At 71.4% G+C, this 112966-nt stretch carries 101 protein-coding genes, 2 pseudogenes and 1 riboswitch (2 of these 104 only partly in view); of the genes and pseudogenes, 61 read left to right on the top strand and 42 right to left on the bottom strand.

The window, feature by feature from the left end; all coding sequences use genetic code 11:
- Positions 1-1105: the 3' portion of an RNA polymerase sigma factor gene (locus ACFYO5_RS33855; protein WP_356566865.1), read on the top strand. 437 nt of this gene lie to the left of the window's left edge; the window shows 1105 of its 1542 coding nt (coding positions 438-1542); the start codon falls outside the window, past its left edge; it ends in the stop codon at positions 1103-1105.
- 132 nt (positions 1106-1237) lie between these two features.
- Positions 1238-2101 carry a S1 family peptidase gene (locus tag ACFYO5_RS33850; protein WP_388716299.1) on the top strand — a complete coding sequence of 288 codons (864 nt, stop codon included), beginning with the start codon at positions 1238-1240 and terminating at the stop codon, positions 2099-2101.
- A gap of 105 nt (positions 2102-2206) precedes the next feature.
- On the opposite strand, the gene ACFYO5_RS33845 is transcribed toward ACFYO5_RS33850, so the two are convergent.
- A complete protein-coding gene (locus tag ACFYO5_RS33845; RefSeq protein ID WP_073492764.1) occupies positions 2207-2431 on the bottom strand; it encodes a hypothetical protein in 225 nt (74 codons plus the stop codon).
- Positions 2432-2874: 443 nt separating this feature from the next.
- Between ACFYO5_RS33845 and ACFYO5_RS33840 the strand changes: the two genes are divergently transcribed.
- From ACFYO5_RS33840 to ACFYO5_RS33815, 6 genes are all read left to right on the top strand, one after another.
- Positions 2875-4998 (top strand): DNA topoisomerase IV subunit B, encoded by a 2124-nt coding sequence (locus tag ACFYO5_RS33840; protein ID WP_356566869.1) that lies wholly within the window; start codon positions 2875-2877, stop codon positions 4996-4998.
- A 306-nt stretch (positions 4999-5304) separates the two neighbouring features.
- The gene (locus ACFYO5_RS33835) at positions 5305-5826 is read left to right on the top strand and encodes a DUF1453 domain-containing protein (protein ID WP_388716295.1); all 522 of its coding nucleotides are present in this window, start codon (positions 5305-5307) and stop codon (positions 5824-5826) included.
- The gene (locus ACFYO5_RS33830) at positions 5823-6971 is read left to right on the top strand and encodes a sensor histidine kinase (protein WP_388716290.1); all 1149 of its coding nucleotides are present in this window, start codon (positions 5823-5825) and stop codon (positions 6969-6971) included. Before ACFYO5_RS33835 ends, ACFYO5_RS33830 begins: the two co-directional genes overlap by 4 nt.
- Positions 6968-7651, top strand: a complete 684-nt coding sequence (locus ACFYO5_RS33825) for a response regulator transcription factor (protein WP_356566874.1) — start codon at positions 6968-6970, stop codon at positions 7649-7651. The genes ACFYO5_RS33830 and ACFYO5_RS33825 overlap by 4 nt, the downstream gene beginning before the upstream one ends.
- A gap of 81 nt (positions 7652-7732) precedes the next feature.
- On the top strand, positions 7733-8293 hold the full coding sequence (locus ACFYO5_RS33820; RefSeq protein ID WP_388716286.1) for a DUF485 domain-containing protein: 561 nt from the start codon (positions 7733-7735) through the stop codon (positions 8291-8293).
- Positions 8290-9882: a cation acetate symporter gene (locus ACFYO5_RS33815; RefSeq protein WP_388716283.1), complete on the top strand. Its 1593-nt coding sequence runs from the start codon at positions 8290-8292 to the stop codon at positions 9880-9882. The genes ACFYO5_RS33820 and ACFYO5_RS33815 overlap by 4 nt, the downstream gene beginning before the upstream one ends.
- Before the next feature lie 14 nt (positions 9883-9896).
- Here ACFYO5_RS33815 and ACFYO5_RS33810 read toward each other — a convergent pair whose 3' ends face one another.
- From ACFYO5_RS33810 to ACFYO5_RS33795, 4 genes are all read right to left on the bottom strand, one after another.
- Entirely contained in the window at positions 9897-10577 is a 681-nt protein-coding gene (locus tag ACFYO5_RS33810; protein ID WP_388716280.1) for a response regulator, read from the bottom strand.
- Entirely contained in the window at positions 10574-12244 is a 1671-nt protein-coding gene (locus tag ACFYO5_RS33805; RefSeq protein WP_388716277.1) for an ATP-binding protein, read from the bottom strand. The genes ACFYO5_RS33810 and ACFYO5_RS33805 overlap by 4 nt, the downstream gene beginning before the upstream one ends.
- A gap of 161 nt (positions 12245-12405) precedes the next feature.
- Complete coding sequence (locus ACFYO5_RS33800) at positions 12406-13347, bottom strand: sucrase ferredoxin (RefSeq protein WP_388716274.1); 942 nt, start codon at positions 13345-13347, stop codon at positions 12406-12408.
- A gap of 135 nt (positions 13348-13482) precedes the next feature.
- On the bottom strand, positions 13483-14745 hold the full coding sequence (locus ACFYO5_RS33795; RefSeq protein WP_388716271.1) for a citrate synthase: 1263 nt from the start codon (positions 14743-14745) through the stop codon (positions 13483-13485).
- 99 nt (positions 14746-14844) lie between these two features.
- On the opposite strand from ACFYO5_RS33795, the gene ACFYO5_RS33790 reads away from it, so the two are divergent.
- Positions 14845-16011, top strand: a complete 1167-nt coding sequence (locus ACFYO5_RS33790) for a citrate synthase/methylcitrate synthase (RefSeq protein WP_388716268.1) — start codon at positions 14845-14847, stop codon at positions 16009-16011.
- A 308-nt stretch (positions 16012-16319) separates the two neighbouring features.
- On the opposite strand, the gene ACFYO5_RS33785 is transcribed toward ACFYO5_RS33790, so the two are convergent.
- The gene (locus tag ACFYO5_RS33785; protein WP_086772214.1) at positions 16320-16556 is read right to left on the bottom strand and encodes a hypothetical protein; all 237 of its coding nucleotides are present in this window, start codon (positions 16554-16556) and stop codon (positions 16320-16322) included.
- Positions 16557-16703: 147 nt separating this feature from the next.
- Positions 16704-17255 (bottom strand): DUF6082 family protein, encoded by a 552-nt coding sequence (locus ACFYO5_RS33780; RefSeq protein WP_388716265.1) that lies wholly within the window; start codon positions 17253-17255, stop codon positions 16704-16706.
- 320 nt (positions 17256-17575) lie between these two features.
- Between ACFYO5_RS33780 and ACFYO5_RS33775 the strand changes: the two genes are divergently transcribed.
- A complete protein-coding gene (locus tag ACFYO5_RS33775; RefSeq protein ID WP_388716262.1) occupies positions 17576-18751 on the top strand; it encodes a CobW family GTP-binding protein in 1176 nt (391 codons plus the stop codon).
- Here ACFYO5_RS33775 and ACFYO5_RS33770 read toward each other — a convergent pair.
- The gene (locus tag ACFYO5_RS33770; protein WP_388716259.1) at positions 18748-21204 is read right to left on the bottom strand and encodes a DNA topoisomerase (ATP-hydrolyzing) subunit A; all 2457 of its coding nucleotides are present in this window, start codon (positions 21202-21204) and stop codon (positions 18748-18750) included. The genes ACFYO5_RS33775 and ACFYO5_RS33770 overlap by 4 nt on opposite strands.
- A gap of 336 nt (positions 21205-21540) precedes the next feature.
- Between ACFYO5_RS33770 and ACFYO5_RS33765 the strand changes: the two genes are divergently transcribed.
- From ACFYO5_RS33765 to ACFYO5_RS33750, 4 genes are all read left to right on the top strand, one after another.
- The gene (locus ACFYO5_RS33765; protein WP_388716256.1) at positions 21541-22893 is read left to right on the top strand and encodes a M16 family metallopeptidase; all 1353 of its coding nucleotides are present in this window, start codon (positions 21541-21543) and stop codon (positions 22891-22893) included.
- Positions 22890-24278, top strand: a complete 1389-nt coding sequence (locus tag ACFYO5_RS33760; protein ID WP_388716253.1) for a M16 family metallopeptidase — start codon at positions 22890-22892, stop codon at positions 24276-24278. Before ACFYO5_RS33765 ends, ACFYO5_RS33760 begins: the two co-directional genes overlap by 4 nt.
- A 313-nt stretch (positions 24279-24591) precedes the next feature.
- A riboswitch (cyclic di-AMP (ydaO/yuaA leader) is annotated at positions 24592-24759 on the top strand.
- 13 nt (positions 24760-24772) lie between these two features.
- Entirely contained in the window at positions 24773-25528 is a 756-nt protein-coding gene (locus ACFYO5_RS33755) for a M23 family metallopeptidase (protein ID WP_356566896.1), read from the top strand.
- A gap of 185 nt (positions 25529-25713) precedes the next feature.
- Positions 25714-26406, top strand: a complete 693-nt coding sequence (locus ACFYO5_RS33750; RefSeq protein ID WP_388716250.1) for a GntR family transcriptional regulator — start codon at positions 25714-25716, stop codon at positions 26404-26406.
- Positions 26407-26650: 244 nt separating this feature from the next.
- Here ACFYO5_RS33750 and ACFYO5_RS33745 read toward each other — a convergent pair whose 3' ends face one another.
- Positions 26651-26932, bottom strand: coding sequence for an HPr family phosphocarrier protein (locus ACFYO5_RS33745; RefSeq protein ID WP_004982511.1), 282 nt, complete (start codon positions 26930-26932; stop codon positions 26651-26653).
- 178 nt (positions 26933-27110) lie between these two features.
- On the opposite strand from ACFYO5_RS33745, the gene ACFYO5_RS33740 reads away from it, so the two are divergent.
- Genes ACFYO5_RS33740 through ACFYO5_RS33725 form a run of 4 tightly spaced genes read left to right on the top strand, consistent with a single transcriptional unit; the run spans position 27111 to position 32764 of the window.
- A complete protein-coding gene (locus ACFYO5_RS33740; protein WP_388716246.1) occupies positions 27111-30233 on the top strand; it encodes a GNAT family N-acetyltransferase in 3123 nt (1040 codons plus the stop codon).
- A 43-nt stretch (positions 30234-30276) separates the two neighbouring features.
- On the top strand, positions 30277-30873 hold the full coding sequence (locus ACFYO5_RS33735; RefSeq protein ID WP_356566977.1) for a DUF5998 family protein: 597 nt from the start codon (positions 30277-30279) through the stop codon (positions 30871-30873).
- Positions 30873-32063: a nucleotide pyrophosphatase/phosphodiesterase family protein gene (locus tag ACFYO5_RS33730; protein WP_356566902.1), complete on the top strand. Its 1191-nt coding sequence runs from the start codon at positions 30873-30875 to the stop codon at positions 32061-32063. Before ACFYO5_RS33735 ends, ACFYO5_RS33730 begins: the two co-directional genes overlap by 1 nt.
- Positions 32064-32116: 53 nt before the next feature.
- A complete protein-coding gene (locus tag ACFYO5_RS33725) occupies positions 32117-32764 on the top strand; it encodes a thymidine kinase (protein ID WP_388716242.1) in 648 nt (215 codons plus the stop codon).
- Between the two features lie 174 nt (positions 32765-32938).
- Here ACFYO5_RS33725 and ACFYO5_RS33720 read toward each other — a convergent pair whose 3' ends face one another.
- Positions 32939-33748, bottom strand: a complete 810-nt coding sequence (locus ACFYO5_RS33720; protein WP_388716239.1) for a VOC family protein — start codon at positions 33746-33748, stop codon at positions 32939-32941.
- Between the two features lie 297 nt (positions 33749-34045).
- On the opposite strand from ACFYO5_RS33720, the gene ACFYO5_RS33715 reads away from it, so the two are divergent.
- Positions 34046-34897 (top strand): sulfurtransferase, encoded by an 852-nt coding sequence (locus tag ACFYO5_RS33715; RefSeq protein ID WP_388716236.1) that lies wholly within the window; start codon positions 34046-34048, stop codon positions 34895-34897.
- 145 nt (positions 34898-35042) lie between these two features.
- On the opposite strand, the gene sepH is transcribed toward ACFYO5_RS33715, so the two are convergent.
- Complete coding sequence (gene sepH / locus ACFYO5_RS33710; protein ID WP_356566910.1) at positions 35043-36074, bottom strand: septation protein SepH; 1032 nt, start codon at positions 36072-36074, stop codon at positions 35043-35045.
- Between the two features lie 489 nt (positions 36075-36563).
- Between sepH and ACFYO5_RS33705 the strand changes: the two genes are divergently transcribed.
- Positions 36564-37358, top strand: a complete 795-nt coding sequence (locus ACFYO5_RS33705) for a hypothetical protein (protein WP_388716233.1) — start codon at positions 36564-36566, stop codon at positions 37356-37358.
- On the opposite strand, the gene ACFYO5_RS33700 is transcribed toward ACFYO5_RS33705, so the two are convergent.
- Positions 37282-38601, bottom strand: coding sequence for a D-arabinono-1,4-lactone oxidase (locus ACFYO5_RS33700; RefSeq protein WP_388716230.1), 1320 nt, complete (start codon positions 38599-38601; stop codon positions 37282-37284). The genes ACFYO5_RS33705 and ACFYO5_RS33700 overlap by 77 nt on opposite strands.
- Positions 38561-39799 carry an MFS transporter gene (locus ACFYO5_RS33695; RefSeq protein WP_388716227.1) on the bottom strand — a complete coding sequence of 413 codons (1239 nt, stop codon included), beginning with the start codon at positions 39797-39799 and terminating at the stop codon, positions 38561-38563. The genes ACFYO5_RS33700 and ACFYO5_RS33695 overlap by 41 nt, the downstream gene beginning before the upstream one ends.
- Before the next feature lie 266 nt (positions 39800-40065).
- Between ACFYO5_RS33695 and ACFYO5_RS33690 the strand changes: the two genes are divergently transcribed.
- Both ACFYO5_RS33690 and ACFYO5_RS33685 read left to right on the top strand, forming a co-directional pair.
- Positions 40066-41193, top strand: a complete 1128-nt coding sequence (locus tag ACFYO5_RS33690; RefSeq protein WP_388716224.1) for a ferrochelatase — start codon at positions 40066-40068, stop codon at positions 41191-41193.
- An 8-nt stretch (positions 41194-41201) separates the two neighbouring features.
- Positions 41202-42017 carry an inositol monophosphatase family protein gene (locus ACFYO5_RS33685; protein ID WP_388716221.1) on the top strand — a complete coding sequence of 272 codons (816 nt, stop codon included), beginning with the start codon at positions 41202-41204 and terminating at the stop codon, positions 42015-42017.
- 96 nt (positions 42018-42113) lie between these two features.
- On the opposite strand, the gene ACFYO5_RS33680 is transcribed toward ACFYO5_RS33685, so the two are convergent.
- Positions 42114-42287: a hypothetical protein gene (locus ACFYO5_RS33680; RefSeq protein ID WP_356566922.1), complete on the bottom strand. Its 174-nt coding sequence runs from the start codon at positions 42285-42287 to the stop codon at positions 42114-42116.
- A gap of 415 nt (positions 42288-42702) precedes the next feature.
- Here ACFYO5_RS33680 and ACFYO5_RS33675 point away from each other — a divergent pair, with 415 nt between their 5' ends.
- The 4 genes from ACFYO5_RS33675 to ACFYO5_RS33660 all read left to right on the top strand — a co-directional run bounded on the left by ACFYO5_RS33675 (position 42703) and on the right by ACFYO5_RS33660 (position 46237).
- Entirely contained in the window at positions 42703-43356 is a 654-nt protein-coding gene (locus ACFYO5_RS33675; protein WP_020125132.1) for a response regulator transcription factor, read from the top strand.
- Positions 43357-43360: 4 nt separating this feature from the next.
- Positions 43361-44593: a HAMP domain-containing sensor histidine kinase gene (locus ACFYO5_RS33670; RefSeq protein ID WP_356566924.1), complete on the top strand. Its 1233-nt coding sequence runs from the start codon at positions 43361-43363 to the stop codon at positions 44591-44593.
- Positions 44594-44988: 395 nt separating this feature from the next.
- Entirely contained in the window at positions 44989-45285 is a 297-nt protein-coding gene (locus ACFYO5_RS33665; protein ID WP_003993510.1) for a DUF4193 domain-containing protein, read from the top strand.
- Between the two features lie 13 nt (positions 45286-45298).
- Positions 45299-46237, top strand: a complete 939-nt coding sequence (locus ACFYO5_RS33660) for a hypothetical protein (protein ID WP_388716217.1) — start codon at positions 45299-45301, stop codon at positions 46235-46237.
- A 155-nt stretch (positions 46238-46392) separates the two neighbouring features.
- On the opposite strand, the gene ACFYO5_RS33655 is transcribed toward ACFYO5_RS33660, so the two are convergent.
- A complete protein-coding gene (locus ACFYO5_RS33655; RefSeq protein ID WP_356566927.1) occupies positions 46393-46857 on the bottom strand; it encodes a DUF3093 domain-containing protein in 465 nt (154 codons plus the stop codon).
- A 139-nt stretch (positions 46858-46996) separates the two neighbouring features.
- On the opposite strand from ACFYO5_RS33655, the gene ACFYO5_RS33650 reads away from it, so the two are divergent.
- The 8 genes from ACFYO5_RS33650 (at position 46997) to ACFYO5_RS33615 (ending at position 55122) form a co-directional block, all read left to right on the top strand.
- A complete protein-coding gene (locus ACFYO5_RS33650; protein WP_388716214.1) occupies positions 46997-47581 on the top strand; it encodes a PaaI family thioesterase in 585 nt (194 codons plus the stop codon).
- Positions 47578-48129: a dUTP diphosphatase gene (gene dut / locus ACFYO5_RS33645; RefSeq protein WP_356566931.1), complete on the top strand. Its 552-nt coding sequence runs from the start codon at positions 47578-47580 to the stop codon at positions 48127-48129. The genes ACFYO5_RS33650 and dut overlap by 4 nt, the downstream gene beginning before the upstream one ends.
- A gap of 1 nt (position 48130) precedes the next feature.
- A complete protein-coding gene (locus ACFYO5_RS33640; protein WP_388716212.1) occupies positions 48131-48907 on the top strand; it encodes a DUF3710 domain-containing protein in 777 nt (258 codons plus the stop codon).
- Positions 48908-49036: 129 nt separating this feature from the next.
- The gene (locus ACFYO5_RS33635; protein ID WP_388716209.1) at positions 49037-50284 is read left to right on the top strand and encodes an alginate lyase family protein; all 1248 of its coding nucleotides are present in this window, start codon (positions 49037-49039) and stop codon (positions 50282-50284) included.
- Between the two features lie 278 nt (positions 50285-50562).
- Positions 50563-53160 (top strand): ATP-binding protein, encoded by a 2598-nt coding sequence (locus tag ACFYO5_RS33630; RefSeq protein ID WP_388716206.1) that lies wholly within the window; start codon positions 50563-50565, stop codon positions 53158-53160.
- Complete coding sequence (locus ACFYO5_RS33625) at positions 53157-53870, top strand: response regulator (RefSeq protein WP_388716203.1); 714 nt, start codon at positions 53157-53159, stop codon at positions 53868-53870. The genes ACFYO5_RS33630 and ACFYO5_RS33625 overlap by 4 nt, the downstream gene beginning before the upstream one ends.
- 82 nt (positions 53871-53952) lie before the next feature.
- Positions 53953-54351, top strand: a complete 399-nt coding sequence (locus ACFYO5_RS33620) for an OB-fold nucleic acid binding domain-containing protein (protein WP_356566940.1) — start codon at positions 53953-53955, stop codon at positions 54349-54351.
- Positions 54352-54354: 3 nt separating this feature from the next.
- Positions 54355-55122, top strand: coding sequence for a DUF3159 domain-containing protein (locus tag ACFYO5_RS33615; RefSeq protein WP_388716199.1), 768 nt, complete (start codon positions 54355-54357; stop codon positions 55120-55122).
- 384 nt (positions 55123-55506) lie between these two features.
- Here the strand turns inward: ACFYO5_RS33615 and ACFYO5_RS33610 are convergent, their stop codons facing one another.
- Both ACFYO5_RS33610 and ACFYO5_RS33605 read right to left on the bottom strand, forming a co-directional pair.
- Entirely contained in the window at positions 55507-56175 is a 669-nt protein-coding gene (locus ACFYO5_RS33610; RefSeq protein WP_356566943.1) for a TrkA family potassium uptake protein, read from the bottom strand.
- A complete protein-coding gene (locus ACFYO5_RS33605) occupies positions 56175-56843 on the bottom strand; it encodes a TrkA family potassium uptake protein (RefSeq protein ID WP_356566945.1) in 669 nt (222 codons plus the stop codon). Before ACFYO5_RS33605 ends, ACFYO5_RS33610 begins: the two co-directional genes overlap by 1 nt.
- Before the next feature lie 416 nt (positions 56844-57259).
- On the opposite strand from ACFYO5_RS33605, the gene ACFYO5_RS33600 reads away from it, so the two are divergent.
- Positions 57260-59362 (top strand): APC family permease, encoded by a 2103-nt coding sequence (locus ACFYO5_RS33600; RefSeq protein ID WP_388716195.1) that lies wholly within the window; start codon positions 57260-57262, stop codon positions 59360-59362.
- A gap of 91 nt (positions 59363-59453) precedes the next feature.
- On the top strand, positions 59454-60806 hold the full coding sequence (locus tag ACFYO5_RS33595; RefSeq protein ID WP_388716192.1) for a class I SAM-dependent RNA methyltransferase: 1353 nt from the start codon (positions 59454-59456) through the stop codon (positions 60804-60806).
- A gap of 760 nt (positions 60807-61566) precedes the next feature.
- Here the strand turns inward: ACFYO5_RS33595 and ACFYO5_RS33590 are convergent.
- Positions 61567-62004, bottom strand: coding sequence for a hypothetical protein (locus ACFYO5_RS33590; RefSeq protein WP_388716189.1), 438 nt, complete (start codon positions 62002-62004; stop codon positions 61567-61569).
- A 439-nt stretch (positions 62005-62443) separates the two neighbouring features.
- On the opposite strand from ACFYO5_RS33590, the gene ACFYO5_RS33585 reads away from it, so the two are divergent.
- The 4 genes from ACFYO5_RS33585 (at position 62444) to ACFYO5_RS33570 (ending at position 65331) form a co-directional block, all read left to right on the top strand.
- A complete protein-coding gene (locus ACFYO5_RS33585) occupies positions 62444-63193 on the top strand; it encodes an SDR family oxidoreductase (RefSeq protein ID WP_388716187.1) in 750 nt (249 codons plus the stop codon).
- Positions 63194-63626: 433 nt separating this feature from the next.
- Entirely contained in the window at positions 63627-64466 is an 840-nt protein-coding gene (locus ACFYO5_RS33580; RefSeq protein ID WP_388716184.1) for a helix-turn-helix transcriptional regulator, read from the top strand.
- A gap of 281 nt (positions 64467-64747) precedes the next feature.
- Positions 64748-64942, top strand: a complete 195-nt coding sequence (locus ACFYO5_RS33575) for a ribbon-helix-helix protein, CopG family (protein ID WP_356566955.1) — start codon at positions 64748-64750, stop codon at positions 64940-64942.
- Positions 64939-65331 carry a type II toxin-antitoxin system death-on-curing family toxin gene (locus ACFYO5_RS33570; protein ID WP_388716181.1) on the top strand — a complete coding sequence of 131 codons (393 nt, stop codon included), beginning with the start codon at positions 64939-64941 and terminating at the stop codon, positions 65329-65331. The genes ACFYO5_RS33575 and ACFYO5_RS33570 overlap by 4 nt, the downstream gene beginning before the upstream one ends.
- 142 nt (positions 65332-65473) lie before the next feature.
- Here ACFYO5_RS33570 and ACFYO5_RS33565 read toward each other — a convergent pair whose 3' ends face one another.
- The 9 genes and pseudogenes from ACFYO5_RS33565 to ACFYO5_RS33525 form a co-directional block, all read right to left on the bottom strand.
- The gene (locus ACFYO5_RS33565) at positions 65474-66232 is read right to left on the bottom strand and encodes a hypothetical protein (RefSeq protein ID WP_388716179.1); all 759 of its coding nucleotides are present in this window, start codon (positions 66230-66232) and stop codon (positions 65474-65476) included.
- On the bottom strand, positions 66229-66690 hold the full coding sequence (locus ACFYO5_RS33560) for a hypothetical protein (protein ID WP_388716176.1): 462 nt from the start codon (positions 66688-66690) through the stop codon (positions 66229-66231). The genes ACFYO5_RS33565 and ACFYO5_RS33560 overlap by 4 nt, the downstream gene beginning before the upstream one ends.
- A gap of 117 nt (positions 66691-66807) precedes the next feature.
- Entirely contained in the window at positions 66808-67158 is a 351-nt protein-coding gene (locus ACFYO5_RS33555; RefSeq protein ID WP_388716173.1) for a hypothetical protein, read from the bottom strand.
- 60 nt (positions 67159-67218) lie between these two features.
- Complete coding sequence (locus tag ACFYO5_RS33550) at positions 67219-67614, bottom strand: hypothetical protein (RefSeq protein ID WP_388716170.1); 396 nt, start codon at positions 67612-67614, stop codon at positions 67219-67221.
- Between the two features lie 225 nt (positions 67615-67839).
- Positions 67840-68169: a hypothetical protein gene (locus tag ACFYO5_RS33545; RefSeq protein WP_388716167.1), complete on the bottom strand. Its 330-nt coding sequence runs from the start codon at positions 68167-68169 to the stop codon at positions 67840-67842.
- A 328-nt stretch (positions 68170-68497) separates the two neighbouring features.
- Complete coding sequence (gene katG / locus ACFYO5_RS33540; protein WP_388716164.1) at positions 68498-70723, bottom strand: catalase/peroxidase HPI; 2226 nt, start codon at positions 70721-70723, stop codon at positions 68498-68500.
- A 96-nt stretch (positions 70724-70819) separates the two neighbouring features.
- Positions 70820-71263: a Fur family transcriptional regulator gene (locus ACFYO5_RS33535; protein WP_356566965.1), complete on the bottom strand. Its 444-nt coding sequence runs from the start codon at positions 71261-71263 to the stop codon at positions 70820-70822.
- Between the two features lie 159 nt (positions 71264-71422).
- Positions 71423-71953: pseudogene (locus ACFYO5_RS33530) on the bottom strand (hypothetical protein); the annotation flags it as partial.
- A 154-nt stretch (positions 71954-72107) separates the two neighbouring features.
- On the bottom strand, positions 72108-72641 hold the full coding sequence (locus tag ACFYO5_RS33525) for a MarR family winged helix-turn-helix transcriptional regulator (RefSeq protein WP_388716161.1): 534 nt from the start codon (positions 72639-72641) through the stop codon (positions 72108-72110).
- A 136-nt stretch (positions 72642-72777) separates the two neighbouring features.
- On the opposite strand from ACFYO5_RS33525, the gene ACFYO5_RS33520 reads away from it, so the two are divergent.
- From ACFYO5_RS33520 to ACFYO5_RS33480, 9 genes are all read left to right on the top strand, one after another.
- The gene (locus ACFYO5_RS33520; protein ID WP_388716159.1) at positions 72778-73293 is read left to right on the top strand and encodes a YceI family protein; all 516 of its coding nucleotides are present in this window, start codon (positions 72778-72780) and stop codon (positions 73291-73293) included.
- A gap of 273 nt (positions 73294-73566) precedes the next feature.
- Positions 73567-73947 carry a cell division protein SepF gene (locus ACFYO5_RS33515; protein WP_356562212.1) on the top strand — a complete coding sequence of 127 codons (381 nt, stop codon included), beginning with the start codon at positions 73567-73569 and terminating at the stop codon, positions 73945-73947.
- 194 nt (positions 73948-74141) lie between these two features.
- The gene (locus tag ACFYO5_RS33510; protein ID WP_388716156.1) at positions 74142-75683 is read left to right on the top strand and encodes an ATP-binding protein; all 1542 of its coding nucleotides are present in this window, start codon (positions 74142-74144) and stop codon (positions 75681-75683) included.
- Positions 75680-76006 carry a nucleotide pyrophosphohydrolase gene (locus ACFYO5_RS33505; RefSeq protein ID WP_356562213.1) on the top strand — a complete coding sequence of 109 codons (327 nt, stop codon included), beginning with the start codon at positions 75680-75682 and terminating at the stop codon, positions 76004-76006. The genes ACFYO5_RS33510 and ACFYO5_RS33505 overlap by 4 nt, the downstream gene beginning before the upstream one ends.
- A 183-nt stretch (positions 76007-76189) precedes the next feature.
- Positions 76190-76651, top strand: coding sequence for a DUF6099 family protein (locus ACFYO5_RS33500; protein ID WP_356562215.1), 462 nt, complete (start codon positions 76190-76192; stop codon positions 76649-76651).
- Between the two features lie 227 nt (positions 76652-76878).
- Positions 76879-77802, top strand: coding sequence for an LLM class F420-dependent oxidoreductase (locus tag ACFYO5_RS33495; protein ID WP_388716152.1), 924 nt, complete (start codon positions 76879-76881; stop codon positions 77800-77802).
- Positions 77803-78034: 232 nt separating this feature from the next.
- Positions 78035-78961: a DUF4232 domain-containing protein gene (locus ACFYO5_RS33490; RefSeq protein WP_388716149.1), complete on the top strand. Its 927-nt coding sequence runs from the start codon at positions 78035-78037 to the stop codon at positions 78959-78961.
- Between the two features lie 107 nt (positions 78962-79068).
- On the top strand, positions 79069-80553 hold the full coding sequence (locus ACFYO5_RS33485) for a 3' terminal RNA ribose 2'-O-methyltransferase Hen1 (protein ID WP_388716146.1): 1485 nt from the start codon (positions 79069-79071) through the stop codon (positions 80551-80553).
- Positions 80550-83141, top strand: a complete 2592-nt coding sequence (locus ACFYO5_RS33480) for a polynucleotide kinase-phosphatase (protein ID WP_388716143.1) — start codon at positions 80550-80552, stop codon at positions 83139-83141. Before ACFYO5_RS33485 ends, ACFYO5_RS33480 begins: the two co-directional genes overlap by 4 nt.
- Positions 83142-83334: 193 nt before the next feature.
- Here the strand turns inward: ACFYO5_RS33480 and ACFYO5_RS33475 are convergent, their stop codons facing one another.
- Together ACFYO5_RS33475 and ACFYO5_RS33470 are read right to left on the bottom strand one after the other, a co-directional pair.
- Positions 83335-84222 carry a hypothetical protein gene (locus tag ACFYO5_RS33475; RefSeq protein ID WP_388716140.1) on the bottom strand — a complete coding sequence of 296 codons (888 nt, stop codon included), beginning with the start codon at positions 84220-84222 and terminating at the stop codon, positions 83335-83337.
- Entirely contained in the window at positions 84219-85283 is a 1065-nt protein-coding gene (locus tag ACFYO5_RS33470) for an SPFH domain-containing protein (protein WP_356562226.1), read from the bottom strand. The genes ACFYO5_RS33475 and ACFYO5_RS33470 overlap by 4 nt, the downstream gene beginning before the upstream one ends.
- A 139-nt stretch (positions 85284-85422) precedes the next feature.
- Here ACFYO5_RS33470 and ACFYO5_RS33465 point away from each other — a divergent pair, with 139 nt between their 5' ends.
- Together ACFYO5_RS33465 and argF are read left to right on the top strand one after the other, a co-directional pair.
- Positions 85423-86646, top strand: a complete 1224-nt coding sequence (locus ACFYO5_RS33465) for an arginine deiminase (protein ID WP_388716137.1) — start codon at positions 85423-85425, stop codon at positions 86644-86646.
- Between the two features lie 253 nt (positions 86647-86899).
- A complete protein-coding gene (gene argF, locus ACFYO5_RS33460) occupies positions 86900-87910 on the top strand; it encodes an ornithine carbamoyltransferase (RefSeq protein ID WP_388716131.1) in 1011 nt (336 codons plus the stop codon).
- Positions 87911-87918: 8 nt separating this feature from the next.
- Here argF and ACFYO5_RS33455 read toward each other — a convergent pair whose 3' ends face one another.
- Positions 87919-88380: an ATP-binding protein gene (locus ACFYO5_RS33455; protein ID WP_388716128.1), complete on the bottom strand. Its 462-nt coding sequence runs from the start codon at positions 88378-88380 to the stop codon at positions 87919-87921.
- A gap of 317 nt (positions 88381-88697) precedes the next feature.
- Between ACFYO5_RS33455 and ACFYO5_RS33450 the strand changes: the two genes are divergently transcribed.
- Both ACFYO5_RS33450 and ACFYO5_RS33445 read left to right on the top strand, forming a co-directional pair.
- Positions 88698-89525 carry an enoyl-CoA hydratase family protein gene (locus ACFYO5_RS33450; protein ID WP_388716126.1) on the top strand — a complete coding sequence of 276 codons (828 nt, stop codon included), beginning with the start codon at positions 88698-88700 and terminating at the stop codon, positions 89523-89525.
- The gene (locus ACFYO5_RS33445) at positions 89522-91837 is read left to right on the top strand and encodes a bifunctional salicylyl-CoA 5-hydroxylase/oxidoreductase (RefSeq protein WP_388716123.1); all 2316 of its coding nucleotides are present in this window, start codon (positions 89522-89524) and stop codon (positions 91835-91837) included. The genes ACFYO5_RS33450 and ACFYO5_RS33445 overlap by 4 nt, the downstream gene beginning before the upstream one ends.
- Positions 91838-91843: 6 nt before the next feature.
- On the opposite strand, the gene ACFYO5_RS33440 is transcribed toward ACFYO5_RS33445, so the two are convergent.
- Positions 91844-92668: a PaaX family transcriptional regulator C-terminal domain-containing protein gene (locus ACFYO5_RS33440; protein WP_388716120.1), complete on the bottom strand. Its 825-nt coding sequence runs from the start codon at positions 92666-92668 to the stop codon at positions 91844-91846.
- Positions 92669-92683: 15 nt separating this feature from the next.
- Positions 92684-94288: an AMP-binding protein gene (locus ACFYO5_RS33435; RefSeq protein ID WP_388716117.1), complete on the bottom strand. Its 1605-nt coding sequence runs from the start codon at positions 94286-94288 to the stop codon at positions 92684-92686.
- A gap of 156 nt (positions 94289-94444) precedes the next feature.
- Here ACFYO5_RS33435 and ACFYO5_RS33430 point away from each other — a divergent pair, with 156 nt between their 5' ends.
- Complete coding sequence (locus tag ACFYO5_RS33430; protein WP_388716114.1) at positions 94445-95716, top strand: acyl-CoA dehydrogenase family protein; 1272 nt, start codon at positions 94445-94447, stop codon at positions 95714-95716.
- The gene (locus ACFYO5_RS33425; RefSeq protein ID WP_388716111.1) at positions 95713-96114 is read left to right on the top strand and encodes a RidA family protein; all 402 of its coding nucleotides are present in this window, start codon (positions 95713-95715) and stop codon (positions 96112-96114) included. The genes ACFYO5_RS33430 and ACFYO5_RS33425 overlap by 4 nt, the downstream gene beginning before the upstream one ends.
- Here the strand turns inward: ACFYO5_RS33425 and ACFYO5_RS33420 are convergent, their stop codons facing one another.
- A complete protein-coding gene (locus ACFYO5_RS33420) occupies positions 96115-96321 on the bottom strand; it encodes a DUF5999 family protein (protein WP_356562245.1) in 207 nt (68 codons plus the stop codon).
- 227 nt (positions 96322-96548) lie between these two features.
- On the opposite strand from ACFYO5_RS33420, the gene ACFYO5_RS33415 reads away from it, so the two are divergent.
- Both ACFYO5_RS33415 and ACFYO5_RS33410 read left to right on the top strand, forming a co-directional pair.
- Entirely contained in the window at positions 96549-96989 is a 441-nt protein-coding gene (locus ACFYO5_RS33415) for a DUF6299 family protein (protein WP_356562247.1), read from the top strand.
- Between the two features lie 271 nt (positions 96990-97260).
- Positions 97261-98244: an EamA family transporter gene (locus ACFYO5_RS33410; RefSeq protein WP_388716107.1), complete on the top strand. Its 984-nt coding sequence runs from the start codon at positions 97261-97263 to the stop codon at positions 98242-98244.
- A gap of 73 nt (positions 98245-98317) precedes the next feature.
- On the opposite strand, the pseudogene ACFYO5_RS33405 reads toward ACFYO5_RS33410, so the two are convergent.
- The 3 genes and pseudogenes from ACFYO5_RS33405 to ACFYO5_RS33395 all read right to left on the bottom strand — a co-directional run.
- A pseudogene (locus ACFYO5_RS33405) lies at positions 98318-98566 on the bottom strand (CocE/NonD family hydrolase); the annotation flags it as partial.
- A gap of 39 nt (positions 98567-98605) precedes the next feature.
- Positions 98606-99484 carry an alpha/beta fold hydrolase gene (locus tag ACFYO5_RS33400; protein ID WP_388716104.1) on the bottom strand — a complete coding sequence of 293 codons (879 nt, stop codon included), beginning with the start codon at positions 99482-99484 and terminating at the stop codon, positions 98606-98608.
- Positions 99485-99501: 17 nt separating this feature from the next.
- The gene (locus ACFYO5_RS33395; RefSeq protein WP_388716100.1) at positions 99502-100203 is read right to left on the bottom strand and encodes an SDR family oxidoreductase; all 702 of its coding nucleotides are present in this window, start codon (positions 100201-100203) and stop codon (positions 99502-99504) included.
- Between the two features lie 549 nt (positions 100204-100752).
- On the opposite strand from ACFYO5_RS33395, the gene ACFYO5_RS33390 reads away from it, so the two are divergent.
- Positions 100753-101322, top strand: coding sequence for a TetR/AcrR family transcriptional regulator (locus tag ACFYO5_RS33390; protein WP_388716097.1), 570 nt, complete (start codon positions 100753-100755; stop codon positions 101320-101322).
- A 414-nt stretch (positions 101323-101736) separates the two neighbouring features.
- Here the strand turns inward: ACFYO5_RS33390 and ACFYO5_RS33385 are convergent, their stop codons facing one another.
- The 3 genes from ACFYO5_RS33385 to ACFYO5_RS33375 all read right to left on the bottom strand — a co-directional run bounded on the left by ACFYO5_RS33385 (position 101737) and on the right by ACFYO5_RS33375 (position 105041).
- On the bottom strand, positions 101737-103266 hold the full coding sequence (locus ACFYO5_RS33385) for a helix-turn-helix domain-containing protein (protein ID WP_388716094.1): 1530 nt from the start codon (positions 103264-103266) through the stop codon (positions 101737-101739).
- A gap of 64 nt (positions 103267-103330) precedes the next feature.
- Positions 103331-103531: a DUF4236 domain-containing protein gene (locus ACFYO5_RS33380; protein ID WP_388716091.1), complete on the bottom strand. Its 201-nt coding sequence runs from the start codon at positions 103529-103531 to the stop codon at positions 103331-103333.
- 238 nt (positions 103532-103769) lie between these two features.
- Positions 103770-105041, bottom strand: a complete 1272-nt coding sequence (locus ACFYO5_RS33375) for an MFS transporter (RefSeq protein ID WP_388716088.1) — start codon at positions 105039-105041, stop codon at positions 103770-103772.
- A 513-nt stretch (positions 105042-105554) separates the two neighbouring features.
- Between ACFYO5_RS33375 and ACFYO5_RS33370 the strand changes: the two genes are divergently transcribed.
- The 3 genes from ACFYO5_RS33370 to ACFYO5_RS33360 all read left to right on the top strand — a co-directional run bounded on the left by ACFYO5_RS33370 (position 105555) and on the right by ACFYO5_RS33360 (position 110911).
- A complete protein-coding gene (locus ACFYO5_RS33370; protein WP_388716085.1) occupies positions 105555-108389 on the top strand; it encodes an aconitate hydratase in 2835 nt (944 codons plus the stop codon).
- Positions 108390-108549: 160 nt separating this feature from the next.
- Entirely contained in the window at positions 108550-109341 is a 792-nt protein-coding gene (locus ACFYO5_RS33365) for a hypothetical protein (protein WP_388716081.1), read from the top strand.
- A gap of 505 nt (positions 109342-109846) precedes the next feature.
- Positions 109847-110911: a lytic polysaccharide monooxygenase gene (locus ACFYO5_RS33360; RefSeq protein ID WP_388716078.1), complete on the top strand. Its 1065-nt coding sequence runs from the start codon at positions 109847-109849 to the stop codon at positions 110909-110911.
- Positions 110912-111057: 146 nt separating this feature from the next.
- Here the strand turns inward: ACFYO5_RS33360 and ACFYO5_RS33355 are convergent, their stop codons facing one another.
- The 3 genes from ACFYO5_RS33355 to ACFYO5_RS33345 form a co-directional block, all read right to left on the bottom strand.
- A complete protein-coding gene (locus tag ACFYO5_RS33355) occupies positions 111058-111369 on the bottom strand; it encodes a helix-turn-helix domain-containing protein (RefSeq protein ID WP_388716075.1) in 312 nt (103 codons plus the stop codon).
- Complete coding sequence (locus ACFYO5_RS33350; protein WP_356562316.1) at positions 111369-111866, bottom strand: DUF2975 domain-containing protein; 498 nt, start codon at positions 111864-111866, stop codon at positions 111369-111371. The genes ACFYO5_RS33355 and ACFYO5_RS33350 overlap by 1 nt, the downstream gene beginning before the upstream one ends.
- A 451-nt stretch (positions 111867-112317) precedes the next feature.
- A protein-coding gene (locus tag ACFYO5_RS33345) for a GH92 family glycosyl hydrolase (protein ID WP_388716470.1) crosses the window boundary here: on the bottom strand, positions 112318-112966 show its 3' portion. Its footprint extends 3092 nt past the window's final position; the window shows 649 of its 3741 coding nt (coding positions 3093-3741); the start codon falls outside the window, past its right edge; its stop codon occupies positions 112318-112320.

Below are 112966 nucleotides of genomic sequence, written 5' to 3'. Positions count from 1 at the left end.
GAAGGCGGCCCCCGCCAAGAAGACCGCGGCGAAGAAGACCGCCGGCAAGAAGGACGACGCCGAGCTGGTCGAGGACGAGGCCCTCGAGGAGACCCCCAAGACGGGCGACGAGCCCGAGGGCACCGAGAGCGCCGGGTTCGTTCTCTCCGACGACGACGAGGACGACGCGCCCGCGCAGCAGGTCGCGGCCGCCGGTGCCACCGCCGACCCGGTCAAGGACTACCTCAAGCAGATCGGCAAGGTTCCGCTGCTCAACGCGGAGCAGGAGGTCGAGCTGGCCAAGCGCATCGAGGCCGGTCTGTTCGCCGAGGACAAGCTGGCCAACGCCGACAAGCTGGCCCCGAAGCTCAAGCGCGAGCTGGAGATCATCGCCGAGGACGGCCGCCGCGCCAAGAACCACCTCCTGGAGGCCAACCTCCGCCTGGTGGTCTCCCTGGCCAAGCGCTACACCGGCCGCGGCATGCTCTTCCTGGACCTCATCCAGGAGGGCAACCTCGGTCTGATCCGCGCGGTGGAGAAGTTCGACTACACCAAGGGCTACAAGTTCTCCACGTACGCCACCTGGTGGATCCGTCAGGCGATCACCCGTGCCATGGCCGACCAGGCCCGCACCATCCGTATCCCGGTGCACATGGTCGAGGTCATCAACAAGCTCGCGCGCGTGCAGCGCCAGATGCTCCAGGACCTGGGCCGTGAGCCCACCCCGGAGGAGCTGGCCAAGGAACTCGACATGACCCCGGAGAAGGTCATCGAGGTCCAGAAGTACGGCCGCGAGCCCATCTCGCTGCACACCCCGCTGGGCGAGGACGGCGACAGCGAGTTCGGTGACCTCATCGAGGACTCCGAGGCCGTCGTCCCCGCCGACGCGGTCAGCTTCACGCTCCTCCAGGAGCAACTGCACTCTGTCCTCGACACCCTCTCCGAGCGCGAGGCCGGCGTGGTCTCCATGCGGTTCGGTCTCACCGACGGTCAGCCGAAGACCCTCGACGAGATCGGCAAGGTGTACGGCGTCACGCGCGAGCGCATCCGCCAGATCGAGTCCAAGACGATGTCGAAGCTGCGCCACCCGTCGCGCTCCCAGGTGCTGCGCGACTACCTCGACTGAGCCGCGACCGCACGACGCCGAAGGCCCGGTTCCCCTCGGGGAGCCGGGCCTTCGGCGTGACGCGGGGGTGCGAGGCGCCGCGACCTGAATCACTCTGGGTGTCCATCGATCACTTCAGAGTGAGGAGCGTGCATGCGTCGTCCCTTTGCCCGGGTGCTGGCCAGGCCGCTGGTCCTGGCGGCCGCGGTCATGGTCATACCGCTGGTCTCCGCCGCCCCGGCGGCCTCCGACGGTGTCGTGGGGGGCTTCCCGGTCGATGTCTCGGGCAGCCCCTGGACCGTCGCCCTCTCCAGCCGTGACCGGTTCGGAGGTACGCGGTCCGGGCAGTTCTGCGGAGGAGTGGCCGTCGGCCCGACCACGGTGCTCACCGCCGCCCACTGCATGGGAGAGGAAGTCCTGGGGGTCCCTCCGGGCCGGGCGCGCGACCTGAAGGTCGTCGCGGGCCGCACGGACCTCTACTCGGACGCGGGCCAGGAGATCGCCGTGAAGGAGATCTGGATGAATCCCGCCTATGACAGCTACAGCAATTCCGGCGACTTCGCCGTGCTCAAACTGGCCGAGCCGCTTCCACCGGCCTCCGTCATCGCGATGACAGGCGTCGGTGATCCGGCGTACGAACCCGGGACGGAAGCCATGGTCTACGGCTGGGGGGACACCACGGGAGTCGGCTCCTACGCCCACGGGCTGCGGGCCGCGCGTCTGCATGTGCTGCGGGACAGCGTCTGCGAGAACGCGTACCCGGGACCGGCCGACGGTTCCTACCGGGCGCGGACCATGCTGTGCGCGGGGGAGACGCGGGGCGGTCCCGACTCCTGTCAGGGGGACAGCGGCGGGCCGCTGGTCGCCCGGGGCCGGCTGATCGGTCTGGTGTCCTGGGGAAGCGGATGCGGGCGCGCGGGCAGCCCCGGCGTCTACACCCGGGTGTCGGACATCGTCCGGACGCTGCGCTGGGAAGCCGCGCTGCCGGGCGCTGCCCGAGCGTCACACGAGGGCTGAGCGGGTTCTCGAACGAGTGCGGGCGGCCGCCCCCTGGGATGCAGGGGGCGGCCGCCCGCTACCAGCCTGTGCCGGTTGTGGCTCGTCGTCGTTGAACGCGAACTGTCAGCGTTCCTCTTCTGAGGCGGGAACGGCGGTCAGTCGCTCCGTCTCGTCCTGTATCTCAGCGGCGATCTTCTTGAGTTCCGGCTCGAACTTGCGACCGTGGTGGGCGCAGAAGAGCAGTTCTCCGCCGCTGAGCAGGACGACGCGCACGTACGCCTGGGCGCCGCAGCGGTCGCAGCGGTCAGCGGCCGTCATCGGGCTCGCGGGGGTCAGAACAGTAGTCACGTCGCCTCTTCTCTAGCTCGACGAGCTGTCGTACCAGGGTCAACATCCAACCAGCCCCAAAACGTTCCCGCTCGTGGCTTCTCCTCGAAAAAATCTTTCGAGGCGGCCGTCTGCTGCCGGTTTGGCGGCGAATGTGCCGTATTACGTATCTGTCGGGTCGTACGGTTTCGCGCTGTCGGTCACGGTCCTGTCCTGCCGGCTGGATTGCCGGTTTGTTCATGAGGACGTGCCCGGAGCCTAAATGGTTCATGCCTCGAAGGGAACGTGATATGCACTTCACTCCATCGAGGGATCGAACACTCATACGACGCTGGACTAGTGTGAGTTCCGGGGAGGGTGGCGTGACAACGGCTCTACCAGGCCTCGGTACCCTCTTTGCGGCGACCGAAGCCGCGCCCTTACCCCGTGAGGGCCCATCTGAAATTCAGCGAGGAGCGAACCGCGTGACCGCCGATACGTCCGTGCCGTCCACAGCGCTGCTGGCAGGAGCAGACCGGGACGGTTCCAACTACACCGCGCGGCACCTGCTCGTCCTCGAAGGCCTCGAGGCCGTACGCAAGCGCCCGGGTATGTACATCGGGTCCACCGACAGTCGTGGCCTCATGCACTGCCTCTGGGAGATCATCGACAACTCCGTCGACGAAGCCCTCGGCAGCTACGGCGACCACATCGAGGTGATCCTTCACGACGACGGCTCCGTCGAGGTCCGGGACAACGGCCGGGGCATCCCCGTCGACGTCGAGCCCAAGACCGGTCTGTCCGGTGTCGAGGTCGTCATGACCAAGCTGCACGCCGGCGGCAAGTTCGGCGGTGGCTCGTACGCCGCCTCCGGCGGTCTTCACGGCGTCGGCGCCTCGGTGGTGAACGCCCTGTCCGCCCGGCTCGACGTCGAGGTGGACCGGGGTGGTCACACCCATGCGATCAGCTTCCGCCGAGGGGTCCCCGGCGCGTTCGCCGGTGACGGGGCCGACGCGAAGTTCGAGCCCGCGAGCGGTCTGCGCAAGACCAAGCGAATCCCCAGGACCCGCAGCGGCACGCGCGTGCGTTACTGGGCCGACCGGCAGATCTTCCTCAAGGACGCCAAGCTCTCCCTGGAACACCTCCACCAGCGCGCCCGCCAGACCGCTTTCCTGGTGCCCGGCCTGACGATTGTCGTCCGTGACGAATACGGCCTGGGCGACGGGGGCAGCAAGGGCGAGGAGTCCTTCCGCTTCGACGGCGGCATCAGCGAGTTCTGTGAGTACCTGGCCTCGGACAAGCCCGTCTGCGACGTCCTCCGTTTCACGGGGCAGGGCTCCTTCAAGGAGACGGTCCCCGTCCTGGACGACCACGGCCAGATGACGCCGACGGAGGTCACCCGCGAGCTGGGCGTCGACGTCGCGCTGCGCTGGGGTACCGGGTACGACACGACGCTCCGGTCCTTCGTCAACATCATCGCCACCCCCAAGGGCGGCACTCATGTGGCGGGGTTCGAACAGGCCGTCGTCAAGACGATGAACGAGGTGCTGCGCAGCAAGAAGCTGCTACGGGTGGCCGAGGACGACATCGTGAAGGACGACGCCCTGGAGGGCCTGACGGCGGTCGTCACCGTCCGGCTCGCCGAGCCCCAGTTCGAGGGCCAGACCAAGGAGGTCCTGGGCACCTCGGCGGCCCGCCGCATCGTGAACACCGTGATCTCCAGGGAACTCAAGGCGTTCCTGACATCCACCAAGCGGGACGCCGCGGCCCAGGCGCGGGTTGTCATGGAGAAGGCGGTTGCCGCCGCGCGCACGCGCATCGCGGCGCGGCAGCACAAGGACGCCCAGCGGCGTAAGACGGCCCTGGAGTCCTCCTCCCTGCCTGCCAAGCTCGCCGACTGCCGCAGCGACGACGTCGACCGCAGCGAGCTGTTCATCGTCGAGGGCGACTCCGCGCTCGGCACGGCGAAACTCGCACGGAACTCCGAGTTCCAGGCGCTCCTGCCGATCCGGGGCAAGATCCTCAACGTCCAGAAGTCGTCCGTGACCGACATGCTCAAGAACGCCGAGTGCGGTGCGATCATCCAGGTCATAGGAGCCGGCTCCGGGCGGACCTTCGACATCGACGCGGCCCGTTACGGCAAGATCATCATGATGACCGACGCCGATGTCGACGGCTCCCACATCCGGTGCCTGCTGCTGACGCTGTTCCAGCGCTACATGCGGCCCATGGTGGAGGCCGGACGGGTGTTCGCGGCGGTGCCGCCGCTGCACCGTATCGAGCTGGTCCAGCCCAAGAAGGGGCAGGACAAGTACGTGTACACGTACTCGGACCGCGAACTGCGGGACAAGCTCATGGCGCTCCAGAGCAAGGGCGTCCGGTACAAGGACTCCATCCAGCGGTACAAGGGTCTCGGCGAGATGGACGCCGACCAGCTGGCCGAGACCACGATGGACCCGCGTCACCGCACCCTGCGCCGGATCAACCTCTCGGACCTGGAATCTGCCGAACGCGTGTTCGATCTCCTGATGGGGAACGACGTGGCGCCGCGCAAGGAGTTCATCTCCAGCTCGGCGGCGACGCTGGACCGGTCCCGGATCGACACGTAGGCGCTGCCGCTGACCGGACGGACGGTGTCCGTCCGGCGAGGTCGGGCGGTGGTGCGTCGGGCGGGGCCGGGCGGGTCCGTCGGGCGGTGCCCGTCCGGCGGGGCCGACCCGGAGTCACGGTTGGCCCCGCCCGGTGTTTCCGCCTTCGGGCGGGGAGGGTCTCCACCCGTCGGTGGAGAGCGCGGCTCGCTGAGATCCACCCATGATCCACCCGCAGTCCGATCTCCCGGCCCGGGCATTTCCGTAGCGTCGAAGGCGTCGACAGCGCTTGCTGTCGACGCCTTCTTCCCGCTCACGGAGGCTGTGATGTCCGGGCTCGTCAACGCACTGCTGATCGTGGCCGTGGCCGCTGTGGTGATCGTGAGGCAGTTCCGCGCCGTCCGCGTCGACACCGACCGGCGCTGGTGGCTCCTGCCCGGGATCCTCGCCGTCGTGGGCCTGCGCGAGCCCGGCCTCCTCGATGCCCACCACCCCACGGCGTCCGTTGCGATACTCACCGCGGAGGTGCTCGTCGGCCTCGCCACAGGAGCCGGCTGGGCTTGGACCACGCGCATATGGGTGGAGGCGGACGGCGCGGTGTGGAGCAAGAGCACCAGGGCGAGCGTGGCCGTCTGGGCCATCGGCATCGGCCTGCGCGTGGCTCTGTTCGCCTACGGCGCCGGCGCGGGCGTCCATCAGGGCAGCTCGGCCTTGCTGATAGCTCTCGCCGCCACCCTGCTCGTCCGCTCCGGGATCCTGACCTGGCGGGTGCGGACCCTGGACCGGACCCCTGCCCCCGCGTACGGTGACGCCGCGCACCGGCCGTCGCGGAAGGAACGCGTGCGATGAAGGACGCCATCCTGCGCTGGCCCTCCCGCGAGGCCCTCGACCGCGAGGGGATCCCACGCCCGAGGCGCCTGCTCGCCTGGGCCGCACGGCTCCTGGTGGCCGGGTTCCTGTTCTGGAGCGCCTTCCACGACAACCGTGTGCATGGCTGGACGGCAGTCGCCGGGCTCGGCGCGGTCCTCGTGGCCGTCATGATGGCCTGGGCGTTCTTCCGCCTGACCCTTGAGCACCGGCTGTGGCCGTCTGTGAGCCTGCTGCTAGGACTGCTGGCGCTCGCCTACGGTGTCCGTGCCGCGGGATTCGAGACGCCGGCCTCCGTTCTGTGGTGCGGGTCCGCGATCGTGGCAGTGGAGCGACTGCCCCTGGCTGCCGCTCTCCTGCCGGCAGCCGCGGGGTTCACCTCCTTCGCCCTCGTCAGCGGCGAGGGCTGGCTGGGCGCCGCCGTCACGACCGGTGGCATGGCCCTCGCCGGGTATGCGCTCCGTCTGGACGCGGAGGCCCGGGGCACCACGCAGCGGCTGCTCGCCCAGGAGCGGGCCGCGCGAGCCGCGGAGACGGAGTCGGCCGCGCTCGCGGAGCGGGCCCGCATCGCCCGGGAGATCCACGACGTGCTGGCTCACAGCCTCTCGGCGCAACTCGTGCACCTGGAGGCGGCCCGGCTGCTGATCGAGTGGGGCGCGGACCGCGACACCATCCTCGAACGGGTGGTCGCCGCCCGCGGGATGGCCCGCGACGGCCTCGACGAGACGCGGCAGGCGCTCTCCGCGCTGCGGGGTGAACTGACACCTCTGGAGGAGTTCCTGACCGGGCTGGTGAGGGCGGTCGGGGGTGCCGGGATCACCGTGGCAGGGGAGCGCAGACCGCTGCCGGTCGAGGCGTCGCAGGCCGTGCGCAGGGTCGCCCAGGAGGCCCTGACCAACGTCCGCAAGCACGCGCCCGGGGCCGGAGTGCGTCTGCGCCTGGACTACGGGCCGGATCAAGTCACGTTGTGTGTACGGGACTCGGGCGGCCCGCCGGGCGAATTCGCCGGGGTGGGAGGCGGGTACGGTCTGCTGGGGATGCGGGAGCGCGCCGAACTGCTGGGAGGCTCGCTCGAGGCCGGACCGGGCGAGGAGGGGTTCGTGGTGACGCTGAAGGTGCCGGTATGACCGGGGAAGGGGAGGCGAGGCCCGCCCGGGTCGTGGTGGCGGACGACCAGACAGTGGTCCGCGAAGGCATCGTGATGCTGCTCGGGCTGCTGCCGGGAATCGAGGTCGTGGGTTCCGCCGGGGACGGGGAGGAGGCGGTGCGGCTGGTCGCGGAACTCGCCCCGGACGTGGTGCTGATGGACCTGCGGATGCCCCGCTGCGACGGAGCCGAGGCGACTCGGCGCATCCGGGCCGACCATCCCGGCACCCAGGTCGTGGTGCTCACGACCTTCGGGGACGACGAATCCTTGTTCCCGGCGCTCAGAGCCGGTGCACGGGGCTACCTGACCAAGGACGCGGGCGGCGACGAGATCGTCCGGGCCGTGCGGAGCGTCCTGTCCGGGGACGCTGGACTCTCGCCGAGCGTCCAGCGTCGTCTGCTGGAGCGTCTTTCGGCGCCCGAACCGGAGCCGGAGATGCCCGCCGCACCGCCCGACGGGCTGACCGTGCGGGAGACCGAGGTGCTCGTCCTGATCGCCGGAGGGCTCAGCAATCGGGAGATCGCCCGCGAACTGCAGGTGTCCACCGCGACCGTGAAGACCCACATCAACAACATGTTCACCAAGACCGGGCTCAAGGACCGGTCACAGGCGGTGCTCTACGCCTTCAAAAAGGGGTTGGTGCGGCCGCCGACGGGCTGAATCGGTCCTTTCGTCACCTGATGGGGTGAAGTACGCGGGGAAGAAGAGTCGGGGATCTTCCCGTTCTGTCCATCCTTGGGCATGCAGTCAAGCAACGGCCCTGCCCGCGGCAGCGAACACGGTTCCGACAGTTCGGGCGAGCATGGGCAAGGCGTGGGGCGGGCGACCGTGCAGGCGCCGGGGGACGTCCGGTACGAAGACCCCTGGTACGACGCGCTCGCCTCGGGCTGGGGCGAGTCCGGCACTCTCAACCCGCCCCTGACCGAGGTTCCGGCAGCGCGTCGGCGGCGTGCGGACGGTGCCGACGCGACCGCCCAGGTCTATGTCGAGGTGCAGCGGAGCGAGGCGTTCCAGGAAGTCCGCAGCCGGTACCGGCGGTTCGTGGTTCCCGCGGTCATCGGGTTCTTCCTCTGGTACGTCGCCTATGTCGTGACGGCGACAACCGCGCCCGGATTCATGGCCCGTCCCGTGTGGGGTGCGGTGAACGTGGCGCTGGTCGCCGGGCTCGGGCAGTTCCTGAGCACCTTCCTGCTCACCTGGGCCTACTCCCGCCACGCCCGGTTGCGCAGGGACCGGCCGGCACTCGAACTGCGTTGGGACACCCAGGAACTGACGCGTGAGGCACGGGGCGGTGCGGCGTGACCGGCAACCATCAGACGCTGGCGTTGCTGTTGTTCAGTGTCTTCGTCGCGATCACCTTGGGCATCACCACATGGGTGAGCCGCAGCCGGCATGGCTCGGCGGAGGAGTTCTACGCGGGCGGGCGGCTGTTCTCGCCGATGGAGAATGGTTTTGCCATCGCGGGCGACTACATGTCGGCCGCCTCCTTCCTGGGTATCTCCGGGCTCATCGCCCTCTTCGGCTACGACGGGCTGCTGTACTCGGTGGGCTTTCTCGTCGCTTGGCTCGTCGTGCTGTTCCTCGTGGCCGAACTGGTGCGCAACTGCGGGCGGTTCACACTGGCCGATGTCATCGCCGCGCGGATGAGGGAGCGCCCCGTGCGGATCGCGTCGGGGACGGCCTCGGTCACCGTCTCCGTGCTCTATCTCGTGGCGCAGATGGTGGGTGCGGGAAGCCTGGTGGCGCTCCTGCTCGGCGACACCGGCGAGGCGGCCCAGGCGTGGGCCGTCATCGGCGTCGGCGCGCTCATGGTGATCTACGTGTCGCTGGGAGGGATGCGGGCCACCACATGGATCCAGATCGTGAAGGCCGTTCTGCTGCTCGGTGGCACCATCACGCTCACCGTGCTCGTCCTGGTGCGCTTCCACGGTGACTTCGACCGGCTGCTGCGTACGGCGGCCGAGCGGAGCGGGCACGGTGCCGCGTTCCTGGCACCCGGCCTCAAGTACGGCGGGGACTGGGTCGCCCGCTTCGACTTCATGAGTCTGGGGCTCGCACTGGTGCTGGGCACGGCGGGCCTGCCGCACATCCTGTCCCGCTTCTACACCGTGCCCACGGCGCGGGCCGCCCGTCGCTCCGTCGTCTGGTCGATCGGCCTCATCGGCGGTTTCTACCTGATGACGATCGTCCTCGGCTTCGGTGCGGCGGCGATCGTGGGCCCGGACGCCGTACGCGGCTCGAACGCCTCGGGCAACACGGCGGTTCCCCTGCTGGCTCTCGACCTGGGCGGCGGGGCCGGCTCCACCGGAGGGACGGTGTTGTTCGCGGTCGTGGCGGCCGTCGCCTTCGCCACGATCCTCGCCGTGGTCGCGGGCATCACACTCGCCTCCTCCGCGTCGGTGGCCCACGACCTGTACGCCTCCCTGCGACGCGGGCACGCCGCACCGCGCAGCGAGGTGACGGTGGCGCGGATCGCCGCCGTCGGCATCGGTGTCGTCGCGATCGGCCTCGGCCTGCTGGCTCGCGACCTCAACGTCGCCTTCCTGGTGGGACTCGCGTTCGCCGTCGCGGCGTCGGCGAATCTGCCCGTCCTGCTGTACTCGCTCTTCTGGCGGGGCTTCACCACGCGGGGCGCCGTCTGGGCTGTCTACGGCGGGCTGGTCCCGGCCCTGGTGCTCGTCGTGCTGTCTCCCGTCGTCTCAGGCGGTCCCCAGTCACTCTTCCCGCACCTCGACTTCCAGGTCTTCCCGCTCCAGAACCCGGGGCTGGTCTCGATCCCGCTGGGCTTCCTCGCCGGCTGGCTCGGCACGGTCACCTCGGCGGAGGCGCCGGACGAGGCCAGGCACGCGGAGACCGAGGTACGGTCGCTGACGGGTGCGGGGGCCGTCTAGGGTCCTCGCTCTCCTCAGGTGCGGGTCGCCCACACGTAACGGTGTTCCGGGCGGCCGGCGTCGCCGTACTTCAAGGTGAGCCGTGCCCTGCCCGTGCGCTCCAGCAGCTTGAGATAGCGCTGGGCGGTCTGGCGGCTCACCCCGGTCCGCTCGGCGATCTCCTGCGCGGACAGGGGCCCTTCGGCGTTCATCAGGGACTGTCGCACGAGTTCCGCGGTGGTGGGGGAGTGCCCCTTGGGCAGCCCCGGTTCCGAGGGCGCGGACAGGGCGCCGAAGATGCGGTCGACGTCGGCCTGTTCGGCCTCGCCGCCGCTGTCGAGTGTGCGGCGCAGCTCGGCGTACGCCTCCAGCTTGCCGCGCAGCCCCGCGAAGTTGAACGGCTTGACCAGGTACTGCAGAGCGCCCTGCCGCATCGCCGCCTGCACCGTCGTGACGTCCCGCGCTGCCGTCACCATGATCACGTCGGTCTGATGGCCGCGCCTGCGCATCTCCTGCACGACCTCCAGACCCGTCTCGTCGGGGAGGTGGTGGTCGAGCAGGATCAGGTCGAGCCGGGGCAGCAGTTCCACCTGGCGCAGTGCCTCGGCCGCGCTGTGCGCCTCGCCGGCGACGTGGAAGCCCGGCACCTTCTCGACGTAGGCCGCGTTGACCCGGGCCACCCTGATGTCGTCGTCCACGACCAGGACCTCGATCATCGCGTCTCCTCCTCGACCGTGCTCCGCGCGGGTGCGGCCATGACGGGTTCCGGTTCGGCCTCGGTCAGGGCCTCCGGCAGGACGACGGTGAACTCGGCGCCGCCGCCGTGCGCGTCGCTCACGGACGCGCGCCCGCCCTGGCGTTCGGCGAGCCTGCGTACCAGGGAGAGGCCGATGCCGCGCTTGCCGTGGGCCGGCGGCTTCTTCGTGGACCAGCCCTCGGTGAAGATCGATTCCCGCTGTGCGGCCGGGACTCCCGGCCCCGTGTCCCGCACCCTCAGGACGGCGGTGCGGCCCTCGGCGTGCAACTCGACCTCCACGCGCGCGTGGAGGGTGCCCGCCACGGCGTCCAGGGCGTTGTCCACCAGATTGCCCACGACCGTCACGAGTCCGCGCGGGTCGACCAGCCGGTCGGGCAGCCGGGTGCCGTCCGAGATCCTCAGGGCGACGCCGCGCTCGGCCGCGACGGTCGCCTTGCCGACGAGCAGGGCGGCCAGCAGCGGATCCCCGATCTTCTCCGTCACCTGCTCCGCGGTGGCGCGGTGGTCGCCGACCACCTCGCCGACGAACTCCACGGCATCGTCGTACATCTCCAGTTCGAGCAGCCCCAGGAGCGTGTGCATGCGGTTGGCGTGCTCGTGGTCCTGGGCACGCAGGGCGTCGATCAGGCCGTGCGTGGAGTCCAGTTCCCGCCCCAGTTGCTCCAGCTCGGTGCGGTCGCGCAGGGTGGCCACGGCACCGCCGTCGTCGGTGGGCATCCGGTTGACGACCAGCACGCGCTGCCCGCGGACGGCGATCAGGTCCGTGCCCGTCACCCGGCCGGCCAGGACGTCGGACGTACGGCCGTGACCGAGTGCCTCGTCCGGTGACCGGCCCACCGCCTCGTCTCCGATGCCCAGGAGGCGCTGTGCCTCGTCGTTGAGCAGGCGGACGCGACCGGCCCGGTCCAGGGCGACGACGCCCTCCCGGATGCCGTGCAGCATCGCCTCGCGTTCCGAGAGCAGCGCCGAGATGTCGGAGAAGGCCAGGTCACGGGTCTGGCGCAGGACCCGGCGGGAGATCAGCCAGGCTGCCAGCGCACCGACGGCGAGCGCGCCTCCCGCGTAGGCGAACAGCCCCGGGATGGCGTGGATCAGCCGGGCGCGCACACTGTCGTACTCGATGCCGACGGAGACCGCGCCGACGATCGTGCCTCCGCTGTCGCGCAGGGGTACCTTGCCGCGGGCCGAGCGGCCCAGGGTGCCGTCGTCGATCTCCATGACCTCCCGGCCGGCCAGGGCCTCACTGGGGTCCGTCGAGACGTGACCGCCGACCTCCTGGGGCTCCGTGTGGGACCAGCGCACGCCGCGAAGGTCCATGATCACCACGTACTCGGCCCCGCTCGCCCTACGGATCCGCTCCGCCTCCCGCTGTACGGGACCGTCGACCGACGGCTGGGTGTGCCGGAGGTCCTCGGCGATCTGGGGTACGGCCGCGGTGGTCTGCGCGATGGCGAGCGCGCGGCGCATGGCCTGGTCGTCCAGCTGATCGCTGAGCGGAGCCAGGAACAGTCCGGTCGCGAGCACGACGACTCCCGCGGCGATCGCCAGCTGCATGAGCAGGACCTGCGAGAACACGCGCCGGGGCATCCCGAGGCGCAGGCGGCGGACGGGGGGAGTGGGGCTCATACCCACGACGGTACGTGGACCGGCCCGCGGAGCCGTAGGGGTGTGTGGTGCGTATCTCTTGATCGACTCAAGAGGAAACGGTTCGGCTACCATCTCGCGGCCGGCCCCCAACAGAGAACGGCCGATCGGGAGGGACCGGTGGTGCGGACCGGACCCGCCGATCAGCCGACCAGAACCGCCGGCCTGCGTTCGCGCACCGCCACGACGTCCATCCGCGCGGGTGCTCCGAGGACCGCTGCCCCGCAGCTCTCCGGGCGGGGCGGCAGAGAGGCGCCCTGGGTCACGACGACCCCCCAGTGCCGCCCGTCGACATGGGCGACGGTCACCTCCCAGCGGGGCGCCTCCCCCCGCGTGCGGACGACGGAGAGGGCCTCGGCCGCGTACTCGCCGATCGCCCTCCGCACGGCCAGTTCCGCCGCCTGCCCGGGCCGCTCCCAGGCCGAGTTCCCGCGACATCCGTCCACGACGACGCGACCCTCACGGGCGCCGTGCAGCACCTCCTCGACAGAGTGGGCCTGGGCGCGGCCGTAGGCGTAGCCGTACGGCAGGACGAGCACGGTCGGCGAGAACCGATGACCGCCCAGATGGGTGACCTCCCAGACGCCGTCCACGCCACCCGCGGAGAGTTCGGCGGCGAGGGGGCGCCCGAGGAGGGCGCAGCAGCGGTCCCGCTTGCCGTTCGTGCAGACGAGGGCGAGTGGGTCGCCCGTGTGCGCCCTGGCGTCCAGAACGGTGTCGAAGGAGCGGTGGTCGCCGCGGCCGAGCGCCGCGAAGTCGACGTCCAGCAGTCGGCCGGGGTCGTCGGTGGTGGCGCCGCGCAGCCACACGCCGCCGGGGACGGTGTGGGCCGCGTACACCTGTCGAACGGCCGCGGTGCCGAAGTCGGCGTGCGGTCCGGGGCGCCGGATGAGCGCGACGCGTACGCCCGTGCCCTGTGCGGCGGCCTCCAGGGCGCGCCCCAGCGCGGGGTCGAGGTGGCTCGACGTGAGCGCCTTGGCACCCCAGGGGCCGGGCTGTTCCAGCAACAGCCAGGTGGTCGCCGTGGCCGCGGTCCCCGGCATGGGCTCGTCGAGGTCCCGCGAGACGGTCGTGCACGTACTCACAGAGGTGAGCCTAACCTGACTTGACGCCCGGTGACTTCCAGGCATGGGCATGTGTTCCGCGAGGCGGCACCCGCGCGCGTGCCGCCCGGGTTCCGGCGACCGTGGCGCGCGCCCGTCCGGCTCGGCGAGGCGGGCCTACTCCGGGAGCGGTCGGGGAGGCTTCGGGCCCACATAGAGTCCGCTCGGACGCATGCGCAGCGGGCGTTCGCCGTACTCCTCCAGGGCGTGTGCGATCCAGCCGGCCGTCCGGGCGACGGCGAACACCGTTTCGCCCGCCGACGCCTCCATCCCGCAGGACGTCGTGAGGACGGCCAGCGCGAGGTCGACGTTGGCGTGCAGCGGGGCGTGCCGGGCTGTCGTGACCACGATGTCGCGGGCGGCGGCCAGCGCGGGTGCCGCCTCGGGGATCTCCTCCAGGAGGGCGAAGAGGGCACGCGCCCGGGGGTCCTCCTGCGCGTAGAGCCGGTGTCCCAGACCGGGGATGCGGCGGCCGGCCCGCAGTTCCTCCGCGATCACGGGCCCCGCGGAGCCGTGATCGAGCACGTCGAGCAGGAGCCGGTGCGCGAGCCCGCTCGCCGCGCCGTGCAGCGGACCCTCGATCACCCCGAGACCGGCCGTGACCGCCGCGTAGGCGTGTGCGCGGGCGCTCGCCGCGACGCGCACGGCGAGCGTCGACGCGGCCAGGTCGTGGTCGACGAGAAGGGCGAGCGCGGCGTCCAGGACGTGCAGCGGTGCCTGTGCCGCGGGCTGCCGGCTGAGCCGCCCCCACAGCCGCTGGGCCATCGAGTCGCCGTCGCGGTGGGTGGGCAGTTTCGGCGGCAGGGCGGCGACGAGGGTGGGGATGAGGCCGCGGGCGGCGCCGAGCACCGCGCCCTCGGAGAGGTCGAAGCGGAGTGGGTCGGCCACCGCGGCGGCGATCGCGGCGACCCGCAAGCGGTCGGTGGGGCCGGTGTGTTCGGGCAGTGCGTCGACCGCGCGGCGGGCCGCCTCGACCGAGGCCCGCGGTGCGGTGAACGTGGTTCCGTGCCGCATTCGGCCGGTCCACAGCCACTCGGCGACCTCTTCGTACGAGTGCCGGGCGGCGAGTTCGGTCGCGTCGACGCCCCGGTAGTAGTACCGGTTCTGGTTTTGGTCGATGAGGGTGAGGCGGGTGCGCACGGACTGCTCGGCGCCCGCGCCCGGCGTCCCGTTGCTCTCCCGCCTGTTGCGCCGCGCGAGCGTCTCGACGTCCTCGGCGTCGAAGGTGCTGCCCCGGCCGCCGGGCACGCGTCGGCTGCTCAGCTGGCCGCGGCTGACGTACGCGTACACGGTCTCGGGCTTCACGCCGAGCAGCTCGGCGGCCTCCTTGGTGGTCAACCGTCGTTCCGGGTGGCCGGGGCCGGGTTCCTGATCGCGCATGAGGGTCACCGTATCCACAACCTTTGTACATTGAGTGGATCAATGTTGACAGGCTTCGAGTCAATCATAGACAGTCGAATCAAGTCCAAGGAGGAGACCATGTCCGTCAACAGGTCCGCAGCAGCCACATCCGTCGCGGTACCGCGGGGGCTTGCCGGCGTCGTCGTCGCCGACACCGAGGTCGGTGACGTGCGGGGGCGCGAGGGCTTCTACCACTACCGCCAGTACTCGGCCGTCGATCTCGCCCACAGCCGCCCGTTCGAGGACGTCTGGCATCTCCTCGTCCAGGGCGACCTACCGGACGCGTCCCGCGCCGCCGCCTTCGCCGCCGAGACCGCCGCGCTCCGTAGGCTCCCCGACCAGGTGGCTGCCGCCCTGCCGGCCGTCGCGGCGGCGGGCGCGGGTGCCGGCCCGCTCTCCGGCCTGCGGACCGCCCTGTCCCTGCTGGGCGCGGCGAAGGGCTTCCGGCCGGTCTACGACACCGACACGGACCGGCGCAGGCGGGACACCCTCGTCGCGGCCGCCGCCGTACCGACCCTGCTCACCGCGTTGCACCGACTGGGCAAGGGCCTCACCCCCGTAGAACCGCGAGAGGACCTCTCGTACGCGGCGAACTACCTGTACATGTTGACGGGCGCCGAACCGGAGCCGGAGCGGGCGCGTGCCGTCGAGCAGTACCTGATCTCCACCATCGACCACGGCTTCAACGCCTCCACCTTCACCGCCCGGGTCGTCGCCTCGACGGGCGCGGACGTGATCGCCTGCCTGGTCGCCGCCGTCGGTGCGCTGTCGGGGCCCCTCCACGGGGGTGCTCCCAGCCGGGCGCTGGACACCCTGGACGCGATCGGCACCCCCGACCGCATCGACGGATGGATCCGTCAGCGGGTTCTCGCCGGCGATCGCATCATGGGCTTCGGCCACGCCGTCTACCGGACCGAGGATCCCCGCTCGCGCATGCTCCGTGAGATCGCCCAGCGCTTCGGGGGACCGCGAGTCGACTTCGCCGTGGAGGTCGAGCGGCGGGTCGAGGCGATCCTCGCCGAGCTGAAGCCGGGCCGGGAACTCCACACGAACGTGGAGTTCTACGCGGGCGTCGTCATGGAGCTGTGCGGGTTGCCCCGCGAGATGTTCACTCCGACGTTCGCGGCGGCACGCGTGGTGGGCTGGAGCGCCAACATCCTGGAGCAGGCGGAGGACAAGAAGATCATCAGGCCCGCGGCGCGCTATGTGGGACCTCGTGCGCCGGCCCCCGTGACGGCGGCCTGAGCCGGGGCACGACAGCCCGCCGAATCACGGTTCCGACAGGTGCCTGCCGTGTGCACCCCTGTGATGCGGGCCCGCCCGGTGCGAGTCGGCCGGTTCTGAAGGCGACCGGGGGTCCGGCGGTCCTGAGGGCGACCGGAAACGCGTGCGGCCTGGTGCCGTTCTGGCGCCAGGCCTCATCGGTGCTGATCGAGCAGGGGCGGGGTGCCGCGGCTGCTCGCCGGGTGACGCCGGCTCGCTCAACGGTTGCGCGCGGCCGGGTGTGGGCGACGGGACGGGTCTTCGGGTGGACGCGTGCTCGTACGGTGGGGTCAGGCGTCGGGAATGTCCGCCTTGGCGCGGATCAGGGTCTCTCTGCTCACGACGACGATGCGTTCGTAGTCGGCGCGGGCGGCGTCCGCGGGGAGTTCACCGTCCAGCGCCTCGGTGGCCTCGGTGCCGATGACGGCGAAGTTCCCGTCACTCAGTTCGAACACATCCGGGCAGTTGGCTCCCGAGTTACTGCCTCGGGCGCTCGGAGGCACACCGATGCGGCGCACGATCTTCAAGAGGGTACCGGTCCTTCAACAGGTCTGGGCAGAGTGCAGAGCAAAAAGTACCGGGGTCCGTGGTGTTGTCGGGTCCGCATCGCTGAAAGTCACTCAGTGGTATTGCTGGTGCCGCCGAGTTGACCTGTTCGGCGGTGCGGACCGTGCTCACTCGGTCGGCGGATTGCCCACCACCCACCACTCGTCCGTGTCGGCCTCGTCGAGATCCTTCACGAGGCCATCCACCATGCGGCCGATCCTCGCCTCGTCGGACGACTGCTTCAGGGTCGCGCGCTGGCTCTGCGACGCCTCCCAGTACTCCCTGAACAGCGGGCTCTGGAAGAACTCGCGCAGATACGTGTACAGCTCCTCCCGGTCCACGCTTCCCGCGCGGTACAGGTGGAACAGGTGGGCGTACCAGGCGTTGGCGTACAGGAACTGGCGGCGCTTCTCCGCCGGGATGCTCTTGTCGTAGGTGTCGATCACCGCGGCGAGCGACGGGTCGTCGATCGCCCTGGCCAGCAGTTCCCAGTGCATGCGCTGCTGATGTGCCAGAGCCTTGCGCCGGAGCGCCAGCTCCTCCAGCTCCAGCCGGCGCTCGTCCAGGCGGGCGGTTGCGAGATACCGGTGCCGGGCCGCCAGCACCGCCGTACCGGCGGTGAGCAGCAGACCGAGTGTGGCGGATGCCAGCTTCCCCGCAGCGTGCTTTCGTGTGTCCATGTCAACCCCCGAATCAGGCGACCGTCAGCCGGTCGTCGGATGCGGGTCGGCTGACGGGGACCGGCGAGCGGTGGGCGGCGCTTGCCGTCTCCCAGGGTGCCGAGCGGCTCTGATCGGCGGGGGAGGCGGAGAGGAGGCGCACGGAGGGAAGTGAGGGTCGCACACCACGGCGCCTTGCCCAACGTCTGCCCCGCGAGCGCTGCTAACAATCGTTCACTTCGTGGTCATCGTCCCGGCTCGTATCCTGGCTGCGCATTCCATCCTCGACCGTGCGCCGGGCCGCGAGCCGGTGCACGCGTAGGTGTCAGAAAGGTCGCACGTTGACGCAGAGCCGCACTTCGCAGCAGATCCCGGTCGTCGTACTCGCCGGATTCCTGGGCTCCGGCAAGACGACACTGCTCAACCACCTCCTCCACCGCAGCGGAGGAAGCCGCATCGGCGCGATCGTGAACGACTTCGGCTCCATCGAGATCGACGCCATGGCCGTGGCGGGCGCGCTCGGCGACTCCACCGTCTCCCTCGGGAACGGCTGCCTGTGCTGTGCCGTCGACGCCGGTGAGCTGGACGTCTACCTGGAACGCCTCGCGCGCCCCGCCGCCGGCATCGACGTCATCGTCATCGAGGCCAGCGGGCTCGCCGAGCCGGGGGAACTCGTCCGGATGGTCCTCGCCAGCGAGCATCCGGGCATCGTCTACGGCGGGCTGGTCGAGGTCGTCGACGCCGCCGAGTTCGACGCGACCCGCGCCCGGCACCCGGAGATCGACCGGCATCTCGCCCTCGCCGACCTCGTCGTGGTCAACAAGCTCGACCGGACGGCCGACGCCGACCGCGTCCTCGGCCTCGTCCGCTCCCTCACCGACCGGGCCGCCGTCATAGGCGCCACCCACGGCCGTATCGACCCCGAGTTCCTCTTCGACTGCCGACCGGACGAGGAGCGCGTCGGGCAGCTCTCCTTCGACGACCTGCACCGGCAGGACGGCGACGACCGTACCGGGTCCGACGTACAGGACAGCCACGGCCCGGACGGCACCCACGAGGGCGGCAAGGGGCACGGCGAGCACGTCGGCCACCTGCACACCGACTACGACAGCCTGTCCTTCGTCTCCGAAGTCCCGCTCGACCCGCGCCGGTTGATGCCCTTCCTCGACAGCCGGCCCGAGGGGCTGTACCGCATCAAGGGGTACGTCGACTTCGGGCCGTACGACCCGGTCAACCGCTACGCCGTGCACGCCGTCGGGCGCTTTCTGCGCTTCTACCCGGAGCCCTGGGGCTCCGCCGAGGAGCACCGCACCCAGCTCGTCCTCATCGGCTCCGGCATCGAGGCGCCCGCCCTCGCCAGGGAACTGGAGGCCTGCCGGAACGACGCCCCGCACGCCGACGAGCGCGGCATGTGGGGCGTCCTCCGTTACGTCCAGGATCCCGAGGAGCAGACCTTCGAGGGAGCCGTTGAGGACGCCGTCGAGGAAGCCGTCGAGACGACCGCAGAGCAGGCCTAGATCGGGCCGGCGACCACCGACACCGGCTTGCCCAGTGACACACCCGAACCGTCCCGCCGCGGATCGATCTCCGGCAGGTCGACCGGTGTGCCGTTCTTCTGCGCGGCCCGCGCCGGGACGGGACCCGCCCACGCCAGGGACAGACAGTCCTCGCCCTTCAGGAACCGCTGGCAGCGCACGCCGCCGGTCGCGCGCCCCTTGCGCGGGTACTGGTCGAACGGGGTGAGCTTGGCGGTCGTCTGGACGGAGTCGTCCAGGGTGCCGCGCGAGCCCGCGACCGTGAAGACCACCGCGTCAGCCGCCGGGTCCACGGCCGCGAAGGAGATCACCTTCGCGCCGTCGGTGAGCTTGATGCCCGTCATACCCCCGGCCGGGCGGCCCTGCGGGCGGACCTGGGAGGCCTGGTAGCGCAGCAGCTGGGCGTCGTCCGTGATGAAGACCAGGTCCTCGTCGCCGGTGCGCAGTTCGACCGCGCCGACGATGCGGTCGCCCTCCTTGAGGGTGATGACCTCCAGCTCGTCCTTGTTGGTCGGATAGTCGGGCACCACCCGCTTGACGACGCCCTGCTCCGTGCCGAGCGCGATGCCGGGGGAGGACTCGTCGAGCGTGCTGAGGCAGACCACCGTCTCGTCGCCCTCCAGGGTCACGAACTCCACCAGCGGAGCGCCGCCCGAGAGGTTCGGTGCCGACGCCGTGTCCGGCAGCTGCGGCAGGTCGACGACGTTGATCCGCAGCAGTCGGCCCGCCGAGGTCACCGCGCCGATCTCCCCGCGCGCGGTGGCCGGCACCGCCGACACGATCACGTCGTGCTTGGTGCGGCGGGCGTCCGGGTCCTCCGCGAAGGGCTCGGCGTTCGCCGTGCGGGCCACCAGGCCCGTCGAGGAGAGCAGCACCCGGCACGGGTCGTCGGCGACCTGGAGCGGCACCGTGGAGGCCGGCGTGCCCGCCGACTCCATCAGGACGGTACGACGGTCGGTGCCGAACTTCTTCGCCACCACGGCCAGTTCGGCCGAGACCAGCTTGCGCAGTTCCGCGTCCGACTCGAGGATCCGGGTCAGCTCGGCGATCTCCTCGTTGAGCCTCTCCTTCTCCGCCTCCAGTTCGATCCGGTCGAACCTGGTCAGCCGGCGCAGCGGCGTGTCGAGGATGTACTGGGTCTGGATCTCCGACAGGGAGAAGCGCTCGATCAGGCGCTCCTTGGCCTGGGCGCTGTTGTCGCTGGAGCGGATCAGACGGATGACCTCGTCGATGTCGACGAGCGCCGTGAGCAGGCCCTCCACCAGGTGCAGACGGTCGCGGCGCTTGGTGCGGCGGAACTCGCTGCGCCGCCGGACGACCTCGAAGCGGTGGTCGAGATAGACCTCGAGCAGCTCTTTCAGGCCCAACGTGAGCGGCTGGCCGTCCACCAGCGCCACGTTGTTGATGCCGAAGGACTCCTCCATGGGCGTCAGCTTGTACAACTGCTCCAGGACGGCCTCGGGCACGAAGCCGTTCTTGATCTCGATGACCAGGCGCAGCCCGTGCGCGCGGTCGGTGAGGTCCTTGACGTCGGCGATGCCCTGGATCTTCTTCGACCCGACCAGGTCCTTGATCTTGGCGATGACCTTCTCGGGGCCGACCGCGAAGGGCAGTTCGGTGATGACGAGGCCCTTGCGGCGGGCCGTCACGGTCTCCACCGACACCGTGGCGCGGATCTTGAAGGTGCCGCGGCCCGTCTCGTAGGCGTCCCTGATCCCGGAGAGGCCGACGATCCGGCCGCCGGTGGGCAGGTCCGGGCCCGGGACGTGCTTCATCAGCGTGTCCAGATCCGCGTTGGGGAAGCGGATCAGGTGGCGGGCGGCCGAGACGACCTCTCCCAGGTTGTGCGGCGGCATGTTCGTGGCCATGCCCACGGCGATGCCCGAGGCGCCGTTGACCAGGAGGTTCGGGAAGGCGGCGGGAAGCGCCACCGGCTCCCGCTCCTGGCCGTCGTAGTTCGGGGAGAAGTCGACCGTGTCCTCGTCGATGGACTCGGTCATCAGGCTCGTCGCCGCGGCCTGACGGCACTCGGTGTACCGCATGGCGGCCGGCGGGTCGTCGTTGCCCAGCGAGCCGAAGTTGCCGTGGCCGTCGATCAGGGGCACGCGCATGGAGAACGGCTGCGCCATGCGCACCAGGGCGTCGTAGATCGACGCGTCGCCGTGCGGGTGCAGCTTGCCCATGACCTCGCCGACGACGCGCGCGCACTTCACGTATCCGCGGTCGGGGCGCAGGCCCATCTCGTTCATCTGGTAGACGATGCGGCGGTGGACGGGCTTGAGGCCGTCACGGGCGTCCGGCAGGGCGCGGGAGTAGATGACCGAGTACGCGTACTCGAGGAAGGAGCCCTGCATCTCGTCGACGACGTCGATGTCGAGGATGCGCTCCTCGTACGAGTCGTCGGGCGGCGGGGTCTTCGTGCTGCGGCGGGCCATCGCTGCCGGCTCCTCCTGTTTCCTGGTCGCTCGCCTGCGGGGCGCTCACGTCGGTGTCGGCGCGCGCCCTTCGGCTCACTCTTGCTGAGGCGTGTGACGGGATCTACGCGGACCATTGTGGACCGTGGCACTGACAGCGCGTCCCAGGGCCCGGGCGTCGGCGACCGGACCGGCCGGAGAGGCACCTCGTCCACGGCTGTCCGCAGGCTACGCGATCTCGCTCTCGGCGTACGCCGCCCGGGAACTTCGCCGCCGCTCCGCACGCTTGCATACAGTGGCAGGACCGGCAGGAAAATCGCGGTTTCGACGACCGCGTCCGCGATCGGAAGGACGTACATGCCCATGGGTCACACGGCCACAGCCCAGGCAGGTTCCGGGGGACTGACAGCGAGCGAGCACCGCCTGGCCAACGGCCTGCGCGTGGTGCTCTCCGAGGACCACCTGACCCCCGTCGCGGCGGTGTGTCTCTGGTACGACGTCGGGTCACGCCACGAAGTCAAGGGCCGTACCGGCCTTGCTCACCTCTTCGAGCACCTGATGTTCCAGGGCTCCGCCCAGGTCAAGGGCAACGGCCACTTCGAGCTGGTCCAGGGCGCGGGCGGCTCGCTCAACGGCACGACCAGCTTCGAGCGCACCAACTACTTCGAGACCATGCCCACCCACCAGCTGGAGCTCGCCCTCTGGCTGGAGGCGGACCGCATGGGCTCGCTGCTGGCCGCGCTGGACGACGAGTCGATGGAGAACCAGCGCGACGTCGTCAAGAACGAACGCCGTCAGCGCTACGACAACGTCCCCTACGGCACGGCGTTCGAGAAGCTGACCGCTCTGGCCTACCCCGAGGGTCACCCCTACCACCACACGCCGATCGGTTCGATGGCCGACCTGGACGCGGCGACGCTGGAGGACGCGCGCGCGTTCTTCCGCACCTACTACGCGCCCAACAACGCCGTCCTGTCGGTCGTCGGCGACATCGACCCGGAGCAGACGCTCGCCTGGATCGAGAAGTACTTCGGCTCCATCCCCGCCCATGACGGCAAGCCCCGGCCCCGTGACGGCTCCCTGCCCGACGTCATCGGCGAGCAACTGCGCGAGGTCGTCGAGGAGGAGGTCCCGGCGCGTGCCCTGATGGCCGCCTACCGCCTGCCGGAGGACGGCACACGCGCGTGCGACGCGGTCGACCTCGCGCTCACCGTGCTCGGCGGCGGCGAGTCCTCCCGCCTCTACAACCGCCTGGTCCGCCGCGACCGTACGGCCGTGGCGGCCGGTTTCGGCCTGCTGCGCCTGGCCGGCGCGCCGTCCCTCGGCTGGCTGGACGTCAAGACGTCCGGCGACGTCGAGGTGCCCGTCATCGAGACGGCCATCGACGAGGAGCTGGCCCGGTTCGCCGAGGAAGGCCCCACGGACGAGGAGATGGAGCGGGCCCAGGCCCAGTTGGAGCGCGAGTGGCTGGACCGTCTCGGCACCGTCGCCGGCCGTGCCGACGAACTGTGCCGGTACGCGGTGCTGTTCGGTGACCCGCAGCTCGCCCTGACCGCGGTCCAGCGAGTGCTGGACATCACCGCCGACGAGGTCAGGGAGGTCGCCAAGGCCCGTCTGCGCCCCGACAACCGAGCCGTGCTGGTCTACGAGCCCACCGAGCCCGCCGAGAACCCCGCCGACGAGGACGAGAACGAGGAGGCGGCCAAGTGACCGAGCTAGCCGCGATGGACTTCCACCCCCAGCCCCGCGCGGGCGAAGCCAGGCCCTGGGCCTTCCCCGCCCCCGCGCGCGGAACGCTCGACAACGGTCTGACCGTCCTGCACTGCCACCGCCCCGGACAGCAGGTCGTCGCCGTCGAGGTCATCCTCGACGCGCCCCTGGACGCCGAGCCGGCCGGCCTCGACGGGGTCTCCACGATCATGGCGCGGGCCTTCTCCGAGGGCACCGACAAGCACTCCGCCGAGGATTTCGCCGCCGAGCTGGAGCGTTGCGGCGCGACCCTCGACGCGCACGCCGACCACCCCGGCGTCCGCCTCAGCCTGGAGGTTCCGGTCTCCCGCCTGGCCAAGGCCCTCGGCCTCGTCGCGGACGCCCTGAGGGCGCCGGCGTTCGCCGACGGCGAGGTCGAGCGCCTCGTCCGCAACCGCCTGGACGAGATCCCGCACGAGCTGGCCAACCCCTCCCGGCGCGCGGCCAAGGAGCTGTCCAAGGAGCTGTTCCCGGCGACGGCGCGCATGTCGCGGCCGCGCCAGGGCACCGCGGAGACGGTCGAGAAGATCGACTCCGCCGCCGTACGCGCCTTCTACGAGAAGCACGTCCGTCCCGCCACGGCCACCGCCGTCGTCGTCGGCGACCTCACGGGAGTCGACCTCGACGCGCTCCTCGCCTCCACCCTGGGTGCCTGGACGGGATCCACGGCCGAGCCGCGGCCGGTGCCGCCGGTGACCGCCGACGACACCGGACGGGTCGTCATCGTGGACCGCCCCGGCGCCGTCCAGACACAGCTGCTGATCGGCCGCATCGGTGCCGACCGGCACGCGCGCGTATGGCCCGCCCAGGTGCTCGGCACCTACTGCCTCGGCGGCACCCTCACCTCCCGGCTGGACCGCGTGCTGCGCGAGGAGAAGGGCTACACCTACGGCGTGCGCGCCTTCGGCCAGGTCCTCAGGTCCGCGCCGGACGGTTCGGGCGCCGCGATGCTCGCCATCAGCGGTTCCATCGACACCCCCAACACCGGTCCCGCACTGGAGGACCTGTGGAAGGTGCTGCGCACTCTCGCCGAGGGGGGTCTGACCGACGCCGAACGCGACGTCGCCGTGCAGAACCTCGTCGGGGTGGCGCCCCTGAAGTACGAGACGGCGGCCGCTGTCGCCGGCACGCTCGCCGACCAGGTCGAGCAGCACCTGCCGGACGACTACCAGGCGACGCTGTACCAGCAGCTCGCCGCGACCGGCACCGTCGAGGCCACCGCGGCGGTCGTGAGCGCCTTCCCGGTGGACCGTCTGGTGACGGTCCTGGTCGGCGACGCGGCCGCGATCAAGGCGCCGGTCGAAGCCCTCGGCATCGGCGAGGTGAAGGTGGTCTCCGCGGAGTAGGTCGCGGAGCGGGCAGGCGCGGCGGGACCGTGAAGCGGAAACACGGAGCGGGACCGCCGAGCAGGAACGATCACCGAGCAGGAACGACGCGCGGTGGCGGCGCGGAGCGAGCGGCAACCGCGGCGCCACGCGCGCAGGAGCCCTGGTGGACGGATGTGTCACCAGGGCTCCCTGATGTCCGAATTGAGGGAGAGGCTGCCTGTCTGCCCTGTGGCATGCGCTACAAAAGCCGCGTTCTGTTTGGGGATTGAAGGCCGCCGCGTCTACTTTCGACCGGGCTGTTCGTCAGGCAGTGCGCCGCATCCGCGGCACCGGACAGTCATCGCCGAGTCCCCGCATGGCGCGAGCCAGGGGAGCCGGGGACCCAACTAGGCAGTCCCTGGGGTGAATCGGACGCCCGCGCACGTCGCGAGGGGGTCCGTAGGAGACCTTCCTGCTCCGAACCCGTCAGCTAACCCGGTAGGCGAGAGGGAAGGAAAGGACCGCTCAACTTCATGGCGTCCACTTGCGCCACCGGGAAGCACCGTCGTCCCAGCCGGATGAAGCGCACCACCGCCCGCGTGGCGGGTATCGCGGCGCTCACCACCACCGGCGTCATCGGCACCGTCGCCTCCAGCCCCGCCCTCGCCGCGGAGAGCCCCGTAGAGCAGACCGGCCTCATCCCGGTCGTCGCCGTCGGCGACACGGTCGCCGAGCGGATCGACGACCAGGCCGCCGCCCAGAAGCAGGCCGCCCTGGAGGAGGCCGCGCGCAAGGAGGCCGCCGCCCGGGCCGCGGCGAAGGTCAAGGCGGAGCGCGAGGCCAGGGTCCGCGCCGCCCGTGCGGCCGAGCGCGAGCGCCTCAACACCTTCGTCTCGCCGATCAGCGGCTCCTACGTCTCCACGGGCTACCGTTCCGGCGGCTCCCTGTGGTCCTCCGGCAGCCACACCGGCATCGACTTCCACGCCTCCACCGGCACCCCGGTGCACGCGGTGGGCCTCGGCACCGTCGTCGAGACCGGCTGGGGCGGCGCCTACGGCAACCAGGTCGTGATCCGGATGAACGACGGCACGTACACCCAGTACGGTCACCTCTCGTCCATCGGCGTCTCGGTGGGCCAGAAGGTCGCCCCCGGCCAGCAGATCGCCCTCTCCGGCGCCACCGGCAACGTCACCGGCCCGCATCTGCACTTCGAGGCCCGCACCAGCCCGGAGTACGGCTCGGACATCGATCCGGTCGCCTACCTCCGCACGCACGGCGTGCGCATCTGACGAGACGCGACACACCGTATCGCCCCGGCCCACACGGCCGGGGCTTTCGTCGTTTCAGGGACCGTGCTGTCCAAAAAATATCCATGGATTCCGGCCCGCCATCGGAAATTCCCGCTGATTGCAATAGAGTCACGGAACACACGTCAATCGTCGACGTTTCACGGGGATTAAGGCGGAGGTCGGTCATGCGTATTCCGGCGCACTCGGTGTGCACGGCCATCCGGGACGACATCGTCGCGGGTGTCTACGAGCGCGGCAGCCGCCTCACCGAAGAACTCCTCGCCCGCCGCTACGGCGTTTCGCGCGTCCCGGTCCGGGAGGCCCTGCGCACGCTGGAGGCGGAGGGCTTCGTCGTCACACGGCGGCACGCGGGCGCGTGCGTCGCCGAACCGACCGAGCCGGAGGCCGCCGACCTGCTGGAGATGCGCATGCTCCTGGAGCCGCTCGGCGCCGCCCGGGCCGCCCAGCGACGCACCGAGGCGCATCTCAAGGTGCTGCGCGGCCTCGTCCGACTGGGCCAGGAGCGTGCCAGGCGGGGCAACAGCGAGGATCTGCGCTCCCTGGGGGGCTGGTTCCACGAGACTCTCGCGCAGGCCTCCGGCAGCCACGCCCTGACCTCGACGCTCACCCAGCTGCGCCACAAGATCTCCTGGATGTACGCGGTTGACGCGCCGGCCAGTCCGGTGGAGTCCTGGGGGGAGCACGGTGCGATCGTGGACGCCGTGGCGCGCGGCGACGCGGAGCGCGCGCGGGCGGTCACGGCCCTGCACACCGAGCGCGCGACCTCCGCGCACCGACTGCGCTTTTCGGGCGGTGACCGCCAGGACCGTGTGAGGACTTCGCAACACGTCGTAAACATGTCCGGACTTCGGCATTAACACGAGGGCCGTATACAAAGAAGAGAATTCGGCGGAGAGGTATTTCCGCTGCCGTTTTTAGGCCGCCCCGCATTCCGGGTGGCGCGCTCGGGTGACGCACTCTTCCTCCGCCGTTCGCATGCCCCTCGCTCGCGCAGGCACCTTTCCCGACGGGTCCGGCAATTCCCCGCCCCGGAAACCGCGAAAGCCGCGTCACCAGGATCGGGTGACGCGGCTTTCGTACCTGCTGTGAGCGACAGCCGGCTCAGACGGTCTCGGGAAGCTCCTCGAGACCCTCGGCGACCAGCTTGGCCAGCCGGTCGAGAGCGGCGTCCGCACCCTCGGCCTCGGAGGCGAGGACGATCTCCTCGCCGCCCTGGGCGCCCAGGCCGAGGACGGCCAGCATGGAGGCCGCGTTGACGGGGTCCCCGCCCGCCTTGGCGATCGTCACCGGGACGCCTGCGGCCGTGGCGGCTCGGACGAAGATGGAGGCGGGGCGGGCGTGGAGGCCCTCGGCCCAGCCGACGTTGACGCGGCGCTCAGCCATGTGATGCTGCCCTTCACTGTTTCAGGTTGTCTAGACCAGTGTTCCACACGTGAAGCGTGTGAGGGACGGTCCGTGTGTCCCGTCCCGTGTGGTGGTCGGATCGCGGCCTCGATCCGACCTCCGTCCCACCACAGACTGCCTCGCGCCGTTGTCGTACGCGAGCCGTAGTCTGGGCCCCATGCAGAGCGCGTCGGACCGCCACGAGTATCCCGCCCACTGGGAAGCCGACGTGGTGCTGCGCGACGGCGGCACCGCGCGCGTCCGCCCCATCACCGTCGATGACGCCGAGCGCCTGGTCAGCTTCTACGAGCAGGTGTCGGACGAGTCGAAGTACTACCGCTTCTTCGCGCCCTACCCGCGACTGTCCGCGAAGGACGTCCACCGCTTCACGCACCACGACTTCGTGGACCGGGTGGGACTCGCGGCCACGGTGGGCGGCGAGTTCATCGCCACCGTACGCTACGACCGCATCGGCGCCGACGGCATGGCCGCCACCTCGCCCGCCGACGAGGCCGAGGTCGCCTTCCTCGTGCAGGACGCCCACCAGGGACGGGGCGTCGCCTCCGCCCTCCTCGAACACGTCGCGGCCGTCGCGCGCGAGCGCGGCATCCGGCGGTTCGCCGCCGAGGTGCTCCCCGCCAACAACAAGATGATCAAGGTGTTCACGGACGCCGGTTACACCCAGAAGCGCAGCTTCGAGGACGGCGTCGTCCGCCTGGAGTTCGACCTCGAACCCACCGAACGCTCCCTGGCCGTGCAACGCGCGCGGGAACAGCGCGCCGAGGCGCACTCCGTGCGACGGTTGCTGGCACCGGGATCGGTCGCCGTCATAGGCACCGGCCGCACCCCCGGCGGCGTGGGCCGCAGCGTCCTCGGGAACCTCCGGGACGCGGGCTTCACCGGGGACCTGTACGCCGTGAACAAGGCGTTCCCCGAGGACCTCGAAGAGTTCGACGGCGTGCCCGCCCACCGCTCGGTGCGTGACATCGACGGGCACGTCGACCTCGCGGTCGTGGCCGTCCCGGCCGAGCACGTGCCCGACGTCGTCACCGAGTGCGGCGAGCACGGCGTACAGGGACTCGTCGTCCTCGCCGCCGGGTACGCCGAGAGCGGCACCGACGGGCGCGAGCGCCAGCGCGAACTCGTCCGGCACGCGCGCGCGTACGGGATGCGGATCATCGGGCCCAACGCCTTCGGGGTCATCAACACCTCCCCCCGGGTACGGCTGAACGCGTCACTGGCCCCGCAGATGCCCCGGCCGGGCAGGATCGGCCTGTTCGCCCAGTCCGGCGCGATCGGCGTCGCCCTGCTGTCCCGGCTGCACCGGCGCGGCGGCGGCGTCACCGGAGTCACGGGTGTGTCGACGTTCGTCTCCTCCGGCAACCGCGCGGACGTGTCCGGCAACGACGTCCTCCAGTACTGGTACGACGACCCCGACACCGACGTCGCCCTCATGTACCTGGAGTCCATCGGCAATCCGCGCAAGTTCACCCGTCTCGCCCGCCGCACCGCGGCGGCCAAGCCGCTGGTGGTCGTCCAGGGCGCCGGCTCCGCCCCGCAGGGCCACGCCGTACGCGCCACCCGGCTGCCCCGTGCCACGGTGTCGGCCCTGCTGCGGCAGGCCGGGGTGATCCGCGTGGACACCATCACCGAACTGGTCGACGCTGGCCTGCTGCTGGCACGCCAGCCGCTGCCGGGCGGCCCGCGCGTGGCCATCCTCGGCAATTCCGAGTCGCTGGGGCTGCTGACGTACGACGCGTGCCTCTCCGAGGGCCTGCGCCCGCAGCCGCCGCTGGACCTCACCACCGAGGCGTCGGCCCAGGACTTCCACGCCGCCCTGGCGCACGCCCTGGCCGACGAGACGTGCGACGCGGTCGTGGTGACGGCGATCCCGGCGATCGGCGAAGCGTCCCCCGGCGACGCGGAGCTGGCGCAGGCGCTGCGCTCGGCCGCTGCCGCCGGACCCGCCAAGCCGGTGCTCGTGGTGCACGTGGAACTCGGCGGCCTCGCGGAGGCCCTGTCGGCCGCGACGAGCACGGCTCCACGCGCGCGTACGACCACGCCGGACACCGGAGCGGCCGACACGGGAGCGACGAGGGCCGGACCGTCCGCGGCCGGGAGGACGACGGCCGACACCACGTCGCCCCGCACGACCCCGACCGGCACGACCTCGCTCGGGTCGAGGCCCGGAACGTCCGCCGCGACGCCCCCGACCGGGAGGACGGCGACAGGCGCGACGGCGGCCGGCGTGACCGCGACCGGTGTGACCGCGGCAGCCGCGACGACGACCGGGCCGGCCGAACCCGGTCGGGCGGCGGCCGCCCGGACGCCAGGCGGCACGTCCCCCGCGCCGCCCGCGCATCGCCCGGAGGCCCGCGAGCCCGTCGATCGTGCGGAGGCGCTCAGGCTCGTCGATCGTGCGGAGGCCCGCGAGGGCGCCCACCTCATCCCCGCCTATCCCGCCGCGGAACGTGCGGTCCGCGCCCTGGCCGAGGCCGTGAAGTACGCGCAGTGGCGACGGGAGGCGGCCGACCCCGGCAGGGTGCCCGAGCACGAGGACATCGACGAGAAGGGCGCCGCCGCGCTGATCGACAGGCTCCTCGCGCGCGGACAGGGCCTCACCCTCGACACCGGCGAGACCTGTGAGCTGCTGGGCCGGTACGGGATCCCCGTCCGCCGGGCCATCCCGGCGCCCACCCCCGACGAGGCCGCGCGGGCCGCCGGCGCCCTGGGCTACCCGGTCGCCCTCAAGGCCACCGCACCCCACCTGCGCCACCGTGCCGACCTGGGCGGCGTCCGCCTCGACCTCGCCGACGAGGAGCAACTACGGCGGGCGTACGCCGAACTGACCGAGCTGTTCGGCGCCCCGCAGGAGCTGCGCCCGGTGGTCCAGCAGATGGCCCCGCGCGGGGTGGACACGGTGGTCCGGGCGGTCATCGACCCGGCGGCCGGAGCGGTGCTGTCGTTCGGGCTCGCCGGGGCCGCCTCGCAGTTGCTCGGTGACATGGCGCACCGCCTGGTTCCCGTCACCGACCGGGACGCCTCCTCCCTGCTCCGGTCGATCCGGACGGCCCCCCTCCTGTTCGGCTGGCGGGGTTCGACGCCCGTGGACACCCCCGCTCTGGAGGAGCTGCTGCTCAGGGTGTCCCGCCTGGTCGACGCCCACCCGGAGGTCGTCGCGGTGACGCTGGAGCCGGTCGTCGTCGCCCCGCAGGGCCTGAGCGTTCTCGGCGCCTCCGTCCGGCTGGCGCCCCCGCCCGCCCGCGACGACCTCGGTCCCCGGACGCTCCCCGCCTACTGAAGGGGGCGTGACCGGTCCCTCGCAGTCAGTGGGTCCCCGTAGGATGGAGGGCATGGCCAAGACCAGTACGACGACCCAGGGGCTGCGTGCGGCGATCGAGCGCAGCGGCTACTACCCGGCCCTCGTGGCCGAGGCGGTGGAGACCGCCGTGGGCGGCGAGCCCATCCGGTCGTACCTGGTCCACCAGGAGACCACGTTCGACCAGAACGAGGTGCGCCGGCATGTGACCGTGCTGGTCCTCACCGGCAACCGCTTCATCGTCAGCCACACCGATGAGCAGGCCGCCGACAGCACCTCGCCGACGCCGTACGCCACCACGTCCACCGAATCCGTGAAGCTCGGCCGGATCTCGTCGGTCGTGCTCAGCCGGGTGGTCGCCAACCCGGAGTCGTACACGCCGGGCAGTCTGCCGCGCGAGGTCGTGCTGACCATCGGCTGGGGCGCGGTCTCCCGCATCGACCTGGAGCCCGCCGCCTGCGGCGACCCCAACTGCGACGCCGACCACGGCTACACGGGCAGCTCGACGGCGGACGACCTCAGCCTGCGTGTCAGCGAGGCCGGGGACGGCCCGGAGACGGTACGCCAGACCCTGGCCTTCGCCCAGTCGCTCTCCGAGGCGACCGCGGATCTGACCGCGTAATGGCTCAGCCCGCCGTCTGGGACGACCCGGAACCCCTGGCCGTCTCCTCCGCGCCCGTCCCCGAGTACGGCTCCGGCTCCCTCGCCGACCTGCTGCCCACGCTGGCCGCCGGCATGGGTGTCCCGGGCACGACCGCGGCCATCCCGGAACTGACCCCGGCCGACCGCAACTGCGTCTTCCTGATCGACGGCCTCGGCTGGGAGCAGATCAGGACCCACCGCGACGAGGCGCCCTACCTGCACAGCCTGCTCGGCAGCTCGCGCGGCGGCACGGGACGCCCGCTCACCGCCGGATACCCGGCGACCACCGCGACGTCCCTCGCCTCCGTCGGCACCGGCCTCCCGCCGGGCGCGCACGGCCTGCCCGGCTACACGGTGCGCAATCCGGACACCGGCGAGCTGATGAACCAGCTGCGCTGGCAGCCCTGGACCTCGCCGCACGCCTGGCAGCCGTACCCCACGGTCTTCCAGCTGGCCGACGCGGCCGGCGTGCACGCCGCACAGGTGTCCGCGCCGCACTTCCAGAACACCCCGCTCACCAAGGTGGCCCTCAGCGGTGGCACGTTCCACGGGCGCCTCACCGGCGAGGAGCGCGTGGACTTCGCGGCCGAGCAGCTCGCCGCCGGCGACCGCTCCCTGGTCTACACGTACTACGCCGAACTCGACGGCGCCGGTCACCGCCACGGTGTCTCCTCCGACACCTGGCGCGGCCAGCTCATGTACGTCGACCGGCTCGTCCAGCGCCTCGCCGAACAGCTCCCGCCGCGCAGCGCGCTCTACGTCACCGCGGACCACGGCATGGTCGACGTGCCCTTCGACGAGGACCACCGCATCGACTTCGACGCGGACTGGGAGCTGCGCGCGGGGGTCGCCCTGCTGGGCGGCGAGGGCCGTGCCCGCCACGTCTACGCCGTACCGGGAGCCCAGGACGACGTCCTGACCTGCTGGCGCGAGGTGCTCGGCGAGCAGTTCTGGGTGGCCTCGCGGGACGAGGCGATCGCCGCGGGCTGGTTCGGCCCGCGCATCGACGAGCGGGTGTACGCCCGCCTCGGCGACGTGATCGCGGCCGCCCGGGACGACGTGCTGCTCATCGCCTCGGAGCGGGAGCCGAAGGAGTCGGCGATGGTCGGCAACCACGGCTCCATGACCCCGGCCGAGCAGTTCGTCCCGCTGCTCGAAGTACGCTCCTGACCCGTCGCCCCGTCCACGCCACCGAAACCCCGCCGAAAGGTGCTCGACTCCTCATGCCCGAGCTGGTGTTCTTCTCCGGAACCATGGACTGCGGGAAGTCCACGCTGGCTCTCCAGATAGAGCACAACCGCTCCGCGCGCGGGCTCCAGGGCATCATCTTCACCCGCGACGACCGCGCGGGCGAGGGCAAGCTCTCCTCCCGCCTCGGCCTGGTCACCGACGCGGTGGAGGTGGAGGACGGCCAGGACCTCTACGGCTACCTCGTCGACCACCTCTCGCAGGGCGGCCGCGCGGACTACGTGATCGCGGACGAGGCGCAGTTCCTCGCGGAGGAGCAGATCGACCAGCTCGCGCGCGTGGTCGACGATCTCGAGATCGACGTCTACGCCTTCGGCATCACGACCGACTTCCGCTCCAAGCTGTTCCCGGGCTCCCAGCGGCTCGTCGAGCTGGCCGACCGTGTGGAGGTCCTCCAGGTCGAGGCGCTGTGCTGGTGCGGCGCCCGTGCCACCCACAACGCCCGCACGGTCGGCGGAGTGATGGTCGTCGAGGGCGCTCAGGTCGTGATCGGCGACGTGGACCAGGCGGACACCGTCGGCTACGAGGTCCTGTGCCGACGCCACCACCGCCGCCGTATGACGGCCGCGTCGGCCCGCGCCGCGGTGCTGTCGCCGGACGTCCTGCCCGTGCAGCAGGCCTAGGGTCTCTCGTTCGGACCATGCCGGGCTCGCGGGGTCCGGCGCCGGACCCCGCTTCCTGATCCGCCTGATCCGAACGAAAGACCCTGGCAGGCCTCGGTCGGGCCGCGGCCGGACCTCGGTCGAGCCCGGAGCGGACGTCAGGCGGAACCGGACCAGGCCCGGCGCGGACGTAGCTCAGGCCTCAGGCAGGCCCTGGATCAGGGAGAAGCGTGCTCCCTCGGGATCGGCCACCGTCGCCACGCGCCCGTGCGCGCTGTCGTGCGCCGGTGCGAGGACCTGCCCGCCGAGGCCCCTGACCCGCGCGACAGCCTCGTCCGCGTCGCCCACCTCGAAGTACGTCATCCAGTGCGGTCCCCGGTCCCGGGGCAGCGCGGTCCCCAGCCCGCGGACTCCGGCGACCGGGCGTCCCGCGACGTGCAGGACGACGTGGTCGAGATCGTCGGACGCCACCGTTTCCCTGCGGTAGCCGAACACCGTCTCGTAGAACTTGGCGGCGCTCGCCGACTCGAAGGTCAGCAGTTCGTTCCAGGCGGGGGTGCCGTGCACGCCCGCGAGGTCCGTGCCGAGGCGGGCCGCGGCCTGCCAGATGCCGAAGACCGCGCCGGCCGGGTCGGATCCGATGGCCAGGCGTCCCGCGTCGGCGGCGTCCAGTGGACCGACCCCGATGGTGCCACCGCTCAGGCGGACCGTTTCGGCGGTGGTGTCCACGTCGTCGGAGGCGAGGTAGGGAGTCCAGGCCACGGGAAGGTGGCGGTCCGGGGGGAGTTGGCCGATGCCGGCCACCTCACGGCCGTCGAGCAGGGCACGTACGTAGGGTCCCAGCTGGTGCGGTCCCGGTTGGAACTCCCAACCGAACAGCTCACCGTAGAACTCCTGCGTGGCCGTCAACCCGTGCGCCATCAGGCTCACCCAGCAGGGTGTGCCGGGTGCGTACCGAGTGTGTGCTTCGCCGTTCAGGCCGGCCGGCCCACGTGCCTCGGGCATCGTCACTCTCTTCTCGACCACTCGCGGTGGCCGCGTCGCTTCCGCACTCCGGCCCCCGGGCCGATGCTCGCACCACTCACGGTGCCGAGCGCTCCGGGCGCGCCGCCGTACCGCGGCGGGCGCGCCGGGAGGGTGCCGGACATGCGGTTCTTCATCTGGTTTCGTGCGATTGCCGAAGGATGTCGATCGGCTGTACGGCCTGTGCCCGATCCCGTACGCGGAGTGATCGGACCTGTCCGGCCGAGCAGAGTAGCCGGACCTGGACGGCGGGGCCACCCCGTGCGCGAGGATGGACCCATGAACGCCATCATCTCCGCATCCGAACTCGCGGGCGCCCTGGCGGGGGAGAACCCGCCGGTCGTGCTCGACGTCCGCTGGCAGCTCAGCGTGGCGAAGGCGGCCGGCGAGCCACCGTTCGACGGCCGGGCCGCCCATGCGTCAGGGCACGTACCGGGCGCCGTGTACGTGGACCTGGACCGCGAACTGGCCGGGGCGTCCGGCGCGGGCGGCCGCCATCCGCTGCCCGACCTGGCGGACTTCGGCGCCGCCATGCGCCGGGCGGGCGTGTCGGCCTCCCGGCCGGTGGTCGTGTACGACGGCGGACAGGGCTGGGCGGCGGCCCGCGCGTGGTGGCTGCTGCGCTGGACGGGTCACCCGGATGTGCGGGTCCTCGACGGTGGGTTGACGGCGTGGCAGGGGGAGTTGTCGGTCGAGATCCCGGCGCCCCCGGAGGGGGACTTCGCGCCGCGGCCGGGGGCCGCGGGACTCCTCGACGCGGACGCCGCGGCTGCGCTGGCCCGCTCCGGCGTGCTGTTCGACGCGCGCGCGGGTGAGCGGTACCGGGGCGAGGTGGAGCCGATCGACCGGGTCGGCGGACACATTCCGGGCGCCGTCTCCGCGCCGACGACGGACAATGTCGGTCCGGACGGCCGCTTCCTGCCCGCCGAGGACCTGAGGGACCGTTTCACCGCACTGGGGGCGTCCGGCGGCAGCGAGGTCGGCGTGTACTGCGGCTCCGGCGTCTCCGGCGCCCATGAGGTGCTGGCGCTCGCGGTCGCGGGCATTCCGGCGGCCCTGTACGTCGGTTCGTGGTCGGAGTGGTCCTCGGACCCGTCCCGTCCGGTCGCGGTGGGCCCGGAACCCCGGTAACTCCGTCGCGCGGGAAACTAGGAAGAGGCCGCGCCGAACAGAGGCGGCCTCCTCCTACGTATGCATCCGTGTGCGAACCGACTGGTGCGAAGCGGCGGACGCCACGGCGGAGTCGCCGTACGGCGGTCCGCTCCCGCCGCCCGCGCTACTCCTGCTTCTTGCGCCGGGTCCCGAACACGATCTCGTCCCAGCTGGGTACCGCGGCGCGGCGGCCGGGGCGGACGCCGTCGGCCTCCGCCTGACGGTCCGTGGAGCCGATGAGACGGTCGCGGTGGCTGCCGACGGAGCGGGGCATGAGGACGTCCGCATAGGCGGAACCGGCGGACGCGGCAGGCGCCGGGGGCTCCTCCTCGGCCGGTTCCTCCGTCGGCTCCTCCGGTTCCTCGGAGGGGATCTCCGGGACGATCATGTCGCCCCGGAAGCTCGGTACCGCCTCCAACAGGCTGGTCAGCGAGTCCCGTTCGCGCTCGCCGGTGCTCTCCTCGGCAGGCTCGGAGGGCGGTGCGGGCAGGCTGGCGCGATCGAGAGCGCGGTCCATGGTGCGGTCTCGGGGCAACCGAGCGATGCGCGGCACGAACGGGAAGCTGGGCTCCGGCGCGGCGAGGTCGTCCGACTCGCCGATGAGCGAGCGCGCCTCGTCGTCGACGGCCTGGACGAGCCGCCGCGGCGGGTCGTACGTCCAGCTCGCGGAGTGCGGTTCGCCCGCGACCAGGTAGACGAGCAGGACCTCCCAGGTGCCGTCGTCCCGGCGCCAGGAGTCCCACTGGACGGTGTCCTTCTCGGCGCCGCGCAGCGTCAGCCGCTCCTGCACGGACTCACCGAGCTGCGGACCGGCGTTCTCGCCGGGCCGGCGGACCGGGGTCTTGCGGGCTCGCTCGGCCATGAACGCACGCTCGGCCAGCACGGGGCCTTCGAAGCGGCGTACCCGGTCGACGGGGATGCCTGCCATCTGCGCGACTTCTTCCGCTGTCGCGCCGGCACGTATACGCGCCTGGATGTCACGGGGGCGGAGGTGGCTCTCCACCTCGATCTCGATCTGGCCGAGGCGGGGACGGTCACCGCGGACGGCGGCGCGCAGACGCTCGTCGATCGGAAGCGTGTACTCCGTGCTGTCCGCAGCCTTCAGCACCAGCCGTGTGCCGTCATTCGAGACGGCCACGACACGCAGTTCGGGCATGGGGACCTCCCGGGTGGTGCCTGCCGACGTCACGTGCGTCGCTGCTTCCGCTAGTCGAGTGTGGCCTGCCCGGGTGCAGCCTGCCACAACCTTGCCGAGTTGCCCGGCGTGTCGCACGCGGGCCCTTGATCGCCGTTATGGCACGGTTATCAATTCGCCACGTTAAGTGACCAACTCCGTAACCCTGTGCAACCGGCCTCCTCCTGGCGGTCCGTGAAGGCTCCGGACATCCTGGTGGGAGACCGGACCCAGGGCTCGCAACAGTACTCCATTCGGGCCACGCACGTGGATTGGCGCGCCGCGCAACTTCTGGCGCGGGGTGCGACTTGTCGATGGGGCAAGCGCTTTTCACTACCTGGGACGTGGCCTACTTCACGCGATCACCGGAATCGGAACGATCCGCTTCGTCCGTACGTCCCTTTCTCGTGCGGTTGGTTGATCAAGTAGGAAAAGTCGATCAAGTACGGGAAAGGCAGGCAAGGACACGGAATGCGTGAACAGCCCGACGTCGATGACGAGTCGAGCGCGGCGGAGGCCGCGGAGGGGAGGAAGCGGATCGACCTGAGCCTCCCTCAGGTCGCGGGTGGTGCCGTCGCCGCCGTGGTGGCCGCCAGACTCGCCTCGTACTTCGGTGTCTACGGCACGATCCTCGGGGCGGGTGTCGTGAGCGTCGTCGCCACCTGCGGCGGCACCGTCTTCCAGCACTTCCTCAGCCGCACCGGCGAGCAGTTCCGCGAAGCCGCGGTGGTCCGTCGGCCCGGTCCGACGAGGGCCCCGGCACCCGGCGAGTACTCCGAGGGAACCGTCCACCGCGCGCGCGTGCGGGGCTGGAAACGGCCGGCCGTCGCGGCGGCCCTGGTCTTCGCCGTGACCATGGGCGGCGTCACCGCCTACGAACTGGCTTCCGGCAGCAGCTTCAGCGGCAACGGCGGTACGACCGTGGGCGACGCCCTCTCCGGCACCACCGCGTCGTCCTCGGGAGCGGACTCCGACCCGGACGGCGGCCCGGCCCCCGGCTCCACCGAACCCGCACCCGCCTCATCGGACAGCCCCGTGACCACCGGGACCGCCACACCCTCCGACGACGGCGTCCCCTCGGACTCCTCGCGGGACGACGACGGCGGTACGACGTCACCGGAGCCCACGGCGAGCGCGAGCCGGGACGCGGGTGCCGGTCAGGAGCCGACGCCCACGCCGACCGGGTCCGTCACGCCCCCAGAACCCTCCGCAAGTAGTCGTTCTGGAACCGCCGGTCAGGATCCAGCCGATCCCGCAACGCCGTGAACTCGCCGAACCGCGGGTAGACCCCGGCGAAGTAGTCGGCGTCCCGAGTGTGGATCTTGCCCCAGTGCGGCCGGCCCTCGTGCGCGGTGAAGATGCGCTCGGCGGCGGTGAAATACCGCTGGTAGGGCGAGCCCTTGACCATGTGGACCGCGATGTACGCGCTGTCGCGGCCGGAGGCGGTGGACAGGGTGATGTCGTCGGCCGGTGCGGTGCGCACCTCCACGGGGAAGCTGATCCGCAGCGGAGAGCGCTCGACCATGGCCCTCAGTTCGCGCAGCGTCTCGGTCACCGCCTCCCGCGGCACGGCGTACTCCATCTCCACGAATCGGACCCGGCGCGGCGAGGTGAAGACCTTGTAGGGGATGTCCGTGTAACTGCGCGCGGAGAGCGCCTTGCTGGACACCGTGGCGATCGCCGGGATCGTGGCAGGCACCGCACGGCCGACCCACTGGGCCGCCTGGAAGACGCCGTTCGAGAGGAACTCGTCCTCGAACCACCCGGCCAGCTGACCCACCGGCCTGCGCGGGCCCGCGCTGCGGTTGTTGCGCTTGGTGTTGGTGCTGCCGGTGTGCGGGAACCAGTAGAACTCGAAGTGCTCGTTCTCGGCCCACAGCTCGTCGAAGTCGGCGAGGACCTTGTCGAACGGCATCGGCTCCTCGCGCGCGGAGAGCAGGAAGATCGGCTCCACGGCGAAGGTGATCGCGGTGACGATGCCGAGGGCGCCCAGACCGATCCGGGCCGCCGCGAAGACCTCCGGGTTCTCCTTCTCCGAGCACGTCAGGACCGAGCCGTCGGCCGTGACCAGCTCCAGGCCCTTGATCTGGGCGGCGATGGAGGCCGACTCCCGGCCCGTGCCGTGGGTGCCCGTACTGGTGGCGCCGGAGACGGTCTGCTCCATGATGTCGCCCATGTTGGTGAGCGACAGTCCCTCACGCGCCAGCGCCAGGTTGAGCCTCTTGAGAGGGGTGCCCGCCTCGACCGTGACGGTCATGGCTTCCCGATCCACGTCGCGGATGCCGGTCAAGAGTTGAGGGCGTATCAACACACCGTCCGTCGCGGCGATCGACGTGAAGGAATGGCCCGTGCCGACCGCCTTGACCGTCAGTCCGTCCTCGGCCGCCCGGCGCACGGCTGCGGCCAGCTCGTCGACGGAGGCGGGCGTGACCTCCCGCGCGGGGCGGGAGGCGACATTGCCGCCCCAGTTACGCCACGTGCCGATCTTCCCGCTCGCTGTGCTGCTCAACGGTGCCTCCACGACCCGGCGCCGGCCTGCTGAGCCGGCGGTACCCGAGGAAACCGACCGCGACCGCGACGGCTCCGGACACCGCCGGAACCCCGTACCCGGCCCGCGCGCCCGCCGTGTCGATGACCCAGCCGGCGATCGAGGAACCCAGCGCGACCCCGACCGCGAGCCCGGTACTCACCCAGGTCATGCCCTCGGTCAGCTGCGCGCGTGGTACGTGCTCTTCGATGAGGGACATCGTCGTGATCATCGTGGGAGCGATGGCGAGGCCCGCGACGAAGAGCGCCACGGCCAGAAACGGCAAGTTCCCGACCAGTAGGAGGGGGATCATACTCACGCCCATCATGAACACGCCCAGCAACCAGCGTCGCTCGGCCGATCCCCGGGGGCGCAGCAGACCGAAGACCAGGCCCGCCACGCAGGAACCGGCCGCGTAGAGCGCCAGGACGAGGCTCGCGGCGGCCTTGTGCCCCTGCTCGTCGGCGTAGGCGACGGTGACCACGTCGACCGCTCCGAAGATCGTCCCCGTGGCCACGAACGTCGCCACCAGCACCTGCAGACCGGGCGAGCGCATCGCCGTGCCGCCGCCCTTCCGCTCGCGCGGGTGGGGCTGCGGCTCGGTGGCCCGCTGGGCGGTCAGCCAGAAGACGCCGACGGCGAGGAAGCAGGCCGCCAGCAGTGGACCGGCCTCCGGGAACCAGGCCGTGGACAGGCCGATGGAGATGATCGGGCCGAAGATGAAGCAGACCTCGTCCACCACGGACTCGAAGGAGTACGCGGTGTGCAACTGCGGGGTGCCCCGGTAGACGGCCGCCCACCGGGCCCGGATCATCGCGCCGAGGGAGGGCACCGATCCGATCGCGGCGGCGCACACGAACAGCACCCAGTCCGGCCATTCCAGGTGCGCGGCCAGCAGCAGTCCGGTCGCCGCGAGGAGCGCGACCAGCGTGGCGGGCCGCAGCACCCTGCGCTGCCCGTGCCGGTCCACCAGGCGTGAGATCTGCGGCCCGATCGCCGCCGCCGAGAGCGCGATCGTCGCCGAGAGGGCGCCCGCGAGACCGTACCGGCCGGTGAGCTGGGAGACCATCGTGACCACGCCGATGCCCATCATCGACAGCGGCATCCGGCCGATGAACCCCGCGGCGGAGAAGCCCCTGGAGCCCGGGGCGGCGAACAGGGCGCGGTAGGGGCTGGGCACGGACATCTCCGTCGGGTCCGGTCACGCGTGCGTGGCGGCTCGGCACGGCGCGAGGAAGGTGGCTCTGCGGGGCTCGGTGTGGGGGCGGCGGAGCTGCCTGGCGGGTAAGGCGCGAAGGCAGCTCATACAGCTTACGAGTTAGGCAACCCTAACGCACCCCTGACGCACCGCCCGGCGGACCCCCCGCGCCTTCCTCCGGGCGGGAGCCCCCCGCCACGACCACCCGGCGTTTCCGGGCTGTCGGCGACGGGTGGCAGGATCGAGACATGCCAGACGCGCTCGATGCCACCCCCTACGACGCCCTGCTCCTGCTCTCCTTCGGCGGCCCGGAAGGCCCGGACGACGTGGTCCCGTTCCTGGAGAACGTGACGCGCGGGCGCGGCATCCCCAAGGAACGCCTCAAGGAGGTCGGGCAGCACTACTTCCTGTTCGGTGGGATCAGCCCCATCAACGACCAGAACCGCGCCCTGCTGGAAGCCCTGCGCAAGGACTTCGCGGACCACGGGCTCGACCTGCCGGTCTACTGGGGCAACCGCAACTGGGCCCCCTACCTGACGGACACCCTGCGCGAGATGGTCGCCGACGGCCGCCGCCGCGTCCTCGTCCTCGCCACCAGCGCCTACGCCTCGTACTCGGGCTGCCGCCAGTACCGCGAGAACCTCGCCGACGCGCTGGCCGCGCTGGAGGCCGAGGGCCTGGAACCGCCGAGGATCGACAAGCTGCGGCACTACTTCAACCACCCCGGCTTCGTGGAGCCCGTGATCGACGGTGTGGTCCGCTCCCTCGCCGACCTTCCCGAGGACGTCCGCGACGGCGCCCACATCGCCTTCACGACCCACTCCATCCCGACGGCCGCCGCCGACGCCTCCGGCCCCGTCGAGGACCACGGCGACGGCGGGGCGTACGTCGCCCAGCACCTGGACGTGGCCCGGCTCGTCGCCGACGCCGTCCGTGAGCGCACCGGCGTCGACCACCCCTGGCAGCTCGTCTACCAGTCGCGCTCCGGAGCACCCCACATCCCGTGGCTGGAGCCCGACATCTGCGACCACCTGGAGGAGCGGCACGCGGCCGGGGCGCCGGCCGTCGTGATGGCCCCCATCGGCTTCGTCTCCGACCACATGGAGGTCCTCTACGACCTCGACACGGAGGCCACGGCCAAGGCCGGGGAGCTGGGCCTGCCGGTGCGCCGCTCCGCCACCGTCGGCGCCGACCCGCGCTTCGCCGCGGCCGTCCGCGAACTCGTACTGGAGCGCGCCGCGGCCGAGAGCGGCCGGGACGTCACCCCCTGCGCCCTGGGCGCCCTGGGCGCCAGCCACCAGCTCTGCCCCGTCGGCTGCTGTCCGTCCCGCGCCCCCAGGCCCGCCGCCGCCGGCGCCGACAGCCCGTACGCGTGAGGAGCGCCGTGACCGACCCCCTGCACACCGAACTGCTCGAACTGGCCGAGGAAGCCGCCCGCCGGGCCGGCGAACTGCTGCGGGACGGCCGACCGGCCGACCTCGCGGTCGCCGCCACCAAGTCGAGCCCCATCGACGTCGTCACCGAGATGGACATCGCCGCCGAGAAGCTGATCACCGGCCTGATCTCCGAGCACCGCGCCGACGACGGCTTCCTCGGCGAGGAGGGCGCCTCCAGCGAGGGCAGCAGCGGCATCCGCTGGGTGATCGACCCCCTCGACGGCACCGTGAACTACCTCTACGGCCTTCCCACCTGGGCCGTCTCCATCGCCGCGGAGCAGGACGGCGAGACCGTCGCCGGGGTCGTGGCGATCCCGATGCGCGGCGAGACCTACCGCGCCGTACGCGGACGCGGCGCGTGGGCGACCGGCGCCTGGGAGGGCGAGCGCGGGATCGCCTGCCGGCCGGCGGCCCCGCTCGAACAGGCCCTGGTCTCCACCGGCTTCAACTACGTCACCGAGGTCCGCGCCCACCAGGCCGAGGTCGCCCGGCGACTGATCCCGCTGCTGCGCGACATCCGGCGCAGCGGCTCCGCGGCCGTCGACCTGTGCGACGTGGCCGCCGGCCGCCTCGACGGGTACTACGAGCGCGGGCTGCACCCCTGGGACCTCGCGGCGGGCGACCTGATCGCCCGGGAGGCGGGCGCCCTGACCGGTGGACGCCCCGGACGGCGGCCCTCGCGCGAGCTGACGGTCGCCGGGACCCCCGGCGTCTTCGAGCCCCTCCAGCGGCTCCTGGAGGACTTCGGCGCCTGGCACGACTGAGCGCGCGGCACCGCGTCCCTGACCAGCCCGCACGGATGCGCGAAGGGGCCCCGGCGCTGGATTCGCCGGGGCCCCTCCGTCATTCGTGCGGCCTGGTCAGGCCATCGCCACACCGACCTGCACGCCGTGCTCGGCGGCGAGGCGGCGCAGGTCGTCCAGCTCGCCCTGCTCGACCTCCACGAGGAAGTCGTCGCCCTCGTCGCGAGCCCGCGTCAGGTCGGACTCGGTCGCCCTTATGCGCTGCAGAAGTCCTGCGGTGAAAGCGTCCATGCTGCGCCCCCTCGTCCTGGGTCGTGGGTCTGTGGCACGGGGGTGTGCCGATTTGGGAAGGGGCGATCACGTCTCCAGTAGGTGCCCAGCGCTGCCCGGCCGGGCGGCGACGGTGCCGGACACCCACGCCCACTCTGCGGCAAGCGGAACGCGGAGTGCCGCATGGTGCTACGGCACATGCAGAGCGTGATCGCGGGGTGTAAAGCCGTCCTCCCCCCGCTGCCTTCCGCAGAAACCTCAACCCCACGAGAAAATCTGGCATTCCCGGGCTTCACACCCGCCCTTCGGGGCCCTCCCCCCCGTCTTACCGCCGACTTATGGCCGAAAAGGGCAGGATGGAGGCCCACACTCACCACGCCCTGCCCGTGTGCGCCCACAGAGCGCTACGCGGGTGGACACAGGAAGGACAAGCGACGTGCGCGTACTCGTCGTCGAGGACGAGCAGCTGCTCGCCGATGCGGTGGCCACCGGACTGCGCCGGGAGGCCATGGCCGTCGACGTCGTGTACGACGGCGCGGCCGCACTGGAACGCATCGGCGTCAACGACTACGACGTGGTCGTCCTCGACCGTGACCTCCCCCTCGTGCACGGCGACGACGTCTGCCGCAAGATCGTCGAGCTGGGCATGCCCACGCGCGTGCTGATGCTCACGGCCTCCGGCGACGTCAGCGATCGCGTCGAGGGTCTGGAGATCGGCGCCGACGACTACCTCCCGAAGCCTTTCGCCTTCAGCGAGTTGATCGCCCGCGTGCGCGCGCTGGGCCGGCGCACCAGCCTGCCGCTGCCGCCCGTCCTGGAGCGCGCGGGCATCAAACTCGACCCGAACCGCCGCGAGGTCTTCCGCGACGGCAAGGAGGTGCAGCTCGCCCCGAAGGAGTTCGCCGTCCTGGAGGTGCTGATGCGCAGCGAGGGCGCCGTCGTCTCCGCGGAGCAGCTCCTGGAGAAGGCCTGGGACGAGAACACCGACCCGTTCACCAATGTCGTGCGCGTGACCGTCATGACACTGCGTCGCAAGCTCGGCGAACCGCCGGTGATCGTCACCGTCCCCGGCTCGGGCTACCGGATCTGACCCCGTGGCCACGACACCGGCGCCTCCCCAGGCGCCCCCGAAGCCCACCTGGGACCCCAGGAGGCCACAGGCCCCCTTCCCCTGGCTCCGTCCGACCATCCGGATACGGCTCACGCTGCTGTACGGCGGAATGTTCCTGATCGCCGGCATCCTGCTGCTGTCGATCATCTACCTGCTGGCGGCGAACGCGCTGAACGTGGGCAGCGATCTGCCCTTCAAGATCCTCGCCGGGCAGGTCGCCAGCGACATCTGCAACTTCCCGAACGAGCCGACCGCCAGCGAGCTGAACCGCGCGATGAACGAGTGCGCGAACCAGCAGCGCCAGCACGCCCTCGACGACCTGCTCAGCCGCTCGCTGCTGGCCCTCCTCGGGCTCGCCGTGATCGCCTTCGCGTTCGGCTACGCCATGGCCGGCCGCGTACTCGCCCCGCTCGGCCGGATCCTGCGCACCGCGCGCTCCGTGGCGGGCTCGGACCTGTCCCGCCGTATCGAGCTGGACGGGCCGGACGACGAGCTGAAGGAGCTGGCCGACACCTTCGACGACATGCTGGAGCGCCTGCAGCGCGCCTTCACCGCCCAGCAGCGTTTCGTGGGCAACGCCTCGCACGAGTTGCGGACGCCGCTGGCGATCAACCGCACGCTGCTGGAGGTGCACCTCTCCGACCCCGAGGCGCCGGTGGAACTCCAGCAGCTCGGCAAGACACTGCTGGCCACCAACGAGCGCAGCGAGCAGCTCGTGGAGGGCCTGCTGCTGCTCGCCCGCAGCGACAACCAGATCGTCGAGCGCAAGCCCGTCGACCTCGCCGAGGTCGCCGGGCAAGCCATCGACCAGGTGCACGGCGAGGCGGAGGCGAAGGGCGTGCGGATCCGCGGGAAGCGGGATTCGGCAACCGTCCAGGGCAATGGCGTACTCCTGGAGCGGATCGCGCTTAACCTGGTGCAGAACGCCGTGCGCTACAACGTCCCCGAGGACGGCTGGGTCGAGGTGACCACTGAGGTCCAGCACGGTCAGGCGGTTCTCGTCGTGTCCAATACGGGCCCGGTGGTCCCCGCTTACGAGATCGACAATCTTTTCGAGCCCTTCCGGCGACTGCGCACGGAGCGTACGGGCAGTGACAAGGGTGTCGGACTCGGCCTGTCGATCGCGCGCTCCGTGGCACGGGCGCACGGCGGCCATATCGCGGCCCAGCCGCGCGAGGGAGGAGGGCTCGTGATGCGAGTCACCCTGCCGCTCTGAGAACATGCCGCGACGCACATGGGCTTGTTCGCTTTAAGCGAAATTTTTAGGGCCTCGATCTGGCTTTCCCGTGTGTGATCGATCACAAGGGCGATTTTCCGGCCATCTACTCTCCGTGATCATGAATGCTGTCGGAAAGCCCGGAAACTCCGGGTTTTCGGGGGTCCCGATCACGGGAAGTACACGGTGAGGCGCCTTTGTAGTGCGGCATTCGGACCGTGTACGGTCCCGATCGCCATCCAAGCCGATCACTCTCGATGAGTCCGGTTGGGTGTCGATTGAGTAACAGACCTTGATGTGAGGCAAAATCTCCGCCTCGAGGCGGGCACAAGTCCGGCCTCTCACGCGTTACGTGCGCTGGAGACACCGCAGACACCCAGAGGGGGAGAGGCGAAATGGCAACCGATTACGACACCCCACGCAAGACCGACGACGACGTTGACTCCGACAGCCTTGAAGAACTGAAGGCCCGGCGGAACGACAAGTCCGCCTCCGCAGTCGATGTCGACGAGTTCGAGGCCGCAGAAGGCCTGGAACTGCCCGGCGCAGACCTCTCCAACGAGGAGCTGGCCGTCCGGGTTCTGCCCAAGCAGCAGGACGAGTTCACTTGCATGAGCTGCTTCCTGGTGCACCACCGCAGCCAGCTGGCCCGCGAGAAGAACGGCCAGCCGATCTGCCGCGACTGCGACTGAGGGCGGGTCGGCCGTGACTGGCTCGACCCCTCCTCGGAAGCGCCGCTTCCTCCTGTCGGGAGCGGACAAGGGACCGTCCGACGGCCCTCACGGCGTGCGTGACGACGAGCGAGGCTCATCCGGCAAGGGAGTTGCCCCTGCGGGATCGGCCTCGCTCGAAGCGGCGGGCGACGGGAGTGATCTCCCGGCGTCTGCTCAGGGCGCCGCGCCCGTCGCCAGGCGACGGGCCGCGGCGATCCGGCACAAGGCGGTGGACCTGGCCAGGGAAGGCGCCCGCAGGGGCGGCAAACGCGCCAGGGCGGGCATCGCCCACCTCGCCGACCGGATCATCGAGATGGCCCCGCGGGTCCCCGTACGGGATCTCCGGACGCTGCGTCGGCAGTTCCCCGGACTCGGGCCGGAGCAGCTCGCCGACAAACTCGTCGCGGGCGCGGCGAAAGCCACCTCGACCGTGGGCGCTGGCGTGGGCGCGGCGGCCATGCTGCCCGTACCGCCGGCGATGCCGGCCGAGATCGCCGCGGAGATCAGCGGCGTGGCCGCGATCGAGCTGAAGCTGATCGCCGAACTGCACGAGGTCTACGGTGTACGTCCCGCCGGGAACCTCGTCGAGCGCAGCACCGCGTACCTGCGCTCGTGGTCGGGCGAACGCGGCGTCGACGTACTGAAGCCCACCTCGTTCAACTCGGCCCTCGGCGGCCAGATGAAGCGCGAGCTGCGGCAGCAGATCATGAAGCGCATGGTCCGCGACCTGCCGAACCTCATGCCGTTCCTGGTGGGTGCCGCCGTGGGCGCGCTCATGAACCGCAGGGACACCAGGAAGCTGGCCGCGAAGGTCCGGGACGACCTGCGCAGGGTGCAGGTGCCGTGGGACGCGCTGCCCGAACTGCCGCCCCTGGAGAAGCCGGCGAACCCGCTGCCGCTGGAGACCGGACCCGGGGAACTCGAGGGCTGAGCGAAGTCTTCGCGCGGCGCAGGAGAAACCTTTTCCTACGCCGCGATCTTCCTCGCCTGCCTGCTGCCTGCTGCCTGCTGCCTGCCGCCTGCGTTCCGTGACGTGCGCCTGCGCCGCGATCCTTCCTTCCCGCCGCGGACCGCGAGAAAGCTCGCCTACGCCGCGGATTCCCGTGCCGCTCGCAGGGCCTCGGCCAGCCGCTGCGGTTCACGGGTCGACAGGTACAGGTAGGGCGTCGGGTCGGCCGGGTCGGTGACCTCCACGCGCAGCGCGGTGGGGATGTAGGCGCGCAGCAGCAGGAACGCCCGGGTGTCCGCCTTGTACGTGCGCCAGGCCCGCGCTTCCTCCGCGTCCAGCACCTCCGCCTCACCCAGCGCCGTCACCGGGATCCTGGCCTCACCCGCGATCAGCGAGTCGCCCACCACCCGGATGCGGAGGGAGCCGTACGAACTGGCCGCGACGGCGGCGACCGCGGTGCCGCCGACCAGCCCGCCCAGCAGTGGCAGGGTGCCGAACGGCAGCAGGATCAGGGCGAAGGCGACGCCCACGAGGCACGAGATGAACCACCAGGAGCGGGGAGCGGTGAGACGTTCGTCGTACGGGGTGGCGGAGAGCTGCATGGAACCAAGCTTGGCACGGTCCGCGACCCCTTCCCGGCTCAGGGTCGGGGTGGATGACGGGCGAGGCCTGGGGGCCGTTGGTCAGCGCTGTCGGCCAGGGTGGCGGTGGGTGACGGGCGGGCGGGTAAGGTCTGCGGCTGTGAGTGGTACTTCCGCAGCTCTTGAGCCTCCGGCCGACGCAGTGAAACCGGTCCGGCACCCCGATGCGCCCGCACCCGGCGAGCTTCTCGGCGCGCACTACGAACGGTGCTTCGGCTGCGGCGGCGGACAGCCGCACGGGCTGCATCTGGAGGCGCGGGCCGGCGAGGGAGTCACCGTCACCGCGGAGTTCACCGTGCAGCCCGCTCATCAGGGGGCACCGGGTCTGGCGCACGGCGGGGTCCTGGCCACCGCGCTCGACGAGACCCTCGGTTCGCTGAACTGGCTGCTGCGCACGATCGCCGTGACCGGACGGCTGGAGACGGACTTCGCGCGCCCCGTGCCCGTCGGCACCACGCTGCATCTCGAGGCCGAGGTGACGGCTGTGGCCGGCCGGAAGATCTACTCGACGGCCACCGGTCGGATCGGCGGCCCCGAGGGGCCCGTCGCCGTCCGAGCCGACGCGCTGTTCGTCGAGGTCGAGGTCAAGCACTTCGTCCGGCACGGGCGCCAGGAGGAGATCGACGCCGCCATGAGCGACCCGGACCGGATCCGCCGCGGCCGCGCCTTCGAGGTGAACCCGTGAGCCGTGAACCCGTGCCCGTGCTGATCCGGCGCGTCGATCCCGACGTACCGCTTCCGACGTACGCGCAGCCCGGTGACGCGGGGGCCGATCTGCGGACCACCGAGAGTCGTGAACTGGCGCCGGGGGAGCGGGCCGTACTGCCCACGGGGGTGGCCATCGCGCTGCCCGAGGGGTACGCGGCCTTCGTGCACCCCCGCTCGGGGCTCGCCGCCCGATGCGGCGTCGCCCTCGTGAATGCCCCGGGGACGGTTGATGCCGGGTACCGTGGGGAGATCAAGGTGATCGTGGTGAATCTCGACCCGCGCGAGTCCGTGCGGTTCGAGCGCTTCGACCGGATTGCCCAACTGGTTGTCCAGCAGGTCGAGAAGGTCCGCTTCCAGGAGGTCGCGGAACTTCCCGACTCGGCGCGGGCCGAGGGGGGCTTCGGGTCCACCGGTGGTCACGCCGCCGTGGGCGGCGGAAGCGGCACGAACGGTCAAGCCGCCGTGGGCGGCGCGACGGCTGGGAATCGATACGCATCGGTCGTATCCGACCGGGAAGGACAGTGACGTGTTCGGACGTCGCAAGAAGAAGGGTGCCGCCGAGGACGCGGCCGGCGAGGCCGAGCAGGTCGTCGACAGCGTCGGCACTGAGGCGGACGACACCGAGGCGGAGGGCGGGCGCGAGCGCGTCCGGCTGGAGCCGGAGCCGCGGCCGGACGGTCCCTGGGACAGCTCGGAGGTGCGCGACCCCGCCGAGGGCCGGGTGGACCTGGGTGGCCTTTTCGTGCCCGGAGTCGACGGCATGGAACTGCGTGTCGAGGTCGCCGGTGACGCGATCGTCGCGGCCACCGTCGTACTGCGCGACAGCGCCATCCAGCTCCAGGCCTTCGCCGCTCCCAAGCGTGAGGGCATCTGGGGCGAGGTGCGCGAGGAGATCGGCTCCGGCATCACCCAGCAGGGTGGCATCATCGACGAGGTCGAGGGTCCGCTGGGCTGGGAGCTGCGGGCGCAGGTACCGGTGCAGCTGCCGGACGGTACGAGCGGCTTCCACGTCGTGCGGTTCGTCGGCGTGGACGGTCCCCGCTGGTTCCTGCGCGGGGTGATCTCGGGCCAGGGCGCGGTGCAGCCGCAGGCCGCCGGTCTGCTGGAGCAGATCTTCCGGGACACGGTCGTGGTCCGCGGCGAGGGCCCGATGGCGCCCCGTGACCCGATCGTCCTGAAGCTGCCCAACGACGCCCAGATGGTTCCCGAGAGCGTCCAGCAGGACCAGGAGGAGGCGGGTTCCCGCTTCTCCGGTGGCATGGGCCAGTTGCAGCGCGGACCGGAGATCACGGAAGTCCGTTAGCCGCCCCACTGGGCCGGCAGCGTCACCAAGGGCCGCATCCCCTCCCGGGGGTGCGGCCCTTGCTGGCGTTGCGCGCACCCTTGACGGCGTATTGGTCTGTACCTACGGTCTCCGCTCAACGCCTAGTTCATGTGGGCGCTCTGTGTTCACATACGAGAACGGAGTGTCGCTGTGCGTAGATCTGCGCTTCCCGTGACCGTCACCGCCCTCCTCCTGGGCGCCCTCGCCGCACCCGCCGCCCCCCGCGCCGAGGCCGCCCCCGTCACCCCCCGCGCCGAGGCCGCCCCCGCGGCCTTCGCCCACCCGGGCGTCACCGTCTCCCGGGCCCAGCTCGATCTCGCCCGCCGGCAGGTCAATGCCGGCGCCCAGCCGTGGAAGGGCGCGTACGACCGGATGCTCGCGAGCAAGTACGCCGACCTGAACCGCGTCCCCAAGCCCCGCGCGATCGTCGAATGCGGCTCGTACTCCAATCCGAACAACGGCTGTACGGACGAGCGTGAGGACGCGATCGCCGCCTACACCCAGGCCCTCGCCTGGTACGTCACGCGCGACGAGCGCCACGCCAGGAAGGCGATCGAGCTGATGGACGCCTGGTCCGCGGTGATCCAGGACCACACCAACAGCAACGCGCCCCTCCAGACCGGCTGGGCGGGCTCCTCCTGGCCCAGGGCGGCCGAGATCATCAAGTACACGTACTCCGGCACCTGGGCCAACTCCGGGCGCTTCGCGGGCATGCTGCGCGACGTCTACCTCCCCGACGTCATCAACGGCTCCCACTCCAACGGCAACTGGGAACTGTCGATGATGGAGGCCGCCGTCGGCATCTCCGTCTTCCTGGAGGACAAGACGTCGTACGACAAGGCGATGGCCAGGTTCCGCACCCGTACCGCCGCCTACGTCTACCTCGCCTCCGACGGTGCCCTGCCGAGGACCGTGCCGAGTCAGAACCTCGACACCCGGGAGAAGATCGTCGCCTACTGGCAGGGTCAGTCCACCTTCGTCGACGGCCTCAGCCAGGAGACCTGCCGCGACTTCACCCACACCGGGTACGGCATCTCGGCCATCTCGCACATCGCCGAGACCAGCCGGATCCAGGGCCAGGACCTGTACGGCACCGATGTCGGCGAGCGGCTGCGGCACGCCCTCGGACTGCACGCCAAGTACCAGCTCGGCACGGCCGTACCGAGCTGGCTGTGCGGCGGCTCCCTGAAGCTGGGCCTCGGCCCGGTCACCGAGGTCGGCTACAACGCGCTGCACAACCGGCTCGGCATCGCGATGACGAACACGCAGACGCTGACCTCGCAGAACCGTCCGGCGGGCAGCAACAACCTCTTCGTGGCCTGGGAGACGCTGACGCACGGGGACAGCACGGTGTGAGAGGAGATCCCGCACGGCGTCGGAGCCGGCCTCGGCCCGACGTGCGAGATCGGGACCGTCCGGCGTGAACCGATCCGGGGGTCTCATCCGATGTAGGGATGAGGGGGACGGCGAAGGAGCGAGGGGGAGGGCGTATGGCCAGGTCGACCTGCGGGGTGTCCACCGCGTCAGGGATGCGTCAAAGGACGACCGTCCCCTCCTCCTCGCCCCTTTTGTCCGCAGCCTCGACCGTAAGGTCGACGCTGCGGAGGCAGGAGTCACCGGAAGAGAATGGGGCCATGGCACGCGGCAAGCTGCGGATCTACCTCGGCGCGGCGCCGGGCGTGGGCACGACGTACGCGATGCTCTCCGAGGCCCACCGCCGTGTGGAGCGGGGCACGGACTGCGTGGTGGCGTTCGTCGAACATCACGACCGGCCGCGCACGGAGGCGATGCTGGACGGCCTGGAGCAGGTCACCCGTCGGCGGCTGGAGCACCAGGGCGGGGCCCGCACCGAGATGGACGTGGACGCGGTGCTCGCCCGCGGCCCCCAGGTGGCGTTGGTGGACGAGCTGGCCCACACCAACGCGCAGGGCTCTCGTCACACCAAGCGCTGGCAGGACGTGGAGGAACTCCTCTCCGCCGGCATCGACGTGATCTCCACGGTGAACATCGCGCACCTGGAATCCCTCGGCGACATCGCCGAGGCGATCACGGGGGTCCGGCAGCGGGAGACGGTCCCGGACGAGTTCGTACGCCGTGCCGACCGGATCGAGCTGGTCGGCATGGAGCCGCAGGCGCTTCCCCGTCGCACGGCGCACGGCAACATCCACGCACCGGACCAGGTCGACGCGGCCCTGTCGAACCACTTCCGGCCGGGCGACCTCACCGGCCTGCGGGAGCTGGCCCTGCTGTGGGTGGCCGGCCGGGCCGACGAGTACCTGAATCAGTACCGCGGCGAACACCGGGAGCCCGCGCTCCGGGGTTCGCGGGAGAGGATCGTGGTCGGGCTGACCGGCGGCCCGGAGGGGCGGACGCTGCTGCGACGGGCGGCCCGGCTGGCCGAGAAGGGCGCCGGTGGAGCGGTGCTGGCCGTCCACATCGCCGGCAGCGACGGCCCGACCTCGGCCTCGCCCGAGGAACTGGCGGTGCAGCGCACCCTCGTGGAGGATCTCGGCGGCACCTTCCACCACGTCGTCGGCGACGACATCCCGACCGCGCTCCTCGACTTCGCCCGGGGCGCCGACGCCACCCGGATCGTCCTCGGCTCCTCGCGCCGCAAGGCCTGGCAGCACATGCTCGGTCCCGGCGTCGGTGCCACGGTGGCGCGCGAGTCCGGAACCGACCTCGACGTGCACATCGTCACCCACGAGGAGGCGGCCAAGGGGCGGCGGCTGCCGGTCCCCCGGGGCGCCCGGCTCGGGCGGGCCCGGATCATCTCTGGCTGGGCGGTCGGGCTGGCCGGCCCCCCGCTGATGACGGCGCTGCTCAGCGCGGTCCATCTCGGCCTCGCCAACGACATGCTGCTGTTCCTGGCGCTGACGGTGGCGGCGGCGCTGCTCGGCGGCCTGTTCCCGGCACTGGCCTCGGCGGCCCTGGGCTGCCTGCTGCTGAACTACTTCCACACGCCGCCCCTGCACCACTGGACCATCGCCGACCCGAAGAACATCGTCGCCATAGTGATCTTCGTAGGGGTCGCGGTGTCCGTGGCGTCGGTGGTCGACCTGGCCGCCCGGCGCACCGAGCAGGCGGCGCGGCTGCGGGCGGAGTCGGAGATCCTCTCCTACCTGGCGGGCAACGTACTGCGCGGCGAGACCAGCCTGGAAGCCCTGCTGGAGCGGGTCCGGGAGACCTTCGGCATGGAGTCGGCGGCCCTGCTGGAGCGCGGCGAGGGGACGACGCCCTGGACCTGTGCGGGGCGGGCCGGCGTGGGACGGCCCGTGCGGAGGCCGGAGGACGCCGATGTGGACGTGCCTGTCGGGGACCGACTGGCGCTCGCGCTCACCGGACGGGCGCTGCCCGCGGAGGACCGGCGGGTGCTGGGCGCCTTCGCCGCGCAGGCGGCCGTCGTGCTGGACCGGCGGCGCCTCCAGGAGGAGGCCGACCGGGCCCGCACGCTCGCCGAGGGCAACCGGATCCGCACGGCACTGCTGGCTGCCGTCAGCCATGATCTGCGCACTCCGCTGGCCGGGATCAAGGCGGCGGTGTCCGGACTCAGATCCGACGACGTGGCCTGGTCCGAGGAGGACCGGGCGGAACTGCTCGAAGGCATCGAAGTCGGCGCCGACCGGCTCGACCACGTGGTGGGGAACCTCCTGGACATGTCCCGTCTCCGGACCGGCACGGTCACGCCGATCATCAGGGAGACCGACCTGGACGAGGTGGTGCCGATGGCGCTCGGCGGCGTCCCGGAGGACAGCGTGGCACTGGACGTCCCGGAGACGCTGCCGATGGTCGCCGTGGACGCCGGGCTGCTGGAGCGGGCGGTCGCCAACCTGGTGGAGAACGCGGTGAAGTACAGCCCGGACGGCACCTCCGTGCTGGTCTCCGCCCGCGCGCTCGCCGGCCGGGTCGAGCTCCGGGTCGTGGACCGCGGGCCGGGCGTCCCGGACGACGCCAAGGAGCGGATCTTCGAGGCCTTCCAGCGATACGGTGACGCTCCGCGGGGGACCGGCGTGGGCCTCGGCCTCGCGGTCGCGCGTGGCTTCACCGAGGCGATGGGCGGGACGCTCGTGGCGGAGGACACACCGGGCGGGGGACTCACCATGGTGCTCACCGTGCGCGCGGCCGAGGACCGGGACACGGCCCGGCCGGGGCGGCCCACGGGCCTCGACTCCGCCGCCGTCGGCGACCCACCCCCGGAACAGCCCGCAGGATCCGAGAGGCAGGCTTCATGAGCTGGACCGGGGGGAGCCCCCAGAGCCCCACGAGGGTCCTCGTGGTCGATGACGAACCCCAGATCGTGCGCGCCCTCGTCATCAACCTCAAGGCCCGCGAGTACGAGGTCGACGCCGCCCACGACGGGACCACCGCCCTCCGGCTCGCCGCCACCCGTCCCCCCGACGTGATCGTCCTCGATCTGGGGCTGCCCGACATGGAGGGCGTCGAGGTGATCAGAGGGCTGCGCGGCTGGACCCGGGTGCCGATCGTGGTGCTGTCCGCCCGGCATTCCTCGGACGAGAAGGTGGAGGCGCTCGACGCGGGCGCCGACGACTACGTCACCAAGCCCTTCGGCATGGACGAGCTGCTGGCCCGGCTGCGGGCCGCCGTCCGCCGGGCCGAACCCGCGGGCGGGACAGAGGATGGGGACCTGGTCGAGACGGACGGGTTCACGGTCGACCTGGGCGCCAAGAAGGTCGACCGGGACGGCAAGGACGTACGGCTCACGCCCACGGAGTGGCATCTGCTGGAGGTGCTGGTGCGCAACACCGGCCGCCTGGTCGGCCAGAAGCAGCTGCTCCAGGAGGTGTGGGGGCCGTCGTACGGGACGGAGACGAACTACCTGCGGGTCTACATGGCACAGCTGCGCAGAAAGCTGGAGGCCGATCCGTCGCACCCCCGGCACTTCATCACGGAGCCGGGGATGGGGTACCGCTTCGAGAAGTGAGCCAGAGCGGGCCGGAGGCGGGGGAGGGCGGGCGTCACCACGGGGGTACGGGCGCGGGCGTGCCTCCCGGTACCCTTCAGACATGAGTGCTGTTCCTCGTTCCGAGAAGCCGGTGGGCCGGTTCCGGCGCATGCTCGATCGGCTCTCCTCCTCCCAGGAGGACCTGGAGTCCGAGGAGCTGCGGGAGGATGCCGAGACCGCCGGCTGCACGCGGATCGGAGACTGCCAGGACCGCCAGATCGTCACGGTTACTGGTACCTTGCGCACGGTCACCCTGCGGCCGCGGGCCGGAGTCCCGGCGTTGGAGGCCGAGCTGTTCGACGGCTCCGCCGCGCTGGACGTGGTCTGGCTGGGCAGACGCTCCATCGTGGGCATAGAGCCGGGGCGCAAGCTCATAGCATCGGGCCGGATCTCGCTGAGCCGGGGCCGCCGGGTGCTGTTCAACCCCAAGTACGAACTGAGACCCCTTGGTAGGGAGTAGCCGGTGACGTCGCTCGACAAGCCGACCGAAGACACTCAGCAGGACGACGCCCGGGCGGTGACGGAAGCCGCGCTGTTCGAGGCGTTCGGCGGGGTGCGGGGCATGGTCGAGACGGTGGTGCCCGGCCTGCTGTTCGTCACGATCTACACGATCAACAAGGACCTGCACATGTCGGCGATCGCCGCGCTGGCGGTGTCGTTGGTCCTGGTCGTGGTCCGCCTGGCCATGAAGGACACCGTGAAGCACGCCTTCAGCGGTGTCTTCGGGGTCGCCTTCGGTGTCGTGTTCGCGACGATGACGGGCAACGCGAAGGACTTCTACCTGCCCGGCATGCTCTACACCCTCGGGCTGTCGCTGGCGTACATCATCACGACCCTGTGCGGGGTGCCGCTGCTCGGGTTGATCCTCGGCCCGGTGTTCAAGGAGAACCTCTCCTGGCGGACCCGGAACCCCGGCCGCAAGAAGGCCTACGCGAAGGCCAGCTATGCCTGGGGGCTGATCCTCCTCGCCAAGTGCGCGATCCTCTTCCCGCTGTACTGGTGGGCCGACACCACCCAGCTGGGGTGGGTGCTGATCGCGTTGAAGATCCCGCCGTTCCTGCTGGCCGTGTGGCTGACGTGGGTGTTCCTGGCGAAGGCGCCCGCGCCGATCGACGTCTTCGCCGAGATGGAGGCCGAGGAGAAGGCGGCGGAGCAGAAGGAGAAGGCGGCGGAGTCGAAGGCCGCCGCGGAGTCCGCGGACGCCGGGCCGCGACACCGGCGGGACGGGTAATCCCGGCAGCGGCGACGCGGGTACTCCCGGCACGGGCAGGACGGGTAGTCCCGGCAGAGCGCGGCGCCGAAGCGGGTACTCCCGGCGCGGGCGGGACGGGTGGGGGCGGCGGGGTGTGTTTCCCCCGCCGCCCCCACCCGTCCGAGACCTGGAGGCTGCGCCCCGGACCCGCTTTCGTCCTGAGAGGCCTCGCCTGCCGGCCTCGCTCTCCGCCTCGGGGCCTGCCCTCGTCCCCGGTCTCGTGCGCGTCCCCCGGCCTCGTCCGCGGGCATCGGCCTCGTCCGCCGTCCCCTGGCCTCATCCCGGCCCATCCCCATCCCCGGCCGCATCCCCGTCCTCGAACGCAGGACGGGTCCCGTGGATGTCGTCGGACCGGGCGGGGAGTCAGTCCTCGCGGCGTACCGAGAGCAGGTCCTCCAGTTGTTCCTCCCGGGCCTGGGCGGCCACGAACAGGAGTTCGTCGCCCGCTTCCAGGGAGTCCTCGCGGGACGGGGTGAGGACTCGGGTGCCGCGGATGATGGTGACCAGGGAGGTGTCCTCCGGCCACTCCACGTCGCCGACCTGGGTGCCGGCCAGGGCCGACTCCTCGGGGAGGGTCAGTTCGACGAGGTTGGCGTCGCCGTGGCTGAAGCGGAGGAGGCGGACCAGGTCGCCGACGCTCACCGCCTCCTCCACCAGAGCCGACATCAGACGCGGGGTGGACACGGCGACGTCCACGCCCCAGGACTCGTTGAACAGCCACTCGTTCTTCGGGTTGTTCACGCGGGCGACGACGCGCGGGACGCCGTACTCCGTCTTCGCGAGCAGGGACACCACCAGGTTGACCTTGTCGTCGCCCGTGGCGGCGATCACGACGTTGCAGCGCTGGAGCGCCGCCTCGTCGAGGGAGGTGATCTCGCAGGCGTCGGCCAGCAGCCACTCCGCCTGCGGGACACGCTCGACCGAGATGGCGGTCGGCGCCTTGTCGACCAGCAGCACCTCGTGACCGTTCTCCAGCAGCTCGCCCGCGATCGAGCGGCCGACCGCGCCGGCTCCGGCAATGGCGACCCTCATCAGTGACCGTCCTCCTTCGGGCCCTCGGCGAACGCGGCTTCGACCTTCTCCACGTCGTCGGTGCGCATCATCACGTGCACCAGGTCGCCCTCCTGCAGAACCGTCTGCGAGGTGGGCAGAATCGCTTCGCCGAGGCGGGTCAGGAAGGCGACACGCACACCGGTCTCCTCCTGGAGCTTGCTGATCTTGTGTCCGACCCAGGAGGCGGAGGCGTGTACCTCGGCCAGCTGGACGCCACCGGTGGGATCCCGCCACAGCGGCTCGGAGCCCGAGGGAAGCAGCCGGCGCAGCATCTGGTCGGCCGTCCAGCGGACCGTGGCCACCGTCGGGATGCCCAGGCGCTGGTAGACCTCGGCGCGGCGGGGGTCGTAGATGCGGGCGGCGACGTTCTCGATGCCGAACATCTCGCGGGCCACGCGGGCGGCGATGATGTTGGAGTTGTCGCCGCTGGAGACGGCGGCGAAGGCCCCGGCCTCCTCGATGCCGGCTTCGCGCAGGGTGTCCTGGTCGAAGCCGACCCCGGTGACCCGGCGGCCACCGAACGATGAGCCAAGACGTCGGAAGGCGGTGGGGTCCTGGTCGATCACGGCGACCGTGTGCCCCTGTTGCTCCAGGGCCTGGGCGAGAGCGGAACCCACTCTGCCGCAGCCCATGATGACGATGTGCACGACCGTCCTTCCGAGGTCAAATGTTGCTGACTTGGCTGTAACAGGGTCTCAGACCGCCGACCAAGCTACACACGCGCGGTCCGGCGAGGGCACCCCTGTGCACCGTTCACGACGTCAGCGACGGCTGATGCTCCACAGACTGAGGAGGGTGAGGATTCCGAGGCCGACAAGGGTGCCGGCGGCGCCGATCAGCTCCGCGGTCGTATGCATGGAACCTCCGAGAGGGCGGCAGCGGACGGGAATTGTCATATAGACATGGCGACCGGTGCGGCCACGGAATCCGCAGCCGAGCCGTGGCCGAATTCACCCGTGAGGCAGACGGCGGGCGCCCGTGACGGAACCGGGACACCATGTCACCCGGCTGACGCCGGGGGAGAGTGGGCGGTCCCCTGTTCGAAGGCCTACGATGCTCAGTTGTGTCCAAACTGACCGACGTGCCCAAACGGATTCTGATCGGGCGCGCACTGCGCAGTGATCGGCTCGGAGAAACGCTCCTGCCGAAGCGCATCGCCCTACCCGTCTTCGCTTCCGACCCGCTGTCCTCCGTGGCCTACGCGCCGGGGGAGGTGCTGCTGGTCCTGTCCATCGCGGGCGTGTCGGCATACCACTTCAGCCCGTGGATCGCGGTGGCGGTCGTCGTGCTGATGTTCACGGTGGTCGCCTCCTACCGGCAGAACGTCCACGCCTACCCGAGCGGCGGCGGCGACTACGAGGTGGCCAACACCAACCTCGGCGCCAAGGCCGGTCTCACCGTCGCGAGCGCCCTGCTCGTCGACTACGTCCTGACCGTCGCCGTGTCCATCGCCTCCGGCATCGAGAACCTCGGCTCCGCGATCCCCTTCGTCGTCGAGCACAAGGTGGCCTGCGCGGTCGCCGTCGTCATCCTGCTGACGCTGATGAACCTGCGCGGCGTCAAGGAGTCCGGCAAGCTCTTCGCCATCCCGACGTACGTGTTCGTCGCGGGCGTCTTCATCATGATCGCGTGGGGCGCGTTCCGGGGTCTGGTCCTGGACGACTCCATGCGGGCGCCCACCGCCGACTACACGATCAAGCCCGAGCACCAGGGCCTGGCCGGTTTCGCCCTGCTCTTCCTGATGCTGCGTGCCTTCTCCTCCGGATGCGCGGCGCTCACCGGCGTGGAGGCGATCTCCAACGGCGTGCCCGCCTTCCGCAAGCCCAAGTCGAAGAACGCGGCGACGACCCTCGCCGCGATGGGCCTGCTCGCCGTCACCATGTTCTGCGGCATCATCGTGCTGGCCCTGGTCACCGACGTGCGCATGGCCGAGAACCCGGCCGTGGACCTGCTGCACAACGGCGCCGCGGTCGGCTCCGGCTACGTCCAGAACCCGGTCATCACCCAGGTCGCCGAGGCCGTCTTCGGCAAGGGCAGCTTCCTCTTCCTCGTGCTCGCCGCGGCGACCGCGCTGGTGCTGTTCCTCGCCGCCAACACCGCCTACAACGGCTTCCCGGTGCTCGGATCGATCCTCGCCCAGGACCGCTACCTCCCCCGCCAGCTGCACACCCGCGGCGACCGCCTCGCGTTCTCCAACGGCATCGTGCTCCTCGCGGGCGCGGCGACCCTGCTGATCGTTCTGTACGGCGCCGACTCCACGCGGCTGATCCAGCTGTACATCGTCGGCGTGTTCGTGTCCTTCACGCTCAGCCAGACCGGCATGGTCCGGCACTGGAACCGCCACCTGGCGACCGAGACCGACCCGGCCAAGCGCCGCCACATGGTCCGCTCGCGGGCGATCAACACCTTCGGCGCGTTCTTCACCGGCGTGGTCCTGGTGGTCGTCCTCATCACCAAGTTCACCCACGGCGCCTGGGTCGCCCTGCTCGGCATGGTGATCTTCTACGGCACGATGACCGCGATCCGCCGCCACTACGACCGCGTCTCCACGGAACTCGCCGCTCCGGAGGGACCCAGCGACGACAGCGTCCGCCCCTCCCGCGTCCACTCGGTACTGCTGATCTCCAAGATCCACCGGCCGACGCTGCGCGCCCTGGCCTACGCCAAGCTGATGCGCTCCGACACCCTGGAGGCGCTCACCGTCAACGTCGACCCGGCGGAGACCAAGGCACTGCGCGCGGAGTGGGAACGGCGCGGACTCGACGTACCGCTGAAGGTCCTCGACTCGCCCTACCGCGAGGTCACGCGGCCGGTCATCGAGTACGTCAAGAGCCTGCGCCGGGAGTCGCCGCGGGACGCCGTGTCGGTGATCATCCCCGAGTACGTGGTCGGTCACTGGTACGAGCAGCTGCTGCACAACCAGAGCGCGCTCCGGCTCAAGGGCCGGCTGCTGTTCACGCCCGGTGTGATGGTGACCTCGGTGCCGTACCAGCTCCAGTCGTCCGAGGTGGCCAAGAAGCGGGCCCGCAAGCGGCAGGAGTGGAACGCTCCGGGTTCCGTGCGGCGCGGTCCCGCCCACGAGGGGCGCCCGAAGGAGCCGTCGGGCAAGGGCTCCACCGGCGCCGCGGGTACGCCCGGCTCCGGTTCCCCGGGCCCGCAGGCCTGACCCGATCATGGTGAGCGGCCGGACGACAGCCACGTAGACTGGTGGGCTGTTGTCCGGCCGTACCTCGTTCGAGTAGTGGAGTCACCCCGCCATGCAGGCAGAACCGAAGAACTCGCAGGCGGACGCGCAGGCGCGGTCGCTCGTCGGCGAGGAGTACGAGGTCGAGGTCGGCCCCGTCGCGCACGGTGGGCACTGCATCGCCCGCACCGACGAGGGCCAGGTGCTGTTCGTCCGGCACACACTGCCCGGCGAGCGGGTCGTGGCCCGGGTGACCGACGGCGAGGAGGGCGCGCGGTTCCTGCGCGCGGACGCCGTGCGGGTGCTGGAGCCGTCCAAGGACCGCGTCGAGGCACCCTGCCCGTACGCCGGCCCCGGCCGCTGCGGCGGCTGCGACTGGCAGCACGCCAAGCCGGGCGCCCAGCGCCGGCTCAAGGGCGAGGTGATCACCGAGCAGCTCCAGCGGCTCGCGGGCCTCACGCCCGAGGAGGCCGGCTGGGACGGCACCGTGATGCCGGCCGAGGGCGACAAGCTTCCGGCGGGCCAGGTTCCGCAGTGGCGGACGCGCGTGCAGTACGCGGTCGACGCCGACGGCAACGCCGGACTGCGCCGCCACCGCTCGCACGAGGTCGAGCCCATCGAGCACTGCATGATCGCGGCACCGGGCGTCAGCGAACTGGGCATCGAGGACCGCGACTGGTCCGGGATGGCCTCCGTCGACGCCATCGCCGCGACCGGCTCCCAGGACCGCATGGTGATCCTCGAACCCCGCCCCGGTGCCCGCCTCCCCCTCGTCGAACTCGACAGGCCCGTCTCGGTCATGCGGGTCGAGGAGCACGACGGCGGCATCCACCGGGTCCACGGCCGCGCGTTCGTGCGCGAGCGCGCCGACGGCCGGACCTACCGGGTCGGCAGCGGCGGCTTCTGGCAGGTCCACCCGCAGGCCGCCGACACCCTCGTCAAGGCGGTCATGCAGGGCCTGCTGCCGCGCAAGGGCGACATGGCGCTCGACCTGTACTGCGGCGTCGGCCTCTTCGCCGGCGCGCTCGCCGACCGCCTCGGCGACAAGGGCGCGGTGCTCGGCATCGAGTCCGGCAAGCGCGCCGTCGAGGACGCCCGGCACAACCTCGCCGACTTCGACCGTGTGCGGATCGAGCAGGGCAAGGTCGAGAGCGTCCTCCCGCGCACGGGGATCAGCGAGGTCGACCTCATCGTTCTCGACCCGCCGCGAGCGGGGGCGGGCAAGAAGACGGTCGAGCACCTGTCGTCGCTGAAGGCGCGGAAGATCGCGTACGTGGCCTGCGACCCCGCCGCGCTCGCGCGGGACCTGGGGTACTTCCGGGACGGGGGATACCGGGTGCGGACCCTGCGGGCGTTCGATCTGTTCCCGATGACGCATCACGTGGAGTGCGTGGCGATTCTGGAGCCTGCTGCGAAGGGGCTTTGACCTGCGGGTTCGCTGGTCAGCAGGCTTGTCTTGGACGCACTCCCTGAGTCCGGCGTCGTCGAGATCGCCGGGTTCCGCGAGTTCAGGGTCGACCGGGTAGTCCTCGAGGATCATGAACACTTGGTCGAAGAGATCCTCGAGCGCTCCCAGGACTTCCCGGGGCGACGTCGCCCGGGTGGGACCAGGCTCTGGCCGGGGGGTGAGAGGTGGCCACGGCCGTGAGTGAGGGTGACGTTTCCGGAGAGCGCGCGCATGACGGCCGAAGCGTGCGCGTGCTGTGTCGGTGCCCGTTGACGGCCGCGGCCATGAAAGCGGCGGTCTCCGCGATCAGTGCGCAGCCTTCTTCCGGATGAAGCACGGCTCCTTGCGCATCGGATGTGCGCAGCAGGAGCGCTGGGCGGATACCCGTGCCATCCGCGTTGGCGGGAAGCCGGGACGTGGCACCGGGCTTGCCGGCGAGGCTCGTGGTGAGGATGTGGGAGGCCCCGCGGCACGGCAGCCGTCCGTGATCCGGTGAGCCAGCGCCGCGTCGATGTGCGCGCCCACAGGCACCGGGGCCACCGACTTCCCAAGCAGCCAGGACGAGGTGAAAGTGCCGTCCGTATCGAGCACGATCCTCAGGTCCGATGACTTTCCGTGTTCTGGACCGGTCACCCACAGAAACCCTTTGTCGATGATTCCCTGGGACTGTTTGTCGCCGAGTTTCAGGCCGACCAGAATCTACGACCGGGAAATGAGGGCTCGTGACGCTCATCGGACCTCAGAACTCGTGCACTACTACCCAGTAGTCGGATTCTTCGACCGAGGTGGCACACAGGTGGCGGCCGTTAACCGAAACGGCAATGAACTCGGGTGCACCCGTCGCCGCGCAGATGCGGGACGGGAGGTTCTTGCCGACCGGGTCTTTTACCCGCACCCAGCCGATCTGGCTCCCGCCAGGTACGGGCGGGAGGATCAAGAACTCTCCGTCCTCGCCGTAGAGCGAAACCTGTGCAGCATGGCGATGCCACGCCTCGTCCAGTTCGTCGGCGGCGTGGGGGGAGGAGGCGGGGGTTGCGGTGACCGGCTCCACCTCGAATCCGCTGACCGCATAGATGGCGGCGTTCACAGGTGGGCCGTCAGATGCCGCCTTCCCCGTCACCTCAAGCCCACAGCGCCCAAGGACGTCCAGCCACTCCGGTTCCTGCCGGTCGTTCATGATCTCTGACCCTCCGTCGGCCCTCACGGCATTCAGCCGCCTTCGTAGAACAGGTGTTGATCGCCACCCGGTTTGTTTATCTTGGTATATCTCTCCATGGACTCCGGATATCCAAAATTCCCGTCGGGCCGCTGCACCCTGGCGTTGTCCGAGCCGAAGCTTTGACCTGCGGGTTCTGCGGGACGGTCCAGCGTGACCGGTACGCTCGACAAGGGGGGAAGCCCGCTCGACAAGCGGGGGAAGCCGGTGCGGGCGTGTCCGGGGTCGGCCTCGGACGCCGCGGTGCCGGAGCGACGCCGGGCCCGCTGGTGCAAGCAGTCCACGAGGCAGAGACCGCCGATCCACGGATGAACCGTCCTCTCCCGCCCCTGCGCGGGCGCCCCTACGGTCGAGGCTGCGGGTGCTCACCGGCCCGCCGTACCGAAGGAGCGGGACCCCCATGAAGATGACCGGCAACACGATCCTGATCACCGGCGGAACCTCGGGCATCGGCCTCGGTCTGGCCCTGCGCCTGCATGAGGCCGGCAACAAGGTGATCGTCGCCGGCCGGCGCAAGGAACTCCTCGACGAGATCACGGCCGAGCATCCGGGCATCGACGGGCTCGTCCTCGACGTCGCGGACCCGGACTCGATCGCCCGGGCCCGTGAGACCGTGGCGGCGAGCCACCCGGGGCTGAACGTCCTGGTCAACAACGCGGGCATCATGCTGCGGGAGAACCTCCTCGACCCGGCCGGACTCAAGGTCGCCGAGGATCACGTCAGGATCAACCTGCTCGGCACGATCCGGATGACGTACGCCTTCCTGCCCCTGCTCGCGGGCAAGGACGGCGCGGTCGTCATGAACGTCACCTCCGCGCTGGCGTTCGTGCCGTACGCGAGCACCCCGACCTACAGCGCGACGAAGGCCGCTCTGCACTCCTTCTCCGAGAGCCTGCGCATCCAGCTCGCCGGCACTGACGCCGGCGTCCAGGTGATCGAGGTGGTCCCGCCGGGCGTGCGCACGACCCTCCTGGGCCAGCAGGACAACGACCACGCCATGCCGTTGGACGACTTCCTCACCCAGACCCTCGACCTGCTGCGCGAGAAGCCCGACGCGCAGGAGCTTGTCGTCGAGGGCGCCAGGTTCATCCGCGACGCGCAGGCCAACGGCTCCTACGACAACGTCCTCGCCATGATCGGCAGCAGCTGACCGACCTGTGGTGATCGACGCGGAACGGCAGCACGCGGGCAGGTTCTGCGGGGCCACATCATGGACGAACGCCTCCTGAACGCCGGCGGGCACGCGCGCGTCCGGCGACACGGCCGCGCACCGTCGTGCCGGCCGGGGCCGGGACCGGGACCGGCGACGAGGCCCGGGGCCGCTCCCGGAGCGTCGGGCGGCGTCGCCTGGGGACCGTCGTCGCGAGCCGTCTTCCATACCGGCGCGGCCTGCGGCGCACCGCCGACGGTCAGTGAGTTTCCAGCGGGCGTTTCCAGCGGGGGGTCGAGGGATCACCGGTCGTCCCGCCGCGAGCGCTCTCGGCGTCGGCCTCATGAGTGGCTTCGCGCGGGCGGGAGAGGAGCGGTCATCCATGGATCGGCGGTCTCTGGCTAGCCGGCCGGGATACGGCGACGATGGGGCCATGGACAAGAAGGAACTGGCGGATTTCCTGCGCCACCGGCGTGAGGCGCTGCGGCCCCGTGATGTCGGGCTGGCCGAGGGGCCACGCAGGCGCACCCAGGGGCTGCGCCGCGAGGAGGTCGCCCAGCTCGCCGGCATGTCCACCGACTACTACGCCCGGCTGGAACAGCAGCGCGCTCCGCAGCCTTCCGTCCAGATCGCCACGGCTCTCGCCCGGGCACTGCGGTTGTCCCTGGACGAGCGTGACCATCTCTTCGTCCTCATCGGCCACAACGCCCCGGCCCGCTTCCACCGCTCCGAACACGTCAGCCCGCCCCTGATGCGGGTCCTGGACCGCCTGGACGACTCCCCGGCCCTGGTGCAGACCGACCTGCTCGACACCCTCGCGATGAACCCCCTGGCCGTCGCGCTGCTCGGCGACCAGACCCGTCACACCGGTCTGGCCCGCAGTGGCTACTACCGCTGGTTCATGGACCCGGCCGAACGCCTGATGGTTCCCGAGGAGGCCCGCGAACGCCACGGCCGAGCACAGGCAGCCCGCCTGCGGGCCGCGCTGACAGCCGGCAGCGACACGCCCCGAGCCGCCCGGATCCTCGCCGAACTCCAGGAACACAGCCCCGAGTTCGTCCGCATGTGGGAACTTCAGGAGGTCGCGCAGAGCTACGACGACTGCAAGACCATCCTCCATCCCGAACTCGGCCGCATCGACGTCGACGCCCAGCTCCTGTTCACCGAGAACCGCGCCCAGACCCTGGTGGTGCTGACCACTCGCCCCGGCACGGAGAGCCACAGCAAACTCGAACTGCTCTCCGTCATAGGGCACCAGCAGCTCACTCCCTGACGTCCTGGGCCGGGAGACGGGTCAGGGCTCGGTGCGGAAGGGGCGGGAAGGGGCCGTACGAACCGGGCACGGTCCAGGACGGCGGAAGTCGTGGCACCGGCAGTGCGGCACCGCGCCCACCCGGCTCCGTACCGGCTCCGCACGGCTTTTGCCCAGCGACCTTCGGGCCAGCCAGGTCCGTCTGCCGAGCACTGTGCGTGCTCACCGCCCGCCGGATCCGTGAAGTGTCGGATGACCCGTACCGTCTCGCCCTCCAGATACCAGACCGGTATCATCAGGGTATGGCGATGACACTCCGGCTCCCCGACGACCTCGACGCGAAGCTCACCGAGCGTGCTCGTCGCGAGGGTCGCAGCAAGCAGGAACTCGCCATCGAGGCCATCCGCGACGCCCAGGACCGGGCCGAGCTGAAGGTCGATGACGTCCTGGGCGAACTGATGGACAGCGATGCGGAGATCCTGGACTACCTGAAGTGACCGAAGTGCGCTACCTCCAGATCGACGAGATCCTGGCCATCGCTCGCAAGGTCAACGGGACCGAGCACAGCGTGCGCGACATGGGTCTGCTGGTGTCAGCGATCGAACGGCCCCGGACGAACGTGTTCGGAGCCGAGCTGTATCCCACGCTGCACGAGAAGGCTGCGGCGCTGCTGCACTCCGTCGCCCGCAACCATGCGCTGATCGACGGCAACAAGCGCACCGCCTGGCTCGCCATGCGCGTGTTCCTGAGGTTCAACGGCGTCAGCGCCGGTATCGCCCCGCCGCCCGTCTCCCTTGCCGGCCCGTTCGTCGAGGGAGTCGCGCAGGACGCCATCGACGTACCGTTCGTCGCCAAGCGTCTGTCGGACTGGTTCCCGGTTTCCTGAGGACCTCCCGGCGCAGTGCGGGGTCGTCGGCATCGCCCCGAAACACTCCTCGGGAGGGAACCGGGGCGGTGCGCGCTGGAGGGCGTGGACCCTTGCCGAGCCGGAGAAGCGGCGCGGGGTACGGCGGTCTTTCGGTCGGCTGTCACCAGTTCCCGTAGTCCTGTACGTGGGTGGCGATCAGGCCGAGCAGGGCGTCGGCCCGCCGGCGGTCCTCGCGTTGTTCACGCAGGGCCTTGTCCGCGGCCTGGAGGCGGGCCAGGGCGGCCGGTTCGCCGTCGACCAGGTCGTCGACGACTGGCGTCGTGACCATGTCCAGGCATGCGCTGAGCAGGCGGCGGGTGGCCGGGACGGGGGGAGCCGGGTCGGGGGCGGTGAAGTGGGTGGTCAGGTAGCGCGCGGGATCGGTGAGGCTCCAGCCGACGACGGTGCCGTGCTGGACGAGGAGTGCCACGTCGGGGGCGATGCCGATGCGGGCCTCCACGGGCTCGTCGAGGACGTCGAGGTCGCGCAGGCAGATCAGCGCGGTGTCCCCGGGAGCGCGGCACAGCACCGTGCACGTCTCATGGCGGAAGTCCCGGACCTCGTCCGCGCGGAGCCCGCCCCGGTGTACGGCGGGCATGACGGGAAGGCGGGTGGAGGTCTCGTGGGCGGCGGACACGTACGGCAGCTGGAGTTCGGCCCCGGCCAGCTTCCGGCTGTCCGGGGCGAACCGGAAGACGTCGGGCGTGTCCCACAGCCAGTCCTGGCTGCCGAAGGTGTTCGCGAGGAACCGCTCACGTGCGCTCACGTTCGTGTACCGCGCGAGGCCCATGGAGTCGCCGGTGAAGCGGGGGGCGATGTGCAGCGGATCGTCCGTCACCGTCGCGCGCCAGCCGCCGTCGAAGGTCAGTCGTGTGGTCATCGCCGGCGACACGCCTCCCAGGCCGTGCGTACGGCGGTACGGAGTCCGGCATCGTCGAGATCGCCGGGTTCTGCGAGGTCGGGGTCGACCGCATAGTCCTCAAGGATCATGAACACCTGGTCGAAGAGATCGCCGAGCGCCCCCTGGATCCGTTCCCCGTTCGCCTGGGAAGCGCGCCGTGCCGTCCACCAGCCGTGCGCGAAGTCCGGTGCGGCGCACGTCCCTTGGGTGAACGCGCCCAGCAGCGCCAGTTGTTGTGCTGCCCTTGCGCGTCGGGGGTGCAGGAAGGGCGGGCGGATGCCCGTGCAGTCCGCGTCGGCGGGGAGCCGGGAGGTCGTGCCGGAGGTGTCGGCGAGGTTCGTGGCGAGGATGTGCGAGGCCCCGACGGCACGACAGCCGGCGGTGATTCGGCGGGCCGGCGCCGTGTCGATCCGCGCGCCCACGGGCATCGGGGCCACCGATTTCCCCCGCGGCCAGGACGACGTGAAGGTGCCGTCCGCATCGAGCACCGTCCTCAGCTCCGATGACCTTCCGTTTTCTCGATCGGTCATCACTACGCCAGCCCTTTGCGCCTTCTATCGGAACAGGAGACGGTCGTGTACCGAGAGGCGGGGCGTCACCTGAATCTCCGTGGTCCCCGTGCACTCGCCGGTGTGGAAATCGATGCGAATGTGCTTGGTCGACTGGCCTGAGGTGAAGGAAAGGCGCGTCGCGCTTTCGCGGAAGAGATCCATCATCTCGATTCCCTGCTCGTTCACCCAGCGAATCCTGACCGACCTGGCCAGCGCGTCGTAGGAAAAGGCTAGAGATTGTCCGGAATCATCGTGCAGAGTGAGGATCCGTGCGCCGCTCTCGTCCGCATACGGCCACTCGCCGACGGCCTCGTAGACCACTTCGTCGTCGGGGGTGATGAACTCTCGGTGCACGTCCGCCTCTCACTTCCCTGCACGACAGACTGCCACGGCCACGGCAGGCGTCGTGCCCCTTCATTCTTCCAGTAGATCACTGACGTATTCGCGGATCTGGGGAGGGAGGTCGTCGAGGTTGATCTCACGCAGTGGGGAAAGATCGTCGAGACGGACGTGGCCGGTGGCAGTGAGTTCGACGATGGCGTGCAACTCGGCCTCCATGGCCGAGTCCTCCACCTCTTCGGCGGCGGTCGCCGCCAGCAGTGTTGCCAAGGCCGATGCCTGGGCGGGTGTGTAGGCGCCTGGATGGTCGGTCACCTCGTCGGCTGCGCGCTCTCGTACCTTCGCGTCGCCTTCCAGAACCTTGCGTGCGATCTTGATGAATTCGTGGGACTTCAACTCGGAGGACCTGTCGTCATGGGGATGGAAGCGAAAGGCGGGCCGGCCATCGGTGAAGGTCAGTCGCATCGTCATGACCGGCTTGCCTGATCAGCCGGCGGATCGTGATCGGCGTACGCGAGGGTCAGGTGGTGCGCGGGCTCGGTGAGGCTCCAGCCGACGACGGTGCCGTACCGGACGAGGAGTGCCACGCCGGGGGCGATGCCGATGCGGGCGTCCAGCGGCTCGTCCGGTACGTCGGGACCGCTGCGGGGACGCGGTTCATGTGCTCCTCCGTGACGGGGGAGCGGAAGGAAGACGTCACTCGAGTTCCGTCGCGCGCCTCTTGAGGTCCTCGGCGAACGTGTCCCAGTCGGGTCCGAAGCACAGCAGGTCCGCGGCTGCTTCCCGGAGTAGCCGCGGGTCGTCGGGGCGTTGCAGGCAGGCCAGGCGGTAGGCGAGGTTCCGGGCCCAGGGTGGCAGGGCCGTCCAGTCCTCGGCGAGGACGTCCCGGAGCATGGCGAGGATCTCGTCGGCCGTCGCGAAGGTGAGCTTCTCGACGAACTCACGAGCCGCCTCGTTGACCTGCCGGCTGTCGGCGCTGTCGATCGCCTGGCTGAGGCTCCTGGCCGCGGGGGTCGGATCGGGCATGTCTCGCTTCTCCTGAGGGATTTCTTCCGGTTTCCTGCGGCGTTCCCGGCCGGCTGGGCAGTCGCGGCCGGCGGCGTCGTAGACGTGGTCGAGGGCGCGGCCGTCGACGAGTTCGGTCCTGAGCCGACCGCACCGGTCATAGCGGCGCACCAGTTCGCTGTCCGGGCCGGACGAGCCCCTGCGGGTCGGTGACCCGAGTGAGCCGAAGCCCGGCATCGTGCTCGAACTCGTACCGGGCGCCGTCGGGACGCCGACGGCCGGACCGCTCCCGAAGGAGCGGCCCGGCCGTTTCACGCGAGGTGCGCCAGGTGCGCGGTGCGTGCGGGGGTCAGACCAGGTCGAAGCGGTCCAGGTTGGAGACCTTGACCCAGGCGTCGACGAAGTCCTTGACGAACTTCTCCTTCGCGTCGTCGCTCGCGTAGACCTCCGCCAGCGCGCGCAGCTCGGAGTTCGAGCCGAAGACGAGGTCGGCGCGGGTGCCGGCCCACTTGACCTCGCCGGTGGCGGCGTCGCGGCCCTCGAAGGTGTTCTGGTCCTCGGAGGTCGACGTCCACGTCGTGCCCAGGTCGAGCAGGTTGACGAAGAAGTCGTTGGTCAGCGAGCCGGGCGTGGTGGTGAGGACGCCGAGCTGCGACTGCTGGTGGTTGGCGCCCAGGACGCGCAGGCCGCCGACGAGGACGGTCATCTCCGGCGCGCTCAGGGTCAGCAGGTTGGCCTTGTCGAGCAGCAGGTACTCGGCCGGCAGGCGGTTGCCCTTGCCCAGGTAGTTGCGGAAGCCGTCGGCGGTCGGCTCCAGCGCGGCGAAGGACTCCGCGTCGGTGTGCTCCTCGGTCGCGTCCACCCGGCCCGGCGTGAACGGCACCTCGACCTCGAAGCCGCCCTCCTTGGCGGCCCGCTCGACCGCGGCGGCACCGGCCAGCACGATCAGGTCGGCCAGCGAAACCTGCTTGCCGTCGGCGCGGCCCGAGTTGAAGGACTGCTGGACGCCTTCCAGGGTGCGCAGCACGAGCGCGAGCTGGTCGGGGTCGTTGGCCTCCCAGTCGCGCTGCGGCTCGAGGCGGATACGGCCGCCGTTGGCGCCGCCGCGCTTGTCGCTGCCGCGGTACGTCGAGGCCGACGCCCAGGCCACGGACACCAGCTGGGACACCGTCAGGTCGGAGGCGAGGACCTGCGCCTTGAGGGCGGCGATGTCGTCGGCGTCGATCAGCTGGTACGTCCGCTCCGGCAGCGGGTCCTGCCACAGCAGGGTCTCCTGCGGGACCTCGGGGCCGAGGTAGAGCGACTTGGGGCCCATGTCGCGGTGGGTCAGCTTGTACCAGGCGCGGGCGAAGGCGTCGGCGAACTGGTCCGGGTTCTCGTAGAACCGGCGGGAGATCTGCTCGTAGATCGGGTCGAAGCGCAGCGCCAGGTCGGTGGTGAGCATCGTCGGGAGGTGCTTCTTCGACGAGTCGTGCGCGTCCGGGATGATCGCCTCGGCGTTCTTCGCCACCCACTGCTTGGCGCCGGCCGGGGACTCGGTCAGCTCGTACTCGAACTCGAACAGGTTCTTGAAGAACCCGTTGCTCCACTGCGTCGGCGTGGCGGTCCAGGTGACCTCGAGGCCGGACGTGATGGTGTCGCCGCCCTTGCCGGTGCCGTAGGTGCTCTTCCAGCCGAGGCCCTGGTCCGCGAGGGAGGCGGCCTCGGGGTCGTCGCCGACGTGGTCGGCCGGGCCGGCGCCGTGGGTCTTGCCGAAGGTGTGGCCGCCGGCGATGAGCGCGACGGTCTCCTCGTCGTTCATGGCCATCCGGCGGAACGTCTCACGGATGTCGCGGGCCGAGGCCAGCGGGTCCGGGTTGCCGTTCGGGCCCTCCGGGTTGACGTAGATGAGACCCATCTGGACGGCGCCGAGCGGGTTCTCCAGCTCGCGGTCGCCGGTGTAGCGCTGGTCGTCGAGCCAGGTGGTCTCGGGGCCCCAGTACACGTCCTCCTCGGGCTCCCAGACGTCCTCGCGGCCGCCGCCGAAGCCGAAGGTCTCGAAGCCCATCTGCTCCAGGGCCACGTTGCCGGTGAGGACCATCAGGTCGGCCCAGGACAGGCTCTGGCCGTACTTCTTCTTGACCGGCCACAGCAGGCGGCGGGCCTTGTCCAGGTTGGCGTTGTCCGGCCAGCTGTTGAGCGGGGCGAAGCGCTGCTGACCGGCGCCGGCGCCGCCGCGGCCGTCGCTGATGCGGTAGGTGCCGGCGCTGTGCCAGGCCATCCGGACCATCAGCGGGCCGTAGTGGCCGAAGTCGGCCGGCCACCAGTCCTGCGAGGTCGTCAGCACTTCGGCGATGTCCTGCTTCACGGCGGCGAGGTCGAGGTTCTTGAACGCCTCGGCGTAGTCGAACTCCTCACCCAGCGGGTTGGCCACGGCCGGGTTCTTCGCAAGGATCTTGACGTTCAGGCGCTCCGGCCACCACTGGCGGTTTCCGCCGCCCTGGGTCGGGTGGAGGGCCCGCCCGTGCGCGACCGGGCAGCCGCCGGCCTCTTCCGCCTTCGGTTCCGTGACGATCGCGTCATGGTTCTCGGTCATTGGGGGAATCCTTCCGAACTGCGTGGATCACGGGGCTGGGGTACTGCGTGGATCAGGTGGTCACAGGGGTTGCCCGGGTGGCCCGGGTTGCCGAAGTCACAGGTGGTCGGCGGGGGTGCCGGAGCAGGCGGGGCACAGGCCCCAGTAGATGACCTCGGCCTCGTCGACGGAGAAGCCGCGGTTGTCGGAGGCGGTCAGGCAGGGGGCGTGGCCGACCGCGCAGTCGACGTCGGCGACGGTGCCGCAGGAGCGGCACACGAGGTGGTGGTGGTTGTCCCCGACGCGGCCCTCGAACCGGGCGGGGCTGCCGGGCGGCTCGATACGGCGCAGCAGACCGGCCGCGGTCAGCGCGTGCAGCGCCTCGTACACGGCTTGCAGCGATATGTGGCCCACTCGGTCACGTACACCGGCGGCGATCGCCTCGACCCCGAGGTGGTCGCCGTCGCGGACGGTGTCGAGCAGCGCGACGCGGGCGGCCGTCACCCGCAGGCCGGCACCGCGCAGCTCCTCCGCCGTGGACGGACTCCCGGGTGCGGTCATGCCCCCAACCTACCCTCATAAACACGAACGGTTCAAGAAATGGAATGGATCCAATTCTGTGTCGGGTCGGATCGCGTCGGATCGGGTCGGGTCGCGCCGGATGGCCTCGAAGGTCCGGTTCAGGGGACTTCGCGGTGACCGACCTCGACCTCGGTTGCCGGCGGCCAGTCGCAGTTCGTCGGGCGCGGTGACACCGAAGGAGCAGCCCGCCAGGCGCTGGACGTCCACGGCGGTGCCGGTGAAGGTCATCGCCGGGTGCAGGGCCAGCGGCAGCGCGCCCGCGCGCAGGGCGGGGTGCAGGACCCTCGCGCCGTACCGGCCGGAGGTGTGCACGAGCAGCTGGCCCGGGCGGACCGCGCCGGTCTCGGCGAGGCCTTCGACGAGGCCGGGGAGGGCGTCGTCGGGGACCGCGTCCTCGGCGCCGGTTGTCCGCCGCGCCCGGTCGTCCGCTGCGCCCGGGCGTCCACCGCTTCCCGTCGGCCTCGCGCGGTCGCCGGGCGACGGCCGCTGGTGCCCCTTGGGCTTTCGGTTTCTCTTGGGGTCGGGTGTCCCTTGGGCCGCCGCTGTCCTTTGCGCTCCCGCCCCCGCCGGCCTCGGTTTCCCTGCCGTCGTCGCGGTCACGCCCCCGTGGCCTCGGCGGTCACGTGCCTGCCGTCGTCGCGGTCGCGCCCCTGTGGCCTCCGCGGTCACGTGCCTGCCGTCGTCGCGGTCACCCCCCGTGGCCTCCGCGGTCACCCCCCGTGGCCTCCGCGGTCACGCCCCCGCGGCCTCCGCGGTCACGCCCCGGGGCCTCGGAGGTCACGTGCCTGCGACCCCCGCGGTCACGTCCCCGCCGCTCCGGTCGTCACGCCCCCCGGCCCGGCGCCGGCGTCGGCGCGGTCGTGGCCTCGGCGTCCACTCCCTGCGGCAGCAGCCCGTACATCGCCTCGCGCTGGTCCGGGCCGACGACGTGGGCGAGGGCCTCGGCGACCGTGGAGGCCAGCGCGCCGGACGTCTCCTGGAGCAGGAGGCGGGCCTTGTCGGTGAGGGTCACCTCGACGCCGCGCTTGTCCCCGCAGACCGACCTGCGGTCGACCAGGCCGGCGTGCTGGAGGCAGGCGACCTGATAGGTGAGCCGGGTCTTCGGGCGGCCCAGCAGCTCCGCGACGCGGCTCATCCGCAGCCCTTCGCCGGGCTGCTCCGCCAACAGGCACAGTACGAGGAACTCGTCGTGCGAGACGTCCAGCCGCTCCTTCACCACCGACCGCAGCCGCTGCTCCACCGCGCCCACCGCGGCGAGCATCACCATCCACGCGCGCAGTTCCTGGGGCAGCAGGCCGGAGCCCTGGGCGGACGGGCATTCCGGCAGGTCGGTGCTGTGCTCCGCGCGATCGGCCATGGGCCGAGTGTACCTGTCGTCCAAATTTGAAGCAGATGGGCAAGCGGGGTTGTTCAAAATTGGATGACACGCTAGCGTGCGTCGTGAAGTCATCCAAATTTGGATCACTAGCCGACAACGACAGCAGGAGAACACCATGACCGTCGCCGTGGAAACCGGACTGTGGCAGCTCGACGCGGGCGTCTCCACCGTCGCCCTACGGCACCGGACGATGTGGGGTCTCGTCGCGGTCAAGGGCACCTTTGGCGCCGTGGCCGGTCAGGGCGAGGTCGGCCCCGACGGGTCCGCCACCGGCACCGTCACGCTCGACGTCGCCTCCCTCGACACCAAGAACGCCAAGCGGGACGCGCACCTGCGCGGTGCGGACTTCTTCGACGCCGACCACCATCCCCACATCACCTTCGCCGCCAGCAGCGCGGAACTCCGCGGCGGCGATGCCGTACACGTCGTCGGCCGGCTGACTGTGCGGGGTGTCAGCCGGCCGCTGTCCTTCACGGCGCGCCTGACGGGCGCCGACGCCGAAGCGCTCACGCTGGACGGCGAGTTCACCGTGGACCGGGCGGAGTTCGGTATGGGCTGGAACCAGATGGGCATGATCCGCGGCCTGACCACCGTCGCCATGTCGCTCCGCTTCATCCGCGCGACGGGCTGACGGCCGGGCGATCGACCGGCGGACCGACTGACCGGCCGACTGGCTGACCGATCGACCGACCGGTGTGTTCCGCGCCGCGTTCCGCCGCCCAGCCGCCGCAGCTCGCAACCATGCGGTCCGCGGGCGGAGTTCACGGTGTGATGGGTGGTGGGCGGGTACGGCCCGATGACCGTCGAGGCTGTCGCGGACCGTGTCGCTGTTGGGCCGAACGGGTGACTTGGCGTAAGAATGGCTGGTGCAGGCAGCTAAAGCGAGTCAGTTCGGGGGGTGCCGGTGAACCGTTACGACGTCACCGATGAACAGTGGGAAGGGCTCGCTCAGGTCGTTCCGTTGCGCGGCCGGGACGCCTGGCCGTCGGCGGTGGGACATCGCGCGCTGCCGGACGCGGAGACGGAGACCCGGCGGCGCTTCGTGGTCCTGAGGGTCAATGTCTTCGCGGACGCGCGCGAGGTCGCCGAGACCCTGATGGCGGGCATTCCGGTACTGCTGGATCTGAGCAGTGCGGAGAGCGACGTGGCCAAGCGCGTCCTGGACTTCTCCACCGGCGTGGTCTTCGGCCTGGCCAGTGGCATGCACCGGGTCGACCGCAACGTGTTCCTGCTGACCCCGCCGGGCACCGAGGTGAGCGGGCTCATGGAGGGCGCGGGCGTGTGAGGGACGCGCGACGCGGAGGGTGACAGGCGCGCGGTGCGGAGCGCGGGGGTGTGAGACGGGCGCGCGGCCCGGAGGGGCGCGCGATGCGGTGCCGGAGACTCACCGGGTCCGCCCCGCGCGCGCCGTCGCTCGTTCGTAGGAAGCTCGCGAGGGCGGAACGGTTCGCCGGACCGGCGGAGTTCTACGGTCCGCACATGGCCGTGCCGCTGACCTCCCCCAAGTCCCCGCCTCCCGCCGAGCCCACGTCCGCCGCCGGGTTCCCACCTCCCGCCGAACCGGGATCCGCCGCCGGGTTCCCGCCTCCCGCCGAACCGGGATCCGCCGCCGGGTTCCCGCCTCCCGCCGAGCCCACGTCCGCAGCCGCGTCCCCGCCTCCCGCCGAACCCACGGCCGCCGGGGAGGCGCCGCCGTCCGCCGAGCCCACGTCGTCCGCCGGGTTCCTCACTTCCGGGTCGGCACGGCGCCCTGGCGATCCACGAACCCCCCAGAGCCAGGACGCCCACGCCTCCCAGGCCTCCCACGCCCCGCAGGCCGCTGAGGCCGCGCAGGTCCCCCAATGCGCCCAAAACCCCCCGGATCACCAGGCCGCCTCCCCCCGTTCCCTCCAGGCCCCGCCGCCCCGTCCGTCCCGCCCGGGCCTCACCGAACTGCGGCTCTCCGCCTTCGCGCGGCATCGGCGCGCCGCCCTCCCGCTGGGGGCGGTCACCCTCTTCGCCGGGCCCAGCGGGAGTGGGAAGACGAGCGCGCTGCGGGCGTACGAGGCGCTGGCCCGGCTCGCGGGTGGACGTTCGGTCGCGGAGGTGTTTCCGGACCCGGTCGCCTGTGTGCCGGAGCGGGCCCGGCCCGACGCCCAGCACCGGCGCGGGTTCCGCATCGGATGCACGGCCGACGGACCCGAGGGCCCGGTCCGGCTCGACGTCGCCGTCCAGGCCGAGCCGGACCTGCGGATCGTGGGGGAGCGGCTGACCGCCGGCCAACTCGTGCTGCTGGAGACGGCGCTGCGGGATCCGAGCCGGCGTACGGTGCAGGCCGCCTGGCACACCGCCGGCTCCTCCCCGGTCACCCGCGCCCCGCTGCCCGACGACCGCCTCGCCACCGCGCTGCTGCCGTTGCGCGTGGCCGGCAAGACCGACGGACAGCGCCAGGTGCTCGCCGCCGCCGAACAGATGCTGGTCGCGTTGCGCTCCGTCTTCGCCTGCGACCCCCGGCCCGACCGGATGCGCGCCCCCGTCCCTATGGGCTCCGGACGTCTGCTGGGCGGCTGCGACAACCTCGCCGACGTCCTGTGGCGGACCCGCGAGGAGTGCGTACGGCGGCACGCGCAGCTCGTGGCCGCCGTACGGGCCGGCTGCGCGGGACCGGTGACCGACGTGCTCGCCGAGCCCCTGGGCGAGGGAACCGTCCGTGCGCTGCTCGACCGGGGCGCGGGACCGCGTACCGAACTGGCCCGCCTCGGCGACGGTGAGCTGCGCCACCTCGCGCTCGCCCTGGTCCTGCTGACCGGCCCCGGTGTCCTGGACGTCGACCCGCCCGGCGAGGTGCCGGACGCGATGCGGGCCCTCACCGTGCTGGCCGACGGCTTCGACCGGGACCTGGACGGGTGCCAGCGCCGCCAACTGCTGCGGCTCGCCGTCCGGATGGGCGAGCGGGGACACATCCGCTGCGTCGGGGCGGTGAGCGACGCCTCCTGGGCCGAGGGGACGGCCGGGGTCACGGTGGTACACCTGGAGCCGTGACAGAACCTCTCGACGTGGCGCAGCTCCAGCGCCGGCTGGCCGAGTTCGCGGCCGCCCGGAACTGGCAGCCGTACCACACCCCCAAGAACCTCGTCTCCGCGCTCAGCGTGGAGGCCTCCGAACTCCTGGAGATCTTCCAGTGGTTGACCCCGGAGGAGTCGGCGCGTGTGATGGACGACCCGGACAGCGCGCACCGGGTGACGGACGAGGTCGCCGACGTGCTCGCCTATCTGCTGCAACTGTGCGAGGTGCTCGGCATCGATCCGCTGACGGCACTGGACGCGAAGATCGACCGCAACGAACGGAGATTCCCGGCGCCGTAGCCGGGACTTAAGGGAACGCCTCGCTCCACTATTACGGTGAGTAATCAACCCGCCGTCCGAAATCGATTTGTTGTCCACAGATTTCGGTCTTCCTCTGGCTTTTCGTCCCACAGACCCTCACTCTGGGTAGTGGTGCAGTGAGGTGGACGTGCGAGGAGCACGTCGGGACAGACGGGGGCGCCCATGGACGCGGTGCGGCTCATCCTGACGAGTAGCCGGGCTCTCGCGGACAGTGTCGACGGGAGGAGGACCCTGACCGAGGTGTGGCAGGCGCAGGCCCTGGCCCAGGCGATCGGCAGTCGCCTGGCGGTCTCGGGCCCGCCCGAACTGCGGGGCGAGGCCCTGGGGCTGACCGAGCTGGCGGGCCGGGGGTGCGGGGTGCTGGACACCCCGGATCTCGATCCCGGCGATCTGCTCGCCGCCCGGCTCACCGAACTGGACGACGCGCGCGAGGCCCTCCTCCGCCTGGGCGACCTGCTGGGAGAGGTCGGCATCGCCCTCGTCGGCGTCGCCAGCGCGGCGGCCGACGAGGGGACGTACTGGCAGTGCATGGAGGCCATCGACGCGGCGGACGAGTCCCGGGACCGGGTCCTGGAGATGCTGCGCAAACTCGCGGCGCGGGAAGGCGTGTTGCGGGAGGGCTGAGCCCGCCGGCGCGAGCGGTCACGACGACGTCGGCGGCCCGGCGGGTCCCGGTGCGCCGCCCCGCCGCAGCCCTCCTCGAACGGCCCCGGCCCGCCATCCGGCCGGAGGGCCGCCCGCGTGGACGGCTCCGTGTTCGGCGCGTCCATCGGCTCCTCCGTCCGCTGGAGCGGACGGACGGTCCCGGGGGGAGCGGTGGCGTCGACGAGGCGCTCGTGCAGGATGGAGGCATGGATCTGCGCATCTTCACCGAGCCCCAGCAGGGCGCCACGTACGACACCCTTCTCAAGGTGGCGAAGGCCACCGAAGACCTCAATTTTGATGCCTTTTTCCGTTCTGACCACTATCTGAAGATGGGTGACGTGGACGGCCTGCCCGGCCCCACCGACGCCTGGATCACTCTCGCCGGCCTCGCCCGGGAGACCGACCGGATCCGCCTCGGCACGCTCATGACCGCCGCCACCTTCCGGCTGCCCGGCGTGCTCGCCATCCAGGTCGCCCAGGTGGACCAGATGTCGGGCGGTCGCGTCGAACTGGGCCTGGGCGCCGGCTGGTTCGCGGAGGAGCACGCGGCGTACGGCATCCCCTTCCCGAAGGAGAAGTTCGGCCGTCTGGAGGAGCAGCTGGAGATCGTCACGGGCCTGTGGGCGACGGACGCCGGCAAGACCTTCGACTTCGAGGGCGAGCACTACCGGCTCAAGGACTCGCCCGGCCTGCCCAAGCCCGCCCAGGCGAAGATCCCCGTATTGATCGGCGGTCACGGTGCGAGCCGTACGCCCCGGCTGGCCGCCCGTTACGCCGACGAGTTCAACATGCCGTTCAGCTCGGTCGAGGACACCGAGCGGCAGTTCGGCCGGGTCCGGGCCGCCGCGCAGGAGGCGGGGCGCTCGGCCGACGCGATCACCTACTCCAACGCCCTCGTGGTGTGCGTGGGCAAGGACGATCAGGAGGTGGCCCGCCGTGCCGCCGCGATCGGCCGCGAGGTCGACGAGCTGAAGAGGAACGGCCTGGCGGGCACCCCCGCCGAGGTCGTCGAGAAGATCGGCCGCTACGCCGAGACCGGCTCCACGCGCTTCTACCTCCAGGTCCTCGACCTGCACGACCTGGACCACCTGGAGCTGATCTCCGCCCAGGTGCAGTCGCAGCTGCCGTAGCGGCGCCCGCACGGCGTCCACGGTGCACGGTCCGCGCGATCCGGGCACCGCATGGCGTCCACGGTGCACGGCCCACGCGATCCGGGCACCGGACGGCGATGTCCGGTGCACCGGACGCGAAGGCGAGCTCTCGAGGACGATCGCGCGCGCCCGAGGCACCTGTGACAGCCCTGTGACCGGAATTATGGCCTCCACCACAGTCGCCGGGGCGGCACCCTGATGAGGTGACCGGATGCGCGGACCCGCCTCCCTCCTGCCTACCGCCCTCGCCGCCGTCCTGCTGCTCTCGGCGTGCGGCACGGAACGCGCCGACACCCGCGACGGCGGTCCCGGCGCGGTCACGCCGACGTCCGGCACCCAGATGACCGACCCGGGCATCGACGGGGTCAGGATCACCTCGGTGACCCTCTCGTCGCCCTCCCCCTCTCCCGGGCGCGGCCACTCGGTCACCGCCGACCGGCTGCCCGGCGACTCCGGCATCTCCGCCGCGTACGAGGTCACCAACCGGGGCACCGAGGCGATGACGTACACGATCCTCGTCGACTTCACCGATGCCGCGGGTCGGGTGATGGGCAACACGCGTGAGACCGTGCGCGCGGTCGGGGCGGGGAGGAGCGTCCGCGGCACCGTCGGCCCGGGGGTCGTGGCGCCGGGATCGTCGTCGGTGACGCGCGCCGAGATCGCCGACGTCACCAGGGTGCCCGCGGACGAGGCACCTGCCGAGGCCGGCGACTGTCCGTCCTCCGGGATCCGGGTCTTCGCCGACGAGGGCGACGCGGCGATGGGCCTGCGCGCGGTCGGTCTGCGTCTGGAGAACTGCGGATCGCGCGACCACTTGGTGAACGGCTACCCGCTGCTGGAACTGCTGGACGACAACCGTGAGCCGGTCGACGGCGTCCGGATCCTCAAGGGCAGCGGCGGGATCACCACCGGCGCCGGGCCCGACGAGGCGCCCGAGCCCGTCACCCTGAAGCCGGGCGAGACCGCGATCGCCACTCTCGTGTGGCGCAACACCACCGCATCCGGTACGCCGGTGACCGTCCCGTACGTCCGGGTCCGGGCCCAGGCGGGCGCCGACCCGGTCATGGTGACGCCCGGACTGGACCTCGGCACCACCGGAGAACTCGGCGTCCGCCCGTGGCGGCGGGCGCCGCGGTAGAGCGCGAAAATTCCGGGTGCCCGGACACCGTTCTCTGTACGTTGGAGGCGCGCGCGGGCGCACCACCAGCGCTTTCGCTCCTTCCGAACCCTTTCGAGGCACCCACCGTGTTCCTGACGATCACCACCACCGGCACCCCCGAACGCCCCGCCACCGATCTGGGCTTCCTGCTGCACAAGCATCCCGGCAAAGCCCAGGCGTTCTCGACCTCCTACGGCACGGCGCACGTCCTCTACCCCGAGGCGGACGCCGAACGCTGCACGGCGGCGCTCCTGCTGGAGGTGGATGCCGTGGCGCTCGTCCGCCGGGGAAAGGGCAAGGGACGCGGTGGCGCACCCGACGCGGCGCTCGCGCAGTACGTCAACGACCGCCCGTACGCAGCCTCCTCGCTGCTCGCCGTCGCACTCGGCGGCGTCTTCTCCAGCGCCATGCGAGGCGTGTGCGCGGCCAAGCCCGAACTGCCGCCCCGACCCCGCCCCTTGCGCGTCGAGGTGCCCGCGCTGCCCGCCCGCGGCGGCCCCGACCTCGTACGGCGCCTGTTCGAGCCGCTCGGCTGGACGGTGGTCGCCGAACCGGTCGCGCTGGACGCGCGGTTCCCGGACTGGGGCGACTCGCGGTACGTGCGTCTCGTGCTGGAGTCCGAGGCGCTGACACTCGCCGAGGCCCTGCGGCACCTGTACGTCCTGCTGCCCGTCCTCGACGACGCCAAGCACTACTGGGTCTCTCCGGACGAGGTCGACAAGTTGCTGCGCGCCGGTGCGGGCTGGCTGCCCGGCCACCCCGAGCAGAAGCTGATCACCAGCCGGTTCCTGTCGCGCCGCTGGTCGCTGACCCGGCAGGCGATGGAGCGGCTGGAGCTGGTGCGGCTCGCCGAGACCGACGACAGCGAGGTCGAGGAGATCGACAACGCGGTCGAGGCGGAGGCCGAGGCCGAGGAGAAGCCGACCCCGCTCGCCGTGCGGCGCCGCGACGCGATCGTGGCCGCGCTGGCCGAGTCCGGAGCCGCCCGCGTGCTCGACCTCGGCTGCGGCCAGGGCCAGTTGGTGCAGACCCTGTTGAAGGACCCGCGGTTCACCGAGATCGTCGGCGTCGACGTGTCGATGCGCGCGCTCACCATCGCCTCCCGGCGGCTCAAGCTGGACCGGATGGGCGAGCGGCAGGCCTCCCGCGTCCGGCTGCTCCAGGGTTCGCTCGCCTACACCGACGCCCGCCTCAAGGGCTATGACGCGGCCGTGCTCAGCGAGGTGATCGAGCACCTCGACCTGCCGCGGCTGCCCGCCCTGGAGTACGCGGTGTTCGGCTCGGCCCGCCCCCGCACGGTCCTGGTGACCACCCCCAACGTCGAGTACAACGTCCGCTGGGAGACCCTCCCGGCCGGGCACGTCCGCCACGGTGACCACCGCTTCGAGTGGACCCGCGCGGAGTTCCGCGCCTGGGCCGGCGAGGTGGCGGAACGGCACGGCTACGACGTGCGGTTCGTGTCCGTGGGACCGGACGACCCCGAGGTCGGGCCCCCGACCCAGATGGCCGTCTTCTCCATGGGCGCGGCCACACCGAGCACCACGAACGAGAAGAAGTCGAGGACGGCATGACCGACGCTCAGGCAACTTCCGGGCAGGGCCGCGTCCTGCCCGTCACCGACCTCTCCCTCGTCGTGCTGATCGGCGCTTCCGGGTCGGGCAAGTCCACCTTCGCCCGGCGGCACTTCAAGCCCACCGAGATCCTCTCCTCCGACTTCTGCCGCGGTCTGGTCGCCGACGACGAGAACGACCAGAGCGCCTCGCGGGACGCCTTCGACGTCCTGCACTACATCGCGGGCAAGCGCCTCGCGGCGGGCCGGCGCACGGTCGTCGACGCGACCAGCGTGCAGCAGGACTCCCGACGGCAGCTGATCGACCTGGCCCGGCAGTACGACGTGCTGCCGATCGCCATCGTGCTCGACGTGCCGGAGGAGGTGTGCGCCGAGCGCAACGCGAACCGCTCCGACCGCGCCGACATGCCCCGCCGGGTCATCCAGCGGCACACCCGCGAACTGCGCCGCTCGCTGCGGCACCTGGAGCGCGAGGGCTTCCGCAAGGTGCACGTCCTGCGGGGCGCGGCGGACGTCGAGAACGCCACGGTCGTCACCGAGAAGCGCTTCAACGACCTGACCCACCTCACCGGTCCCTTCGACATCGTCGGCGACATCCACGGCTGCGCCGCCGAACTGGAGTCCCTGCTCGGCAAGCTGGGATACGTCGACGGCGTCCACCCGAAGGGCCGCCGGGCCGTCTTCGTCGGCGACCTCGTCGACCGCGGCCCCGACAGCCCCGGCGTGCTGCGCCGCGTGATGGCGATGGTCAAGTCGGGCAACGCGCTGTGCGTGCCCGGCAACCACGAGAACAAGTACGGCCGCTTTCTGCGCGGCCGCAAGGTCCAGCCCACCCACGGACTCGCCGAGACCATCGAGCAGATGGAGCGCGAGAGCGAGGAGTTCCGCGCCGAGGTACGGGAGTTCCTCGACGGCCTGGTCAGCCACTACGTCCTCGACGGCGGCAAGCTGGTGGTCTGCCACGCGGGTCTGCCGGAGAAGTACCACGGCCGCACCTCGGGCCGGGTCCGCTCGCACGCCCTGTACGGCGACACCACCGGCGAGACCGACGAGTTCGGCCTGCCGGTGCGCTACCCGTGGGCCGAGGACTACCGGGGCCGGGCCGCCGTCGTCTACGGCCACACCCCGGTCCCGGAGGCGAGCTGGCTCAACAACACGATCTGCCTGGACACCGGCGCCGTGTTCGGCGGCAAGCTGACCGCGCTGCGCTGGCCGGAGCGGGAACTGGTCGACGTACCGGCCGAGCGGGTCTGGTACGAGCCGGTGAAGCCGCTGCGGGCGGAGGCGCCGGGCGGGCACGACGGGCGGCCGCTGGACCTGAAGGACGTGCACGGCCGACGGGTGGTCGAGACCCGGCACGCGGGACGGGTGTCCGTGCGGGAGGAGAACGCGGCGGCGGCCCTGGAGGTCATGAGCCGCTTCGCCGTCGACCCGCGCCTGCTGCCGTACCTGCCGCTCACCATGGCGCCGACGGCGACCAGCCGTGTCGAGGGCTTCCTGGAGCACCCGGCGGAGGCGTTCGCGCAGTACGCCGAGGACGGTGTCGCGCGCGTGGTGTGCGAGGAGAAGCACATGGGCTCGCGGGCGGTGGCCCTGGTCTGCCGGGACGCGGAGACGGCCCGGAGGCGGTTCGGGGTCGGTGGCACCTTCCCATCGAGCGCGGCCGGGGTCGGGGAAGGTCCGACCGGCTCGCTCTACACCCGCACCGGCCGTCCCTTCTTCGACGACGGGGCCGTCACCGAGCAGATCCTCGACCGGCTCCGTACGGCGGTCGGCGAGGCCGGCCTCTGGGACGAACTCGACACGGACTGGCTGTTGTTGGACGCGGAGCTGATGCCGTGGTCGCTGAAGGCGGCCGGGCTGCTGCGCTCGCAGTACGCGGCTGTCGGCGCCGCGTCCGGCGCGGTCTTCCCGGGCGCCCTGGCCGCCCTGGAGGGCGCGGCCGCACGCGGGGTCGACGTGGGGGACCTGCTGTCCCGGCAGCGCGACCGCGCCTCGGACGCGGCCGCGTTCACCGAGGCGTACCGCCGTTACTGCTGGAGCACGGACGGTCTGGAGGGTGTGCGCCTGGCCCCGTTCCAGCTCCTCGCCGTCCAGGGCCGCAGCCTGGCGGCCCTGCCTCACGACGGCCAACTGGCCCTGCTGGACCGGCTGGTGAAGCACGACAGCGCCGGCCTGTTGCAGACGACCCGGAGGTTGTACGTCGACACGGCCGACCCCGAGTCGGTACGGGCCGGCGTCGACTGGTGGCTGGAGATGACCGGCCGCGGCGGCGAGGGCATGGTCGTCAAGCCGCTGGGCGCGCTGGTGCGGTCGGAGGAGGGCGGGCGCCTGGTCCAGCCGGGCGTCAAGTGCCGGGGACGCGAGTACCTGCGGATCATCTACGGCCCGGAGTACACCCGCCCCGACAACCTCGCCCGGCTGCGGCAGCGCTCCCTCAACCACAAGCGCTCGCTGGCGATCCGCGAGTACGCCCTCGGCCTGGAGGCCCTGGACCGGCTGGCGGAGGGCGAGCCCCTGTGGCGCGTGCACGAGGCGGTGTTCGGCGTACTGGCCCTGGAATCGGAGCCGGTGGACCCGAGGCTGTGAGGCCCGCGAAGCGCGGGCGGGCGGCCCGGGCGGCAGGGGGTGACGGGGGCGTGGGCGAGGGGAGCGGGGCTCGGCCCACCCGTGGGGTGTGGCGGGGAAGCCTGGGCCGCGGGGCTCGGCCCGCCCGTGGGCCGTGGCGGGGAAGCCTGGGCCGTTTCGGGGAAGTCCGGGCCGTGGCGGGGAAGTCGTGGGCTCAGCCCACCAGCCGCAGCCGCTCCCCGCACACCCCCACCGTCACCCGCTGTCCCCATGTCAGTTCCACCGCGTCGCTCTCGATGCCGTCGCCGAAGGCGATGAGCCGTTCGGACTCGACGGTGAGGGCGAGGCGGCCGCCGGCCCGGAGATCGCCCGCGACGAGGGTCGTCCCGGTCGCCGGGGAGGGCCAGGCCTCCCGGACGTACCACAGGAGCCGCTCCTCGGTGGGCCCCGGCAGCCGCAGGCCCCCGCCCCGCTCCTGCCACACCGAGCGGATCCAGCCGGTGGCTCCCGTGCCGGTGCCGACCAGCACGCCGGAGGAGGCCTGGGCCTCGGCGACACCCCCGTCGCCGTCGAGGCCCAGGCGGTAGCGGGCGGTCTGGTGGCCGGCCGCGCCGAGATAGATCTCGTTCAGGGCCACCAGCCGTTGGGTGTCGTCGGCGACGGCCTCCACCATGGTCAGTTCCTCCACGGCGTCCGTGGCGCTCAGCAGCGCCCCCGTGTCCGCGGGCCGGTGGCGGACCAGGACGCCCGGATTGCGGCCGGGGTCCGTGTCGATGCCCACCACCGGCTGCCCCGACAGGTACTTGGCGACGTTGGCCACCAGTCCGTCCTGTCCGACGACCACCACCACGTCCTCGGGCGCGAACAGGAAACGGTCCAGGTCCCGTCGCTCCACCCGCGTCTGACGCCAGGTGAGGGGAATGGCCGCCGTGACCTCGGCGAGCGCCCGCCGGGTGCGTCGGTGGCGGTCGGCGATCTCCCCGATGTCCCGTCCCCGCGAGGAGAGGAAGAAGGCGGCCTGGCCGTGCGTGCCGTGCCGGGCGACCAACTCCTCGTACTCCGTGGTGCGGTGGACCAGCACGGCGCGCGGGGCGAGACTCACTCCCGGACTCCCAGCTTGGCCAGCAGCCCTGTCAGCACGTCCGGTGAGACGGTCAGACTGTCGATGTGCGGCAGGTTCTCCGCGAGCCGGGTGCCGGTGAGGGCGTGCAGGGTCGCCACGTCGACGTCCGCGTGCACCCGGAGCCAGGCCGCCTGGGCCTGTGCCCGCGCCTCGCCCACCTCGCGGGCGGCCTCCGCCTCCGCGCGGGCGAGGCGTACCGACCGGGTCGCCTCCGCGTCGCCGAGGGTCACGGCGCGGGTCGCCTCCGCCTCCGCCAGCCGGACCAGCCGGGCCGCCTCCGCCTCGGCGCGCACCTTGTCGGCGGCCGCGTTCTCCTCCGCCTCGCGGCGGGCGTTGGTACCGCGCTGGTCGACCAACTGCTCTTCGCGGCGGGCGAGTTCGATCTGACTCGCGAGTTCGTTCTCGGCGATCGTCCGTTCCCGCTCGACGGCCACCGCCCGCCGTTCGTACGTCGCCCGGTCCGCCTCCTGCTGGATCTGCTCGCGCGCCGGGGTGCGCAGGGCCCGCTCCACCTCCGGCTCCGGCCGCAGCGCCACCACGCGTACGGCGACGATCTCGATGCCGGTGGCGGGCAGCCGGGGCTCCGCCGAGAGTCCGGCCGCGACCCGCTCACGCACCGACGTCACCCCGTCGACGAGCGCCGCCGACAGCGGCGTACGGGCGAGGACGGCCAGCGCGTGCTGCTGGGCCGTCTCGGTCAGCAGGGTGCCGAGCTGCTCCAGGGGGGCGCCGCGCCAGGCCCCGGTGTCCGGGTCGACCGAGAAGTCGAGGCGGGCGGCGGCCAGCGCCGGGTCGCTGACCCGGTAGGTCACGGTCGCCTGTACGGCCACGTCCTGGAAGTCGGCCGTACGGGCATGGAAGGTCATGGCCAACTCGCGGTCGTCCACCGGGACTTCGGAGAGTGCGGCGGTCAGTGAGCGGAACCAGAAGCTGAGTCCGGGACCGTCGTGGACCAGCGTGCCGGAGCGGTGGTGGCGGATGTGCGCGGTCGGGGCGCCCCGCAGATGGCGCCAGCCCAGGCGTCGGGTGATGTCGGCCACGGGGGTCCCCTCGTTCGCTCGTTTTCGTCAGTGCGACGATAAATGGAAGTGCCGCTTGTCGTCAAGGGGACGAGAACAAGCGTGGGCGGAATCGGGCCGGCAGTGGGTGAAGGCGGGTCGCGGTGGTCAGGATGAAGGCATGGGATTCCATGTCGACTCCGAGGCCGGGCGGCTGCGCCGCGTCATCCTGCACCGGCCGGATCTCGAGCTGAAAAGGCTCACCCCCAGCAACAAGGACGCCCTCCTCTTCGACGACGTGCTCTGGGTGCGCCGGGCGCGCGCCGAGCACGACGGCTTCGCGGACGTCCTGCGTGACCGCGGCGTCGCCGTCCACCTGTTCGGCGATCTGCTCACCGAGGCCCTGGAGATCCCGGTGGCCCGAGCGCTCGTCCTGGACCGGGTCTTCGACGAGAAGGAGTACGGGGTGCTCGCCACCGACCACCTCCGCGCCGCCTTCGAGAACCTGCCCGCGCCCGAACTGGCGGAGGTCCTCGTCGGCGGCATGACCAAGAGGGAGTTCCTCGACGCGCACCCGGAGCCGACCTCCGTGCGCTTCCATGCCATGGAACTCGACGACTTCCTCCTCGGCCCCCTCCCCAACCACCTGTTCACCCGCGACACCTCCGCCTGGATCTACGACGGCGTCTCCATCAACGCGATGCGCTGGCCGGCCCGGCAGCGCGAGACCGTGCACTTCGAGGCGATCTACCGCCATCACCCCCTCTTCCGGGCGGAAACGTTCCACGTGTGGTCGGAGGGCCAGGCCGACTACCCCTCCACCATCGAGGGCGGGGACGTCCTCGTCATCGGCAACGGCGCCGTCCTCATCGGCATGAGCGAGCGCACCACCCCCCAGGCCGTCGAGATGCTCGCCCACAAGCTGTTCGCGGCGGGCTCGGCCACCACGATCGTCGCCCTCGACATGCCGAAGCGGCGTGCCTTCATGCACCTCGACACCGTGATGACGATGGTCGACGGCGACACCTTCACCCAGTACGCGGGCCTCGGCATGCTCCGCTCCTACACGATCGAGCCGGGCGTCGGCGAGAAGGAGCTGAAGGTCACCGACCACCCGCCGGAGCACATGCACCGCGCGATCGCCGCCGCTCTCGGCCTCAGCGAGATCCGTGTCCTGACCGCCACCCAGGACGTGCACGCCGCCGAACGCGAGCAGTGGGACGACGGCTGCAACGTCCTGGCCGTCGAGCCGGGCGTCGTCGTCGCCTACGAACGCAACGTCACCACCAACACCCATCTGCGCAAGCAGGGCATCGAGGTCATCGAGATCCCCGGCAGTGAGCTGGGCCGCGGAAGGGGCGGGCCGCGCTGCATGAGCTGTCCGGTGGAACGGGGGCCGGCGTAGCCCACGGTCGGGGAGGCCGGTGCGGCCCGTGAGGGGGAGTGGGGCAGGTCCGTGAGGGGTGCGGGGCAGGTCTGTGAGGGGGTGCGGGGCAGGGCCGTGCGCCCGACACGCACCGACCGTATATAAATGTCAATGATCGTATAGACTTCCAAGGATCCTTGGCCACTCGTCACTGGATCCTTCACCGAACCTGTCAATAGACCTGCCACTGAACTCGTCACCGAACCTGTTCACCGCACCTCTGGAGCGCCCCATGGCGACAGTCCCGACCGCCCTCGCCGGCCGCCACCTCCTCAAGGAGCTGGATCTCACGCGGGAGGAGTTCCGCGGGCTGGTCGAGCTGGCCGCCGAGCTGAAGGCCGCCAAGAAGGCCGGGGCCGAGACGCGGCACCTCGGTGGCAGGAACATCGCGCTGATCTTCGAGAAGACCTCCACGCGCACCCGCTGCGCGTTCGAGGTCGCCGCCGCCGACCAGGGCGCCTCGACGACGTACCTCGACCCGAGCGGCTCCCAGATCGGCCACAAGGAGTCCGTGAAGGACACCGCGCGCGTGCTCGGCCGGATGTACGACGCCATCCAGTACCGCGGCGACAGCCAGGACAAGGTCGAGGAACTGGCCGCGCACGCCGGTGTGCCCGTCTACAACGGCCTCACCGACGACTGGCACCCCACCCAGATGCTCGCCGACGTGCTCACCATGACCGAGCACAGCGCCAGGCCGCTGCACGAGATCGCCTTCGCCTACCTCGGTGACGCCCGTTTCAACATGGGCAACTCCTACCTGGTCACCGGCGCCCTGCTCGGCATGGACGTGCGAATCGTCGCCCCCAAGGCCTACTGGCCCGCCCAGGAGATCGTCGAGCGCGCGCACGAGCTGGCCGGGACCAGCGGCGCGCGCGTCACCCTCACCGAGTCACCGGCCGAGGGCGTGCGCGGCGCCGACTTCGTCGCCACCGACGTGTGGGTCTCGATGGGGGAGCCCAAGGAGGTCTGGGACGAGCGGATCGAGGCCCTCGCCCCGTACGCCGTGACCATGGACGTGCTGCGCGCCACCGGCAACCCGGACGTCGGGTTCCTCCACTGCCTGCCCGCCTTCCACGACCTCGGCACCGAGGTCGGCCGCGAGATCCACGCCCGGCACGGCCTGGACTCGCTGGAGGTGACCGACGAGGTCTTCGAGTCCGCGCACTCCCTCGTCTTCGACGAGGCCGAGAACCGGCTGCACACCATCAAGGCCGTCCTGGTGGCGACGCTGGCCCGATAGGGCTCGGCTCACGCCGGACGCGGGCGCCCCTGCGGCGGCACCGCGGCCAGCCGGAACCACACCGCCTTGCCGGTCTCCGTCGGCCGGTGGCCGCAGGACGAGCTGAGCGCCCGGATCAGCAGCAGCCCCCGCCCGTGCTCCTGCCACGGGTCGGGCTCCTGGCCGGCGGCCGGGCGGGTCAGGTCGCCCGGCGGCACCGGGTCGGGGTCGTGCACCTCGACCTGGCAGCCGGTCGGCAGCAGCTGCACCACCAGCTCTATCGGTTCGTCCCCGGCCGTGTGCTCCACGGCGTTCGCGACCAGCTCGGCGGTCAGCAGCTCCGCCGTGTCGCTGTCCGCCCCGTGCTCCAGCTCCGCCAGCGCCGTGCGGACCAGGGCGCGGGCCACCGGCACGGCCGCTGCGGAGTGCGGCAGCGCGATGCGCCAGGAGGCTGCTGGGGACGGGCGTTCGTGCAAGGCGAGTCCATTCATGGCGCAGGTTCCTGTGTGCGACATCAGGTGGTCCTGCTCTCAACTCGAGGAATGGTACGGCGGCCTCCGCCAGGGGCCCAGACCGGCCGCCGTACGGGACCGTCCGTCCCGTCACCGGGCGGCTTACCCGTCACAACGGTCCCGCGCGCACCCCTGATCCCGTTGTTACCGCGTTATCGACGACCGGTGACGTGTGTGACGCGGACCGGTCACGCGGTGACACCGTTCGCATACCCGTTCCGCTTATCGCGCACTCCTGACGACAGTCACGTACGAGTGATAACTTCGGGGTGACCGCTCGCCGAGAGGCCGCCCTCATGAGTCCCTTCACCGGCTCCGCCGCCCGCACCTCCGACTGGCACCATCTGCGCGTCACCCGCACCGACGGCGTCGCCACCGTCACCCTCGCCCGCCCCGAGAAACTCAACGCGCTCACCTTCGGCGCCTACGCCGACCTCCGCGACCTGCTCGCCGAGCTGTCCAGGGAACGGTCCGTGCGCGCCCTGGTGCTGGCCGGCGAGGGCCGCGGTTTCTGCTCCGGCGGAGACGTCGAGGAGATCATCGGGGCGACCCTCGCCCTGGACACCGCCCAGCTCCTCGACTTCAACCGGATGACCGGCCAGGTCGTCCGGGCCCTGCGGGAGTGCCCGTTCCCGGTGATCGCGGCCGTGCACGGGGTGGCCGCCGGAGCGGGCGCGGTGCTGGCGCTGGCCGCGGACTTCCGCGTCGCCGACACCAGCGCCCGCTTCGCGTTCCTCTTCACCCGCGTCGGCCTCTCCGGCGGCGACATGGGCGCCGCCTACCTCCTGCCCCGCGTCATCGGCCTCGGCCACGCCACCCGCCTGCTCATGCTCGGCGAGCCGGTCCGCGCCGCCGAGGCGGAGCGGATCGGCCTCATCAGCGAACTGACGGAGGAGGCCCACGCCGACGAGGCGGCCCACCGCCTGGCCCGCCGCCTCGCCGACGGGCCGGCGCTGGCGTACGCCCGGACGAAGGCCCTCCTCACGGCCGAACTCGACATGCCCCTGGCGGCGGCGGTGGAACTGGACGCGGCGACCCAGGCGCTCCTGATGAACGGCGAGGACTACCGGGAGTTCCACGCGGCGTTCACGCAGAAGCGCCCCCCGAAGTGGAGGGGCCGGTGACCAGGGCGGCCGACGCGGGGAGGCCGACCCCGGGGACGCACCTCCCGCGCATCGCGATCATCGGCGGCGGCCCCGGCGGTCTCTACACCGCGGCCCTCCTGAAACGCCGCGCCCCCGACCGCCAGGTCACCCTCTGGGAACGCACCACCCCGGAGCACACCTTCGGCTTCGGCGTGGTCCTCTCCGACGAAACCCTCGGCGGCATAGAACACGCCGACCCCGTCGTCCACGAGGCCCTCCAGCGGAGCTTCGTCCGCTGGGACGACATCGACATCGTCCACCGGAACACCCGCCACACCGCCGGAGGCCACGGCTTCGCCGCCCTGGGCAGAAAACGCCTTCTGGAGATCCTGCACACCCGCTGCCACGCCCTCGGCGTGGACCTGCGCCCGCACACCGAGGCGCCGCCCGTGGAAGACCTCGCCGAGACGTACGACCTGGTCGTCGCCGCCGACGGCGTGCACAGCACCACCCGCGAGGCCCGCGCCCACGTGTTCCGCCCCCGGCTCACCGCCCACCGCTGCCGCTACATCTGGCTCGCCGCCGACTTCGCCTTCGACGCCTTCCGCTTCGAGATCGCCGAGACCGAGCACGGTGTGATGCAACTGCACGGCTACCCCTACGCACCCGCGGCCTCCACCGTCATCGTCGAGATGCGCGAGGAGGTCTGGCACGCGGCCGGATTCGACGAGGTCACCCCGCAGGAGTCGATCGAACGCTGCGCCAAGATCTTCGCGGAGGCGCTCGGCGGACGGCGGCTCAGGTCCAACGACTCGGCGTGGACGACGTTCCGCACGGTGGTCAACGAGCGCTGGTCGCACGGCAACGTGGTGCTGCTGGGCGACGCCGCCCACACCGCCCACTTCTCCATCGGCTCCGGAACCAAGCTCGCCGTCGAGGACGCCCTGGCGCTGACCGCCTGCCTGGAGGAACACCCCGACCTGCGCACGGCCCTGACCGCCTACGAGGAGGAACGCAAGCCGGTCGTCGCCTCCACCCAGCGAGCCGCCCGCGCCAGCTTGGAGTGGTTCGAGAACCTCGCCCAGTACGTCGGCCAGCCGCCGCGCCGGTTCGCGTTCAACCTGCTCACCCGCAGCCGCCGCGTCACCCACGACAACCTGCGGCTGCGCGACGCGGTCTTCACCGGGGGAGTGGAGCGGGAGTTCGGCTGCCCACCCGGCACACCACCGATGTTCACGCCGTTCCGGCTGCGCGGTCTGACCCTGCGCAACCGGGTCGTCGTCTCCCCGATGGACCTGTACTCGGCGGTCGACGGAGTCCCCGGCGACCTCCACCTCGTCCATCTCGGCGGCCGCGCCCTCGGCGGGGCCGCACTGGTCATGACGGAGATGGTGTGCGTGGAGCCCGAGGGGCGCATCACGCCCGGCTGCACCGGCCTCTACACCGGTGGGCAGGCCGAGGCCTGGCGGCGGATCACCGACTTCGTGCACGAGCGGGCACCGGGCACCGCGATCGGCGTGCAGCTCGGCCACTCCGGGCGCAAGGGCTCGACCCGGCCGATGTGGGAGGGCATGGACGAACCCCTGCCGGACGGCAACTGGCCGCTCGTGGCCGCCTCCGCGCTGCCGTACCGGCCGGGCGGCCGCGTGCCGCGGGAGCTGGGCCGGGCCCACCTCACCGACCTGCGCGAACGGTTCGCGGCCGCGGCCTGGCGAGCCGCGCGGGCCGGGTTCGACCTGCTCGAACTGCACTGCGCGCACGGCTACCTGCTGTCGGGCTTCCTCTCGCCGCTGACCAACCGGCGCACCGACGCCTACGGCGGCTCGCTGGAGCGGCGGCTGCGGTTCCCGCTGGAGGTCTTCGACGCCGTACGGGCCGTGTGGCCGGAGGAACGGCCCATGACCGTACGGATCTCCGCGACCGACTGGGCCGACGGCGGGACCACGGCCGAGGACGCCGTGGAGATCGCCCGCGCCTTCGCCGCGCACGGCGCCGACGCGATCGACGTCTCCACCGGTCAGGTCGTCGCCGAGGAGAGGCCGCAGTACGGGCGGTCGTACCAGACGCCGTTCGCGGACCGGATCCGGCAGGAGGCGCGGGTCCCGGTGATCGCGGTCGGCGCGATCTCCTCCTGGGACGACGTCAACTCGCTGCTCCTGGCCGGCCGCGCGGACCTGTGCGCCCTGGCCCGCCCGCACCTGTACGACCCGCACTGGACGCTGCACGCCGCCGCCGAGCAGGGCTACGACGGGCCGGGTGCCGTCTGGCCCGCGCCGTACCGGGCGGGCAGCCGACCGCCGCGCACCGGCCGCGCGGACGCCCCCAAGCCCCGCCTGAGGCTGGGCAGCTGAGGCGGCTCAGGCGTCGGGGAGCAGGCCGGTGAACTCGGCGCCCGCGTCACGCAGCCGTGCGTGCAGCCCCTGGAACACGGCCGCCGAGCGTGCGCCCGGCCAGTCACCGGGCAGCAGCCCGGCGGGCAGGCCGGGGTCGGTGTAGGGCAGGTGGCGCCAGGCGTCCAGGGCGAGGAGGTAGTCGCGGTAGGCCGCCTCCGGCGGGGTGTCCGCGCGTCGCTCCCAGGCGTGCAGCACCCGGGCGTGGCGGTCGAGGAACGCCTCGTGCTCCTTGGCGATGGCCGCCAGGTCCCACCAGCGGGCGACGGCCTCCACGGTCGGCGCGAAGCCGAGGTGCCCGCCGCGGAAGAAGTCGACGTAGGCGTCCAGGTCCAGCCGCTCCAGGGTGTGCCGGGTCTCCTCGTACAGCCGGGCCGGGGCGATCCACACGCCGGGGGCGGCCGTGCCGAAGCCGAGACCGGCCAGCCGGGAGCGCAGCACGTGCCGCCTCTGCCGCTCCGCCTCCGGCACCGAGAACACGGCCAGCACCCAGCCCTCGTCCTCGGGCGGCGCGGTGGCGTAGATCCTCCGGTCGCCGTCCTCCAGCAACTGCCGTGCCTCCGGCGAGAGTTCGTACCCGGCGGCGCCCTGGGCGGTGCGGGCGGGCAACAGCAGACCGCGTCGTTTCAACCGGGACACCGAGGAGCGCACCGAGGGCGCGTCCACGCCGACCGCGGCGAGCAGCCGGATCAGCTCGGCGACGGGCACCGGGCCCGGCGCGAAACGGCCGTACGCGCCGTAGAGGGTGACGATGAGGGACCGGGGTGCGGGCTGGTCGGACACGTTGATCATCTTAGGTCGTCGGCATCACGGCTGGTCACCATCGGTGTCGCCGGTCGTGCGCAGCCGGAAGCGCTGGAGTTTGCCGGTCGCGGTGCGCGGCAGCGCGTCCAGGAAGACGATCTCCCGCGGGCACTTGTAGGGCGCCAACTCCGCCTTGACGTACGCCCGCAGCGCCTCCGCGTCCGGCCGCGCCCCGGATCGCAGAACGGCGAACGCCACCACCACCTGTCCGCGCGCCTCGTCGGGCCGCCCGACGACCGCCGTCTCGACGACGTCGGGATGGCGCAGCAGCGCGTCCTCCACCTCCGGGCCCGCGATGTTGTACCCGGCGGAGACGATCATGTCGTCGGCGCGGGCCACGTACCTGAAGTAGCCGTCCTCCTCGCGGACGTAGGTGTCGCCGGTGACGTTCCAGCCGTCGCGCACGTACTCCCGCTGCCGCGGGTCGGCGAGGTAGCGGCAGCCCACCGGGCCGCGCACGGCGAGCAATCCGGGCCGGCCGTCGGGGACCGGCTCGCCGTCCTCGTCCTGCACGCGCGCGTGCCAGCCCGGCACGGGGAGGCCCGTGGCGCCGGGCCGGATCCGCTCGTCGGCCGCCGAGATGAAGATGTGCAGCAGTTCGGTGGCCCCTATGCCGTTGATCAGGCGCAGCCCGGTCCGCTCGTGCCAGGCCCGCCAGGTGGCCGCGGGCAGGTTCTCGCCGGCGGAGACGCAGCGGCGCAGCGACGACACGTCGTGCCCGTCGAGGTCGCCCAGCATCGCCCGGTACGCGGTGGGCGCGGTGAACAGCACCGACACCCGGTGCTCGGCGATGGCGGGCAACAACTGCCGCGGGCCCGCCTGTTCGAGCAGCAGGGCACTCGCGCCGGCCCGCATCGGGAAGACCAGCAGCCCGCCGAGACCGAAGGTGAAGCCGAGCGGAGGGCTCCCCGCGAACACGTCGTCGGCGCGCGGCGCGAGCACCTGCCGGGAGAAGGTGTCGGCGATCGCCAGCACGTCCCGGTGGAAGTGCAGACACCCCTTGGGGCGGCCGGTGGTGCCCGAGGTGAAGGCGATCAGCGCCACGTCGTCGGCGGCGGTCTCCACGGCCGGGAACGGCGTGGCGGGCGCCCGCCGGTGCAGCAGGTCGTCGGGGGCGTCGCCGCCGTACACCGCGATCCGCAGCCCCGGTACCTCCGCCTCGGCCAGGTCGTCCACGGACCGGACGTCGCACAGGGCGTGCCGCACCCGGGCGATCGCGCACATCGTGCGCAGCTCGTTCGTGCGCTGCTGGGCCAGCACGGTCACCGCGATCCCGCCCGCCTTCAGCACCGCCAGCCAGCAGGCCGCCAGCCAGGGCGTGGTCGGTCCGCGCAGCAGCACCCGGTTGCCCGGTACGACGCCCAGCTCGCCGGTGAGGACGTGCGCCAGCCGGTCGACGCGGGCGCGCAGGCCCCCGTACGTCCACGGCGGGCCCGTGGGGGTGCGGAACACCGGCCGTCGGGGGGCGCCGCCGGCGAGCAGCTCGGCGGCGGCGTTCAGCCGCTCGGGGTAGCGCAGTTCCGGCAGGTCGAAATCGAGGCGGGGCCACTGGCCGGGCGGCGGGAGATGGTCGCGCGCGAAGGTGTCGACGTGGGCCGATCCATGCATGGAAGGCCGCCCCCTTGCCTTGGTGGGCGCCCGAAGGCGCCGTGGCGGGCGTGACGGTGGGCTCGCCGACCGAGCGTATCGCGTTGATGACGACAGTCAACGGTCCGCGATACGGTGGAGCCGGCGGAAGCAGGTCATCGGCGGAGAGGGGCGGCGATGCCCGCGTTGTCGCTCGAACCCGAACAGAGCGCCTGGTGCGCCGAACTGCGCGCCCTGGCCGCGGACCGGCTGCGCCCGCTCGCGGAGCAGGGCGAACCCGGCCGGATCAACCGACCCCTGCTTCTCGAACTCGGCCGACTCGGCCTGCTGGCCCGGCTGTTCACCTCCGGCGCCCTCGACCTCTGCCTGATGCGCGAATCCCTCGCCCACGCCTGCACCGAGGCGGAGACCGCCCTCGCCCTCCAGGGCCTCGGCGCGCACCCCGTCCACGCGCACGGCACCCGCGAACAGCGCGAGCGGTGGCTGCCCCGCGTCACCGACGGCAGCGCCGCGACCGCGTTCGCGCTCAGCGAGCCGGGGGCCGGCTCGGACGCGGCCGCGCTCTCCCTCGCGGCGGAACCCGACGGCCCCGACGGCTGGCGCCTGACCGGCGAGAAATGCTGGATCTCCAACGCCCCCGAAGCCGATCTCTACACCGTCTTCGCCCGTACGACGCCCGGAGCGGGCGCCCGTGGCATCACCGCGTTCCTGCTCCCCGCCGACCGCCCCGGCCTCACCGGCACCGCCCTGGACATGCTCTCCCCGCACCCCGTCGGCACCCTCGCCCTCGACGCCGTCCCGGTCACCACGGCCGACCTGCTCGGCGAACCGGACCGCGGCTTCCGCGTGGCCATGTCCACCCTCAACCTCTTCCGGCCCAGCGTCGGCGCCTTCGCCGTCGGCATGGCCCAGGCCGCCCTCGACGCCACCGTCACCCACACCACCCGGCGAACCGCCTTCGGCGGCAGGCTGAGGGACCTCCAGACGGTCGCCCACCAGGTCGCCGAGATGTCCCTGCGCACGGAGGCGGCCCGCCTGATGGTCCACGCCGCCGCCACGGCGTACGACACGGGCGCCCCGGACGTGCCGCGCCGCGCCGCCATGGCGAAACTCCTCGCCACCGAGACCGCGCAGTACGTCGTCGACACGGCCGTCCAACTCCACGGCGCCCGCGCCCTGTGCCGCGGCCACCTGCTGGAACACCTGTACCGCGAGGTGCGGGCGCCACGGATCTACGAGGGGGCGAGCGAGGTGCAACGCGCCGTCATCGCGAAGGAGTTGTACGCGGAGGCGGACCGTGCGGCGGTTGACCGTGCGGGCGTCGATCCTGCGGGCAGGGATCGCAGGCGCGGCGGGCCCGGCGCGGGGAGCGCGGCTGTCGATCCCGCGGAAGCGGCGGGCGAGGGCGAGGGCGCGCCGCGCCGGCCGGGGCCGGGGGGCGTCCGATGACCGCCGAGCGCGTCAACCCGCCGGGCCTGTCCCCGCCGACCGGCTTCTCGCACGCGGTCGTGGCGACCGGCTCACGCCTGGTGTTCCTGGCCGGCCAGACCGCGCTGGACGCCGACGGGAAGGTGGTCGGCGACTCGCTGCCGGACCAGTTCGCCCGCGCCCTGGCCAACCTGCTGACCGCCCTCGCGGCGGCCGGCGGCACCCCGGCGGACCTGGCACGCGTCACCGTCTACGTCACGGACGTTCCCGCCTACCGGGCATGCGCCCGCCAACTCGGTTCGGCATGGCGGGAGTTGGCGGGCCGGGACTACCCGGCGATGGCGGTCGTGGGGATCGTACGGCTGTGGGACGAGGCGGCCCTCGTCGAGCTGGACGGGTTCGCCGTCCTGGGGGACTGATCAGGCGGCGACGGCGACGGTCAGAAGGCCGGCGAGCCGTTCGGCCGGGACGCGGTGCGGGGCCACGACGCGACCGTCGGGCAGCAGCTCGCCGGAGTCGTCGAAGACGATCGTGCCGTCGCACAGGAGGGTCCAGCCCTGCTCGGGGTGGGCGGCGACGACGTGTGCGGGGTCGGCCGTGGGGCTCGGAGTCCGGTGGGTACACATGGCGCACCTCCACGTCGGTGGGGTCACCGGGCGGTGGACCCCGTTGAACCGACCATGCGCCCGCGCGGGGGCCGCCGCCAGAGCCCGCCCGCGAGTGTGACAGCACCAGGACAACTCCCGGACCGTTCGTCGACGGACGGTGCGGACTCGCCACCGAAGGAGTGACGATCACGGTCCCGGCCCCGGCCTCCCGGTACCAGTGGAACCCCCTACCAGGAGGTCGTTCCATGTCGTTCCATCCTTCCCTGAGTCCCGCCCTGACCGCGGCGGCCGGTGCCGCCCTGCTCCTGCTGGCCGCCCCCGCGGCGACCGCGACCGCCGGTCCGTCCGAGTCCGTGACCGTCGACCCGGTCGGCCGGGTCGCCGCCGACGGCACGGTCACCCTCACCGGCACCTACCGCTGCACCGGCAGCTCCGGTCCGGTCTTCGTCAGTTCCTCCGTCGGTCAGGAGTCCTCGACCACCCGGCACGGCATCGGCGGCACCCGTGCCGTGTGCGACGGCGCCGAACACCGCTGGGTGAACACGGGCAAGCCCTCATCCGACCCGGTCGAGCCCGGCGCGGCCCGCGTCGAGGCCACGGTGATGGAACTGCGCCCGGCGGGCGGCCTTCCGATGCCGCACTTCCACGCGGCGGCCGAGAAGGACGTGACGCTGACGGCGAGCTGACAGCGTGGACCGACGTCGCGTGCGTTGACGTCGCCGCTGCCGAGGGCCCCGGCGGCCGGGCTGCCGGGGCCCTCGGCGCGCACGTTAGGATCGCCGGGTGAATACGTACTGGCACGTCGTGCTTCCGCCGCTCGCCGTCTGACGGGCGCCGCACCGACCGATCTGCCCCACCCCGCCCCGACCGGCCGCTTCCCGCGCCGGCCGGCGGCCGTGTCGTGCGCCCGTTCCGGATCGAGTCCCAGACGCATTCGACGACGGAAGACCCACGACTGTGCCGAACCGCACCTCATCCCTGACTCCCGCGCGCCCGGCCACCCCGGCCCCGCACCGCACCGGCCCGCGCCACCCCCTCCTCGGCGGTCCCGCCCCCCTGCTCACCGCGGCCGTGCTGTGGGGCACGACCGGGACCGCCGCCTCCCTCGCCCCGGCCGGCGCGCCCGCCGCGGCCATCGGCTGCGCCGGTCTCACCCTCGGCGGCATCCTGCTCCTGCTCACCACCCGCGGCGCCCGGTCCCTGCCGGCCCGCTGCACCCGCTCCGAGCGGTGGCTGCTCGTCCTGGGCGCCCTCACCGTCGCCGGATACCCGGTCACCTTCTACCCGGCGGTGGCCCGCACCGGAGTGGCGGTGGCCACCGTGATCGCGCTCGGCAGCGCGCCGGTCCTCGCCGGACTCCTGTCCTGGCTCACCGGGCAGGCCCGGCCGACCGCACGCTGGACCGGCGCCACCTCGGCCGCCGTCCTCGGCTGCACCCTCCTGGTGCTGGGCCCCCGGCTCACCGGAGCCACCACACCGGTGGACCTCACAGGCGTCCTGCTCGCCGCCATCGCCGGACTCTCGTACGCCGTCTACGCGTCGATCGGCGCCCGGCTCATCACCCACGGGCACGAGTCCGGCGCGGTGATGGGCGCGCTGTTCGGCGCCGCCGGGCTGCTCGTGCTGCCGCTCGCCCCGTTCGTGGACGTCACCTGGCTCGGCACCGTCAGGGGCGCGGCGGTGGCCGGCTACCTCGCCCTGTTCACCGTCTACCTCGCCTACCGCCTCTTCGGGCACGGACTGCGCCGTACGTCCGCGTCGGCGGCCACCTCACTGACCCTGGCAGAACCCGCCGTCGCCGCCGTCCTGGGCGTCACCGTCCTCGGCGAGCGCCTGCCGTACGTCTCCTGGTGCGGCCTGGCCGTCCTCGGCCTGGGGCTGGTCCTTCTCGCCGCCCCCGTGAAGGTCCCGGCGAAGAGGGCGGTCGCCGAGCCCCGGTAACCGACCAGCCCGGCGCCTTCATCCACCGGGTGCTGCCGAAGCGACTGCCCCCGACCATGCCGAGGCAGCCGTTGGAGCCGGGGAGCGCGGCGGCCGACCGCACGGTGTCGTAACCGTCGCTCTCCTCGTACGTGAACGGCTCCCGGTCCCCCTCGGAGGCGAACCGGCCGCGGGTGTCCTGGAGGACGACCACGAAGCCGCGCCGGACCGCCGCCAGGGGGTCGAGGACGCCGGTTCGACGTTCCGTCGGAGACGCGTGACGGTACGGTGCCGCGCGCGGACGTCTACCGGCCCGGCGGGAGCGGATCCGGGTCCCCGTCATGTACCGCTCCTGCGTGGTGGTCACCGTGGTCCGGGGCGCTCACGCCGCCGCGTTCAGCAGGTCGGCCAGTACGTCGGGGCGTTCCAGGGCGATGAAGTGGCCGGCCTTCGGCACCTGTGTGAAGTCGGCGGCCGGCAGCAGCCGCTTGTCGGCCTCCCGGTCCGAGGGGCGGGACCAGTCCTTCTCGCCGTAGACCAGGTGGACGGGGGCCTGCACCTCGGGGTAGCGCGAGCGGGCCGCGATGAGGCCGGGCAGGTTCTGGTACACGGCCCGGGCGACGGCCGGGTAGCCGGGGCGGCCCCCCACCCGGAGGAGTTCGTCCACGTAGTCCGCCCGCAGGGCGCTCCGGTCGCCGAGGCCGCCCTGAAGGATCTTGCGGAGGGCGGCCCTGGGCTCCACTCCGGCGACCACCGGACCCACTCCCGGCGCGAGGACGGCGCTGACCACCACGCGGGCGAGGAGACCGGACCGGGCGATGCCGTCGCGGTAGTCGTAGGTGTTCACCGCGACGACGCGCCGTACCCGCTCCGGCAGATCGGCCGCGGTGGTCAGGGCGAGCACCGCCCCCATGGACTCCCCGACCAACGTCACGTCGTGCAGGTCGAGTGCGGTGAGGAGCCGCTCGACGCCCGCGCGCATCGCCGGCTCGTCGTACGACGCACCGGGGACGATCTCGGAGTAGCCCATCCCCGGCAGATCGAGGGCGTACACGGTGTACCGGTCCGCGATCAGCGGGATGAGGAGGCGGAAGTGCTCGGCCTGGGTGCGCACGGTGTGCAGCAGGACCAGGGGAGCACCGGTGCCCGCCTTGAGGTAGCGCAGCGTTCCCTCGTGGCCGTGTCGTCCTGCGCGCGGGGCGAGGGTGTGGCTGGTGGTCCCCGGGATGTGGATCGTGGGACGTGACTCCTGGCTGGGCATCTCGCCGTCTCCCCGTCCTACTTGGCGAGCTGGGCGTACAGCCCGGCCAGGTCCCCGGCGAGGCCCGCCTTGACCTGCCGCGAGATGTCGTCGGCGAGCACCTCGTACGCGCCCGCCTCGACGCCGTCGAGGGCGAGGGCGGCGACGTCCCGGGGATCGGACTTGGGCGCGTCGACGCCGGCCGCCAGGTCGGTGTCCACGTAACCCACGTGCAGTCCGGTGACGGCGATGCCGCGCGGCTGAAGCTCCAGGCGCAGGGAGTTCGTCTGCGACCACAGGGCCGCCTTCGAGGCGCTGTAGGAGCCGCCGAGCGCCAGCCAGGACAGCACGGAGTGCACGTTGAGGAGGTGGCCGCCGCCGTTGCCCTCGATGACCGGGACGAAGGCCCGGGCGACCAGGAGCGGGCCGTAGAAGTTGGTCTCGAACTCCCGGCGTACGTCGTCGACCGGGGAGTCGAGGAAGGAGGCGCCGACCGCGGCACCGGCGTTGTTGATCAGTACGGTGACGTCCTGCGCCTGTGCGGCGGCCGCCGCCACGGAGGCGGGGTCGGTGACCTCCAGCGCGACCGGGACGGCGTCGGGATGCGTCACGCTCCGCGGGTCGCGGGCCGTGGCGTAGACCTTGCCGGCGCCACGCGCGTACAGCTCCTCCACCAGCGCCTTGCCGATGCCACGGCTGCCGCCGGTGACGAAGACGTTTGCGCCCTTCAAAGCGGTCATGACTGCCTCCAGAGAAATGGGAAACCGACTGGTTTCATCACAGTAAACCGATCGGTTTTCGGGCGCAAGTTCTTCAGGGGCGCCAGTCGCGTGGGCTCGGCTTCGGGATGTCGTTCCTGATCCGGGGGGCCCGGGACGTCTCCACCCGTCCGTTCGGCCTGGTCCATGTCGGCGTCGGCCGTGCGGCGGGGGAGTGGGTGTCGGTCGTGCGGCGGGGGAGTCCGTGGGAATGTCAGGGCTCACCGACGGTTCGGGTGCGGCGGCGGCCGTCAAGTGCTGCCGAGGGGAGGGGCTGCTCGCCGGGTCTGTGCGCCGAAGGGGGCCGCGTTCGACGACCGTGCGGTTCCAGGGGTGGGGTCATGGCTCGGAGTGGCTCCGGGGCGTGTCGCCCCGCCGGGGAGGCCGGGTGTGCACACCGCCATGGCTCGGGGCCGCCTTTCTCCGTGGCGTCGCCGAGACTCCGCGCGGGCGCCACCCTGGAAGCCGCGCGGGGGCCATCATGGAAACCGATCGGTTTTATTGTGCCTCTCTCTGGGTTAACCTCGTGGTATGACCACCGAAGTGAAACGAAGCCCCAGGGAGCGGCTGCTGGAGGCGGCGGCCACGCTCACCTACCGGGACGGTGTCGGTATCGGCGTCGAGGCGCTGTGCAAGGCGGCGGGCGTGTCGAAGCGCTCCATGTACCAGCTGTTCCAGAGCAAGGACGAACTGCTGGCGGCGAGTCTGGAGCGGCGCACTTCGGCCTACGTGGCGGAACTCCTGCCCGCGGCGGACGACGACCGTTCCCCCAGGGAGCGGATCCTGCATGTCTTCGAGCGGGTGGAATCACAGTCGCGGGCGCCCGAGTTCCACGGCTGCCCCTTCCTGGCCGCGCAGGTCGAGCTGAAGAACCAGAGCCACCCCGCGAGCCAGGTCGCCCATCAGGTCAAGGAGAACCTGACCGCCTTCTTCCGCGCCGAGGCGGAGCGGGGCGGGGCAAGGGATCCCGGTCTACTGGCCCGGCAGCTCAGCCTGGTCTTCGACGGTGCCAGCGCCCGCGCGGGCATCGGTGCGGACACACTGACGGGGCTCGTCGCGCCCACGGTGGTCACCCTGCTCGACGCGGCGGACGTGCGCTGACGACCGAAAGCCGGCGGCTGCCTGAGCCGCTGAGCGGTCCGGACGGAGCGGAACAGCGACGCCACGCCGGAGTCATCGAGTCGCGGACTCCGGCGTGGCGTCGGGGGTTCCGAGCCGAAGACTCCGGCCTGGCGGGGGCGTCGCCCGAGCGTGGACCGCCCGGCCGAAGCCCCGAAGCCCCGAAGTTCCGAAGCCCTGAAGGCCCGAAGCCTCGAAGCTCTGAAGGCCCCCCGGAAGATCCCGGAGCGGCCCGAACGAAGGCCTTCCCCGGCGGCGAAGCGGAGACGTGCCGCACGCCTGCCTCACCGACGGCGAAAAAGTCCCGGAGCGGTCCCACGCATGCCGCCGCACTCCCTCCCCGCCCCGCTTACTCGCGAGCCGGATCGGGTGTGACGGTCATGCCTCTCAGGACGTTCAGATGTCGCGGAAGATCTCGATCTGCGCCCCGATCGAGTTCAGCCGCTCGGCCAGGTCCTCGTAACCGCGGTTGATGACATACACGTTGCGCAGCACGGACGTGCCCTCCGCCGCCATCATCGCCAGCAGGACGACCACCGCGGGCCGCAGGGCCGGCGGGCACATCATCTCGGCGGCGCGCCAGCGGGTCGGGCCCTCCACCAGCACCCGGTGGGGGTCGAGGAGTTGGAGCCGCCCACCGAGCCGGTTCAGGTCGGTCAGGTAGATCGCGCGGTTGTCGTATACCCAGTCGTGGATGAGGGTCTTGCCCTGGGCGACGGCCGCGATGGCCGCGAAGAACGGCACGTTGTCGATGTTCAGACCGGGAAACGGCATCGGGTGGATCTTGTCGATCGGCGCCTCCAGCTTCGAGGGCCGGACCGTGAGGTCCACCAGACGGGTACGGCCGTTGTCGGCGGCGTACTCCGGCGTACGGTCGTGATCGAGCCCCATCTCCTCCAGCACGGCCAGCTCGATCTCCAGGAACTCGATCGGCACCCGGCGCACCGTCAGCTCCGACTCCGTGACGACGGCGGCGGCCAGCAGGCTCATCGCCTCGACCGGGTCCTCGGAGGGGGAGTAGTCCACGTCGACGTCGATGTCCGGCACGCCGTGCACGGTGAGCGTGGTGGTGCCGATGCCCTCGACCTCGACACCGAGCGCCTCCAGGAAGAAGCAGAGGTCCTGGACCATGTAGTTGGAGGAGGCGTTGCGGATGACGGTGACCCCGTCGTGCCGGGCGGCCGCCAGCAGCGCGTTCTCGGTGACGGTGTCCCCGCGCTCGGTCAGCACGATCGGACGGTCCGGGCGGACGGCGCGGTCGACGACGGCGTGGTACTGGCCCTCCGTCGCCGCGATGTCCAGCCCGAACCGGCGCAGCGCGATCATGTGCGGCTCGATGGTCCGCGTACCGAGGTCGCAGCCACCGGCGTACGGCAGCTTGAACTGGTCCATGCGGTGCAGCAGCGGGCCGAAGAACATGATGATCGAGCGGGTCCGTACGGCGGCCTCGGCGTCGATGGCCGCCATGTCCAGCTCGGCGGGCGGCACGATCTCCAGGTCCACGCCCTCGTTGATCCAGCGCGTGCGTACGCCGATCGAGTTCAGCACCTCCAGGAGGCGGTACACCTCCTCGATGCGGGCGACCCGGCGCAGCACCGTGCGCCCCCGGTTGAGCAGCGAGGCGCACAGCAGGGCCACGCACGCGTTCTTGCTCGTCTTCACGTCGATGGCGCCGGACAGCCGTCGGCCGCCCACCACGCGCAGATGCATCGGCCCCGCGTAGCCCAGTGAGACGATCTCACTGTCCAGAGCTTCACCGATTCGAGCGATCATCTCAAGGCTGATGTTTTGGTTCCCGCGCTCGATGCGGTTGACGGCGCTCTGGCTTGTCCCGAGCGCCTCGGCCAGCTGCGCCTGTGTCCAGCCGCGGTGCTGCCTGGCGTCACGGATGAGCCTGCCGATGCGTAGGAGGTAGTCGTCTGCCATGAGGTTGAGGTTATCTCAGATATGAGATCGCACCTCTTGGGGGGTCCGTTCGGATGACACCCCGTCAACGACGCTTGGCGGTACGCGTACGACGCCACCCGAAAGGCCCGGGCAGATCCACCGACGTCGTCTGACGCCCGGTGCTGCTGTGGGTGTGACGCGGCCCGTGCGAGCCGCCGCCGGTCGTGATGGACCACGAACGCCGGTTGATGTTCAGGCGCACCCCCGGAAAGATGCGGAAACTCTTGCGGAAAGTGAGGGGCATCGCGAACCTCCTTCTCGGTCGGCGGGTCGGGCTCGGTGTGCCACGGACGCTCCGCCTTCGTCTACCCCCGCTCGCCCGGGCCATGGCCGGGGCACACCGGAATCCCGGCACCTTCGCGCGCGGTGCTGACGCACCGACAGGCCTACCGGGGTATCGACGAGTGACGAAGGGTCGGGAACTGCCGGGAACCCCGGACACCGCTTCCGCGACACCGATCTTCCCGACGCGGGGCCGCCGGTCACCGCTTCCGCGCGGGGAGCTGCTTCTCGACCCCCTTGGTCACCCGTGCCCCTCGGAAGAGCACTGGGAGCCACAGAAGACAGGCCAGCAGGGGGACCGCGGCGTAGGCGGCCATGCCCACACCGGAGCCCAACCCGTCCATGAGCGCGCCGAGGACGAGATAGCCGATGCCGATGAACGCCGACTCCACGAACGCGATCATCGACAGCAGGCTCGCCCGGTGGCGCGACGGCACCGCCTCGTTGAACACGTTGTCCACGAGCACGGCCGTGATCTCGGGAACGCCGACCAGGACCAGGAACGCGGCGATGGTGACCTGGACAAGGCCGAGGCCGGTCAGGCCGAGCGCCACGGCGAGCGCCAGGAGAGACACCGGGACGATGACCCGATACCCGATGCGCCGGTCCGCGCGGTCCGACAGCAGGGGGACGAGCCCGCCGACGAAGAATCCCGCCGATATGACCACGCTGACCGATGCGGTGCCCGCTCCCTGATCGGAGAGGGTCTTCTGGGTGAAGATGATGTACGGCGTCAACGTCGCGTGCATCAATCCGGACACCACGACCAGCGTCACGAGCGCCGGGGTGGCGACCCGGAGCATCGCCCGCCATGCCGTGGCGTCGCGGTGCCCCTTCTCGGCTCCGTCCCGCTCGTCCACCGCGTCCGCGCCGCGGATCTCGGGCACCCGTGACATCAGCACCACCACGGCCAGGACGAGGCACGCCGCCGAACCTGCGTAGACGACTCCCCAGGAGATCTGCTGCAGTTGGCCGCCGAGGGCGATGGCGGCTCCCGAGGTGACCGTCCCGAGCATGGTGAACCGGGACCTGATCCTGACGTAGCCGGCCGTCGCGCCACGACGCACGAGCAGGTCGTACAGCAGGGCGGTGTCCGAACCGGACACGCATGCCATGCCCACGCCCTGTCCGATGAACAGCGTCAGGAACACCCAGTAGTCGGAGAACGTCACCTGACCGAGCAGGCATCCCGCTATCAGCACCTGACCGGTCACGATGCCGGCCCGCCTGCCGATGCGGTCGGCGATGACTCCCGTCGGCAACTCCGCGAGTCCGCTGACCAGGTAGAGCAGTGTCTGAAGGAGGGCCACTTGCCCGGCCGAGAAGCCTCGCTGGTAGAGGAAGAGGACGAATACGCCCCGCTGGAACAGCGAGTTGGCGAGCACGGCGTACACGTAGAAGGGGCGCGTGACGCTTCGTGCCGCGTCGTCGACTGTGGCCGGCCCGCCAAGGGCCTCCGTGGTGCCGGTCATGCTGTGGGCTCCCCCTGGTGACTCCGGTGATCATGGATGCCGGACCCCCGCCGCCGAGAGCCGGCGCTCCCGCTCGCCGTCGCGCCGGTGCGGCCGGAACGGTCGCGAGGTGATCGCACCGCCTCGCGACCGAAGTCCATCAGGAGAAGCCGGTCCCGCTCCAGTCACATTCGGACCCGACGTGCTGCCCGGTCGCCGCCGCTCAGTACCGCCGGAGATGTGACGTGCCACCCAGCACCACCGGAGACGTGACGCCGACCGCGCCGAGGAGGCCGAAGCGACCGGGTTCGCTGTCAAACGCCTCGATCGGAGGACAGCGGTCACGGCGGGCCCGGGCATGACCAACCAGCCCCAATGTACTAGAGTTATCTCGACATCGAGATATCTGCCGCGGCGCACCCGCAGCCGCCACCCCGGTAAGGGTGGCCTAACTTAGCCTGACCTTAGCGGATCGGCCAAGCCCGCGTGACGGCAGGATGCGGTGGAACGCGCACATGAATGAAGGAGACTGTCGTGTCGGCGAACAGCTTCGACGCCCGCAGCACGCTGCCGGTGGGCGACGAGTCGTACGAGATCTTCCGGCTGGACAAGGTCGAGGGCTCCGCGCGCCTTCCCTACAGCCTGAAGGTCCTGCTGGAGAACCTGCTCCGCACGGAGGACGGCGCGAACATCACCGCCGACCACATCCGCGCCCTCGGCAACTGGGACTCGCAGGCCCAGCCCTCCCAGGAGATCCAGTTCACGCCGGCCCGCGTGATCATGCAGGACTTCACCGGCGTGCCCTGTGTCGTCGACCTCGCCACCATGCGTGAGGCCGTCAAGGAGCTGGGCGGCGACCCGGCGAAGATCAACCCGCTGGCCCCCGCCGAGCTGGTCATCGACCACTCCGTCATCGCCGACAAGTTCGGCACCAACGAAGCCTTCGCGCAGAACGTCGAGCTGGAGTACGGCCGCAACAAGGAGCGCTACCAGTTCCTGCGCTGGGGCCAGACCGCGTTCGACGAGTTCAAGGTCGTCCCGCCCGGCACCGGCATCGTCCACCAGGTGAACATCGAGCACCTGGCGCGCACGGTCATGGTCCGCGGCGGCCAGGCCTACCCCGACACCCTGGTCGGCACCGACTCGCACACCACCATGGTCAACGGCCTCGGCGTCCTCGGCTGGGGCGTCGGCGGCATCGAGGCCGAGGCCGCGATGCTCGGCCAGCCGGTCTCCATGCTCATCCCGCGCGTCGTCGGCTTCAAGCTCACCGGTGAGCTGCCCGCCGGCACCACCGCCACCGACCTCGTCCTCACGATCACCGAGATGCTGCGCAAGCACGGCGTCGTCGGCAAGTTCGTCGAGTTCTACGGCGAGGGCGTCTCCGCCACCTCCCTCGCCAACCGCGCCACCATCGGCAACATGTCCCCGGAGTTCGGCTCCACCGCCGCGATCTTCCCGATCGACGACGAGACGCTGAAGTACCTGCGCCTGACCGGCCGTGACGAGCAGCAGGTCGCGCTCGTCGAGGCCTACGCCAAGGCGCAGGGTCTCTGGCTGGACCCGAAGGCCGAGCCGGACTTCTCCGAGAAGCTCGAGCTGGACCTGTCGACCGTCGTCCCGTCGATCGCCGGCCCGAAGCGCCCGCAGGACCGCATCGTCCTCGCGAACGCGGCCGAGCAGTTCAAGGCCGACGTCCTCAACTACGTCGAGGCCGGCGTCACCGGCGGCGACGACCGCAAGCCGGGCGTCCCGGCGCAGGAGAAGCCGCACGGCGTCGAGTCCCCGGTGGACGAGGCCGGCGCCGAGTCCTTCCCGGCCAGCGACGCCCCGGCCTACGGCCACGAGGACAACGGCGCCGGCGCCCCGCAGCACTCGGCCGTCGTGCCCGGCGCGGGCCCGTCCAACCCGGTCACCGTGACCGCCCCCGACGGCTCGACGTACGAGATCGACCACGGTGCGGTGACGGTCGCGGCCATCACCTCCTGCACCAACACCTCCAACCCGTACGTCATGGTCGCCGCCGCGCTCGTCGCGAAGAAGGCCGTGGAGAAGGGCCTGACCCGCAAGCCGTGGGTCAAGACCACCCTCGCCCCGGGCTCGAAGGTCGTCACCGACTACTTCGACAAGGCCGGTCTGACGCCGTACCTCGACAAGGTCGGCTTCAACCTGGTCGGTTACGGCTGCACCACCTGCATCGGCAACTCCGGCCCGCTGCCGGAGGAGGTCTCCCAGGCCGTCAACGACCACGACCTCGCGGTCACCTCGGTCCTCTCCGGCAACCGGAACTTCGAGGGCCGCATCAACCCCGACGTCAAGATGAACTACCTGGCGTCCCCGCCGCTGGTCGTCGCGTACGCGCTCGCGGGCTCCATGAAGGTGGACATCACCAAGGACGCCCTGGGCACCGACCAGGACGGCAACCCGGTCTACCTCAAGGACATCTGGCCCACCGAGGCCGAGGTCAACGACGTCGTGGCCAACGCCATCGGCGAGGACATGTTCAACAAGTCCTACCAGGACGTCTTCGCGGGCGACGCCCAGTGGCAGGCCCTGTCGATCCCGACCGGCAACACCTTCGAGTGGGACCCGCAGTCCACGTACGTGCGCAAGCCCCCGTACTTCGAGGGCATGACGATGGAGACCACCCCGGTCTCCGACATCACGGGCGCCCGCGTCCTGGCCAAGCTGGGCGACTCGGTCACCACCGACCACATCTCCCCGGCCGGCGCCATCAAGGCCGACACCCCGGCCGGCAAGTACCTCACCGAGCACGGTGTGGAGCGTCGTGACTTCAACTCCTACGGCTCGCGCCGAGGCAACCATGAGGTCATGATCCGCGGCACGTTCGCCAACATCCGCCTGCGCAACCAGATCGCGCCGGGCACCGAGGGCGGCTACACCCGCGACTTCACCCAGCCGGACGCGCCGGTGTCCTTCATCTACGACGCCTCGCGCAACTACATCGAGCAGGGCATCCCGCTGGTCGTCCTGGCCGGCAAGGAGTACGGCTCCGGCTCGTCCCGCGACTGGGCCGCCAAGGGCACCGCGCTCCTCGGCGTCAAGGCCGTCATCGCCGAGTCGTACGAGCGCATCCACCGCTCGAACCTCATCGGCATGGGCGTCCTCCCGCTCCAGTTCCCGGAGGGCCAGTCCGCCGCCTCCCTCGGCCTGACCGGCGAGGAGACCTTCTCCTTCACCGGCGTCGAGGAACTGAACAACGGCACCACCCCGCGCACGGTCAAGGTCACCACCGACACGGGCGTCGAGTTCGACGCGGTCGTCCGCATCGACACCCCCGGTGAGGCCGACTACTACCGCAACGGCGGCATCATGCAGTACGTCCTGCGCAGCCTGATCCGCAAGTAACGGGCAAGCGGCCCGGCAACGCGGTCGCGGACCGGTCAGGCAGCGCGGTCGAAGCGCGTTCGAGGGCCGCACCCCCGGTGACGGGGGTGCGGCCCTCCGCCGTGTGCGGCCACGCAGGTTCCCGGTCATCCCTCCGGCTCCGGTGGGATACGGTCCGGCCATGCATGAAGCAGGCGCAGCAGACGGTTCCGTGACCGACGATCCCGACATGGGCGGTCCCAGCGTGGGTGATCCGGGCTTGGGCCGCGGTCCCGGCGTGGGTGATCCGGGCGTGGGCGGTGCCTGTACGGGTGCGTCCGGCACGAGCGGTCCCGTCACTGCGGACGACGTCGAGTACGCCGTCCGCCTGGCCGTGACCACCCTGCGCCGGGCGGCGGCGGCGTCGAACTGGAACGCCAAGGCCGGTTCCCTGGAGTGGGACTGCTGGGAGACCGTCGAGCACCTGGCCGACGACTTGTTCTCCTACGCCGCCCAACTCGGCCCCCAGACCCCGCCGTCGGACACGCACGTGCCGTTCGCGTGGACCCGGAGGAGGCCGGACGGGCCGGCGAACGTCGTCTTCGTCGATCGTGCCGCCGGCCCGGCGGGCCTGTTGCAGGTCCTGGAGGCGTGCGGCGCGCTGCTCACGGCTGTCGTGCGCACCACGCCGCCGACGGTCCGTTCGCACCACGTCTTCGGCGTGGCCGACCCGGAGGGTTTCGCCGCGATGGGCGTCGTCGAGACGTTGGTGCACCTGCACGACGTCACGGAGGGACTCGGCCTCGGCCTCGGCTCGACACCCGAGGCCGGCCTCTGCGACCGGGTGTTGACCAGACTCTTCCCGGACGCCCCGACGGACACCGCCCGCTGGCCCACCCTCCTGTGGGCCACGGGCCGCGCGGAACTCCCCGGTCGTCCCCGCCTCACCCAATGGCGCTGGTACGGCGCACCCGCCGACGAGAGGCAGCGGTAACGCCTCCGGGCACCGCCGCCGGACCCGCGTTCCTCCCATCGCTCGCGTCCGCTGGCTCGCCTCCGCTGGTCGCATTCGCGCCGATTCCGTTTACAAGTCGGCTCCTTAGCGCTACCTTCCGGCACAGGTGAGGTGGGAGCGCTCCCACATGGTGGACCGGAACCCGCCGGGATCGCTTCCGCCTCCCTACCCCGGTATCCGGTATCCGGCATGCATGAGCCGGTATGCATCAGCCGGTATCCGGCATGCACGAGTCTGTATGCATTAGCCCGTAGCCCGTAGCCCGTAGCCCGTAGCCCGTAGCCCGTAGCCCGTAGCCCGTAGCCCGTAGCCCGTAGCCGGTATGCCGTCTCTCGTGTCCGGTCTCCGGTTCCGGTATCCGGGGTGCGCGCCGCTCCATCAGTACCCGCTCCACCAGTACCCGCACTGCTCCACCCCGCACGACTCCCCGCCCGCACGGTCCGTAGATGGAAGGACACTTCCTATGCGAGACGTCAATAATGTCATGATCATGACAAGCCTGAGGGCCAGGTTACGGACCAAGGCCCTCCTCCTGGTGCTCCTCTCCCTCCTCGCCACCCTCCCCGCCGTCGGACTCATCGTCACGGCCGGTGGCAAGGCCGAAGCGCACGGCACTCCCATGAAGCCCGGCAGTCGCACTTTCCTGTGCTGGCAGGACGGGCTGACCGACACCGGTGAGATCAAGCCGATCAACCCGGCCTGTCGAAACGCGCAGCAGGTCAGCGGGACCACGCCGTTCTACAACTGGTTCTCCGTACTCCGCTCCGACGGCGCCGGCCGTACTCGCGGCTTCGTGCCCGACGGGCAGCTCTGCAGCGGCGGAAACACGAATTTCACCGGCTTCGACGCACCCCGCGCCGACTGGCCGCTCACCCACCTCACCTCGGGTGCGACCATCGACTTCTCCTACAACGCCTGGGCCGCCCACCCGGGCTGGTTCTACGTCTACATCACCAAGGACGGCTTCGACCCCACCCGGACCCTCACCTGGGACGCCATCGAGGACCGGCCGTTCCTGAGCGTCGACCACCCGCCGCTCAACGGCAGCCCCGGCACGGTCGAGGCGGACTACGCCTGGAAGGGCAAGCTCCCTGAAGGCAAGTCGGGGCGGCACATCATCTACATGGTGTGGCAGCGCTCGGACAGCGCCGAGACCTTCTACTCCTGCTCCGACGTCGTCTTCGACGGCGGCAACGGCGAAGTGACCGGCATCCACCAGCCCGGCAACCCGACCGAGCCGGTGCCCGGCACCTGCACGGCCACCCGCAGGACGACGGGAAGCTGGAACGGCGGCTACCAGTCCGAGGTCACCGTCACCAACTCCGGCGACGTCCCGATGCTCGGCTGGATGGTCGACTGGACCCTGGCCGCCGGCCAGAAGGTCGACAGCCTGTGGAACGGCGCCGCCACGTACAACGGCCAGGCGGTGATGGTCCACAACGCCGGCTGGAACGGCTCCCTGAGTCCGGGCCGGAGCGCGACCTTCGGATACGTCGTCTCAGGACCAGGCGGTGACAGCACGGCGACCCTTCCCTGCCGGGTCGGTTGAGTGGTAACGGCCGCCACCTCACGCTGAACCGGGGCTCCGGGGCTTCCGTGGCCCTCGGAGCCCCGGCATGCCTGGCCTCGGAGCCCCGGGCACGCCTGGTGTGCCCGGGCTCGGGTGGAGTGGGGCAGGGCCGTGACCGCGTCACCTCACCCGTCCGCGCCGACGGCGGCACCGGCCCCGGCTTGCGATCCGGCCCCCACCCCGGCTTGCGATCCGGCCCCGGGCTCCGCTTCCGGAGCGGCCCCGGTCTCCGCCCCGGCCTCCCAGCGCAGCAGATCTCCGGGCTGGCACTCCAGGACCTCACAAAGGGCGGCCAGTGTCGAGAAACGCACCGCCTTGGCGCGGCCGTTCTTGAGGACGGCCAGGTTGGCGGGTGTGATTCCGACGCGTTCCGCGAGTTCGCCCACGGACATCTTCCGCCTGGCCAGCATCACGTCGATGTCGACGGCGATCGGCATCAGATCACCTCCGCCAGCTCGTCCCGCATCCGCGCCGCCTCGATGTCGCGCGCAACGGCCTGGGCGAGCAGCATGCGCAGCACGAGTACGACGAGTGCCACCCCCAGGATCGCCATGACGGCGCCGCCGATCAGCAGGACGATCCCGGGGGCGACGGCCTCGCCCGGTGCCAGCAGCACCCCGAGCGTGAACATCAGCAGGGCGGCCGCCACGAAGGCTCCGATCACGATGTGGACGTAGCGGAAAGCGGCGTGGGAGAAGACGGTTCCACGGCGCACCATCGTCACCAGGCGCCACACGCAGACCAGGACGACCTGTGCCGTCACGACGCCCAGGACGACGATCACCAGGAACGCGGCGGGCGGGTAGGCGAGGTCCGTGTCGACGTCGTCCAGATCCCGGCCCAACAGCGGAACCATCACCGCCTGCAAGAACCCCGAACCGGCGAGCAGTGCCACGAGCACACCCCGCAGTGCGAGCACGGTCAGCTTTCCCATGTTCTCCCCTTCCATCGAATCACGATGGAAAGCTATCGATATTCGATAGGCAGGGCAAGTGCGTCACCGCCCCTGCCCGCCCATCGGCTGCAGGCGCCCACACCTCCCCCGTCCGCCTCGCCCCGCCCGGTCCCGTCCCGCCTCGCCCTCGTCCCCCGAGTCGCCCTACGTCACGATCCCCAGCACGAGGTCGCACCTCTCGCCGGCGGAGGAGCCGCGTATCACCTCGCCACCGAACAGCCCGCACGCGGCCGCCACCTCACCGTTCACGGTGTCCACGAGTGGCCCCGTGCCCCGGATCAGCGTCGGCCGCTCACCCCAGCGGCCGCCACGCCTGCGACGGCAGCCGGGCCGGATCCACGTCGGCGGGCAGGACGGGCTCGGGAAGCGGCATCGAGTCCCTCCGGCTCCGGCGACGGCGTCCGACCCGGTAGTCGCTGTCGTCCTCCGATCACGACAACAACTCGACTTCCGTGACAACGGCTTGTGCGTCGAAGGCCAACCGGTAGTGCCGGTACGAGCCGGGCCGTGGGACCGAGAAGGCCCGGGTCTGCCGGTCCCAGCGGAACGACTCGCCCGTGCGGCGGTCCAGGTCGGTCCAGGTCACGCCGGAGGACGAGCCCTGAAGCGTCCAGGCCGTCGGCGCGTCGGCCCGCTCGGCGGAGGTGAGCGTGTACTGGACGGCCTTCTCGGCGGCGTCGACCGGCAGGTCCACCGTCCCCGACACGTCGGTTCCCGTCGCCGACGTGTCGTCGAAGAGGGCGCCGCCGCCCGTGAGGACGTCCGTACGCGGAGTCGGCGCCCTGTCGTCCTTGGTGATCGACACGGGCGCCGCGCCCTTCCCGCTGCCCCACGCAGAGGGCCTGGGCCCCATGGCGAAGTCCAGGACCGCGCCCTTCGCCAGCACCGCGTGGGGGAGTGAAGTCGACGTCCAGGGACGGCCGTTCACCTTGAGGCCCTGCACGTACACGTTGCGGGCGCTGTTCCGCGGCGCCCGGATCACGAGGTCGGCGCCGTTCTCCAGGTGGACGGTGGCCTTCTTGAACAGCGGGGACCCGACCGCGTACTCGCCGCTGCCCATCACCAACGGGTAGAAGCCG

It is taken from the genome of Streptomyces sp. NPDC006259, assembly GCF_042870975.1.
In the GTDB taxonomy this organism is placed as follows: domain Bacteria; phylum Actinomycetota; class Actinomycetes; order Streptomycetales; family Streptomycetaceae; genus Streptomyces.
The sequence above is the reverse complement of the archived record's forward strand: the minus strand, read 5'-3'. Positions and strand labels throughout refer to the sequence as shown.

Bases quoted from the DNA above. Each gene is read 5' to 3' on its own strand.
- ACFYO5_RS33850 (WP_388716299.1), top strand. From the start codon at position 1,238: ATGCGTCGTCCCTTTGCCCGGGTGCTGGCCAGGCCGCTGGTCCTGGCG.
- ACFYO5_RS33835 (WP_388716295.1), top strand. From the start codon at position 5,305: ATGTCCGGGCTCGTCAACGCACTGCTGATCGTGGCCGTGGCCGCTGTG.
- ACFYO5_RS33830 (WP_388716290.1), top strand. From the start codon at position 5,823: ATGAAGGACGCCATCCTGCGCTGGCCCTCCCGCGAGGCCCTCGACCGC.
- ACFYO5_RS33825 (WP_356566874.1), top strand. From the start codon at position 6,968: ATGACCGGGGAAGGGGAGGCGAGGCCCGCCCGGGTCGTGGTGGCGGAC.
- ACFYO5_RS33820 (WP_388716286.1), top strand. From the start codon at position 7,733: ATGCAGTCAAGCAACGGCCCTGCCCGCGGCAGCGAACACGGTTCCGAC.
- ACFYO5_RS33810 (WP_388716280.1), bottom strand. From the start codon at position 10,577: ATGATCGAGGTCCTGGTCGTGGACGACGACATCAGGGTGGCCCGGGTC.
- ACFYO5_RS33805 (WP_388716277.1), bottom strand. From the start codon at position 12,244: ATGAGCCCCACTCCCCCCGTCCGCCGCCTGCGCCTCGGGATGCCCCGG.
- ACFYO5_RS33795 (WP_388716271.1), bottom strand. From the start codon at position 14,745: ATGCGCGATCAGGAACCCGGCCCCGGCCACCCGGAACGACGGTTGACC.
- ACFYO5_RS33790 (WP_388716268.1), top strand. From the start codon at position 14,845: ATGTCCGTCAACAGGTCCGCAGCAGCCACATCCGTCGCGGTACCGCGG.
- ACFYO5_RS33780 (WP_388716265.1), bottom strand. From the start codon at position 17,255: ATGGACACACGAAAGCACGCTGCGGGGAAGCTGGCATCCGCCACACTC.
- ACFYO5_RS33770 (WP_388716259.1), bottom strand. From the start codon at position 21,204: ATGGCCCGCCGCAGCACGAAGACCCCGCCGCCCGACGACTCGTACGAG.
- ACFYO5_RS33765 (WP_388716256.1), top strand. From the start codon at position 21,541: ATGCCCATGGGTCACACGGCCACAGCCCAGGCAGGTTCCGGGGGACTG.
- ACFYO5_RS33755 (WP_356566896.1), top strand. From the start codon at position 24,773: ATGGCGTCCACTTGCGCCACCGGGAAGCACCGTCGTCCCAGCCGGATG.
- ACFYO5_RS33750 (WP_388716250.1), top strand. From the start codon at position 25,714: ATGCGTATTCCGGCGCACTCGGTGTGCACGGCCATCCGGGACGACATC.
- ACFYO5_RS33745 (WP_004982511.1), bottom strand. From the start codon at position 26,932: ATGGCTGAGCGCCGCGTCAACGTCGGCTGGGCCGAGGGCCTCCACGCC.
- ACFYO5_RS33740 (WP_388716246.1), top strand. From the start codon at position 27,111: ATGCAGAGCGCGTCGGACCGCCACGAGTATCCCGCCCACTGGGAAGCC.
- ACFYO5_RS33735 (WP_356566977.1), top strand. From the start codon at position 30,277: ATGGAGGGCATGGCCAAGACCAGTACGACGACCCAGGGGCTGCGTGCG.
- ACFYO5_RS33730 (WP_356566902.1), top strand. From the start codon at position 30,873: ATGGCTCAGCCCGCCGTCTGGGACGACCCGGAACCCCTGGCCGTCTCC.
- ACFYO5_RS33725 (WP_388716242.1), top strand. From the start codon at position 32,117: ATGCCCGAGCTGGTGTTCTTCTCCGGAACCATGGACTGCGGGAAGTCC.
- ACFYO5_RS33720 (WP_388716239.1), bottom strand. From the start codon at position 33,748: ATGCCCGAGGCACGTGGGCCGGCCGGCCTGAACGGCGAAGCACACACT.
- ACFYO5_RS33715 (WP_388716236.1), top strand. From the start codon at position 34,046: ATGAACGCCATCATCTCCGCATCCGAACTCGCGGGCGCCCTGGCGGGG.
- sepH (WP_356566910.1), bottom strand. From the start codon at position 36,074: ATGCCCGAACTGCGTGTCGTGGCCGTCTCGAATGACGGCACACGGCTG.
- ACFYO5_RS33705 (WP_388716233.1), top strand. From the start codon at position 36,564: ATGCGTGAACAGCCCGACGTCGATGACGAGTCGAGCGCGGCGGAGGCC.
- ACFYO5_RS33690 (WP_388716224.1), top strand. From the start codon at position 40,066: ATGCCAGACGCGCTCGATGCCACCCCCTACGACGCCCTGCTCCTGCTC.
- ACFYO5_RS33680 (WP_356566922.1), bottom strand. From the start codon at position 42,287: ATGGACGCTTTCACCGCAGGACTTCTGCAGCGCATAAGGGCGACCGAG.
- ACFYO5_RS33665 (WP_003993510.1), top strand. From the start codon at position 44,989: ATGGCAACCGATTACGACACCCCACGCAAGACCGACGACGACGTTGAC.
- ACFYO5_RS33655 (WP_356566927.1), bottom strand. From the start codon at position 46,857: ATGCAGCTCTCCGCCACCCCGTACGACGAACGTCTCACCGCTCCCCGC.
- ACFYO5_RS33635 (WP_388716209.1), top strand. From the start codon at position 49,037: ATGTGGGCGCTCTGTGTTCACATACGAGAACGGAGTGTCGCTGTGCGT.
- ACFYO5_RS33630 (WP_388716206.1), top strand. From the start codon at position 50,563: ATGGCACGCGGCAAGCTGCGGATCTACCTCGGCGCGGCGCCGGGCGTG.
- ACFYO5_RS33625 (WP_388716203.1), top strand. From the start codon at position 53,157: ATGAGCTGGACCGGGGGGAGCCCCCAGAGCCCCACGAGGGTCCTCGTG.
- ACFYO5_RS33620 (WP_356566940.1), top strand. From the start codon at position 53,953: ATGAGTGCTGTTCCTCGTTCCGAGAAGCCGGTGGGCCGGTTCCGGCGC.
- ACFYO5_RS33610 (WP_356566943.1), bottom strand. From the start codon at position 56,175: ATGAGGGTCGCCATTGCCGGAGCCGGCGCGGTCGGCCGCTCGATCGCG.
- ACFYO5_RS33595 (WP_388716192.1), top strand. From the start codon at position 59,454: ATGCAGGCAGAACCGAAGAACTCGCAGGCGGACGCGCAGGCGCGGTCG.
- ACFYO5_RS33590 (WP_388716189.1), bottom strand. From the start codon at position 62,004: ATGAACGACCGGCAGGAACCGGAGTGGCTGGACGTCCTTGGGCGCTGT.
- ACFYO5_RS33585 (WP_388716187.1), top strand. From the start codon at position 62,444: ATGAAGATGACCGGCAACACGATCCTGATCACCGGCGGAACCTCGGGC.
- ACFYO5_RS33580 (WP_388716184.1), top strand. From the start codon at position 63,627: ATGGACAAGAAGGAACTGGCGGATTTCCTGCGCCACCGGCGTGAGGCG.
- ACFYO5_RS33575 (WP_356566955.1), top strand. From the start codon at position 64,748: ATGGCGATGACACTCCGGCTCCCCGACGACCTCGACGCGAAGCTCACC.
- ACFYO5_RS33565 (WP_388716179.1), bottom strand. From the start codon at position 66,232: ATGACCACACGACTGACCTTCGACGGCGGCTGGCGCGCGACGGTGACG.
- ACFYO5_RS33550 (WP_388716170.1), bottom strand. From the start codon at position 67,614: ATGACGATGCGACTGACCTTCACCGATGGCCGGCCCGCCTTTCGCTTC.
- ACFYO5_RS33545 (WP_388716167.1), bottom strand. From the start codon at position 68,169: ATGCCCGATCCGACCCCCGCGGCCAGGAGCCTCAGCCAGGCGATCGAC.
- katG (WP_388716164.1), bottom strand. From the start codon at position 70,723: ATGACCGAGAACCATGACGCGATCGTCACGGAACCGAAGGCGGAAGAG.
- ACFYO5_RS33535 (WP_356566965.1), bottom strand. From the start codon at position 71,263: ATGACCGCACCCGGGAGTCCGTCCACGGCGGAGGAGCTGCGCGGTGCC.
- ACFYO5_RS33525 (WP_388716161.1), bottom strand. From the start codon at position 72,641: ATGGCCGATCGCGCGGAGCACAGCACCGACCTGCCGGAATGCCCGTCC.
- ACFYO5_RS33520 (WP_388716159.1), top strand. From the start codon at position 72,778: ATGACCGTCGCCGTGGAAACCGGACTGTGGCAGCTCGACGCGGGCGTC.
- ACFYO5_RS33510 (WP_388716156.1), top strand. From the start codon at position 74,142: ATGGCCGTGCCGCTGACCTCCCCCAAGTCCCCGCCTCCCGCCGAGCCC.
- ACFYO5_RS33500 (WP_356562215.1), top strand. From the start codon at position 76,190: ATGGACGCGGTGCGGCTCATCCTGACGAGTAGCCGGGCTCTCGCGGAC.
- ACFYO5_RS33495 (WP_388716152.1), top strand. From the start codon at position 76,879: ATGGATCTGCGCATCTTCACCGAGCCCCAGCAGGGCGCCACGTACGAC.
- ACFYO5_RS33490 (WP_388716149.1), top strand. From the start codon at position 78,035: ATGCGCGGACCCGCCTCCCTCCTGCCTACCGCCCTCGCCGCCGTCCTG.
- ACFYO5_RS33480 (WP_388716143.1), top strand. From the start codon at position 80,550: ATGACCGACGCTCAGGCAACTTCCGGGCAGGGCCGCGTCCTGCCCGTC.
- ACFYO5_RS33465 (WP_388716137.1), top strand. From the start codon at position 85,423: ATGGGATTCCATGTCGACTCCGAGGCCGGGCGGCTGCGCCGCGTCATC.
- argF (WP_388716131.1), top strand. From the start codon at position 86,900: ATGGCGACAGTCCCGACCGCCCTCGCCGGCCGCCACCTCCTCAAGGAG.
- ACFYO5_RS33455 (WP_388716128.1), bottom strand. From the start codon at position 88,380: ATGAATGGACTCGCCTTGCACGAACGCCCGTCCCCAGCAGCCTCCTGG.
- ACFYO5_RS33450 (WP_388716126.1), top strand. From the start codon at position 88,698: ATGAGTCCCTTCACCGGCTCCGCCGCCCGCACCTCCGACTGGCACCAT.
- ACFYO5_RS33440 (WP_388716120.1), bottom strand. From the start codon at position 92,668: ATGATCAACGTGTCCGACCAGCCCGCACCCCGGTCCCTCATCGTCACC.
- ACFYO5_RS33435 (WP_388716117.1), bottom strand. From the start codon at position 94,288: ATGCATGGATCGGCCCACGTCGACACCTTCGCGCGCGACCATCTCCCG.
- ACFYO5_RS33430 (WP_388716114.1), top strand. From the start codon at position 94,445: ATGCCCGCGTTGTCGCTCGAACCCGAACAGAGCGCCTGGTGCGCCGAA.
- ACFYO5_RS33425 (WP_388716111.1), top strand. From the start codon at position 95,713: ATGACCGCCGAGCGCGTCAACCCGCCGGGCCTGTCCCCGCCGACCGGC.
- ACFYO5_RS33420 (WP_356562245.1), bottom strand. From the start codon at position 96,321: ATGTGTACCCACCGGACTCCGAGCCCCACGGCCGACCCCGCACACGTC.
- ACFYO5_RS33415 (WP_356562247.1), top strand. From the start codon at position 96,549: ATGTCGTTCCATCCTTCCCTGAGTCCCGCCCTGACCGCGGCGGCCGGT.
- ACFYO5_RS33400 (WP_388716104.1), bottom strand. From the start codon at position 99,484: ATGCCCAGCCAGGAGTCACGTCCCACGATCCACATCCCGGGGACCACC.
- ACFYO5_RS33395 (WP_388716100.1), bottom strand. From the start codon at position 100,203: ATGACCGCTTTGAAGGGCGCAAACGTCTTCGTCACCGGCGGCAGCCGT.
- ACFYO5_RS33390 (WP_388716097.1), top strand. From the start codon at position 100,753: ATGACCACCGAAGTGAAACGAAGCCCCAGGGAGCGGCTGCTGGAGGCG.
- ACFYO5_RS33385 (WP_388716094.1), bottom strand. From the start codon at position 103,266: ATGGCAGACGACTACCTCCTACGCATCGGCAGGCTCATCCGTGACGCC.
- ACFYO5_RS33380 (WP_388716091.1), bottom strand. From the start codon at position 103,531: ATGCCCCTCACTTTCCGCAAGAGTTTCCGCATCTTTCCGGGGGTGCGC.
- ACFYO5_RS33375 (WP_388716088.1), bottom strand. From the start codon at position 105,041: ATGACCGGCACCACGGAGGCCCTTGGCGGGCCGGCCACAGTCGACGAC.
- ACFYO5_RS33365 (WP_388716081.1), top strand. From the start codon at position 108,550: ATGCATGAAGCAGGCGCAGCAGACGGTTCCGTGACCGACGATCCCGAC.
- ACFYO5_RS33360 (WP_388716078.1), top strand. From the start codon at position 109,847: ATGATCATGACAAGCCTGAGGGCCAGGTTACGGACCAAGGCCCTCCTC.
- ACFYO5_RS33355 (WP_388716075.1), bottom strand. From the start codon at position 111,369: ATGCCGATCGCCGTCGACATCGACGTGATGCTGGCCAGGCGGAAGATG.
- ACFYO5_RS33350 (WP_356562316.1), bottom strand. From the start codon at position 111,866: ATGGGAAAGCTGACCGTGCTCGCACTGCGGGGTGTGCTCGTGGCACTG.